The organism is Halomonas sp. HP20-15 (assembly GCF_033446685.1).
Lineage (GTDB): Bacteria > Pseudomonadota > Gammaproteobacteria > Pseudomonadales > Halomonadaceae > Modicisalibacter.
In genome coordinates this window covers 1-91,172 of the sequence record NZ_JAWQLY010000014.1, presented here as the reverse complement: position 1 = coordinate 91,172, position 91,172 = coordinate 1, and the positions used below count along the sequence as shown (strand labels likewise).

Below are 91,172 nucleotides of genomic sequence, written 5' to 3'. Positions count from 1 at the left end.
GGACCGGACGGGACTCGAACCCGCGACCTCCGGCGTGACAGGCCGGCATTCTAACCGACTGAACTACCGGTCCGCATGTTTTCGCAACGTGATTGGTGGGTGGTACTGGGTTCGAACCAGTGACCCCCAGCTTGTAAGGCTGGTGCTCTCCCAACTGAGCTAACCACCCGGTCACGTGGCGCTGCATTCTACCGGGCAACGCCGGAATGTCAACGCCTTTCGGCAACGCCGAGCGCGCAGGAAGCTCGCTCGTCACCGCGTCTGCGACATGCATCGAGCCGCGGCCGCAGCGGCCTCGTCGATCAGCGATTGCTGGCTACGCCCCGTAGCTCGACGTGGCCGCCAGTCATGTTCGCCATCGGCGAGAAAATGCACCTCGACGCAGCCCGGCAGTGTATAGCCCCCGACCTCGTCCTGGCTACCGAACGGATCGCGCGTGCCCTGCAGGACCAGCGTCGGACAGCGCAACGCCGGCCAGTGCGCCAGCCGCGTCCGCTCGGGCTTGCCCGGCGGGTGGAAAGGATAGCTACACAGGATCAGCCCGGGGGCGCCGTCCTCGGTGGCAAGCAGGCTGGCAACCCGCCCGCCCAGCGACTTGCCGCCCAGCCAGGCCGGCGCCAGCCCCTCGATGTCGAGCGCCGCGCGCCAAATGCGCAGTTCCTCGACCAGCCGCTCGGCACGCGGCGGCGGCCGACGACGCTGCTCCTCACGCATGCGCTGCATGTAGGCGAATTCCAGCGCCAGGGTCTGCACGCCTTCGGCTGCCAGGGCCTGGCGCAACTGCCGCATGAACGCGGCATCCTGCCCGGCACCCGCTCCATGCGCCAGCAGCAGGCGCCCATGACGCGCCTCGCCGCGCTTTTCCAGCGGCCCCAGGCCGTCGACATACAGCAGCGCATCATCCGCCGACGCCAAAGCCTCGCCGAGCGCATCCGCCGAAACCCGCCGATAGCCCGACTGCCGATAGACGTTCATATCCCTCCCGATGATCGCTTTATTCTGCCGATGGGGTATTCCATAGTACCCAGATTCCACCAACCGGGAGACCGACATGGCTGAACTGGCCTTCTGGGAGCGCCGCTCTCGCATTCACGAAGCGCGTTGTCAGACTTGCAGCCTGAGCTCGCTGTGTCTGCCACTGGCCCTCGAACTGGACGAGATAGACAGCTTCGACGCGATCATCCAGCGCCGCGCGCCGCTCAAGCGCGGAGAGCTACTGTTACGCCAGGGCGACACCTTCACCAGCGTGTTCGCGGTGCGCTCGGGCAGCCTCAAGCAGCTCTCCAGCGAGGGCAGCGGCGATGAGCAGTTGACCAATTTCTACCTGCCCAGCGAACTGGTGGGGCTCGATGGCATCGATGAACAGCGCTATCCCGGCAGCATCATCGCGCTGGAAACCACTACCGTCTGCGAGATTCCGTTCGATCGTCTCGACCAGCTCTCCGAGCGCATGCCCGAATTGCGCAACCAGCTCTATCGCAGCATGAGCAAGGAGCTGCGCGACGATCGCCGCATGTTGCGGCTCTTGTCGCGCAAGACCGCCGACGAGCGTCTGGCCAGTTTCCTCGTCAATCTGTCGTCGCGCTTTCGCCGCCGCGGCTATTCGCCCTACAGCTTTCGCCTGTCGATGGCGCGCTCCGACATCGGCAGCTACCTGGGCCTGGCGGTGGAAACGGTCAGCCGGATCATCGGCCGCTTCCAGCAACAGGGGCTGGTCGAGTTCCAGGGCCGCGAGGTCAATATCCTCGACTACCAGGCCCTGCGGGGTCTGGCCGAAGGCGAGGACTGTCCGTGAGGCGCGACGCGACATGCCAAGCACTTTGCAGGCGGCGTGCGAGATCGCTTAGCATGAAAGCTGAACGATCGGTCAAGTCCGGAATTCGAACCGCCGATCACTGACCAACGACAACAACGGAACGCACATGGCCGCTTTGAACATTCTCGTCGTCGGCGCCGGCATGGGCGGGCTGACCACGGCACTGGCCCTGCAACAGGCCGGCCATCGGGTCAGCGTGGTCGACCGGGTCGCCGAGCTACTCCCGGTGGGAGCGGCGATCTCGGTGTGGTCCAACGGCGTCAAGGTGCTCAAGCGGCTGGGCCTCGGCGAGGCCGTCGAACGCGTCAGCGGCGACATGCACCACATGCGCTACGCCACCAGGGACGGCGAGCTGCTCACCGAATTCAGCCTCGCGCCGCTTTACGAGGCGGTCGGCCAACGCGCCTGCCCGATCGCCCGCGCCGAACTGCAGCGCCTGCTGCTCGAGGCGGTAGGCGAGCACAACGTGCGCCTGGGGCTGGCGTGCACCGACTTCGAAAGCGACGACGAGGGTGTCACCGCGCATTTCGACGATGGCAGCCGGCAAACCGCCGATCTGCTGGTAGTCGCCGACGGCACCCACTCGCGGCTGCGCGAGAAAGTGCTGGGCCACGCCGTGGCGCGCCGCTACTGCGGCTACGTCAACTGGAATGTGCGCGTGCCGGCCAGCGAGGACTTGGCCCCGCTCGATCATTGGGTGCAGTTCGTCGGCGATCATCAGCGCGTGTCGCTGATGCCGATGAACGGCGACGCCGCCAACCCCGAGTTCTACTGTTTCTTCGATGTGCCACTGCCCGCCGGCACCCCCAGCGAGCCGACGCGTTATCGCGACGAGCTGCGCGAGCACTTCGCCGGCTGGGCAGCCCCGGTGCAACGGCTGATCGAGCTCTTCGACCCGGCGCAGATGGCCCGCGTCGAGATCCACGATATCGAGCCGCTGGATCGGCTGGTCGGCCAGCGCACGGCGATCGTCGGCGACGCCGCGCATGGCATGGCGCCCGATCTCGGCCAGGGCGGCTGCCAGGCCATGGAGGACGGCTGGGTGCTGGCCAGAGTGCTGGAAAACGCCGAGGACGACATTCCCACCGCGCTCAGGGCCTACGACGAGGCACGCGTCGAGCGGGTCGGCGAAATCGTCAGCCGCGCCCGCAAGCGCGCCGAGACCACCCACGGCGCGAACCCGGCGGCCACCCGTGCCTGGTACGCCGAACTCGCCGACGAGGACGGTTCGACCATCATGGGCGGCATCGAGAAGACCATTCGCGGCGGCCCGCTGGGCTGAAAGAACTGCGACCGCCCGCCACGCAAACGGCCCGCCGGGAAGCCCGCGGGCCGTTGTCATGAGTGCGACGTATCGGGTGAGACGCGGGCTCAGGCCTCGCGGGCCAGCAGGTCGAAGGCCGCGATGCGCCCCTCGCTCATGCGCCGCTGCTTGTCCTCGAGGCCCTGGAAGTCGAACAGTTCGCGGTCGGCGAGCTGCGACGGCGCGACGTTGGTGACCGCCTTGAACATCGTCTCCAGCCGCCCGGGGTGCTTGTGCTCCCAATCGGCGAGCATCTCCTTGATCACCTGGCGCTGCAGGTTGGGCTGCGAGCCACACAGGTTGCAGGGAATGATCGGAAATTCCATCAGCCGCGCAAACTCGGCGATATCCGCCTCACGGCAGTAGGCCAGCGGGCGGATGACGATGTTCTTGCCGTCATCGGACAGTAGCTTGGGCGGCATCGACTTGAGCGAGCCGCCATAGAACATGTTGAGGAACAGCGTCTCGAGGATGTCCTCGCGATGATGACCCAGGGCCACCTTGGTCGCGCCGATCTCTTCGGCGTAGCCATACAGCGAGCCGCGCCGCAGCCGCGAGCACAGCGCGCAGGTGGTCTTGCCCTCGGGCGTCTTCTCCTTGACCACCGAGTAGGTGTCGCGCTCGAGGATGTGGTAGTCGACGCCCAGGCCGTCCAGGTACTCGGGCAGCACATGCTCGGGGAAGCCGGGCTGCTTCTGGTCGAGATTGACTGCCACCAGTTCGAAGGCGACCGGCGCGTTGCGCTGCAGATTGCGCAGGATCTCGAGCATGGTGTAGGAGTCCTTGCCACCGGACAGGCAGACCATCACCTTGTCGCCCTCCTGAATCATCGCGTAGTCGATGATCGCGTTGCCGACCTGGCGACGCAGGCGCTTCTGGAGCTTGTTGAACTCGCGTTTCTGGGTACCGGTAGATGCTTGCATGGGTCGAACGACACGCAGGGATATGAAGGCGCGCCTATGCTACCACCGCGCCCGACGACTTGCGATGCCGCGCCCGCCTACAGGCGCTACCCCGCTGCCAGCGCGCCCTTCTTCAGGCGCACGTACATCAAGGCCGTGGTCACGGCATCGCCAAGAGCGGTATGGCGGCCCATTACCGGCACGTTGAGCGCCTCGGCGACCGTCTCGAAGTTCACCGTCGGCTCCAGCTGCGGCCGCGTCCGGCGCATCTCGCGCAGATAGACCTGGGCCATGTCGAGGCACACGTTGGGCAGGTCGAAACCGAACAACGGTCTCAGGTGGCGATTGATCACCGCCAGGTCGTAATCGATGCACCAGCCCAGCAGCGGACGGTTGCCTACGAAGTCGAGGAACTTTTCCAGCGCCTCGCCCAGTCCCTCGCCATCGTTCAGATCGACCCCGCGCAGGCGATGGATCTTGATCGAATCGCCGCTCAGGCTGGCAGGCGGCTGGAGGCGCAGATCCAGCGAATCGCTGGTGAGTACCCGCTCGCCCTTGATGCGTACCGCGGCGATCGAGACCAGTTCGGCGGTCTTGGTATCGAGACCGGTGGTCTCGCAGTCGATGGCCACCATCTCCTCGCCGGTGTAGGGATTGAACAGCCAGCCATAGCGGCCATCGGCTTGGCGGCGGCGGTCGGCCGCACGGCGTAGCGAACGTATCATCGCAGCCCTCGTCAGTATTCGAGATGGAAACGGTGCGTCAGGCGTTGCTGAAAATCCTTGACGATATGCAACGCCTCGCGCAGCAGGTCGCGCTCCAGCGACGACAGGTTCTGGACCACCACCAGGTTGGGTTCATCGCTGTTCTGTCGGCCGTCGAGTCGCGCCAGCTGCTGCTTGAGGCGCAGCTCGGTGAACAGCGCCAGCGCCTCGCCGAGGTCCGCGGCAAAGTCCGCTTCCAGCCGTCCCTGCTCGGCAAGCGCCTCCAGCCGGCCCAGGGTCGAGGTCGCGGTGATTCGGCATTCCAGGGCCAGGGTACGCACCCCATGCACGATCGGAAAGATGCCGCCCTTCTTGATGTCGATGCCGTGCCGGGGCTTCTTGAGCGTGCCGAACAGGGTCAGTGGCGCAGCAAAATGCAGCGCGGCCCGGGCAAGGTAAGACAGCAGCAATTCATCGTGTGAGCAGCTTGCGAACAGATGCTCGCGCAGTCGCTCCAGCAAGCGGGTATCGCCGGCCACGCCGTGGGCATCGAGCATGATGGCGAGATTCATCAACGACTCGCCGTCGCGGCGTTCGGCCCAGCGCGTGATCGTCCTTCGCCAGCCGCTTTCGCTATTCACCCAGGCGGGGTTCGAGACCATGATATTGCCCGGGCAGGGCGGGTAGCCCAGCGTATAGAGCGTTTCGGTGAAGCGCTGCATGGCGACGGCGCAATCAGTCCAATCGCTGTCGTCGGCGACGATCAGCGCATTGTCCTGATCGGTCTTGAGGATCTGTTCGCCGCGCCCCTCGCTGCCCATCACCAGCAGACAGCTCTGGGCCCGGTAGCGCGGTTCAACTAGAAACTGGAATGCCTTGTTGACGATACGCCCATTGAGCGCCGCCAGCAGGTCCATGGCGAACCGGAGCTTGACTCCCTGGGCCATCAAGGCCTGGACCAGCCCCGGCAGCCGTGCGCTGGCGCGCGCCAGGGCCTCGAGATCGTCGGCCTGCTCGAGCTCGAGGCTGACCACGTAGGAACGGCTGGAGAAATAGCTGAGTACGTCGGTCAGTTCGACCACGCCGACAGGCCCGCCCCGTTCGACCACCACGACCCTGGATACCTGATGACGGGTCATCTTCACCAGCGCCTCGAACAGATACTGATCGGGGCCGGCGGAAACCAGCTCGAAATGGGCGATGCCGGCCACCGGACGATCCTGGGCCGCGCCCTCCACCACCAGTGCATTGAGCAGGTCGGTCTTGGTCACCACGCCGAAGCGGCCGTCACTGCCGACCAGCAGGCTATCGGCATGGCTCTCGTTGAGCCGGCCGACCGCCGCGGCGATGCTGGTGGCTGCATCGACGATCAGCGGCGCACGCATGCACTCGCTGACCCGCGCCAGCATGAAGCCCGCCATGTTCACGCCGCCCTCGACGCGGCGCTCGGCCAGCAAGCGGGTCTTTTGCGTCAGCCCGCGACGGAAGAACTCGGCGAAGGTCGGGTAGTCGTCGCACAGGCGCTCGAATAGCGCCTTGGGCATCACGTAGCAGAGACTTTCCTGTTCCACCTTGAAACGGTAGCGACTGGTGCCGTTGAGGATGCTGATGGCCCCGAACAGGTCGCCGGCGGTGTAGTGGCCGATACGCGACTGGTTGCCCGGCGCATGAGGGTCGAGCTCGGCGACCTCGCCCTTGTGAATGATGTACACGAACTCGCCGGGCTGGCCGGCCTCGAGAATGATCTCGCCGCTATCGAAATAGGCCAGATCGACGCCTCTGAGTACGCGTTCACGCCCGACATCGTCGAGTAGCGTGAAAGGCGGCTGCGACAGATCGATGTCGACCATCATGCCACCCTCGTCACGCCGGCATTACGAAACGGCACGCAATGGACGGCCTTACGACAAGCGATCCGGGCTATGGCCACAAAACGACCCGGGGCTTCGCAGCTCAGGCTGTCGTGCCCGACAACGGTCGGTTCGTATTGCCGTGTCGTCTCAATCACGTGGAATTCATCCTTGAGAAGGACGCCATGCAGTCAACGCTTAGGCGAAAGTTCAATATCAATGACGCTTCGCATAATCTTCCCATGACCTGCATATCATCGATGCCATTCAGCGTACGTGTTGTTTCACGCTCCGACACAACTTCATGACAATCACGATCCTCGTGCCAGGATAACAACTCGCCGCTTTACGACAAAAGATAGACTATCGATCTACACCTACCGACCTAGACCATTGTCCCATATATTTTTGCCTAGACCATCGTCCTATAAGCGCCGCCGGGTACTCGCAAAAGCCCCCGATACTTTCAATTAAGCCTTTGTATTTAAATTAAAAAATTTAATCAGCTTTTCCTCATGATACTAAGGTAGCGGATTTTACTTTTTGTTTTTGTTGCCCAATATTGCTGTTGAGTCACACAGGGCAATCGCACGTCGATAATGCACCTCGACAACGGGTTATGGCGTGAAGGGAGGACGACTTTAGTCGCGTAAGAATGGCTACCGGATGACATAAATCGGACAAACCATCTTCCAGCGCGACATTCGTAGCCTAAAAAGAGTTCGCGATGAGCGTCGTTTCTGAGCGTAGTTGTAGACGAGCGATTGCCCTGCTGGGTCAACGTAACCTCAGAGCCACTTCCCATCTTAAATACGCGGAGAGCAATGATATGGCAGATGACAAATCCAACGCTGCTGCCTATTGGAAGGCGAACCTTCGCCTGATAACCGGCTGCCTGATCGTCTGGGCACTGGTGTCCTATGGTTGCGCCATCCTGTTACGCCCCCTGCTCGCCGGCATATCCGTCGGCGGTACCGACCTGGGTTTCTGGTTCGCACAACAGGGATCCATTCTGGTCTTCATCGGCTTGATCTTCTTCTATGCCTGGAAGATGAATCAGCTGGATAAGAAATTCGGCCTCGGGGAGTAAGCCGGCATGAGTCAATTTGCGATCAACGTCCTCTTCGTGGGCGCCTCCTTCGCCCTGTATATCGGTATTGCGATATGGGCCAAGGCCGGCTCGACCAAGGATTTCTACGTCGCCGGCGGCGGCGTTCATCCCATCACCAACGGCATGGCGATCGGCGCCGACTGGATGTCCGCCGCCTCGTTCATCTCGATGGCGGGCCTCATCGCCGCCGGAGGCTATTCCAACTCGACCTTCCTGATGGGGTGGACGGGCGGCTACGTGCTGCTGGCCATGCTCCTGGCACCGTACCTGCGCAAGTTCGGCAAGTTCACGGTGCCCGAGTTCATCGGCGATCGTTTCTACAGCAGAACGGCGCGCATGGTGGCGGTGATCTGCCTGATCGTGGCCTCGGTCACCTACGTCATCGGCCAGATGGCCGGCGCCGGCGTGGCCTTCTCGCGCTTTCTGGAAGTCGATGCGACCACCGGCCTGATCATCGCCGCCGTGGTGGTATTCTTCTATTCGGTGCTGGGCGGCATGAAGGGCATCACCTACACCCAGGTGGCCCAGTACATCGTGCTGATCGTCGCCTATACCATTCCTGCGGTGTTCATTTCGCTGGAGCTGACCGACAACCCGATACCGGCGTTGGGCCTGTTCTCCGACCATAGCGCCTCCGGCGAACCGCTACTGTCCAAGCTAAACGAAGTGGTCACCGCGCTGGGCTTCAACGAATACACGGCGATGGTCGACAACAAGCTGAACATGGTGCTGTTCACGTTGTCGCTGATGATCGGTACCGCCGGCCTGCCCCACGTCATCATGCGTTTCTTCACCGTACCCAAGGTGGCCGACGCACGCTGGTCCGCCGGCTGGGCGCTGGTGTTCATCGGCCTGCTCTACCTGACCGCACCGGCCGTGGCCTCGATGGCACGCCTGAACCTGGCAACCACCATCTATCCGGACATGGCCGGCCAGGTCGAGAACTACGAGGAGGCCGTCGCCAATCCCATCGCCTACGCCGATCGTCCCAACTGGATTCGCACCTGGGAGGAGACCGGACTGATCGCCTTCGAGGACAAGAACAACGACGGCAACATCCAGATGTACAACGGCTCGGCCGACTTCTCCGGTCGCGGCTGGGCCGGCAACGAACTGGAGGTCAGCAACGACATCCTGGTGCTGGCCAATCCGGAAATCGCCAACCTGCCCGGCTGGGTGGTCGGCCTGATCGCCGCCGGCGGCCTGGCCGCGGCGCTGTCCACCGCGGCCGGTCTGTTGCTGGCGATCTCCTCGGCGATCAGTCATGACCTGATCAAGGGGGCGATCAACCCGCGGATCACCGAGAAAGGCGAATTGCGAGCCGCGCGGATCTCGATGTCCGTCGCCATCGTCGTCGCCACCTACCTCGGTGCCAATCCGCCCGGGTTCGCCGCCCAGGTGGTGGCGCTGGCCTTCGGCATCGCCGCTGCCTCGTTGTTCCCGACGCTGATGATGGGGATCTTCTCCACGCGGATGAACAACAAAGGCGCGATCGCCGGGATGCTGTCCGGCTTGATCTTCACGCTGGTGTACATCTTCGTCTACAAGGGCTGGTTCTTCATTCCAGGCACCAACAACCTGCCAGACGACGCGGCCAACTGGGTGCTGGGCATCTCGCCGCTGTCCATCGGCGCCGTGGGGGCGATCATCAACTTCGCCGTGGCCTTCCTGGTCGCCAACGCCACCGAGGAGCCTCCGCAGGAAATCCAGGACCTGGTGGAGAGCGTGCGCTATCCCAAGGGGGCTGGCACCGCGATCGATCACTAAGCGATAATGCAACCCTGACAAGTCAGGCTACCTGGCTCCAAGCGAATCGGGCTTCCCAGCGGGAAGCCCGATTCTTTGAGTAAAGGACTCACTATGATATGGCATTTGGTCGCGGCAGCCTTCGCTGGCCTGGGCGCCGCAGGCGTGGCACTGTTGTTGCGCCTGCTCAGCGGTAAACGTCTGCCACGCTGGATCGTTCCGGTCTGCGCGGGGCTGGGCATGCTGGCCTACCAGATCAACTACGAATACGCCTGGTACGATTACAAGGTCCAGCAGCTCCCCGAATCGGCACAGGTGGTTTCGACCGAGAAGAGTCAGATGCTGTGGCGCCCCTGGACCTATCTCTATCCGCTGACCACGGCGTTCAGCGTGGTCGACCGGGACAATCTGGTGGCTTCGCGGGCCAACGGCGAACGCCTGGTCGAATTCATCCTCTACCGCTTCGAGAGGCAGTATCGCGACCTGCTGACGCACCGGGCGTACCTGGTGAACTGCACGACACGAGAGATGGTGCCGCTCGTCGGCGACAATCATCAGCCCGACGTCGGCCGCCTGCAGCGCTTAACCAGCGACGATCCGCTACTCGAGGCGGCGTGCTCCAAGGGCTGACGCGGCACGCTTGAGGTGCGTCTGGCGGCGTGCCCGCCAGGCATCAAGAAGCCCGGGATCGCGGCCGTCTTCATGTAGAATGGCCGCAGGTCGAGGGAGAGAGAACTCATGTTTCCAGGCTGGCTGCTAATCGCCGTCTCGCTGTTCTACATCGCCATCCTGTTTCTGATCGCCTGGCGCGGCGATCGCCATGCACGTCGTCACGGTCCGGCCAACCGACGCCCGATCATCTACAGCCTGGCGCTGGCCATCTACTGCACCTCGTGGACCTACTACGGCGCCGTCGGCCAGGCCGCCACCTCGGGCTGGTCGTTCGCCAGCATCTTCATCGGTCCGCTGCTGACCTTCCTGCTGTTCTGGCCGGTGCTGGCCAAGATGATCCGCGTCGCCAAGCGCCAGAACGTCACCTCGATCGCCGACTTCATCGCCTCGCGCTACGGCAAGACCCAGTCCTTGGCGGCCTTCGCCAGCCTGGTGGCGCTGGTCGGCACCCTGCCCTACATCGCCCTGCAGCTGAAGGCGGTGTCCGCCGCCTTCACGGTGCTGACCGCCTCCACCGACATGACCCGCGCGCCGCTGTTCGCCGATACCGCCTTCTATGTCGCCGCGGTGATGGCGCTGTTCGCGATCCTGTTCGGCACCCGGCATACCGACGCCACCGAGCACCACGAGGGCCTGATCCACGCCATCGCCTTCGAGTCGGTGGTCAAGCTGGGCGCGTTCATGGCGCTGGGCGCCTACGTCACCTGGGGCGTGTTCGACGGCATGGGCGACATGCTGACCCGCGCCGACGATTTCCTGCAGCTTCAGCGCCAGCTCACCGAGCAGGATTTCGGCCAGAGCTTCTGGGCCCAGACCCTGCTGGCGATGCTGGCGATCTTCTGCCTGCCGCGCCAGTTCCACGTCACCGTGGTCGAGAACACCCACAGCGACGACGCCGCCCGGGCACGCTGGCTGCTGCCCGTCTACCTGGTGGCCTTCGGCGTCTTCGTGCTGCCGCTGGCCGCCGCCGGGCTGACGCTGTTCCCCGACGGCAGCGTCGAACCCGACACCTTCGTGCTGGCGTTGCCGATCGCGCTGGACAACCAGCTATTGACGCTACTGACCTTCATCGGCGGCTTTTCGGCGGCCACCGGCATGGTCATCGTCGCCACCGTGGCGGTGTCGATCATGATCTCCAACGAGATCGTCATTCCGCTGCTGTTCCGGCTGCGCTGGTTCGATACCAAGGCCCGCGACTACGGACGCCTGGTGCTGCGCGCGCGGCGCGTGACCATCGTGGTGATCCTGGCGCTGGCCTACGTCTTCTATCAATTGATCGCCGAGTTCAGCTCGCTGGCCTCGACCGGCATGCTGTCGTTTGCCGCCGCGGCGCAGTTCGCCCCGGCGCTGCTCGGAGGGTTGTACTGGAAGCGCGGCAATCGTCTCGGGGTGATCGCCGGAATGAACGTGGGCTTCGCGATCTGGGCCTATACCCTGCTGCTGCCGGCGCTGATCACTGCCGGGGTGATACCCGGCGAATGGCTCGCCGACGGCCTGCTGGGCATCGAGTGGCTGGCCCCCGACCGACTGTTCGCGCTCAACATCGGCAGCCCCTTCACCCACGGGGTGATGCTGTCGCTGGGGCTCAACCTGTTCTGCTACATCTTCGTCTCGCAGATCACCCCCCAGCGGGTGGTCGAGCGCATCCAGGCCTCGCTGTTCGTCGACAGCGTCGAGACCCGCCAGACTTCGATCAACCGGCCCTGGACCGGAGCCACCACGGTGGGCGATCTCAAGGTGCTGTGCGAGCGCTTCCTGGGCGCCGGCCAGGTCGAGCGCGCCTTCGACGACTATGCGCTGCGTAACGGCCAGACGCTGGATCACAACACCCGCGCCTCGATCGACCTGATCCAGTTCACCGAGCGTTTCCTGGCCTCGGTACTCGGCGCCTCGTCGGCGCGCATCGTCGTCAACTCGGCCCTGCAGGGGCGCGGCATCGGCATCTCGGACGTGATCTCGATCGTCGACGAAGCCTCGCAGGTGCTCGAGTTCAATCGCGCGCTGCTGCAGGCGACCATCGAGAACATCAACCAGGGCATCAGCGTGGTCGACCAGAGCCTGCGCCTGGTGGTGTGGAACCAGCGCTACCTGGAGCTGTTCCGCTTCCCCGATCACCTGATCCGGGTCGGCGCGCCGTTCGACAAGGTGCTGCGCTACAACGCCCTCAACGGCGAATATGGCCCCGGCGACCCCGAGGAGCACGTCGAACTGCTGATGGACAACATCCGCCAGGGCCACCCGCACCGCTACGTGCGCTATCGCCAGGACGGCAGCGTGCTCGAGGTGCAAGGCAACCCGATGCCCGGCGGCGGCTTCGTCTACACCTACCAGGACATCACCCAGCAGAAGCGCACCGAGGAAGCGCTGATCCGCTCCGAGAACAACATCCGCATCTACACCGACAACGTGCCGGCGCTGATCGCCTACTTCGACAAGGAGTGTCGCTATCTCTTCACCAACCGTGCCTACGAGCAGGTCTTCAAGGTCGATCGCAACGCGGTGATCGGCGAGCGCGTCGACAACGTCATCTCATCCGCCGTGGCCCGCGAGCGGATGCCGTGGATGCATCGCGCGCTGGACGGCGAGCGGGTCAGCTTCGAGATCTCGCTGGACGATGACGACGGCGGCACACGCTACCTGCTGGTCACCTACACTCCGCACTTCGGCGACAGCGGCGGGATACTCGGCTTCTTCGCGCTCTACCAGGACATCACCGAGCGGCGCCTGGCCGAGATCGCCCTCAAGGAGACCAACGAGAATCTCGAGGAGCGCGTGCGCGAACGCACCCAGGCACTGTCGGAGGCCAACGCCGCGCTGCGCCAGGAAAACCGCGTGCGCGCCGAGGCCGAGCAGGCGCTGCGCCAGGCCAAGCAGGTCGCCGAGGACGCCAACACCTCGAAGACCCGCTTCCTGGCCGCCGCCAGCCATGACCTGCTGCAGCCACTGAATGCCGCGCGGCTGTTCACCTCGGCGCTGTCGCAGGAGGAACTGTCCAGCGACCACTCGCGGACGCTGGGCCATATCGACAATTCGCTGCAGGCCGCCGAGGAGCTGCTCAGTACCCTGCTCGACATTTCCAAGCTAGACGCCGGTGCCCTCACGCCACGCCGCAGCCACTTCGCGCTGGCCGATATCTTCCGCCCGCTGCGCGCCGAATTCGAAGTGATGGCCGACGAGCGCGGCCTCGACCTGGTGGTCGTCCCCACCGCCCAGTGGATCGACAGCGACGCCCAGATGCTGCGACGCATCGTGCAGAACTTCCTCTCCAACGCGCTGCGCTACACCCAGCATGGCCGCGTGCTGCTGGGCTGCCGGCACCGCGCCGGACGGCTGTCGATCCAGGTCTGGGATACCGGCCCGGGAATCCCCGAGTCCAAGCAGGCCGAGATCTTCCAGGAGTTCCGGCGCCTCGACCAGGCCTCGCGTCACAAGGAAAGCGAAAAGGGCCTGGGCCTGGGGCTGTCGATCGCCGATCGCATGAGCCGTGTGCTCGATCACCCGCTCAAGGTGCGTTCATGGGAGGGCTTCGGCACGGTGTTCTCCGTCGAAGTGCCGACGGTCAGCGCTCAGCAGGTGGCCAAGGCCAGCGAGGAGCCTCCCAAGAGCCGCGCCAGCAACAAGCTCAAGGGTGCGCGCATTCTGTGCATCGACAACGAAACGCTGATTCTCGAGGGCATGAAGGCGATGCTGACCGGCTGGGGCTGCGAGGTGTTCACCGCCACCTCGATCGGCGGCGCCAAATCGGTGCTGCGCCACCTCGACGGCGACCCCGACGCGATCCTCGCCGACTATCATCTCGACAACGAGGTCACCGGCCTGATGGCCCTCGAGGCGCTGCTCGAACGCTGTCACGGGCCGGTGCCGGGCATCGTGATCACCGCCGATCGCACCGAGGAGGTCGCCGAGGAGATCAAGCGCGGCGGCTATCAGCTACTGCTCAAGCCGGTTCGCCCCGCCGCGCTGCGCGCACTGCTGACGCGCACCCTGCAGGCCAGTCGCGCCTCGCGTCAGGAAAACTAGCCGCCCCGGCGACCGATCGCCCGATCCGATAGGTTCTGCCAATCGGGGATTTTCTGAACCTCTATTGGCCAACGTGCAGACTACAAATTAACCTGTAGACTAGTTGTTAACTGCGGTTAATTAACCGCTGACGTCAGTTAACCGGACATTAGTTAATCGAGAGTCTGCACGATGCTGCAATCGATCTCCGACAATGCGATCCGCGACAAGGCGGCCTTCGCGCTGCGCGGCAAGCGCCGCCGCTGGGGCTGGACGCCGTTCTTCGGTCCCGCACTGATCGCCGCCGTGGCCTACATCGACCCCGGCAACTTCGCCACCAACATTGAAGCCGGGTCGCGTTACGGCTACGCGCTGCTGTGGGTGGTGCTGACCGCCAACCTGATGGCGATGCTGATCCAGACGCTTTCGGCACGCCTGGGCCTGGCCACCGGCCGTAATCTCCCGCAGGTCATCCGCGAACGCTATCCGCGACCGCTGGTCTGGTTCTACTGGGTACAGGCGGAGGTCGTGGCCATCGCCACCGACCTCGCCGAGTTCCTCGGCGCGGCGCTGGCCTTCAACCTGCTGTTCGGCCTGTCGTTGATGGAGGGCGCGCTGCTGACCGGGGCGATCACCTACCTGGCCCTGCACCTGCACCGCTATGGCTTCCGGCTGATGGAGATCGTCATCGGCTCGATGATTCTCGCCGTCGCCTCAGGTTTCCTGCTCGAGATGCTGCTCAGCCGACCGGCCGCCGAGCCGCTGCTCAAGGGCTTGCTGATTCCCGGCTTCCCGGATGCCTATTCGCTCTACCTGGCGGCGGGGATACTCGGCGCGACCATCATGCCGCATGTCATCTACCTGCATTCGGCACTGTCGCAGAACCGCATCCAGGTCACCGACGACAGCCAGCGCCTGCGGCTGATGAAGTACTATCGTCTCGACGTGATCATCGGCATGGCCATCGCCGGGCTGGTCAACCTGAGCATGCTGGCGATGGCCGCCGCGGTATTCCATGCTCAGGGCCGTGTCGATATCGCCACCATCAGCGACAGCTACAAGCTGCTCGCGCCGATGATGGGGCAGGTGACCGCCAGCCATATCTTCGGCGCGGCGTTGCTGCTGGCCGGCTTGTCGTCGTCGATCGTCGGCACCCTGTCGGGCCAGGTGATCATGCAGGGATTCGTCAACTTCACGATCCCGATCTGGCTGCGGCGGTTGATCACCATGGCCCCGGCGCTGGTGGTGATCATGCTCGGCGTCTCCGAACAGAAGGCGCTGGTCGCCAGCCAGGTGATTCTCAGCTTCGGCATCCCGTTCGCGCTGGTGCCTCTGTTATGCTTTACGGCTAATCGCAAGGTCATGGGTAACCTGGTCAATCACAAGGCCGTGACCCTGATCGGCGGCGTCATCTGTACGCTGATCATTGGCCTCAACGCGTACGTCCTGTTTTTCACCCTCGCGGGTTAACCAAGCCGGGTCTCGAATGAACTCACTGCCCAAACATGAATATTTCAAGCGCGTGCGGCAGGACCATCAGACCGAGTTGGTCGAGGATTACGTGGAGGAGATCGCCCACCTGCACGCCCAGCTCGGCGAGGCTCGCGCCAGCGATCTCGCCGAGTGCTTCGGGGTCAGTGCGGCCGCGGTATCCAAGGTGATCGCCAAGCTCAAGCGCGACGGCCTGGTGATCGCCCGTCCCTATCGCGGCATCTTTCTCACCGCCCAGGGCGTGGGGCTGGCCGAGCGCGTCGCCCAGCGCCATGGCGTGGTACTCGACACGTTGCGCGCGCTGGGCGTCCCCGAGGACGTGGCACGCGCCGATTCCGAAGGCATCGAGCATCACTGCAGCGAGGAAACGGTGGCCGCCATGCGCGAGTTCCTGGCAAGCCTGCGCTGAGCGCTGGTCGCCATGACGATGGACGACACAACGTAAAAAGCCGCCTCCGCACGATCAGCGGAGGCGGCTTTTTACGTTTCCGGAAGGCGTGTAGCGCCGCTCAGGCCACCTCCGGCCTCAGGATTCGACCTTGGGCGGTTCGACCTCGAGCTTCTGCGCGGCGATCACCGCCTGGGTGCGCGAATGCACGCCCAGCTTGCGCAGGATCGCCGTGACGTGCGCCTTGATGGTCGCCTCGGAGACGTTGAGCTCGTAGGCGATCTGCTTGTTGAGCAAGCCCTCGGTGAGCATGTTGAGCACGCGGAACTGCTGTGGAGTCAGCGAGGCGATCGCTTCGGCGAAGCGGGTGTCCTCCTCGTCGGACTCACCGAGCACGCTGGCCAGCGACTCGGGCAGCCAAATCTCGCCGCCGAGGATCTCGCTGACCGCCGCAGCGATTTCGCTCAACGACGACGACTTGGGAATGAATCCCGAGGCGCCGTAATCGATCGCCCGGCGCACCACGTGCGGCTCGTCGCTGCCCGAGATCACCGCTACCGGGATCTCGGGGGTCTGGCCACGCAACTGGATTAGCCCCGAAAAGCCATGCGCGCCCGGCATGTGCAGGTCGAGCAGAATCAGGTCGGCATCGGGGTGACGCGTCACCACCTCGGTCGTCGCATCCATGGTGTCGGACTCGACGATCTCGGCCTGTGGCGCGACCTGTCGCAACGCCTGAGTCAACGCCGCCCGAAACAGCGGGTGGTCATCGGCGACGATAAATTTCTGGGCAAAAGCCATTGAGTCTCCTCCGGATCCTCCTGCAGCGAGCCGTCGCGTCGGAACTCTTCGCGGCCGGACCTGTCGCCTAGGGTGTCTGGCATGTTACCCCATGCCCACGCCGATTCCCAAGCATCGCGAAGCCCGCTGTCAACGCACGCGATCGGCCATGAAAAAGCCGGCCTCTGCAGGCCGGCGAGAGTCGCCAGAAACCGTCGCCGAGCTGGCGTGTCCAGCCGTTTCGATATCCGCCCATTAGCGGAGCTGGCGACCCCGGTGGCCGACGGCACTGGCTGAACGATGTCAGCGGTTGGCGCGATTCTCGATCAGATCCTCGACCACGCTGGGATCGGCCAGGGTGCTGGTATCGCCCAGTCCATCGGTCTCGTTGGCGGCGATCTTGCGCAGGATGCGGCGCATGATCTTGCCCGAGCGGGTCTTCGGCAGACTCGGCGCCCACTGGATCACGTCCGGCGAGGCGATCGGACCGATGTCCTTGCGCACCCACTGGGTCAGTTCCTTCTTGAGCTCGTCGCTGGGCTCGTATTCGTCGCCCAGAGTGACGTAGATATAGATACCCTGGCCCTTGATGTCGTGGGGGTAGCCGACCACCGCGGCCTCGGCCACCGCCTTGTGGGCGACCAGCGAGGACTCGATCTCGGCGGTGCCCATGCGATGCCCCGAGACATTGATCACGTCGTCGACGCGCCCGGTGATCCAGTAGTAGCCGTCCTCGTCGCGTCGGCAGCCGTCGCCGGTGAAGTATTTGCCCGGGTAGGCCGAGAAATAGGTCTGCACGAAGCGCTCGTGGTTCTGCCAGATCGAGCGCGCCTGTCCCGGCCAGGAATCGAGGATCACCAGATTGCCGTTGGTGGCGCCCTCGAGGATGTTGCCCTCGTTGTCGACCAATGCCGGTATCACGCCGAAGAACGGCCGCGTCGCCGAGCCCGGCTTGAGGTCGATGGCACCGGGCAGCGGCGCGATCATGATGCCGCCGGTCTCGGTCTGCCACCAGGTGTCGACGATCGGACACCGGCTGTTGCCGATAACCCGATAAAACCACTCCCAGGCCTCGGGGTTGATCGGCTCGCCGACCGAACCCAGCACGCGCAGGCTGTCACGCTTGCTGCTGTCCATCACCGTGTCGCCGTGAGCCATCAGCGCCCGGATCGCGGTGGGCGAGGTATACAGGATCGAGACGTGGTGCTTGTCGATCACCTCGCCGATGCGCCCCGGCGTCGGGTAGCTGGGCACGCCTTCGAACATCAGCGTGGTCGCGCCGTTGGCCAGCGGGCCGTAGACGATGTAACTGTGCCCGGTAACCCAGCCGACGTCGGCACTGCACCAGTAGACCTCGCCCTCCTGGTAATCGAATACATATTGATGGGTCAGCGCGGCGTGCAGCAGATAACCGCCCGTCGTGTGCTTGAGCCCCTTGGGCGCCCCGGTGGAACCCGAGGTATAGAGGATGAACAGCGGATCCTCGGCATTCATGGTCTCGGCGGCGCAATCGGTGGCCTGCTTCTCGACCACCTCGTGGTACCAGACGTCGCGATCGTCGTGCCAGTCGATGTCGCCACCGGTGCGCTTGACCACCAGCACATTGTCGACCACATCGGTGCCCTTGCGAGTCAGCGCAGCGTCGACATTGTCCTTGAGCGGCACGTGCTTGCCGCCACGCACCGACTCGTCGGCGGTGATCACCAGCTTCGACTGGGCATCGACGACACGCTGGGCCAAGGCATCCGGAGAGAAGCCGCCGAACACGACGGAGTGGATGGCACCGATGCGCGCGCAGGCCAGCATCGCCATGGCCGCTTCGGGGATCATCGGCATGTAGAGCGTCACCACATCGCCTTTGCCGACGCCTAGCGCCTTGAATGCATTGGCCAATTGGCAGGTCTGCGCATGCAACTCGCGGTAGGTCAGGGTCTTGCTCTGATTGGGATCGTCGCCCTCCCAGATGATCGCCGGCTGGTCGCCGCGCGTCTCCAGATGACGATCCAGGCAGTTGACGCTGGCGTTGAGCTGGCCATCCTCGAACCAGCGGATGTCCACGTTGTCGGCATCGAAGGTGGCGTGCTTGATCTTGGTCGGCGCCTTGGACCAGTCGAGGCGCTTGGCCTGCTCGGCCCAGAAGCCTTCAGGGTCGTCGACCGACTGCTGGTACATCGACAGGTATTTCTCCTTGTCGGCCCATGCGTTGGCGGCAAACTCCTCACTGACTGGATGGACTTTCTGCTGCTCGGTCATGTCGCGCCTCTATGCCTGGAAGTGGTGGCCTCGATCTCGTCGAGCCGGCCCGGCTTTGGTTGGCCAGACCAACACTGAAATTGTAGACAGCTTATACCCAGCAGGGGCGAGCCCCCCAATTAGACATTGGTAGCAGCAAATTCCGCTTTTATATCAAATAATTACGAGAGAATTAGGTTGCGGCATAATCCTTGTAGATTAGCTCACCTCGGCACTTGCGGCAGAAGTAGTCCCGCCCCGCGCGCGCATTGGCGTGGCGGCGGCGGCTGAAGAAGTGATCGCGGCAGGCGCAACGATAGCGATACGGCGCCGGGCTCGCCGTCCGCGTATCGAAGACGTGCGTCGCGCGCGGCTCGAGCCCATAGAGCGCGCGCATCACGTGCTTCCATTCGCGGCCATGGGGGCGCACCCGCGGGCCTTCGTCGAGGTGATGGACCAGCCAATGGGCCATTTCGTGGGGGATCACGTCGGTGAAGAACGCCAACCGGTTCTCGGCGAGCAGCTGCGGGTTGAAGCGCAGCCCGCCACGACCGAAATGCGCCTGACCGGCGCCCCTGCCGCGCAGGTCGAGCCAGACCGCCGGACGCGGCAACCGCGGATGCACTTCGCAGGCCAGCCGCCACGCTTCGGCGGCGCGCTCATGCGCCGCGGCGTGCAGCGCATCGCGATCGAGCGCGGCCAGCCAGTCGGCGTCGGGAGTGGGGAGCGTCGGTACTTGCATAGAGGTGCTAGAATGCCGACGAACACGGCGCGCGGCAAGCGCGTCCAGTCTTCGTTCGATCCTTGTTTTTAAGGAAACATGCCGATGTCAGATACGCCCCCGCCGCAACCGCTGCTCGACGACGAAGCGCTGGACCTGCTCGACGATTTTCTCGATTCCGAGCGCGCAGGCGCCGACGCTCTGGACATCATCGGCGCCCACGGTTTCCTGGTCGCGCTGGCCGTCGCGCCTCGCGAGGTGCCGGCGGCGACCTGGATCAGCGAGCTCTTCCACGGCGAGCCGGCGTTCGCCGACGACAGCGAGCGCGAGACGATCCTTGGCCTGCTCGAGCGCCTGCGCGGCAATGCCATCGTCGCGCTGGAACAGGGCCAGCTGCCCGAACTTCCATTCGAGCTGGCCCTCGATGGCGTCGCCCCCGAGGAGACCCCGATCGGCGACTGGTGCGCCGGCTTCATGGAAGGCGTGTTTCTCGACGAAGCGGCCTGGTTCGAGGACGACGAGGAAGCCGCGGCGACCCTGCTGCTGCCGTTCATGGCACTATCGGGGCTGTTCGACGACGAGCCCGACATGGCCGAGTTCATCGCCGATCCGCGCGAGGCCGAACGGCTAGTCATCCAGCTTCCCGAGCTGGTGCTCGATCTCTACCTGCATTATCGCGTCCCGCCGGAAAAGCCCAAGCCGGCGCCGCGCAAGAAGAAGCCCGCCGGGCGCGGAGGCAAGCGCCGCTAAGCGACGAGCGACGAGCGACGAGCGACGAGCGACGAGCGACGAGCGACGAGCGACGAGCGACGAGCAGAATGGTCGGCCCGCAGCCCGCAGCCCGCAGCCCGCAGCCCGCAGCCCGCAGCCCGCAGCCCGGAAGGCTACTTGAGCCGTGTCACCCAGGCATCCAGCGTGCCGAAGATCCATTCGCGCAGGCGCTGGCCGAGCGGCCGCTGGGCCCACTGTGCGGACAGTATTTCGCGGCTCTGCGCGAAGTTCCTCTCGAACAGCGCCGCCACCTCCTTGGCGAAACGCGCATCATGGACTTCCTGGTTGGCCTCCAGATTCCATTGCAGGCTCCAGTGATCGAAGTTGCAGGAGCCGATCGTCGCCCAGTCGTCGGCCAGCGAGAACTTGGCGTGGATGAAACGCGGCTGGTACTCGTAGATGCGCACCCCGGCACGCAACAGCCGCCGGTAGAAGCGCTGACCGGCATAGCGAATGCCCGGGTGGTCGTGGGCCTCGCCGGGCAGCAGCAGCCGCACGTCGACGCCGCGCCTGGCCGCCCGCGCCAAGCGACGCCGCAGGCTCAGGGTGGGCACGAAATAGGGCGTGCAGAACCAGATGCACCGCTGGGCGTTGCCGATCTGCTGGTGCAGCGACAGCCGCACCGCCTGATAGCGATAGCCCTGGCCCCACACCACCCGGCCGCGCATGCCCTGGTAGTCCTCGAGCGGGGCGATCGCCAGCTGCAGGCCCTTGACCAGCCGCGGATCGCCCTCGCCACGGGTCAGCGGCGAATCCCACAGCCGCGAGAACAGCCGCATCCAGTCGGCCACCACCGGCCCCTCGATGCGCACCGCGACTTCGAACCAGGCATCGAGAAAGGTGTCGCTGGCGCCGAAGCCGCCGGTGAAGGCGACACGGCCGTCGATCACCAGCAACTTGCGGTGATCGCGGGTCAGGTTCTTGGCCAGCCGGCGCCAGGCCAGCGGATTGAAGAAACGCAACGCTACGCCGCCATCGGCCAGACGCCGGCGATCCTCGACCTGCAGCCCCATCGACCCATAGCCGTCGAGCAGCACCAGTACCGGCACGCCGCGCGCCGCCGCGGCGATCAGCGCATCGATCAGTTGGTTGGCCAGCCGCCCCGACTCCGCCAGATAGAGTTCGAGAATGATCGAATACCGCGCCGCCGCGATGGCCTCGGTCATCGCCGGCAGAAAGCATGCGCTTTCCGGCAGCAACGCGAACCGGTTGCCGTCTCGCCAAACCCCGCGCATCGCCTGTCCCCTGTTCCCTGTCTTTCCCCACCATCATCGATGCCGACATCGGGGCGGGTCATGTCGCTATAATGCCTGAACATTCTCTGAATCGGCATTCGGATGGCTTTGCTGAACCCGCTGCTGGACCCGTTACGCACCGCACTTCGCCGCCTGCTGGCCGCCTGGGCCGAACTGCGCCTGGTCGAACCCGAGCCCGAGCGGCTCAATCTCGACCCAAACCGCCCCACGCTCTACGTGCTGCCGCATCCGGCGCTCTCAGATCGCCTGCTGCTGGGCGATTTCTGCCGCCGTCATGGCCTGCCCGACCCGGATCGTCGCTGGCAACTGGGCGCCCTGACGCTACGCGGCTGCCTGGCGCTGCCGGTGCACAAGCGCCGCCTGTGGCCGCGCCGCCGGCCCCAGTCGCCACTGGCCGGGATCATCGACGCGCTCGCCGCCGCGCCCGGTAGCGACGTCCAGCTGGTGCCGGTCAGCGTGTTCTGGGGCCGCGCCCCGGGCAAGGACTTCGGTTTCTGGAAGCTGCTCGCCGCCGACAGCTGGCAGCTCACCGGCCGCCTGCGCCGAGCGCTGTCGGTGCTGGTCAACGGCCGCAACGTCGAGTTGCACCTGGGCGAGCCTTTGTCGCTGCGCGAGCTGCTCGACGAGCGACCCAGCGCGCTGACCAGCCGCAAGGTATCGCGGGTGCTGCGGGTGCACTTCCGGCGCGTGCGCACTCGCGTACTGGGCCCCGACCTGTCGCACCGGCGCACGCTGATCCACGGCCTGATCGCCAGCCCCGAGATTCAGCGCACCATCACCGAGACCAGCGCCGCACTGGGCCAGTCGCGTGCGCGCGGCGAGCGGCGCGCGCTGCGCTACGGCCGCGAGATCGCCTCCAACATGAGCTATCCGGTGCTGCGCTTTCTCGACCAGTTGCTGCACCGGCTGTGGAATCAACTCTACGCCGGAGTACGCGTCAACGGCATGGCAGGCGTCAAGGCGCTGGCCGGCGATCACACGCTGATCTACGTGCCCTGCCATCGCAGCCACATCGACTATCTGCTGCTCTCCTACGTGCTCTACCGCGAGGGCCTGACCCCGCCGCAGGTGGCCGCGGGACGCAACCTGGACATGCCGCTGATCGGTCCGCTGCTGCGCCGCGGCGGGGCGTTCTTCCTGCGTCGCAGCTTCAAGGACAACCGGCTCTACGGCGCGGTGTTCAACGAGTACCTGCATCGCCTGCTGTCGCGCGGCCATGCGGTGGAATACTTCATCGAGGGCGGGCGCTCGCGCAGCGGCCGGCTGCTCACCCCGCGTCCCGGCATGCTGGCGATGACCCTGCGCTCCTACCTGCGCGGCGCTCCCGACAACCGCCGAGAGCTGGCTTTCGTGCCGGTCTACATCGGCTACGAGAAAGTGCTGGAGAGCGCCAGCTATCTCAAGGAACTGCAGGGCGGGCGCAAGAAGCAGGAATCACCCTTCGACCTGCTGCGCGTGCTCGGCCAGCTGCGCCAGCCGTTCGGCCGGGTCCAGGTGAATATCGGCGAACCGCTCAAGCTGAGCGAGTTCCTCGATCGCGAGACCCCCGAGTGGCGACGCACCGCCCATGAGAACCGGCCGCCGTGGCTGACGCGGGCCGTGCCCCGGCTGGGTCGCGAGCTCGGCCTGCGCATCAACGCCGCCGCGGCGTTGAACTCGGTCAACCTGTGCGCGCTGGTGCTGCTGGCGACACCGCACCAGGCGATCGAGGCGGAACTGATCGAACGCCAGCTGGCCCTGCTCGTCGCGCTTCAGCGCGACCTGCCCGGCGGCGCGCATCGCAGCCTGCCCGACGGCGCGCCGCGCGAATGGCTGGCCGAGGCCGCCTGGCTGGGCTTCATCGAACGCCGGGCGCAGGCGCTCGGCGAGCTGATCCTGGCCAGCGGCCAGCAGGCCACGCTGCTGACCTGGTATCGCAACAACGTCCAGCATCTGTTCGCGCTGCCCGCGCTGGTGGCGTTCGCCTTTCGCAACAACCCGCGCTTCGATCTCGAGACGCTCGACCAGCGCCTCGCCCCGGCCTGGCCGCTGGTCGCCCGGGAGCAGTTCGCCAGCCTGCCGGCGGCGGATTTCCGCCAGGCGCTGGGCGTCACCCTCGACACCCTGACCCGCCACGGCCTGCTCGAACGCCACGGCGACACCTGGCAACGCCCCGCCGGGCTCAGCGTCGAGGCCGAGCAACTGCAACTGCTGGGTCGGCTGGCCCAGCCGACCCTGGAGCGCGGCTACCTGCTGCTGGCGGCCCTGCTGAGCCGGCCCAGCGCCAGCCTGAGCCGCGAGGAGCTCGAGGAGCACAGCCGCCAGCTCGCCGAGCGGCTGACGCTGCTGTCGGGGCTCAATGCCCCGGAATTCTTCGACCGACGCTTGTTCAGCGGGCTGCTGGACACCCTGGAAAGCGAAGGCTGGCTATGGCAGGAAAACGGCAAGCTGGCCTTCGACAGCCTGCTTCAGGAGGCGCTGACCCGCAGCCGCAGCCTGTTCGACCCGACCCTGCGCCACCGCCTGCTGCAACTCGCCCAGCAGCGCGAGGTGGCCGACCCGCAGATGCTCGGCGCCCCCTCGCCCGAAAGCGAGGAGCACGCTCAGTTGCGCAGCGAGCGGTGAACGTAGAGATCGTAGCGGCTGGTCTTGGCCTCGAGGGTGTGGGCCGGCCGCGGCCCGGCGATCGGCGGTGCCTTGCGCGGGCGCTTGACCGCCACCCGGTGGGTGGCGACGTCCAGCGCTGCTTCCAGCAACCGCGGCGCGTCGTCGTCGTCGCCGGCGAGCTCGCGGAACACGCGCATCTCCTTCTTGACCAGCGCCGACTTGTCGCGGTGCGGGAACATCGGATCGAGATGGATCACCTGGGGGGCGAAGCGCGCCTCACCCGCCGCCGCGAGCAAGGCCCGAGGATCGCCGGCGTCGACGCGCCGCAGCCGCATGCGCGCGGCGATCTCGGCGACTTCAGGGTCACGGCCCGCCCGCGCCAGGGCATCTTCGAGCAACGCGGCGATCGCCGGCACGCGCTCGAGCATCAGCACCTCGGCGCCCAGCCCGGCCAGCACGAAGGCGTCGCGGCCCAGCCCGGCGGTGGCGTCGATCACGCTCGGCGTCATCCCCCTGGCCAGCCCGCAGGCCTTGGCGACCAGTTGGCCGCGGCCGCCGCCGAAACGCCGCCGATGATCGGCCTTGCCGGCGACGAAGTCGGCCGACAGTGGCTTGCCATAGCCTGCCGGGTCGCCGGCGATCGCCAGCCCCTCGGCGGTCTCGATCAGCCACAGGCCCTCAGCCGGGGGGCTCGCCATCCACTTCAGGCCGAGGCGCTCGGCGAGCGGGCGCAGCGGTTCGCCGACCACCACCGGGGGCGTCGGCGTCATGCCAGCCACAACCCCAGCAATACGACGCCGAGCACCAGCCGATAGACGGCGAACGGCCACATGCCGATGCGATCCAGCGCCGCCAGGAACAGCTTGATGCACACCAGCGCGGCGACGAACGACAGCCCGATGCCCAACAGTACGTCGTGCAGCGCGGCGTCGGTACCGGTCTCGGCGAGTTCCAGGCCTTTCAGGGCGCCCGCGGCGATGATCAGCGGGATCGATAGCAGAAACGAGAAGCGCGCCGAGCTCTGACGATCGAAGCCCAGCAACAGCGCCGCGGTGATGGTGATGCCCGAGCGCGAGGTACCGGGGATCAGCGCCAGCGCCTGGTACACGCCGATGATCAGCGCCGCCTTGGCGGTCAGGCTGGCGAGATCGCGATTACGGCTGCCGCGCGCGTCGGCCCACCACAGCAACACCCCGAAACCCAGCGTCGCCAGCGCGATCACCAGCGACGAGCGCAGCGAGGTCTCGATCAGGTCGTTGAACAGGCCGCCGACGATCACCGCCGGCAGCGTCGCCAGCAGCACCATCCAGCCCAGCCAGCTGGCGTCGGTCTGGCGCGAGGCCAGCGACCCGCTGCCGGCGAACTGGCCGAACCAGCCGCCCAGGATGACCACCACCTCGCGGCGAAAGGCCATCATCACCGCCGCCAGCGTACCGATATGCACGGCGACGTCGAAGGCCAGTCCCTGGTCGGGCCAGCCGAGTATCTGCGAGGGCAGAATCAGGTGCGCCGAGGAGGAGATGGGCAGGAACTCGGTGAGTCCCTGGATGAGCGACAGCGCAACCAACTGGAACCAATCCATTGTCAGCAGTCCTTGTGATCAGCGAAAGCACCAAAGCGCATGGCAACACGGTCGCCTGAAGCGGCTAGACCGGCTAGGGCGCCCAAGAGAATAAACGAGTCGCCCCCCGGGGCGTTCAACGAGCGGCCATTGAACGCCCAACGCGGGGCCGCGGTCCAAGCGTGTTCCATCTAGGCGCGCTTCCAGGCCACCTCGTTACGCAGATAGACCGGCGTGGCCTCGTGCGGCGCCCGGCCCTCGCCACGCGCGTGCGCCTGAGCCGCCAGGCGCACCATCCATTCCGCGCTGGGCTGGCGCTCGGGCAGCCGCTGGGCCATGGCGTCCTGCACCCAGATCGGCATCGACTCCCACAGCGTCCAGCCGGAGCCCACGCCACACCAGTCGACATCGCGGCGCTCGGCGGGCAGCTCGAAGCGCTCGGGGGGCATCACCGCCTCGTCGGCCAGCGCGGTGAGTTCGCCGTCACGGCAGTGATAGGCGGCAACGTAGATCTCGTTCATGCGCGCGTCGAGCGCGGGCACCACGTAGCGCACGTGCAACTGATGATGGGCGGCCAGCGCCAGCGCCGCGAGCGTCGACACGCCGAGCAGCGGCCGCTCGAGGCCGAACGCCAGGCCCTGGGCGACGCCGGCGGCGATCCGCAGTCCGGTGAACGAGCCCGGCCCGTGACCGTAGGCCAATGCATCGAGATCGGCGGGGGCAAGCCCGGCTTCGGCGAGCAACTCATCGATCATCGGCATCAAGCGCCGGGTGTGCTCGCGGGGAGTCAGCGCGAAGCGCGACAGCACCTCGCCGTCGCGCCACAGCGCGCACGAGCAGGCGCTCGAAGAGGCATCCAGGGCCAGCAGTGTCGACATGGCAATTACGCCTGGTGGAATGGCGCGGGCATTATACGGCCGGCGGCGAGTCGGCAAAAGCCGCGCGCGGCAGCCGCCCGACGCAAACAGCCCGGCCACCGGGGCCGGGCTGTCCTTGCTTGCGAGCCTGAAGGCAGTGTCGCGGCGTCAGCCTTCCAGCGCCTCGATCACCTGCCGCTTGATGTCGTCGACCGTGCCGATCCCGGCGATGCGGTGATAGCCCGGCGCCTCGCCGGGCGCCTGCTCGGCCCATTCGCGGTAGTAGGCGACCAGCGGCTCGGTCTGCTCGTGATAGACCGACAGGCGATTGCGCACCGTCGACTCGCTGTCGTCCTCGCGCTGGATCAGCGTCTCGCCGGTGACGTCGTCCCGGCCCTCTTCCTTGGGCGGGTTGTACTCGAGATGGTAGACGCGCCCCGACCCGGGATGCACGCGGCGACCCGCCAGGCGCTTGACGATCTCCTCGTCGTCGACGGCTATCTCGACCACGTGGTCGAGCTTGACGTCGGCCTCCTTCATCGCGTCGGCCTGCGGAATGGTCCGCGGGAAACCGTCGAACAGGAAACCATTGGCGCAGTCCGGCTGGCCGATGCGCTCCTTGACCAGGGCGATGATGATGTCGTCGGACACCAGCCCACCGCTGTTCATGATCTCCTTGACCTTGAGGCCCAGATCGCTGCCTTCCTTGACCGCGGTGCGCAGCATGTCGCCGGTGGAAATCTGCGGAATGCCGAAGCGCTCGCAAATGAACTGGGCTTGCGTACCTTTGCCGGCACCGGGGGCGCCCAAGAGGATCAAACGCATCTGTGCTGCTCCTTTAGATTTTTCGCGGCCAATTGTTATTGACGCTGGCGTAGTGGGTGTCGGAGGCGGCGCCGTCCGGGACTAATGGAAAGACCCGTGACGATACCGGGGGCGTCGCGGCCAGACAAGCAGACAAACGACTGAACGCGACATGCTGACGCACCCGGTACTTTCACTGTAGTAGAAGCCAGCCGGGCGCTGCGCTCACCGCCTCCAGACGAGGCTCAACCGGGCAGGCGCTGCCACAGCAGCAAGCCCCAGGTCAGTCCGGCCATGATCAGCGACAGCATCACCGCGGCGGAACCGATGTCCTTGGCTCGCCCCGACAGCACGTGATGCTCGGGACCGATGCGATCGACCACGGTCTCCACCGCGCTGTTGAGCAGCTCGACGATCAGCACCGCCACGCAGCTGCCGACCAGCAACAGCCACTCGACCGGGGTTTCGCCGACCCACCAGGCCAGTGGCAGCAGCAACAGACACAGCACCGCCTCCTGGCGAAAGGCCGCCTCGTTGACGAACGCCGCCTTGAAGCCCTTGAGGGAGTAGCGGGTCGAATGCACCAGATGCCGCCAACCGGTTTCGCGTGGTTTCATGCTGCCATTTCGCTCCTGTTTCGCGCCTGGGACACCGGATTGGCCGGGCCTGTCGAGGCTTCTGGCAAGCCGCCGCGGGGCGGAGCTGCCGACAATCCGTCGATGGTAGCAAAGGCCCCCACGCTGGCAAGCACTCGCGTCCGGGCCGGCATTGCCGGACCCCGATGCGGCGGCTAGTCTGGGAAGATCGTGAGATGCCTAACCGTCACGAGACAACTATTCAGGAGACAACCATGCCCCGCGTGCTGATGCTCAAGGATGAAGACCCGCGCGCCCGGGTCGAAACGATCGACGAGGAGCGCCTGCCCGAGCGCGCCGTGACCGTCGACATCGACTTTTCCGATCTCAACTACAAGGACGCGCTGGCGGTGACCGGCAGGGGCAAGATCGTCCAGGACTACCCGTTCGTGCCGGGCATCGACTTCGCCGGTACGGTGCGTAGTTGCGAGGGCGAGCGTTTCGCCCCGGGCGACAAGGTGATCCTCACCGGCTGGGGGGTCGGCGAACGCTACTGGGGCGGCTTCGCCGAGACCATGCGGGTCGACGAGGAGTGGCTGGTGCCCTGTCCCGAGGGGCTCTCCACTCGCGAGGCGATGCTGTTCGGCACCGCCGGTCTGAGCGCCATGCTCAGCGTGATGCGCCTGGAGGAGGTGGGCCTGGCGCGCGGCGCCCGGGTGGTGGTCACCGGCGCCACCGGCGGCGTGGGCAGTTGGGCGGTGAAGATGCTCGCCCATGACGGCTACGAGGTGCATGCGGTCACCGGCAAGCCCGACCAGGACTCGTGGCTCAAAGAACTGGGCGCGGCCGAAGTGCTCGGGCGCCACGAGTTCGAAGGCGAACCGCGGCCGCTGGAGAAGAGCCGCTGGGCCGGCGCCATCGACACCGTCGGCGACAACGTACTCGCCAACGTGCTGGCGCAGATGGAATACCACGGGCTGGCCGCCGCGGTGGGCCTGGCCGGCAGCAGCGAACTGCCCACCACAGTGATGCCGTTCATCCTGCGCGGCGTTTCGCTGCTCGGCATCGACAGCGCAATGCAGCCGTTGACCCGGCGCCGCGAGGCCTGGCAGCGCATCGTCGAGCTTCCCGAGTCGGTACGCCACGCCATGCATTACGAGGAACTCGGCATGGAGACGATCGCCGAGCGCGCCGAGGCGATGATCAACGGCGACATTCATGGGCGGCTGTTGCTCAATCCGCATATCGACTGAGCCGGTGGCCTGCGGGCCGGCCGGTTGGGGCATTGCGCGCTTTGCGCTAGAATCGCCTTCCGATCGTCACCAGCGTCGAGCCCACCATGCCCCACCGCATCGCCATCAACGGTTACGGCCGCATCGGCCAATGTGTGCTGCGCGCGCTGGTCGAGCGCCCCGAGCTCGAGCGCGACGCGGGACTCGAGGTGGTGGCGATCAACGAGCTCTCCGACCCGGCGACCGTCGCCTACCTGACCCGCTACGACACCACCCACGGGCGCTTTCCCGGCGAGGTCGCCATCGACGGCGACACGCTCGCGATCAACGGTCGGGCGATCAAGCTGCTCCGTGAGCCCGACCCGCAACGCCTGCCCTGGAAGGCACTGGACATCGACCTGGTGATCGAGTGCTCGGGCAGTTTCAAGGACCGCGCCACCGCCGAACATCACCTCGCCGCCGGGGCCCGACGCCTGCTGTTCTCGCAGCCCGCCGAATCCGACGTCGACCTGACCGTGGTCGGCGGCATCAACGAAGCCGCGCTCGAGCCGGCAATGCGCATCGTCTCGGCCGCCTCGTGTACCACCAACTGCCTGATACCGATCCTCACCGTGCTCGACGAGGCGCTGGGCATCGAGCACGGCGTGACCACCACCATCCATTCGGCGATGAACGACCAGCCGGTGATCGACGCCTACCACAAGTCCGACCTGCGCCTGACGCGTTCGGCGATGCAGTCGATCATTCCCGTCGACACAGGCCTGGCGCGCGGCATCGAGCGGCTGATGCCGAAGCTCGCCGGCCGCTTCGAATGCCTGCATGTGCGGGTGCCAACGATCAACGTCTCGGCGATGGACATGGCGATTTCCGTGCGACAACGCACCACTGCCAGCGAGGTCAACGCGCTGCTCGCCGAGGCCAGCCGCACGCGTCTGGCCGGGCGGCTCGGCTACACTGAAGAGCCCATGGCCTCGGTCGACTTCAACCACGATCCGCGCTCGGGTATCGTGGACGCCACTCAGACCCGGGTCGCCGGCGGCCACCTGGTCAAGCTGCTCAGCTGGTTCGACAACGAATGGGGCTTCGCCAATCGCATGCTCGACGTCGCCGCGCGGCTGGCCGAGCTCGATGCACGTCCCTAGCCATGCCCCGCCCGCACCCGAACACGACCTATCCCGGTTCCACTCCCGAGTTCAGCCACCATGAGGAGCATCTGTCCATGAACGTGCGCAAGATGACCGACCTGACACTCGCCGGCAAGCGCGTGCTGATTCGCGAAGATCTCAACGTCCCGGTCAAGCAGGGCAGCGTCACCTCCGACGCTCGTATCCGCGCCTGCCTGCCGACCATCGAGGCCGCGCGCGACGCCGGCGCCAAGGTGCTGCTGATGAGTCACCTGGGTCGTCCCAGCGAAGGCGAGCCCGCCGACGAGTTCTCGCTGGCGCCGGTCGCCACCCATCTGGGCAAGCTGCTCGGCCAGCCGGTGCGCCTGGTCGACGACTATCTCGACAACCCGGTCGAGGTCGGCGAAGGCGAGGTCGTGCTGCTCGAGAACGTGCGCTACAACCGCGGCGAGAAAAGCGACGACGAGGCACTCGCCCGGGCCTACGCCAAGCTCTGCGACATCTACGTCATGGACGCCTTCGGCACCGCGCACCGCGCCCAGGCCTCGACCCACGGCGTGGCGCGTTTCGCCGCCGACGCCTGTGCCGGACCGCTGCTGGCCCGCGAACTCGAGGCGCTGGAAAAGGCCCTGGCCACGCCGGCGCGCCCGATGGTGGCGATCGTCGGCGGCTCCAAGGTGTCGACCAAGCTCGAGGTGCTCAATGCGCTGTCCGAGAAATGCGACCAGCTGATCGTCGGCGGCGGCATCGCCAACACCTTCATCGCCGCGGCGGGCCACAATGTCGGCAAGTCGCTGCATGAGGCCGACCTGGTGGACCAGGCCAAGGCGTTGATGGCCAAGGTCGAGATCCCGCTGCCCACCGACGTCGTGGTCGCCACCGAGTTCTCCGAATCGGCCGAGGCTATGGTACGCCCGGTCGACCAGGTCAAAGACGACGAGATGATCCTCGACATCGGCCCCGATACCGCCTCGCGCTTCGGCGCGCTGCTCAAGGATGCCGGCACGATCCTCTGGAACGGCCCGGTCGGGGTGTTCGAGATCGATCAGTTCGGCAAGGGCACCGAGGCGCTGTCCCAGGCGATCGCCGCGAGCAACGGCTTCTCCATCGCCGGTGGCGGCGACACCCTCGCGGCGATCGACAAGTACGCCATCGAGGACAAAGTCTCGTATATCTCGACCGGCGGCGGCGCCTTCCTCGAGTACGTCGAGGGCAAGCAGTTGCCGGCGGTGGTGGCCCTGCAGGACGCAGCCAAGTAAGCCGGCCTGTAAATCCAGAAAATCCAGCATCACCAATCCGGGGCGGCACTTTAGCCGCCCCGTTTATCACCATCAGGAAAACGCACACCCATGGCCCTGATCAGCCTGCGCCAACTCCTCGACCACGCCGCCGATTACGGCTACGGCGTGCCGGCCTTCAACGTCAACAACCTGGAACAGATGCGCGCCATCATGGAAGCCGCCGACGCCACCGATTCGCCGGTGATCGTCCAGGCCTCCGCCGGCGCCCGCAAGTACGCCGGCGCGCCCTTCCTGCGCCATCTCATCCTGGCCGCGATCGAGGAGTTCCCGCACATTCCGGTGGTCATGCATCAGGACCATGGCACCAGCCCCGCCGTCTGCCAGCGCTCGATCCAGCTGGGTTTCTCGTCGGTGATGATGGACGGCTCGCTCGAGGAAGACGGCAAGACCCCCGCGGACTACGCCTACAACGTCGACGTGACCCGGCGCAGCGTCGAGATGGCGCACGCCTGCGGGGTTTCCGTCGAGGGCGAGCTGGGTTGCCTGGGCAGCCTGGAGACCGGCCAGGCCGGCGAAGAGGATGGCGTCGGCGCCGTGGGCACGCTGTCCCATGAACAGATGCTCACCGATCCCGAGGAGGCCGCCGCCTTCGTTGCCGCGACCCACGTCGATGCCCTGGCGATCGCCATCGGCACCAGCCACGGCGCCTACAAGTTCACCCGTCCGCCGACCGGCGACACGCTGTCCATCGCGCGCATCCGGCACATCCACGAGCGCATCCCCAATACGCACCTGGTGATGCACGGCTCCTCCTCGGTGCCCCAGGAGTGGCTCGAGATCATCAACGAGTATGGCGGCAAGATCCCCGAGACCTACGGCGTGCCGGTCGAGGAGATCGTCGAAGGCATCCGCCACGGCGTGCGCAAGGTCAATATCGACACCGACCTGCGGCTGGCCTCGACCGGCGCGGTGCGCCGCTTCCTGGCCCAGAATCCGACCGAGTTCGACCCGCGCAAGTTCCTCAAGGAGACCGTCGGCGCCATGCGCGAGCTGTGCACCGCCCGTTTCGAGGCCTTCGGCACGGCCGGCAACGCCAGCCGCATCAAGCCGCTCGGCCTGGAAGCGATGGCCCAGCGCTACGAGACCGGCGAACTGGCGCCGCAGGTGAACTGAGCGCCGCGGCTACGTCCATCGGCGAAGGCTTCAACGGCCTTCGCCGACGGACGCCTCGCCTGCCTGGCGATGCCTAGCGGCCCCGCGAACCAACCACCAGGGATCGCCCGATGCACAACCTGATCATCCCTCTCGCCACCTGCGTCATCGCCTTCGCCGCGATCTTCGGCTACCAGGCGTTCTCCGACAGCCAGCTCGACGAACGCATCGAGCAGGCCATCGCCGCCTCGCTCGCCAGCGAGCGCCGTGACCCAATCAAGGTCGAGCTGACGGCCATGCACGAGGTCAACAAGGGCTATGGCGTCTGCGGGGAATACGCCCTCGCGTCGCCGACGGACAGCGGCGGCGCGTTCTTCTACAGCAAGGTCAGCGAGCGCGTGACGCTGGGTGCCGACAGCGAGCGCTACCGGGCCAACTGCGGCGAGCGCTAATCGTTGTGTGCTGCGCTTTCTCGGGCGTTGTGGGTCCGAATCACCTTTTTACCGTGACGCCGATACCACTGCGGCGCAGCGATGCGGAAGAAACGCTCGGTCACCGCGGCATCCACCGGGCGGGTGGCCAGCGACACCGCGACGAACACCGGCAGATTGATCATCAGCCCCCAGAAGCCGGCGTGAATGCCCAGCGGGTGCTTCCACAGCGTGGTGAATGCGGTGGTGACGACGAAGCCGACGAGGATGCCGGCGATCACCCCGACCCGTGACGCACGCGGCCACAGGAACATGCCGATGAACGCCGGCATCACCTGGGTGGCGAATCCCAGCCCGATCAGCAGAATCATCACCAGGCTGCCCGGCTCGGCGATCGCCAGCGGCGCGACGACCAGCGCCATCAGTGGCACGATCAGCCAGCGGGCGAGCCGCGCAGTGGCGGCGTCCGAGAGCCCGCACAAGGGCTGGATGACGTCCTTGCCGTAGCTCAGCGCCACCGAGTGGATGAACGGCTCGCAGGACGACATCGACGCCGCCAGCGTCCCCGCGCCGAGCAGACCCACCAATACCGCCGGCAGGTGCTGCAGGGCGTACTCCAGCACCACGGTATCGCTACGCGCCAGTTCGGGCAGCGCATAGATGCCGATGAAGCCCACCATTACCATCGGCAGGATCACCAGGTAATAGCTGGGCAGCCAGGTGGCGCTGCGGCGGATGGTGCCGGCCGAGGCGGCGCTCATCCATTGTGTCCAGACCGGTGGCATGAAGGACAACATCGAGACGATCACCGAGGTGGTCCAGAACCGGAAGCTCATGTCGCCGCCGGCGCCGGGCAGGCTCAGCCAGGCGGCATGCTCCTCGCGCAGCCGATCGAATACCGCGGCGAGCCGCCAGCCACCGGTGGCGGCGTGCACCGCCCACAGTCCCACCGCCCAGGCGACGGCGAACATCAGCACGCCCTGGAAGGCATTGGTGCGGCCGATCGCCCGCTGGCCGCTGACGAACAGGTACAGGGCGATGCAGCTCAACACGCCGATCACCCCCAGCCATACCGGAATCGCCCCGCCGCTCATCACCGTAAGGATGTAGGCGGAGCCGATGGTCTGCAGCACCGCGTAGGCCAGCGAGCCCACCGACATCACCAGCGCCGACAGGCCGCCGAGAAAGGGACTCTGGTAGCGGTCGGCGATGGCGCTGGCCTGGGTGACGTGGCCGAAGCGTTCGCCGAACGCCCAGACCCGGGGCCCGCAGTACCATGCCACCAGCGCCAGGTAGGCGAGATACACCACCACGTAGAACACCGGCACGCCCTTGGCATAGGCCCATCCCGGCGCGCCCATGAAGGTGTAGGCGCTGACGCTCCCGGCGGCGATCAGCAGGTACAGCGTCACCGGGCCCATGCTGCGCCCGGCCACGCCCCACTCCTCCAGGCTGTCCATGCGCCGCCCGCGGCGCGCATGCAGGCCGATCGCCATGACGACGACCACATAGCTCAGGGTGATCGCAAGCGGGGCCGGGCTAGTCATCGTCGGGCCCCTCAGTGTCGATGAAGCGATTGGCGACCGCCATCACGGCGCAACTGGCGAACACCACCGCGTAGCTCCAGACGACGATGGCGGGCATGCCCAACCAGCTCGGGGCCCGGTTGATCCAGCCGATGACCGGCCACAGCCCCAGCGCCAACAGCCCTATAAAGGCGAGCAGAACCCCCCAGCCTGACAACGTGGTGGGCAGGACGAAACGTCGATGCATGGGTTGGCTCTCTTGTGCACTGAAAGGGGCCACGGCGCCGAAAGGGCGGCGCGCTCGCCGACACCCTGCATTGCGAGGCGTTCGAAATGGCGCATAGCCTACCGCAGCGATGCCAGCAAATGCAGCCCGAGCCACTACCGGCTAGCCTGGCCGACCTCGTGGGCGACTGATTCGCCTGCTAAACTCGGCGCCTCCCAGCTCTCATCCCGTTCTCAGGAAGCGCCATGTCCGCCGTCATGCTCACCCGCCTACCGGTCCGCACTCTCGTCGCCCTGGCGGGGCTGCTGGGGGTGGCTGGGTTTCTGCTGGCGTGGCCCTCGGCCGCTCCGCTGCTGCGCGCCGCGAGTGTGGTGGTGCTGTCGATCGCCTTGTGGGCGACCGGTTGGCTGCCGCAATGGCTGACCGCGCTGGCGTTCTTCACGCTCTGCACGGTGGCCGGTGTGGCGGATGCCGATACGGTGTTTGCCGGCTTCTCGTCGGCGGCGACCTGGCTGGTGTTCTCGGGGCTGGTGATCGGCGCCGCCATTCAGCACACCGGGCTGGGCGGCAACCTGGCCAGCCGCGTCGGGCCGCTCCTGGCGCCCTCCTACCGGCTGGCGGTGGGCGGAGTGGTGACATTGGGGCTGACGATGGCCTTCGTCATGCCCTCGGCGATGGGTCGTATCGTGTTGATGGCGCCGATCCTGGTCACGCTGGCCGACCATCTCGGCTACGCGAAGGGCCGGCGCGGACGCACCGGGGTGATTCTCGGCGGCATGATGGGCACCTATCTGCCGACCTTCGCGATCCTGCCGGCCAACGTGCCCAACAACGTGCTGATGGGTGCCGCCGAGACGGTGCTTGGCGAGCCGCCGAGCTACAGCGCCTATCTGCTGCTGCACTTTCCGGTGCTCGGGTTGCTCAAGGCGATCATCCTGGTGTGGGTGATGCTGCGCCTCTACCCGGACAGCGACCCACGACCCGAGGCGCGGCAAGCCGGCGCTTCGTCGCCCCTGAACGGGGCGCAGAGGCGGCTCGCCTGGCTGCTCGCCGCGGCCGTACTGCTGTGGCTGAGCGATGCCTGGCATGGCGTTTCACCGGCCTGGATCGGCATGGCTATCGCGCTCGTCTGTCTGTTTCCGGGCAGCGGACTGATGAAAGACAGACCGCTGCAGTCGCTGAACTTCGAGTCGCTGATCTATGTGGCGGGAATCGTCAGTCTCGGCGCGCTGGCGCATGCAAGCGGGCTCGGCGCGCGCATCGCACACGTCCTGCTCGAAGCGTTGCCTCTGGGCACCACCGGCGATGCGGCGACCTTCGGCCTGCTGAGCGGTCTGGCGACGGCGCTGGGCACGTTGGTCACGTTACCCGGGGTGCCGGCGGTACTCACGCCGCTGGCCCCGGAGATGGCCACGATAACCGGTTGGTCGCCGGAAGCGATCACCATGAGTCAGGTGGTGGGGTTTTCTACCGTACTGTTGCCCTACCAGGCGCCGCCGCTGGTGGTAGGCCTGATCAGCACCGGCTTGCGACTGCGCGACGCCATGCGGGTGCTGCTGATCATGGCGGCCCTCAGCCTGGGGCTATTGTGGCCGCTGGATTACCTGTGGTGGCAATGGCTGGACTGGATCTGAAGCGACGACTACCGGTCCGCGACCGAGGGTTCAGTCGATGCCGTAACGACCGGCGCTTTGGGCCAGGAAGCCGCGATAGGCGCTCTCGGTCATGCTGTCGAGCAGGCGATAGGCCTTCACCCCGATACGCTTCAACAAGGAAGCCCGAGCGGCGCTGGAAAGGGAGGAAGTCTGGGTAGTCATGGTTCTTGCCCCTGTTGATTACAAGTTACCGACTATTATGCCCAAACCTTAGACCTTGGTCTAATATATTCGCCTTTGGTCGCATGCCGCTCAATGCCGCTAGCCCAGCGGGCGACGGCCGTAATCGAGCAGCCGTTGGCGGCGCTGACGGCGACGCTGGACCCGCCGTACCGCCTCGCTGCCGGCGCGCCGACCGATGATTCGCGACACGCCGACGACCATCCCGGTGCCCGCCCCCCACAGCAGCGCATGACGCCACTTCACGTCACGATCGTAGGGATCGAGCGGAGGCTTGCCGATCTTGCGTTCATAGGCCTTGCGCGTACCGTTCCTGGCGGCTATGCCAGCGGCGATGGCCGCGCCGGTGCTGAGCAGTGACCAAAGCGTTTCGTCTCTCATGAGCGTCTCCTATTTCGGCTCTTCCCTGAATCCTTGCCGCCCGATGGCGGCGAGGCGCCACGCCCTCAGCGTAGCCGAGGCGGTTGCGGATGCCGATACTGCAATGCAGCATGGCGACCGGTATCCCTGTAGTATGCACTGAAGACATTCGGTCCTGCTGCCGATAAATCCATGTAGCCAAGCCCACCACGGTGTTCGCCCATGCGTCAAACCTCCGCTCTCGATCCGCTGATGCCATTCTCTCCGGCGGCCCTCAGTGGCATCTGGTCGGTCAGCCTGATGACCTATGAACTCTGGACCTCGTCGCTGTCGACGATCGCCCTGCGCAATAATCTCTGGTGCACGCGCGTGCCCACCAGCCCGGCCATGCTCGACGAGAACCAGCGCATGGTGACCGAGAAGCTCGATGCCGGAATCGAGGTCGCCGCACAGCTGCAGCAATCGCTGTTCAGCCTGTGTACCGGCAGCTACGCCCCCTGGTGGGAAACCGGACAACGTGCGCTCGAGCCCTACCATAGCCGCAGCACCGCCAACTCGCGCCGCCTGGCGGCGCTTTGAACGGCCGGCCGCCCGCGCTCGCGTGAGCAACGCTCAGCCCGGGCTCTGCGAATCCGGCGTCTCGAGGGTTCGGCTGCCGTCATAGGCGATACAACGGCCGTACTCTTCCCAGGCGGGTTCCTTGTTGGGACTGTCGACGAAGACATCGCCCCGCGAGACATTGGTCGGCGGCCCGCCGCGTTCCTGGCAGTTGGCGGCCTTGTCCACCGCGATACGAAAGCCGTAGCGATTGTGCTCGAAGCGATTGTTGCTGAACACGTTGTCGCGGCTGAAGCTGTCGTCCCAGCACAGCACCGGGTCACGATGGCGGATCGAACAGGTCAGGAACACCCCGGCCAGTTGATTGTTCCTGATCAGGTTGTTGCTGAAACGATTGTGCTCGGCGTCGGCCAGGTACAGGCCATGCGAGCCGTTATCGGCGATGACGTTGTCGACGACCTCGCTGCCCTGCAGGTATTCGACGGTAATGCCCGCCGCCACGTTGTCCTCGATGACGTTGCCGACCACCCGCGTCGGCCCGGCCCGGTTGAGCGACAAGCCATCCCACTCGGCCTGGCTGATATAGTTGTTCTCGATCAGCACATCCCGACTGTGATACTCGGTCAGCAGGCAGGCGCTGCGACAATGGCGAATATCCAGGTTACGCAGCACGATGCCTTCACCGCGCCTGACGATCAGTCCGCTATTGCTCAGGTAAGGCAGCGCCGGCTTGAACTCGCGCTCCGTGCTCGCGTCGCCGCGGATCGCCAGGTCTTCCACCGTGACCTGGCGAACGGGGCTTTGCGGTTCGCGATGGTACGCATCGCCCAGCACCAGCACCGGGCTGGAAATGCCCTCCTGCATCTGCAGCACCGTGGCCTTTGCCCCCTCGCTCGCCTGGCCGCGTAGCGTCAGGTTGCCGCGCTCTATCACCACCATCTCGTTGAGGCGATAGGTGCCCGCGTCGAGGCATACCGTCTGGTGCTGGCCGTTGCTTGGCAAGCCGTCGAACGCATTCTGCAGGTCCTCCCCCGGTCTGACGCGGCGGTCGCAATCCGCCTCGGGGTTGGCCGATGCCAGTCCCGTGCCGAGGGTCATGATCAGCACCAGCACTGAGCAGACGAGCCATCCGATGTGTCTTGGGTCAGCTAACAGCTTCACGAACTCCTCCTCTATCCGGCCTTCGTCGTCGGGCCGCAGCCCGTTACTGTGAACGAAATCAACGCGGGCGGCCATCGAGCGGGCTCCTCACGCTCAGCGGCATAAGATAATCGAAACGGGGACTCGTCGCGCCCTTTAGCGCCCCCCTTGAAGGGACGGTGTCTCAGCATCACTGTCTACACTGTGAGCATGCGAATGGAATGAACACGCGCTCCCTAGCAGTCAACGCCAAGGAGGATGCGATGAGCCGCAAGACGCTAACCGCCGTGAACCCCGCCAACGACAAGGTGATCGGCGAGCACGAGATGCTCAGCGAGTCGGAGATCAGGGCCAAGCTGGACGGCACCCGCCGCGGCTTCGACGAGTTGCGCAGGTTGCCGGTCGCCGAACGCGCCAGGAAACTGCACGCCGTGGCCGACCTGATCGAGAAACGCCAGGCCGACATCGCCGAAGTTATCTGCCACGAGATGGGCAAGAAATTCGGCGACGTGATCGCCGAGACCCAGATCTCGGCCGCCATCGTGCGCTTCTACGCCGACAATGCCGAAAGCTTCATGGCGCCCAAGCCCAAGCAGGTGGCCGGCGCTCAAAAAGCCGAGGTGGTCCGCGACCCGATGGGCGCGGTGCTCGGGGTGATGCCATGGAACTATCCGCTCTATCAGGTCGTGCGCTTTGCCGCGCCCAACCTGGCCGGCGGCAACGCCTGCCTGCTCAAGCACGCCTCCAACGTGCCGGGCAGCGCCAAGCTGATCACCCAGCTGTTCCATGACGCCGGCTTCGAGGACGGCACCTTCACCTGGCTGCCGGTGTCCTCTAGCGAGATCGCCGACATCATGCGCGATCCGATCGTCTGCGGGGTGACGCTGACCGGCAGCGAGGAAGCCGGCAAGGCGGTGGCCAAGACCGCCGGCGAGCTGATCAAGCCCAGCGTGCTGGAGCTCGGCGGCATCGACCCGCTGATCGTGCTCGACGACGCCGACGTCGACAAGGCGGTCGAGATCGCCATCGATGGGCGCTTCGACAACACCGGCCAGAGCTGCGCGGCCGCCAAGCGGCTGATCGTGGTCGAACCGCTGGTTGAGCGCTTCACCGAGCGCCTCGTCGACCAGGTACAGAAACTCCGCGTGGGCGATCCGATGGACGAGAGCACCAACATCGGCCCGATGTCACGCAAGGACCTGCGCGACGATCTCCACGATCAGGTCAAGCGCGCCGTGCGCAACGGCGCACGGGTCGAGACCGGCGGCGAGATCCTCGACAAGCCCGGCGCCTGGTACGCGCCGACCGTGCTGACCAACGTCGCGCCCGGCAACCCGGCCTTCGACGAGGAGCTGTTCGGCCCGGTGGCCTCGGTGGTGACCGCCGACGACACCGAACATGCCATCGAGCTGGCCAACAACAGCCCCTACGGATTGGGCGGCACCGTGGTCGGCCAGGACGTCAAGCGCGCCGAGCAGGTCGCGCGACGCCTGGAGGTGGGCATGAGCTTCGTCAACCGCCCGACCACCCCCTTCGCCGAGCTGCCGTTCGGCGGCGTCAAGGGCAGCGGCTACGGACGCGAGCAGAGCGAATACGGCTTCGGCGAGTTCCTCAACGTGCGTACCGTCTACGTCGCGGCCTGATTGCATGTCGTGCCAAGCCCCGCCAGCGGCGGGGCTTTCTTGCGCCCATCGCGGTTATCGCTTCGGGCGCTTGCAGCGGGCTCCATACAACAGGCCTCCCACGTGAGGCTGCATGCACGAGGAAAGCACTGTGGACTATCGCAATCTCGGCCACTCCGGCCTGCGCGTCTCGTCACTGACGCTGGGCGCCATGACCTTCGGCGGCGTCGGCAAGATGGCCAGCGTCGGCGACACCGGCCTGGGCGACGCCCAGCGCCAGATCGACATGGCCATCGAGCGGGGCGTCAACTTCTTCGATACCGCCAACATGTACTCCGAGGGCCGCTCGGAGGAGATCCTCGGCGAAGCGCTCAAGGCCAAGCGCGACGCCGTACTGATCGCCAGCAAGGTGCGTTTCCCGATGGGCGACGGCCCCAACGACGGCGGCCTGTCGCGCCATCACATCCTGCGCCAGTGCGAGGCCAGCCTGAAACGGCTGCAGACCGACCACCTCGACCTCTACCTGATGCACCAGTGGGACGGCCTGACGCCGCTCGAAGAGACGCTGGCGACCATGGATCAACTGGTGCGCGACGGCAAGATCCGCTACTACGGCGTCTCCAACTGGTCCGCCTGGCACGTCATGAAGGCGCTCAAGATCTGCGAGCGGCACAACTTCATCAAGCCGGTCTGCCAGCAGATCCACTACACCGCCCAGGCCCGCGACGCCGAATTCGAACTGATGCCGGCGGCCGTCGACCAAGGGCTCGGCACCATGGTCTGGAGTCCGCTCGCCGGCGGCCTGCTCTCCGGCAAGTACCGCCGCGGTCAGCGCAACCCCGACGGCACGCGCTTCAGCCAGGGCTGGACCGAGCCGCCGATCCACGACGAGGAGAAACTCTTCGAGCTGATCGATACGCTGGTCGAAGTCGCCGATGGCCACGGTGTTTCCGCCGCTCAGGTGGCGCTGGCCTGGACGCTGACCCGGCCCGGCGTGTCAACCGCGGTGATCGGTGCGCGCAAGGATGAGCAACTCGAGGACAACCTGGCGAGCGCCGAGCTCACCCTAGCGTCCGACGAGATCGCCGCCATCGAGAAGGTCAGCCGTCCGGCGCTGCTCTATCCCTACTGGCACCAGCACAACACCGCGGCCGAGCGCTTCGGTCCCGCCGATCAGGTGCTGCACGCCAATCACTTGCAGGAATGAGACCGCGGCGGCCGGTCAGCGTCGCGTGCGCCGCCGCTCAGGCACGATCATGCGTACGCGCATCTTGTGACGCGGCGGGGCGGGCTTGCCCTCCCCCGCTGGCTGCGTGTCGTCGGACGCCTGCTCGCGGGACGCCGAGGGCGTTCGCGGCACCCAGACGAAGACCGGCAGGGACAGCTGCCAGCGAATGGCCCCGAGCCTCAGCGCCAGGGTGATGCCGACGCCCAGCGTGATCGCCACCTCGGGGGCGATGGGAAGGTACGCCAGGCCGATATAACTGCTGGCGCCGACGATCGAGGCCGTCGCATAGATTTCGCGACGCAGCACCAGCGGCACCCGTCGCGCGAGCATATCGCGCAGGATGCCGCCCGCCACGCCGGTCAGCAGTCCCATCAGCACGGCGACGATGCCCGTGTGTCCCAGGGTCAGTGCCTTGTGGGCGCCGATCGCCGTGAACAGCGCCAGGCCGAAGGCATCCAGGATGGGCAGGATGTGGCGCGGCAGATGATGGACATGCCGCAGCCCGACGATCGACACCAGGACGGTGGCGACGATGATCCACAGGTAGCTGGGCTCGGTGACCCAGAAGACGGGCCGCACGCCGAGCAGCAGATCGCGCAGTGTACCGCCGCCGATGCCGGTCACCGCCGCCAACACCAGCATGCCGAACGGGTCCATGCGTGACCGGCAGGCCAGCATGACGCCCGACAGCGCGAATACGGCCACCCCCGCGAGATCCAGCCCATACACCCAGTTTCCCAAATGCCACACCTCGTCTGTGGTTAGTGGCCATTCGCCGCCCGCCCCGGAAGCCGAGTCAGACGCGCACCATGTAGGCTAGCGCGCCTGTCACCAGGGCGGCCATGCCAGTCCGCAGGGTAGCCTCCTGTCCCGGCGCGTAATAGGGCGAGTGCGGCATTTCTAGATGGGTCATCTTCTCGGCCACGCTCGCACCCGGCGTAGCGTGCCAGCGCGCCTCGGCCGTCGCGCCGATATACCAGTAGACGCAGGGGATGTCCGGGCCGCCGAAACCGCCCGCCTCGGCATTGCCGAAGTAGGGGAAGTCCTCGCTGCCGTTGAGGCGCGGCATGGCAAACAGCCGCGCCGCGCCGAAATGATCGGCATGGGCGCGGCGTACCCGCTCGGTGCCCTCGGCATCGTTGTTCAGGGCGATGGTTTCGGAGAGCACGCGAAACTCCGGCGCCCGGGGCGAGCGTCCGGCCTCGCACTCCGCACCGACAATACGCCGGATCGACGCCAGCACCCGCTCGTGCAGGTGATTGTCGAAACCGCGCACGTTGATCTCCAGCTCGGCGCTGTGGGGGATGATGTTGCCCTGGGTGCCGGCGTGCAGCTTGCCCACCGTGACCACCACGGTCTGGTCGGGCGGCACTTCGCGGGAGACGATGGTCTGCAAGCGGGTGACGACATGGGCGGCGATCACTACCGGGTCCACCGTCTGCGCCGGCATCGAGCCGTGGCCACCGGCGCCATGAATGGTTACGCCGAGGGTCGTGGCGGCGGCCATCGCCTGGCCGGACAGATGGCCGACGCTGCCGGCCAGCGCCGGCATGTTGTGCTGGCCGAGAACGATGTCGGGACGCGCGAAGCGCGTATAGAGGCCATCGTCGAGCATCGCCCGCGCCCCGCCGAAGACTTCCTCGGCGGGCTGGCAGACCAGCATCAAGGTGCCTTGCCAACTAGCGCGCAGTTCCGCCAGCACCGCCGCGGCACCGACCAGGCAACTGCTGTGCAGGTCATGGCCGCAGGCATGCATGACCGGCACGCACTCGCCGTCGGCGTTCTCGCCGATCGCGCGGCTGGCGAAGTCGAGACCGGTTTGCTCTTCGATGGGCAATGCATCCATGTCGCTGCGCAGCATCACCGTCGGCCCCTCGCCGTTGTGCAGCAGCGCCACCACACCGGTACCGCCGACGCCGCGGGTCACCGCGTAGCCGAGCGCTTCCAGCGCCGCGCCTAGGTGGGCCGCGGTAGCGTGTTCCTGAAATGGCAGCTCGGGATGCTGGTGCAACTGGCGATAGAGCGTCTGGACCTCCTCGTAGGCGCGCTCGACGCCGGCCTCGATGGCCGTCGCGAGGTCAGGTCGTGTGATCTCGTCAATCATGGCAGTGGCTCCTCGGGAATCGGTCGGGTCAGACGGCCGCCTTGTGCGGCCGGGGAAGGCGCGCCGTCAGCCATTGCACGGCGACGACGACGAGCAGGTTGGCGGCCAAGCCCCAGACGCCCGGGTGCCAGCCGAAGGGCGAAGCCACCGGGAACTGGAAGATCAGGAAGGTCAGGCTGCCCAGCAGCGCCCCCAGCGATACGCTGGCGCGGGTCAGCGAGGGAAAGAACAGCGCGCCCATGACCATCGGCAAGAGTTGCACGATCAGCCCATAGGCCCCGAGCAGCAGCAATACCAGCGAGGCGGGATTAGCCAGCGCGATGAGATAGGCCACCAGCGACAGTCCGAGTACGCACCAGCGGGTCACGGCCACCGTGCGACGTTCATCGGCGTTGCGCATCAGGGTGGTGCCGAGCACGTCGCGCGTCAGTACCACCGCCGCGGTATGCGCCAGGTTGGCGCCGGTGGACATCGCCGCCGCCAGCGCCCCGGAGAGCATCAAGCCGATCACCCACGGCGAGAAGTCTGCGACCTTGAGCACCAGTTCGAGCAGCACGCTGTCGGGACGCGCCAGCGGCGCATCGGCGAAGGCCAGCACGCCGGCGAAACCGATGAACAGCAGCGGCACCAGCAGATAGGCATAGAGCGGATAGAACACGCTGACCTGGCGCAGCGAGCGGCCACTGTCCGCGGAATAGAATTTCATGAACAGGTGCGGCCACATGGCGCCGCCGAAGGCGCTGATCAGGATCGCCGTACTGAAGGCTCCCCAACCCATGCCGGTGGCCCCAGGCAGGGTCAGGTATTCGGGCATCTCGAGCTGGATCCGGGTGAACATCTCGCCAACCCCGCCATAGAGCCGGTTGGCAATCGTCAGCCCGAGGAACCAGGCGATGACGATCATCATGATGCCCTGCACCAGGTTGGTCCAGCCGATGCCGCCCAGGCCGCTGCAGAACACATAGGCGGCGACCACCAGGAAGGCCAGCAAGGCACCCAGCCAGAAAGGGATCAGGCCGTCGGTGGCGGCCTGGAACAGCATCCCGGCGCCAGCGATCTGAATGGTCAGGTAGGGCAACAGGGCCAGCACGCCGATCACCCCGGCGATCAGACCCAATGCGCGGCTGCGATAATGATCGGCGAGCAGATCGCCTTGGGTCAGGTAACCGCGACGACGGCCCAGCTCGGCCACCCGCGGCCCCATCACCCAGATGGCGATAGGTATCAGGCCCAGGTAGGCGAAGATGTACAGCGCCGGCGCACCGCGCTGATAAGCCCAGCCGGGCATGCCGAGAAAGGCGAAGGCCGAGAATATCTCGGCACCCAGGATGAAGAACAGGATCACTACGCCGACGTGGCGCCCACCGGCGACATAGCCTTCAAGGCTGGTGGCGCTGTCCTGGCCGCGGCCGCGCAGGCCCACCCATAGCACCATCGCCAAGTAGCAGAGGGTAATGGCGGTAACGATCAGCGAATCAGTCATGCCGGCGCCCCCCGTGACGCACCCGGTAGGCCGTCCAGAGACCGGCGAACAGCACCAGCATCCACAGGATGTACCAGAAGAACAGGAACGGCAGCCCGAACACGGTCGGTTCGATGCGGTTGGCGATCAGCGCGCCAGGCCAGATCATCGCCAGGGTACACAGCACGAAGTGTCCCCCGACCAGCGCATGGTAGGTCTTGCTCATGGTGAAGGTCCTGCCCGCTACGGCGAGCTTGTTGTGGATTGTGCCCTCACTATGGATTCACCCCACCGATAGCAAAAATATTATTGGTGGATATCTGCGATACTATTTCGGCATTGCTAGTCACGGAGATGCCATGGAGTTCCGGCAACTGCACTATTTCCTTGCGGTGGTCGAGGCCGGCTCGGTATCGGCGGCCAGCCGCCGCGTGCATGTCGCCCAGCCCGCGCTGACCCGCCAGATCCGCCTTCTCGAGGAAGACCTGGAGACACGGCTGTTCGACCGTCATGCTCGCGGCATGCAACTGACCGTGGCCGGCCGGGCGCTGGTCGAGGAGGCCCGCGAGCTGCTCGATCACCGCGCGCGAATCAAGAGCCGGCTCTATGCCCTGGGCAGCGGCCTGAGTGGCAAGCTGAGCCTGGGCATCACCGTCACCCACCTGTGGGTTCCCCAGGTCGCCGGCCTGCTCTCGGACTACCGGCAGTGCTACCCCGGGGTCGCCTTCGAGGTTTTTCCGCTACTCTCCGGCCCTCAGCTCGAGCGTTTGCGCGACCGCCGCCTGGACGCCGGAGTGCTCTATCTCGACAGCGACGCCCAGCCGGGGCTGGAAACCCGTCTGCTGCATTGCGACCATCTGATCCTCGCCGTACCCGAGGCCTCGCAATGGTCGGACTCACCGCCCACCCGGCTCGCCGACCTGGAGGACGCCGGCATCGTCTGGGGCTTTCGCCAGGCCTCGCCGGTCTACTACGACCGCATGCTCGCCCACTTTCAGCGTCACGCCTTCACGCCCCGGGTCATCCAGTACGGCGCCGACAACATCGCCATTCTCAGCATGGTCGCCGCGGGCCTGGGGGTCGCCATCGTTCCGGCGGCCAGCAGTTGGCATCCGATGCCCGGCATCCGCTTCCTGCGCCTGCCGGAACTCGACGACTGCGACATGCCGCTGTGGTTCGCCTGGCGCAGCGGCAACGACTCGCCAGCTCTGGCCAACCTGATCGCCTTGGTCGATGAGGGTTCGCCGCCCCGGGGCTGATCGACCGGCAGCTCCACCGCTCAGCCGCCCGCTCCGCGACGCTGCCCGATGCCATCGCGCCAGGAATTCCCTGCATGTCCGATCATCGCCGGGTCAATGCTGCACGACCAACGTCTAACTCTCCGTCGTTGCCTCGCCCATGCGACCGACCTACGATGGGAACGGTTTCATAAATCATGCGCCACGCATTGAGGCTTCCGCGCAGCGGGCGATTGGCACGCTGTCGCGCGACGCGGCATGGCATGGCTATATGAGCGACCTGCATGAGTGACAAGAAGAGTGCCGCCCGCTCGACCATTCTCGAGGTCGCCCGCGACGCCGGCGTTTCCAAGACCAGCGTGTCGCGTTACCTGAGCGACGAGCGCGACCGGCTCTCGGCGACCCTGCAGGGGCGTATCGGCCAGTCGATCGCGCGCCTGGGCTATCGCCCCAACCAGATGGCGCGCGGGCTCAAGGGCGGGCGTTCGCGATTGCTGGGCATGGTCGTGGCGGACATCCGCAATCCGTTCAGCGTCGACGTGCTGCACGGCGTGGAACAGGCCTGTCGCGAGCGCGGTTTCTCGCTGCTGGTGTGCAATACCGACAACGATCCGGCTCAGGAGCGCGAGCATCTGGCGCTGCTCGCCGCCTATCGGGTCGAGGGGCTGGTGATCAACGCCGCCGGCCGGCCCAGCGACGAACTCGAGGCATTCGCCGAGCAGGGCACACCGCTGGTGCTGCTCGACCGCACCCTCGGCGCTTTCGAGGCCGACGTGGTGGGGCTCGATAACGCTCGCGTCATCGACATGGCGGTGGATCATCTGCTCGAACGCGGCTACCGGCGCCTGCTCTACGTCAGCGAACCGCCGGAGGCGGCCAGTTCGCGCCAGGCCCGCCTGCAACGCTTTCACGAGCGTCACGCGCAGGGCGGCTTCGTCGGCGAGGTGCACGTCCAGGCGCTCGGCTCCGGCGATGACCGGGAATCCGCACTGTGCGAGGCGTTGGCGGGCTTTCTGGGCGCCGTGCCGGAGCGGCCCGACGCGCTGCTGTGCGCCAACGGCAACGTCACCCTGGCCGTGACCCACGCCCTGCGCATGCTTGATGTGAAGCTAGGCGAGACGGGGCTGCTGGGCATCGACGAGCTCGACTGGTGCGCGCTGGCGGGCCCGGGCATCACCACCCTCGCCCAGCCCACCGAGGCGATCGGCCGGGCCGCCGTGGACAGCCTGCTGCGACGGCTCGACGAAGACCCTCGCCGCGCCCCGCCGCGGCGCACCGATTTCATGGCGCGGCTGATCGCGCGCGGCTCCACGCAGCGCTGACAGGCCGACCCTCGCGGGCCGTCTCGGCGGCCCAACGAACCCGACGACGGAAGACATGCATGACCAAGCGTACCCTGGCCGATACCCATGACCGCCCGGCGCAACTGATCGCCACCTCCGCCTATGGCCATGCGGCGGTCGCCGCACACGGCCAGGAGGGCATTTTGCCCTGGCTGGCCGCGGCCGGCGCGACGGGCGTGGAGATCCGCCGCGAGTTACTGCCCGCCGGCTTCGACGCCTTCGCGGCACTCGGCGAGGCCTGCGCCCGGCAGCGGCTGAGCGTGGTCTATTCCGCGGCCGACGAACTGTGGCAGGACGACGCGCCCGCCGCCACGCTGGGCCAACGGCTCGCCGAGGCCGCCGCGCTCGACGCGCGGGCGATCAAGTTCTCGCTGGGCAATTACCGACGCGGCCCGGCCCAAGCCTGGACGGCGCTGCGCGAGACACTTGCCGCCGCGCCGGTGGCGCTGACGATGGTGGAAAACGACCAGACCCCGCAAGGCGGCACGCTCGAGCCGCTCGCCATCTGCCTGCACGATGCCGAGCAGGCCGATTGCCCGCTCTACATGACCTTCGATATCGGCAACTGGGCCTGGACCGGCGGCGATGCCGTAAACGCGGCACACCGCCTGGGTCGTTACGTCCGCTACGTGCACTGCAAGGGCGTGGTCTGGCGGGATGGCAAGCCGCACGCCGCGGTGCCCAGCGCCGAGGAGCTGCACGACTGGCATGCACTGTTCGCCGCGTTTCCGCCATGCGTGCCACGGGCCATCGAGTTCCCCCTGCAGGGCGAGGATCTCGTCGCCGTGAGTCGCGACGAGCTGGCCCGCCTGGCGCGGCTTTGAGCGATGCGGCGAGCCCGGCTCGCCGACGCGAGCGGCCTGCTGAACAGCCACCTTCACCAAACTGCACAGGAGCCTCACCATGAGCCGCGCAGAGAATCCCGAAATCCTCACCTTCGGCGAGGCGATGACGCTGTTCGTCGCCGAGACGCCCGGCGACCTGGCCGAGGTCGAACGCTTCGCCCGCGGCATCGCCGGGGCCGACACCAACGTCGCCATCGGCCTGGCCCGGCTGGGCTTTCATGTCGGCTGGCTGAGCCGGGTCGGCGACGACAGCTTCGGCCGCTTCATTCGCCGCACGCTGGAGCACGAAGGGCTCGACTGCCGCCATCTGATCCGCGATCCCGAGCATTCCACCGGACTGGTCTTCAAGGCCCGCACCGAGGATGGCTCCGACCCGCACGTCGAATACGTGCGCCGTGGCAGCGCCGCCAGTCACCTGAGCCCCGCCGATGCCGACGCGGTGGACTTCACGGCGGTCCGCCACTTGCATGCCACCGGCATCCCCCCGGCGCTGTCGGACACCGCCCGGGCGCTCTCCGTGCACATGCTCGAGCATGCCCGCAAGGCCGGCGCCAGCATCTCCTTCGATCCCAACCTGCGGCCCAGCCTATGGAAGAGCGAACGCGAGATGTGCGACACCTTGAACGGCCTGGCGTCACGCGCCGACTGGGTACTGCCCGGGCTTGCCGAGGGGCACCGGCTGACCGGCCTGGAGTCCGCCCACGACATCGCCGGCTTCTATCTCGACCAAGGCGCCAAGGCGGTGATCATCAAGCTCGGCCCCGAGGGCAGCTACTATCGCAGCCACACGCAGAGCTTCACCGTGGAAGGCTTCAAGGTGGCCAAGGTCGTCGATACCGTCGGTGCCGGCGACGGCTTCGCGGTGGGCGTGGTCAGCGCGCTGCTCGACGGCCTGTCGCCGCGCGCCGCGCTGCGCCGCGGCAACCTGATCGGCGCCGAGGCGGTCCAGGTGCTCGGCGACATGGAGGGCCTGCCCCTGCGCGAGCATCTGCAGCAACTGGAACGCGCACTGCCCGGCCTGGATTGAGCGGCGGTGACAAATCAATAACGCCAAGCGATAACGACAAGCGGCAACCAACGAGCGGAGACATCATGAAAAAGCGCATCGTCGCCTTCCGGCGGCTCACCGACCGGCACCTGGAGCAGCTCAGCGAGCAGTTCCAGGTCGACTATTTCCCCGATCTCGAGTCGGCGGACGACCCGGCGTTTCGCGAGGCCCTCGGCGACGCCCACGGGCTGGTCGGCGCCAGTCTCAAGATCACCCCCGAGCTGCTCGATTCCGCCCCGCATCTCGAGGCGATCGCCAGCATCTCGGTGGGCTACGACAACTACCCGGTCGACGAGCTGACCCGTCGCGACATCCTGCTGTGCAATACCCCCGATGTGCTCACCGAGACCACCGCCGATACCGGCTTCTCGCTGATCATGGCCACCGCGCGGCGGGTCGTCGAGCTGGCCGACTTCGTCAGGCGCGGCGACTGGCAGGAAAGCATCGGTGCGCCGCTCTATGGCACCGACGTGCACGGCAAGACGCTGGGCATGGTCGGCCTTGGCCGTATCGGCGCTGCCGTGGCGCGACGCGGGGCGCTGGGCTTCGGCATGCAGGTGCTCTACGCCCACGCCTCGCCCAAGCCCGCGCTGGAAGCCGAACTCGGCGCCCGGCGCTGCGAGTTCGACGAGTTACTCGAGAAAGCCGACTTCGTCTGCGTCACCGTGCCGTTGACCGCCGAGACGACCCACCTGTTCGGCGCCGCGCAGTTCGCGCGCATGCAATCGAGCGCGATCTTCATCAACATCGCCCGCGGCAAGGTCGTCGACGAGGCGGCGCTGATCGCGGCGCTGGAAGCCGGCGAGATCCGCGCCGCGGGGCTCGACGTCTTCGAACAGGAACCGCTGCCCGCCGATTCGCCGCTGCCGCACATGGCCAACGTCGTCGCGCTACCGCACATCGGTTCGGCGACCCACGAGACACGCACCGCAATGGCGGGCCGTGCGGTCGACAACATCATGCTCGCGCTCAACGGCGAGCGGCCGATCAGCCTGGTCAACGAAGCCGCCTGGGAGCGGCGCCAGGGCTAGCCCGGGCCAAATTAAGCGCCGCCCGCCGAGGCGGCGCTCTGCCGCGGCGCTCCTGCAAGGCCCTTTCGCACGCCGCGCCACAACCCGTTAGTGCTCGCTTATCATCGTCGCTTACCACTACTTATCACCGTCGCTTACCACTAAAGAGTAATTGGTATCCGGACGACGCTCTCCTACGATTTGGATCAATCCAAAAATCAATCGTCCAGGAAGATCGCAATGCCGAGAGCGCCGCGACACACCCCTACACCCCGCGAAGGCAGCGTGACCCTGCAGGACATCGCCGCGCATGCCGGGGTGTCGCGCTCGACGGTGTCGCTGGTGTTGCGTGAAAGCCCGCTGGTCGCCGAGCGCACCCGGGAGAGCGTAAGGGCCTCGATCAAGGCGCTGGGCTACGTCTACAACCGCGGCGCGGCGGCACTGCGCAGCAGCCGCACGCATACCCTGGGCGTGGTGGTCTACGACATCGCCAACCCGTTCTTCGGCGCCATGGTCGCGGGTATCGACGCCGCGCTGCACCGCGAGAACTACGTATCCTTCCTGGCCAACAGCGAGGACTCGCCGCAGCGCCAGCTGCGCTTTCTCGAACGCATGCGCGAGCATCGCGTCGACGGCATCCTGCTGTGCCCGGCCGAAGGCACCGACCCCGCCCTGATCGAGACCCTCGGCGGCTGGAACATGCCCTGCGTGCAGGTCCTGCGGCATATCGGCGAGCCGCCCTTCGACTACGCCGGCACCGACTTCGAACAGGGCGTGCGCCTGGCCGTCGACCATCTGGTCGCGCAGGGTCACCGCCAGATCGCCTTCATCGGCGGCGAGGCCGAGCACTCGGCGACCCTGGCGCGCTGGCGCGGTTACTTCGCGGCCATCGCCGGCCATGGCCTGGCCCCCCGGCATCTGCGCACCGCGCTGACCCGGCGTGCCGGCTTCGAGGCGATCCAGTCGCTGATGCGCGAACCGACGCCGCCCACCGCGGTGATCTGCCACAACGACCTGATGGCCTTCGGCGCCATGCTCGGCCTCAAACGGCTGGGCCTGACGCCCGGCATCGACTGCGCGGTGGTGGGCACCGACGACGTCGAGGAAGCCGCGCTCAGCGACCCGCCGCTGACCAGCGTGGCCACCCACCCCTACGCCATCGGCGAAGAGGCCGCGCGTCTCGCCCTTCGCCGCATCGCCGACCCCGACGGGGCGCGGGAGCAAGTGATACTTTCGCCCCGACTCCAGGTGCGCGACTCGAGCAACGCGGCCGATCGCAGTCAGGATCCGGCCACACCGCCGCAGCCCGACGCACGTCACGCCAGACCACTCACCAACCCCTGACCTGTCCGCTGGCAGGCGATAACAACGAGGTGACTCATGACTCATAAATGGATCGATCCAAAACCGCTCAGGAGCAGTGGACTCGGCCGCGGGCTTCTCGCCGGGGCGACACTGGCCCTCTCGCTGGGGCTCGCCAGTGCGGCCCAGGCCGTGGAACTGCGCTTCGGCCATGGCGGCGCCGAGGACACCGCCTACCAACTGGGCGCCGAGAAGTTCAAGGAACTCGTCGCCGAGAAGAGCGACGGCGACATCGGCGTGACCATCCTGGGCAATTCGGTGCTCGGCCACGAGACCGAGATGTTCGAGCAGCAGATGGCCGGCGCGCTGGACCTGTCGATCATCAATCCCGGCCTGATCACCGATTTCTCGCACACCGCCAACGTGTTCTCGATTCCGTTCATGTACCGCGACGTCGAGCACTGGCGCGCGGTGCTCGACGGCGAAGTGGGCCGTGAGATCGCCGACAAGATCGAGGACGAGACCGGCGTCAAGGTGCTGGCCTTCTTCGGCGGCGGCAAGCGCCAGATCGTCAGCACGCGTCCGCTCGAGAGCCTCGACGACCTCGAGGGCATGAAGCTGCGCACCAATCCCACCAAACCGCTGATCACCGCCTGGAAGGCGCTGGGCACCGAACCCACGGTGATGGCCTGGAAGGAGATCTACACCGGCCTGCAACTGGGCGTGATCGACGGCCTGCTCAACGAGGCCGAGTGGATCGAGCGCATGCGCTTTCACGAGGTCGCGCCGCATATCGGCCTGTCGGAGCACGACATCACCGTGCGCCTGCTGACCATGTCGCAGATGAGTTGGGAGGGGCTCGACGAGAGCCAGCAGCAGGCGGTGATGGAAGCCGCCCAGCAAGCCGCCAGCTATGCGCGCGACGTCCAGCTCAAGCAGGATGCCGAAGCGCTCGAGACCCTCAAGCAGGAAGGCGCGACGCTGTATCCGATGGACCGTGAGCGCATGATGGAGATCGTTGCCGAGCCGCTGCAGGAGGTCATCGACGAGATGGGCCTGAGCGAGCTGCATCAGAAGATCCTCAACGCGGGCCAGTGAGCCCGCCGCCGGGCACCGTGAGCGGTGCCCGGCCTATTCTTGCCACCCCTTCCATCATCAACCATGAGGACAACGCCATGGCCGCACTGCTGCATGGCCTGTCACGGCTCAACCGGGGACTGGAACGCCTGCTCAATGCGATCCTGCTGGCGTTGCTGCTGGGCTTCATCCTGTTGATCATCTATCAGATCGTCAGCCGTAACCTGCCACTCTTGCCGCGGCTCTACTGGACCGAGGAGTTCAGCCGCTTCGCCTTTCAGTGGATGATCATGCTGGGCACGGCGATCGGCGTCTATCATGCCGATCATTTCGTGCTCGAGGCGTTTCCGCGCGGTACGCGGGCCGACCTGGCGACCCGTCTGATTCGCGATCTCTCCTGCCTCGCCGTGGCCGTGATCTTCATCTACTACGGCAAGGACTTCGCCATCTCCGGCCTGCGCCGGAGCGCTACCGCCTCCGGATTGCCGATGATCTACGTCTATTCGGCGTTCACCGTCAGCGGTGTTTTCATCCTGCTGTTTAGCCTCGAGCGACTGCTGCACGCCGCGCTGCATGGCATGAACGCGATGGAAGCCGCCCTCAACACCCCCAACGAACTCGACGAGCTGGCCAGCGCCGACGACGCTGCGCTCGCCGTCAGCGAACAACCGCGAGGGCCGCGCTCATGATGCCGATGGAATGGACCTTCATACTGCCCTGGCTACTGTTTGCCCTGCTCGGCGTGCTGATCGTCGCCGGCATGCCCATCGCCATGTCGCTGGTACTGACTGCCTTCAGCGTGATCCTGCTCGATCCGCGGCTGACCATGTGGGTGATGTTCCAGCGCATGTACAACGGCATGGATTCCTTCGTGCTGCTCGCCGTGCCGCTGTTCCTGCTCGCCGGCAACCTGATGAATTCGGCGCATATCACCGACCGGCTGATCACCCTGTGCATGCGCCTGGTCGGTCACTTCAAGGGCGCCCTGGCGCATGTCAACGTACTGGTCAGCATGCTGTTCGCCGGCGTCTCGGGATCGTCCACCGCCGACAGCGCCGGGGTCGGCACGGTGCTGATCCCGGCGATGAAGCGCGAGGGCTATCCGACGCATTTCGCGGTGGCCGTCACCGCCGCCTCGTCGGTGATGGGCATCATCATTCCGCCGTCGATCAACATGATCGTGTGGGGCGCGCTGACCAACACCTCAATCGCCGGGCTGTTCCTCGGCGGCATACTGCCCGGGGTGATGATCGGCATCGCCCAGCTGTTGCTCAACCTGCTCTACGTGCGCCGCTACGACGTGCCGGTACGCCGGCGCGCGAAATTCACCGAGCTGATGAGCTCGGGCAAGGATGGCCTGCTGGCGGCGGGGATTCCCATCGTCATCATCGGCGGCATCACCCTGGGCCTGGTCACGCCCACCGAGGCTGCGGTGATCGCCGTGCTCTACGCCATGGCGCTGGGGTTCTTCGTCTACCGCGAGCTGACCCTCCAGCACGTGCTCGAGGCCTCGACCAGCACCGTGCGGCTGTGCTCGCTGTCGCTGTTCAGTCTGGTCGGCGCGGCGATCTTCGGTTACCTGATCAGCTTCTACCAGATTCCGCCCAAGCTGATGACCGGCGTCACCATCAGCGACCCGACCACCTTGCTGATCACCATGGCGGTGGTGATGCTGATCATCGGCACCTTCATGGACTCGCTGCCGGCGATGGCGATCCTGGCGCCGATCTTCCAGCCGCTGGCGATGCAGGCCGGCGTGCACCCGGTGCAGTTCGGGGTGATCGGTGTGATGGCCCTGGGGCTTGGGCTGATCACGCCGCCCTATGGACTGTGCCTGATGATCTCGGCGAAAATCGGCGGCATTCCGCTGCTCAAGGCGCTGGGCACGACGCTGCTCTACCTGGCGGTCATGCTGGCCGTCATCGTGCTGTTGATCTTCTTCCCGCAACTGGTGCTGGCCATCCCGCGCTGGCTGACGCCGGACTTCGTCTAGGTTTGCAATCGTGCGCCCGGATCCTCGCGATCCGGGCGACAAATCCGCCAGGTTACGCTAGAGTGATAAAAAACAGTGTTCGTTAAATAAAGGCAATTCACCCTCAACCGCGTGCCGGCCTTGCCGATAACGAAGAGTATGAGCCCGCTCTATCGAGGCTAGCCGCAAGAGACACGACCAATGTCCCAACCCTTCTGTCTGCTTTTCGACTGCGATGGCACCCTGGTGGACAGCGAACCGCTACTGGCGGAAGTGATGGCCGATACGCTGAATCGCGTCGGCCTGCCCTTCGCCGCACGACAATACATGGAAGAGTTTCGCGGTGTACGCTTCATGACTATCGTCGCCGAGCTGGAACGCCGCCACGGTGCGCTCGACGCTACGGTGCGCAGCGCCGCCGAGGCCGAGATGCGCAAGACCATGGCCCTGCGCATGGCCCGCGAGCTTCAGCCCATCCCGCGCGTTCGCGAAACCCTCGATGCCCTGTCCGAACTTCCCCGCTGCGTGGCCTCGAACGGTCCCGAGCACAAGATCCGCAACGCCCTCGACAGCACCGGCCTGCGCCGCTACTTCGACGAACGCCTGTATAGCGGCTACACGCTGCAATGCTGGAAGCCCGACCCCGGGCTATTCCTGCACGCCGCCCGCAGCATGGGCTTCACGCCCGAGCAGTGCGTGGTGATCGATGACGCCGCGGTGGGCGTCGCCGCCGGGCTCGCCGCCGGCATGCGCGTGGTGCACATCAATCGCTTCCCCGCCGAGGAGCAGACCCCCGACGGGGCGATCTCGATGACCGACATGGGCCAACTGCCCGGCATCCTCGCCCGCCTCGCCGAAACCGTCAGCCACTACATGCCGGTCGCCGCCGCCCGCTGACGCCGCCCGGCGGCGGTCACTGCGCTCTCCGTGCCGGCCATCGTCGCCGGCGTCGTGCTGCGCTATCATCGGGACTCCATGTGCCATTCGACAGGAGCCGCTTGATGGCATCCCTTCAGGATCAGCTGCGCGGGCTCGTCTATTCGACCGAACATGGCGAGACCTGCCCCGCATGCCGCCACCCGCTCGCCGACTGTCAGTGCGCCGATCACGCCGAGGCCGAACGCATCGCCGCGCTCGACGGGGTGGTGCGCATTCGTCGCGAGACCAGCGGCCGCAAGGGCAAGGGCGTGACCACGGTGCACGGCGTGCCGCTCGTCCACGACGAGCTCAAGGCGCTGGCCAAGACGCTCAAGAAGCGCTGCGGTACCGGCGGCGCCGTCAAGGAGGGCGTCATCGAGATCCAGGGCGATCATCGCCAGGTGCTCAAGGCCGAGCTCGAGTCCCGGGGCTATACGGTCAAGCTGGCCGGAGGCTGAGCGGCTGAGTTTCTTCATTCACCCACTGCATCAGGAGCCGTTATGACCCGCCACCCCGGCCTGCCACAGCCGCTGCGACTGGCCTTGGCGCTGCTCGTTCTGCTCGCCCTCGGCGCCTGTGCGCTGACTCCGCGCTTCGCCAGCCTCGAGGCTCGCATCATCGCCGGTACCCCGCTCGAACTGCCGCGCAACGCCGAACTCAACGTCACCCTGCGCGAAGGCTCGGCAAGCGGCGGCGTGATCGCCGAGGGCAATTACACGCGCCTGAGCCGCGGGCCGATCCCCGTGGTGCTGCGCTATGACGCCAATGCCGTCACCGCAGGTCGCGATTACGTGCTGCGCGCCGAGATCCGCGCCGACGGCCGGCTGCTCTACGCCTCGCCCGAGCCGGTTGCGGTACTCACCGACGACACCGCGGCGGGCTCTGGCAAAGTGCCCGTCGAGGTTCGCGTCGAGCCGGTCGCCGCCAGCCTGCGCTGATCCGGCAAGCGCCAGCGGCTTGCCAAGGCGGCCGGAACCGACCAGCCTAGGTGTCCAACCATCCACGGCAACAGGGAGCGTTCCAATGGAAACCCTCAAGATCGGCGATAGCGGCCTGTCCGCCTCGCGCATCGGCCTCGGCACCTGGGCGATCGGCGGCAGAATGTGGGGCGGCAGCGACGATGCCCAGGCGATCCGCACCATTCATGCCGCGCTGGAGCGGGGTGTGACGCTGATCGACACCGCCCCGGCCTACGGTTTCGGCCACTCCGAGGAGGTCGTCGGCAAGGCGCTCGCCGAGTACGGCCGGCGCGACGAGCTGGTGATCGCCAGCAAGGCCGGCCTCGAGTGGGGCGAAGGCATCCCCGCCCTGGTGCGCAACGCCAGCGCGCCGCGCATCGAACGGGAAGTCGAGGACTCGCTGCGCCGGCTGGGCACCGAGGCGATCGATCTCTACCAGATCCATTGGCCCGACCCTCGAGTGCCGATGGAGGAGACCGCCAGCGCCATGCAGCGGCTTTACCGCGACGGCAAGATCCGCGCCATCGGCGTCAGCAACTTCTCCGTCGAGCAGTGCCAGGCCTTCGGCGAGGTCGCCCCGCTGCACAGCGTGCAACCGCCGCTCAACCTGTTCGAGCGCGACGCCGAACGCGACATCGTCCCCTACGCCGAGCGCGAAGGGCTGACCATGCTGACCTACGGCGCGCTGTGCCGCGGCCTGCTCAGCGGCAAGATGCGGCGCGACACGCAATTTGAAGGCGACGACCTGCGCAACAAGGACCCCAAGTTCCAGCAGCCGCGCTACGCGCAGTACCTGGCCGCGGTGGATGCGCTCGAGCGCTTCGCCCGGGAGCGCCACGGCAAGCACGTGCTGGAACTCGCCGTGCGCTGGCTGATCGACAGCCATGCCAACGGCATCGCGCTGTGGGGCGGCCGGCGCCCCGACCAGATGGAGCCGCTCGCGGCCATCGACGGCTGGAAGCTCAGTGCCGACGACCTGAGCGAGATCGACCGGCTCCTCGCCGAGCACGTCAGCGACCCGGTGGGCCCCGAATTCATGGCGCCGCCGACACGCTGAAGCATTCGCCGCGAGGCGAACCACGAAAAGCCCGGGCTGGTCCGGGCTTTTTTGCGTTGGCTAGCGCGGCTGCGCAGCCTCAGAAGGTGTACTCGAGCCCCACCATGGCCACCGGATAGACGCCGAACTCGTCGACGTCGTCCTGCAGATCGTCCTCTTCCTGCTGGATATCCTGAGCCAGCCCCTGGTTAACGTTTTCGTTGGAAGCACGCAGATCGACCTCGGCATCGGTCAGGAACACCCCGAGACGGGCGAACACCCCCAGGCCCGGCTGGTGGCTGCCGCGCCAGCCCAGCCCCAGGTAGGGCTGCACGGAATCGCCGAGACTGACGCGGCCTTCGAGCGTGCCCACTTCTTGGGCGGTATATTCCTCACCATTGAACTCGTAGGAGGTACCCGACTTGGGTTTGCCGACCACCTGCATGGCGATATCCGGACGCACCGCCCCCGCCGAGAGATAGAAGCGCCCGGCGAACGGGAAGTAGTCGACGCTCAGGCCGTAGACGTCGATATCGAAGTCGCCGCTATAGTCGGCGTCGTCGCTCTCGTAGTCGATGTCGTCGTAGGTGAAGCCGCTATAGCTGCCGGTAAGCGCGAAATTGTCGTGAAAGCGGTAGCTGACGCTGCCTTCGTAACCGGTGGTACCGACGCCGGCGCCCAGCGACCACTGACCCGCAGCGGCTGCCGGAGCGGAAACGGCGGCCAGCGCCGCGGCGATGAGAATCTTGCTGACGAGCTGCATGATGTTCCCTTCCCTGCCTTATCGGGTAATCAGCCGGCATCTGGGGCCGGTCGAATAGACGATAACGGCCGCCGAAGGGAAAACTTTATACACGCCGGTGCAGGCTCAGCTCAGCGCCTCGGCCAGTGCCGTCAGGGTCTCGCCCACCGGCGCGTCGAGCTTGAGGGCATAGAGCGGATCGCCGCGGGTATGGCCACGATTGACACAGACGATCGGTTTGCCGTCGCGGGCCGCCTGGCGGGCGAAACGAAATCCCGAATAGACCATCAGCGACGAACCGGCGACCAGCAACGCGTCGGCCTCGGCCAGCGCCGCGAAGGCGGCATCGACCCGCGTGCGCGGCACGTTGTCGCCGAAGAACACCACGTCGGGCTTCCAGATACCGTCGCCACAGCGCGTGCAGTCGAGCACTTGGAAACGCGAGAAGTCCAGGCCGTCGAGGTCGGCGTCGCCATCCGGGCCGACCGCCGCGTCCAGCGCCAGCCAGTCGGGGTTGCGGGCCGCCAGTTCCTGATGCAGCGCGTAGCGCATGCGGCTGGCGCCACAGCCCATGCAGCGCACGAGCTCGGCACGCCCGTGGAGGTCGATGACGCGCCGGGAGCCGGCGCGCTGGTGCAGCCCGTCGACGTTCTGGGTGACCAGCGCGGTGACGTGGCCGAGCGCCTCGAGCCGCGCCAGGGCGCGGTGCGCCGGCCCCGGGCGGGCGCCCTCGATGGCGCGAAAGCCGATCAGGCTACGCGCCCAGTAGCGCTGGCGGGTCGCCGCGCTGGCCATGAAGGCCTGATGCTGGACCGGCGGTGAACGCTTCCAGGCGCCCTTTGCATCCCGGTAATCGGGAATGCCGCATTCGGTGCTGACCCCGGCACCGGTCAGCACCATCAACCGCGGATAGCGTTCGACGAACGCCTGCAGTGCCTGGAGCGGGTCCTGCGGCGCGGCGCCGCCAGGCTCCCCCGGGGCGGGCCAGGAGCCCGGCGCCGGGCGCATATCGTTGATCGTCGTCATGCAACTTTCCACTAGCCGCCAGTCGGGTTTTGCGTCAAGGTAAAACGTCTCATACACCCGGCCCGGGTGGCCAGTATCAGGACCGTAACGCCGCATGTCTGACGACGCCGCCACACCCCGCCGCGACCCGCGCCTCGCTCTCTCCCGGCGCGCCTATCTGCCTCGCATCATCGGCCTGGGGCTGGGGTCGCTGTGCGTCGCCGCGACGCTCCATGAAACCGGCGCCGGCTGGCCACTGTGGTTGCTCCTGGCGCTCAATGGCCTGGCCTGGCCGCACATCGCCCGCTGGTGGACCGCGCGCAGCCGCGAACCGCACAGCCACGAGCGCCGCCTGCTACTGCTGGATACCCTGCTCGGGGGCGTCTGGGCCGCGGCGATGGGATTCAGCGTACTTCCGTGTGCGGTTTTCGCCACGCTGCTGTGCTTCAATAACATCGCCGTCGGCGGGCTGCGCATGCTCGCGCGCGGACTCATCGCGCTGTGCGCCGGCGCGGCCCTCGGCTGGCTGGTCCTCGACGTGCCGGCCTTCACGCTGGTGCCCGCACCATTGGTGTTGCTCGCCTGCCTGCCGCTGCTGATCGTCTACCCGCTGACGATCGGCCAGATCGTCTACCGCCAGGCCAAGACGCTGGTCGAGCAGAAACGCCTGCTGACCCGGCTCAGCCGTACCGACGGCCTCACCGGGCTGTACAACCGCCGCCACTGGGAAACGCTGGCCGAGCGTCACTTCGCCGAGGAATATCGCCCGACCACCCTGGCGCTCATCGATCTCGATCATTTCAAGCAGATCAACGACACCTTCGGCCATGCCATGGGTGACCAGACCCTGCGCCGCGCCTCGGCTTTCCTGCGCGAGGCCCTGGGCGATCAGGCCCTGGTCGGTCGTTACGGCGGCGAGGAGTTCGGCGTGATACTGCCCGGCACGCCCATCGACCAGGCGTTGCCATTGCTCGACACGCTGCGCGAGCGCTTTCCGCGCCCCGAGGTCCAGGGCGACGCCCTGCTGCCCTGCACGTTGAGCATCGGGCTGGCCGAATCGGCCGACGCCATGAACGACTATCACGACTGGCTGCGCCACGCCGACCAGGCGCTCTACAGCGCCAAGACCCAAGGGCGCAATCGGGTGGTCGCCTACACGCCGATCACCCGCTCGGCTTGAACCGCGCCCTTTGGCAACAATGCGGCTCGCGCGGAAACGCCAACAGATTCTAGAATGAGCGCTTCGTTCGCACCATCGCGGCAAGGATGAATGAGATGGCCTGGCTGGAATACCTGTTACCGCTGATCTTCCTGGCGCCGCTCGGCGCCACCGCCAGCATCGTGGTGGCGCTACGCAACCTGCACGACGCCCGTGTCCATTCGCCGTTCGACGCCCATCCCCTGCGCGAGCCCGGCCAGGCGCTGCGCGATCGCCTCGATCGCGCCTTCACCAGCCTGTTTTTGAACGGCGCGCTGGGACCGATCGTGATCCTAGCGCCGCTGACCTTCGGCATGGGCCGCATGCTCTTCGCCGACGAGCAAATCTGGTTCGAATGGGCGCTCTACGGGCTGCTCTGCTCGGCGCTGGTGCTGCTGTTCTGCTTCTTGCTGATGCGCGATTTCCAGCGCATTCGCCGGCTCAAGCTGGGGCTGGCCTGCGAACTGGCGGTGGGCCAGGAACTCGAGCGCCTGATCCGCCCCGAGGATCACCCGTTTTTCGTGTTTCACGACATTCCCAGCGACACCTTCACCATCGACCATGTGGCGCTGACGCCCTATGGCGTGTTCGTCGTGGAGACCCGCGCGCGGACGCATCCGCTGGACGCCGCCGGCCGGCCTCAGGACCAGGTGGCCGTGGAGGGCCAGCGCCTGCGCTTTCCCGGCTGGAGCGAGCGTGAACCGCTACGCAAGACCCGCCAGGCGGCGGGCTGGATGCGCCACTGGCTGGCGCGGGAGTGCGGAGTGGACGTACCGGTGCGCGGCGTGCTGGTTCTGCCCGGCTGGCGGATCGATAGCGGCGAGGCGCCGGACGACCTGCTGGTGGTCAGCGGCGAGGAGCTGGCCAAGCTGCTCGCCGAGGCGCGTCTCGGCGAGTTCAGTGATGCCGAGCACGACGACGTGGCCCGTGCACTGACCCGGCGCGCCGCGCTGCTCGACGATCGCCGCCGCGAACGCGCCTCGATCTAGCGCAAGCGAACGCTCACGTTCCCGGCCTTGTTTGCAGGCTACGCTCGTTTGCCGGCTGGGCGGCTGCGAGGCGGGCGATATGTATCCGCGAGGCGCAGCGCCCGCGCCGCAGCGGTACCAGGCTCGACGAAGCGGGAAACGAGGCCAACGCGTCGGCCGCGATGCCGATGCGCACCTCGCTCAACAGCCGGTTGCCGCGCCCGCTGCAGACCAGTTGCAGGGCGCGGCCGGTAGCCTCCCCGAAAGCCGCCTCGAAGGCCGCAATCAGCGCGTTGCGGGCCACGGAGCCACCCTGGTTGATCACCACGAAATCGCCGAAGGCGCTGGCGTTGATCGCCGCGACGAGATCCACGGCGGTGGCGAAATAGGCCTCGGCGGGCAGGTTCAGACAGGCGGCGTGCTTGGCGTATTGGTAGCGATCGAGACAGCTCGCGCGGCCGGGCATGGCCGCGTCGAGCGCACCGGCGAGCGCCTCGGGCAGCTTGAAGGGCCGGTGCGCGCGACAGAAGCTGCCCCGGGCACGCGGCTGCTCGAGAAAACAACCCTCGGCCCACCAGCGCCTGGGCGTTACCCCATCCTCGGCGAATCGCTCGGGTAACGACGGCCACAAGCCATGCAGCACGAAGCCATCGTCGGCCGACCCGCGCAGGCGCGGCTCGCGGCACTCGCGGGGCGGATCGCGGCGCGACTCGCAGAAGCCGGGGTGCCAGGTCAGCGCCAGCGTGTAATGATCGAAGCCCTCGCCATCGAGGGCCGGCTGCGCCCCGGCCGATGCCAAGATCGACAGGCCAAGCAACAATCCTAGCAACAGCGCGCCGATACGTCTCGCGCCCGTCGCTGGCCGACGGCCGGAGTGGCTCATGGTCGTCTCGCCGATGTGCATGCCAGTAGCCCTTTCAGGTGCGTCGCCAAGCCGCGTTCGGCGGTGCGCGGATTGACGCCGAGCCTCGAAGTGTGAGACATTGAGGTCAGTAGGTTAGCAAGTTGCATATAGTCAGTTGTAATCGAGTCCTTCGGTAGCCTGGTATATCTCCTTTGTTTTACCCACTGTAACTCGGGGTATCACCCGGCAAATCGCACAAGGCGCCTAGCGCGCAAGGATAGTTAACATGGCAACTGGCACAGTCAAGTGGTTCAACGACAGCAAAGGCTTCGGCTTCATCTCTCCCGCTGACGGCGGCGACGATCTGTTTGCCCACTTCTCGGAAATTCAGGCCGAAGGCTTCAAGTCTCTGCAGGACGGTCAAGAGGTTTCTTTTGACGTGACTCAGGGCAAGAAAGGCCTGCAAGCCGCGAACATCAAGCCCGTCTAACTTCGGATAATCTCCGGTTAGTCGAGCTCCGAACCGAAAGGTTCGAGCGACCAGGCCCGCCTAGGCGGGCCTGGTTTTTTTATGCCTGACGTTGCGACGGATATTTCGAGTTAAACGCCCTTTCGCGCTCGAGCCGTCAGTCGCCCTTTAGCCGCCCGCCCATCTCCTGGGCCAGGTCCACGGCGTAGTGATCGGTCATGCCGCCGATGAAGTCGAGCATCCGGCGATAGCTATCGTAGAGCGTCCAGGTGGGCTTCGGCGTGTTCTCGCCGATCAATGCCAGTACGCGCTGATGCTTGAAGGTCGAGCGGCCCTGATGATGGAGTTCGTGGGCGGCGCCGATGAACGCCTCGAGCAGGATGCCCAGCGTGGTATAGGCGCCGATCTCCAGCTTGGCCTTGCGCTCGTTCTGGAAGATCCGCTCGCGCGCCAGTTGCTTGGCCGACTTGACCCCCCATCCCAGATCCGGGTGACAGAGCTCGAGCAGATCGTCCTGCAGCGCACCGTTTAGCAATTCCTGCTCATGCTGGACGAATACCTCACCCACATCGTTGACCGCGCGCTCCATCGCCGCCCCGCGCAAGGCGGCGATGCAACGACGCTGCGAGGCCCCGGCAGCGCGCATCTGGGGATATTCGGCCGGCTCGCCACCGGCGATCTGGATCAGTACGCCGGCGACTTCGTCGAAGCGCAGGATGCCCATCTCCAGGCCGTCCTCGAGGTCGAGCAGCGCATAGCAGATATCGTCGGCGGCTTCGACCAGGTAGGCCAGCGGATGGCGACACCAGGCCCAGTCGTCGCGCTGCTTGAGGCCCAGGCGCTCGGCGACCTCGGCGAGCTGCGCCCTTTCCGACTGGTAGGCGCCGAACTTGCCGGCGCGGCCGCCATGCTCGACCGTCCAGGGATACTTGAGCAGCGTGCCCAGCGTCGCCGCGGTCAGACGCATGCCGCCCCGGAACTGGTTGTACTCGATCTGGGTGACGATGCGAAAACCCTGGGCGTTGCCTTCGTAGGTCAGAAGGTCTTCGCGTTCGGTCTCCGAGAGCCCCTCTAGCAGGCCGCTGCCGTCGCTCTCGGCGCGCTTGAACCAGTCGCGGATGGCGTATTCCCCGGCATGGCCGAACGGCGGGTTGCCGATGTCGTGGCCCAGGCAGGCGGCCTGAATGATCACCCCCAGGTCGGCCGGGGTGATCCAGTCCGGCAGACGGTGAGCCAGCTTCTCGCCGACGATCATGCCCAGCGAACGACCCACGCAGCCGACCTCCAGCGAATGGGTCAGGCGGGTGTGGATATGATCGTTGTCGGTCAACGGATGCACCTGGGTCTTGCGTCCGAGGCGCCGGAACGAGCCGGCGAAGACGATGCGATCGTGATCCTTGTGGAACGGGCTGCGGCCGATCTCGCCGCGTGCGGCACGCGGCTTGTCGTTGAGGCGCTGCGGGTCGAGCAGTCGCTCCCAGTGCATCTGCGTCATGGTGCTTCCTTGGTCGTGGCGACGGCGCGGTAGTACGGCATGTCCTCATTCTACGTCACTCGCCGGGCCGCGTGGCCAACCCCGCTCCGCTTGGGCACGACCGAGCCAGCGTCTAAGCTGCAGGACAAGGACTCTGCCACGGAGCACATGGAGCGCTCCGCCTCATTCGGACGACGTGTCCGCCGCCCACGGTGGTTCGGTGGATACAGGGCAAACAGCCAGGGAGATCGTCATGCCACACAATCCATTGCACAACCAGCACATGCCGCTGACATCGCTGAAAAGCGGGACCTGCTTCGAACCCGTCGCGGATGTCGAAGGGCTCATCGTACAGATCGTCAACGTGTACTTCGTCGGCAGGGCCGACAATCCCCACGATTGGGTGCTGATCGACGCCGGCATGCCCGATTCGCAAAAGCAGATCGTCCGGGCCGCCGAGACGCGCTACGGCAAGCAGGCCCGGCCGCGGGCGATCATCCTGACCCACGGTCACTTCGATCACGTCGGCTCCGCCGTGGAACTGGCCGAGCACTGGGACGTGCCGGTCTACGCGCATCGCGAGGAGATGCCGTTCCTCACCGGCGAGCGACACTATCCCTATCCCGAGCCCCAGGTGGAAGGCGGCCTGGTCGCGCGGCTGTCGCGGTTCTTTCCCAGCCAGCCCATCGAGCTGCGGCCACGCATCGAGACGCTACCCGAGGATGGCAGCGTCCCCGCCATGCCCGGCTGGCGCTGGATCCACACGCCCGGGCATACCCCGGGGCATGTGTCGTTCTTTCGCGAGGCGGATCGCGCGATGATCGTCGGCGATGCCTTCGTCACCGTGCGCCAGGACGAGCTCTACGAGGTGCTGACCCAGCATCAGGAACTCAACGGCCCGCCGCGCTACTTCACCGCCGACTGGGATGCCGCGCGCGACTCGGTCAGACGCCTGGCGGCACTTGATCCCAGCGTGGCGATGACCGGCCACGGCCTGCCGATGGACGGCGAGGCGCTTGGTACCGGACTCAAGACGCTGGCCGACGATTTCGACCTGCTGGCGCGGCCCCGGGGCACCCGACATTGAGCGGTCGTGGCTCGCGGGCCGCCCCTCAGTAGGCGCGGATCATCGCCGCCAGGTCCTTGGAGAGCGGATCGAGGACCTGCGACCAAGACAGGTACGGCGTCTGCGAGGTGCCGTTGACCAGCACGCTGAACGACCCCCAGCGCCCCTCCAGGGTGCGGAAGTAACCACCGATCGAGCGTACCGAATAGGGCTGGTTGAGTGTCCCGGTCTTGAGCATGACGTGGCTTTGGAACAGCGGGTCGCCGCGACGAATGAAGCGCATCGGACCGTTTACCGGCAACTGGAGCCCGGCGACGAAGGTCGGAAACAGCGCCGGGCGCTGGTACATCGCCTCGAGCAAGGCATTGACGCCCTGGGCCGAGGTGCGGTTCTCGGTGGTCAGGCCGCTGCCGCTGAGCAGGGTTACCGGTCCATGGCCGGGCACGCCCGCGACGAACGACTCGATGGCCGCGCCGCCCTCGGCCAGGGTCGCCCGCGGGGTGTCGGCCAGGTTCAGGCTGAGGGTGTCGGCCATGAAATTGTTGGAATAGTTGAGCGTGCGCAGCAGCAGCTCCTGCAGCGGCTTGCCATCCACCGCGGCGAGCTGCCGGGCGCTGTCGGGCGGTTGGGTGTGGCTGGTCGCACGGCCGCCGCTGACCGCTATGCCGGTCCGCTCGAGCATCGCCATCAGCGTCTGGGCGGTCTGGCTGGCGGGGTCGGAACTGGCGCGATAAATCGCCCGTGGGTAGCTTTGCATGGCGATCTGGCCATGGATCGCCAGCACGTCGCCCTGAGCGTCGGTAATGCGCTCGGCGGCCAGCCGGGTGTCGCCGCCGCGGGCCACGGTGGTCACGTTATTGTCGATGCGGGTGGTGGGCTCGACGGTATCGCAGCTCAGGATACGTGCCGATTCGCCCTGACGGCTGCCGGGCAGCACGTTGAGACACCAGCTGCCGTAATTCACCGCCGCCGAGGAGAGCAGCGCGCTGTAGGCGTTATCGGTCCGCGTCTGGGTTTGACAGCGGTCGGTGGTCAGGCACTCGACCGGGCCGAAGCGCCACTGGCTGATCACCAGTTGTCCATCGACCGCGCTCACACCCTGCAGGCGCAGGCGCTGGATCAGCCGCCACAGATCCTCGGAGGTGAGCGCCGGGTCGCCGCCGCCCTCGAAGACCAGATCGCCATGCAGGACACCTTGCGCATCGATCGCGCCGGTCGAGACCAGACGCGTGGTGAAGCGGTGCTGCGGTCCCCAGCGATCCAGCGCGGCAGCGGCGATATACAGCTTGGAGACCGAGGCCGGCGAGAGCTGACGTTGTGGAGCGATCTCGCCGAGCACCGCGCCGCTGTCGAGCAGCTGCGCCTTGGCGCTGATGCGAAAGCCGCTATCGGCGAGTCTGGAGACATAATCGAAACCGGCGGCCAGGCCGGGCGTGGCGGCGCCCAGCAAGATCAGCGACAGCAGCACGGCGGCGAGCGGGCGAAGCATGGGAGACCCTCGGTTGGCGAAAGCTCCCTAGCCTAGCAGGCCACCGAGGCTAGCCGAAGACCGTCGCGCCATGTTCAGTGCGTCGAGACGCTCGAGAACAGTTGGATCACCGTCACGCCGCCGATGATCATCGCCAGGCCCGCGACCGCCGGCCAGTCGAGCCGCTCGCCGAACCACAGCACCCCGATCAGCGTCACCAGCACGATGCCCAGCCCCGCCCACACGGCGTAGGCGATGCCCACCGGCAAGGTGCGCAGCACCAGCGTCAGCCAGTAGAATGCCAGGCCGTAGCCGATCACCACCCCCACGCTCGGCCACAGCCGGCTGAATTCCTGCGAAGCCTTGAGCGCGCTGGTGCCCAACACTTCGGCGACGATCGCCAGACACAAGTAGACGTAGGCCATCAGACACTCCTCCTTGCCAAGCGGCGCTGCATGATGCCATCGAAGACGCTGTTGAAGACCAGCGCGTAGACTAGGAAGAACAGCATGAATCCCAGGTCGAGCCAGAAGGCCTCGACCACGCCGATTCCCAGCCACCAGGCGACGCCCGGCAGGGTCATGACCAGCAGGCCGAGTTCGAAGCCCAGCGCCTGGGCGACGCGTTGCGCCAGGCTGCGCCGGCGCGTCGGCACCCAATGATCGAACAGCCGGTTCCAGACCAGATTCCAGAGCATGGCGAAGGTCGCCAGGGACACGGTCAGCAGCCCCAACCGGCCGATGTCGTGACCGGTCAGCCAACTTGCCACCGGCGTCACCAGCACCAGCCCGCCGGCCTCGAACAGCGTGGTATGCGCCAAGCGCTCTCTCCAGCTACGCATCGCCGCCTCCCTCGCATGATGTCATGGTCGTCAGGCATTCTAGGCAGTATCTTGATGGATACGAGTTAACAACTATCAGAAAAGCAGATAGATCATGCAATGGAATCTCGACCAGCTCGGCTGCCTGTTGGCGGCGGCCGACAGCGGCTCGTTCTCGGCCGCCGCGCGCCGCCTGGGCAAGGCGCAGTCGGCCGTCAGCACGGCGATCGCCCATCTCGAGCTCGATCTCGGCCTGACGCTGTTCGACCGCCGACGACGCACGCCGGTGCTCACCGCCGAGGGCGAGGCGGTGGTGCTCGAGGCGCGCGAGATTCTGCGCCAGTGCGATCAGCTCGCCGCCCGCGCCAGCGCCCTGGCGAGCGGCGAGGAATCGCGGCTGACCCTGGCCGTCGACGAAGCGCTGCCCTATCCGCCGCTGATGGAGGCGCTGACGGTGCTCGCCGAGCGTTGGCCGGCGCTGGAGCTGTCGCTGCTCAATGGCGCGCAGGACGACATTCCCAGTTGGGTCGCCGACGGCACCGCCGACCTGGGCGTGCTGTTCAGCCAGCCGACGCTGCCCGAGACGCTCAGCGTGCGTCAGATCGCGCGTCTGTCGCAGACCGCCATCGTCGCCGCCGCTCATCCGCTGGCCGGGGAGCGCGAGGTGCGCCTGTCGACGCTCAGCCGCCATCGCCAGCTGGTGGTCGCCTCGGCGCTGGGCGGCAATCCGCTGGGCGGCGCTCCGCTCGGGGGCCACCGCCTGGCGCGGCTGTCGCCACGAGTCTGGCAACTCAACAGCTACTACGCGATCGCCGAGCTGGTCAGCCAGGGCATCGGCTGGGCGCTGGTGCCCGAACACATCGCCGCCTACCCGATGTATCGCTCGCTGGTCAGCCGGCTAGCGATCAGCGAGTTGCCCGAGCCGGCCAGCGTCGGCGTGGAACTGGTGCGCCGCCGCGCCGCCGGGCAGGGGCCGATCGCCCGCTGGCTGGAAAACGAACTCAGCGCGCGGCTGTCTCGCTAGGAGTCATGGGCAGCGGCTGGGGAACCAAGCCGGGTGCATAGGGCAGCGTTACGTCGAGCCGCCATATCGCCTGGCCGCTGGCGACGTACTTGCGCTCGAAGTGAGTCAGAAAGGCTCCCTGCGGGGCGTGCTCGACGACCGTGGGCCGCTGGCCGCTGACCTGATGCGTGGCTAGTGCGAACTCGTCGAGATACAGCCGCCAGTTGGAACGCACCTCGAGCCGCCCGCCCAGCGCCAGCAACGCCGGAAACACCGGATGGCCGTGCCAGCGCAGCTTGAGATGCGCCGCCTTGGGATAGGGGTTGGGATACAGCAGGTAGTGATGCGCCGGCTGCCAGCCGGCGGCCAGCGCCAGACGCCAGAAATCGACCAGATCGGCGCGTACCAGCAGCGCGTTGTCGGGCAGCGGGCCGTGATCGCGCCCCAGGCGGTCGGCGCTGCGGTCGATGCCGATCACCGCATGCTCGGCGTGGATGCCGGCCAACTGGCGGGTCGACAGCCCCACCCCGCAACCGGCATCGAGCACCAGCGGGCGCGACTGACTTGCCAGCCAGCGCTCGGCCTCGGCGAAGGCCCGGCGGGTGTGCTCGGCGATCGGTTTGCGCAGCGGATGATTCAGCGCGCGCGCGACGCGACGCGCCAGGTCATCGTGGGGAGCGGATTGATTGCTGGTAACGGATCGGGAAGAAGCATGCATGGCAGACTGGCGCGCTCGGCGGAACGAATCGAAGATCGGCTAGTCTAGCAAAAAAACGGCGCACCCTCGGGCGCGCCAATACCAACTTAAACTCGTATGACTCAAACAGCCGTTTCAGAATAAGCCGGAGCACGGCTTTTTTCAAACATGCGTTTAATCGTCGATCGCGGCGCTTGCCCCCGAAGTGGTTAATCACTTGGCCCGGGCAGCATGACGGGGCTGCGAGGCAGGTGCTATCATCGCGCCCCAGACTCGATCATCAGGGCACCCAGATGCCCCGCCGTTCTGCCGGCCCGCCACCGCCCTTAGCGGTGCGCGAGGCCAGACAGCAACAGGACTCGTAGACTCACAGCACAACGAGGGACGCGGCTTGTCACAGTTACCGGTGATTGTCGGCATGGGCGGTGTCAATGCCGCCGGCAGGACCTCCGGACACCAGGCGTTTCGGCGCACGGTGCTCGATGCCCTGCCCGTCGAGGAGCAGGAACGTACCCTGATCGGCCTGGCCGCCATGATGCAGCTGATCAGCCGTCAGCAGGATGGCAGCTGGCAGAACATGCACGGCGAGCCGATCGCCGCTGGCGAGCTGGCCAGCCATGTACGCCAGCAGGTGCTCGATCACACCCTTATCCGTCGCAACGAGGATCCCGCCTTCAACGCCGACGGCATCCCCGCCAACCGCCCGACGCAGATGCATCTCGAGCGACCGCTGACCTTTCAGGTGCGGCGTCGCCAGTTGCCCGATCCGCTGCCCGAGACCTGGCAGGTCCGCGACGTCGACGGCCGGCAGGTCGAGGTCAGCGTCCCGGCCGGGGTGCTCGACGTATTGCTGCCGGAGCGCCGCCAGGCACAAGTGCGCGCCGCCGGTCGGCTGCCTCAAGGCTTCGAGCCCGGCCGGCTGTATCGCAGCGTGCACCATCCGCGCGGGCTGTCGATGGCGGTGTTCGGCGCCAGCGATTGCCTGGGCCAGAGTGGGCTGGACTGGCAGGCGCTGCACGATCGCCTCGACCCCGACCAGGTCGCCGTCTATGCCGGCAACTCCATCGGTCAGCTCGACGAGCCCGGCTGGGGCGGGCTGCTCAAGAGTTTCGTCTCCGGCAATCGCGCCACCTCCAAGCAGATGCCGCTGGGCTACGGTCAGATGCCGGCGGACTTTCTCAACGCCTACGTGCTGGGCAGCGTCGGCGCCACCGGGGCGATTCAGGGTGCCTGCGCGAGCTTTCTGTACAACCTGCGACTGGGTATCGAGGACATCCGTAGCGGTGCGCGCCGGGTGGTAATGGTCGGCACCAGCGACGCGCCGGTCACCCCCGAGATCATCGAGGGCTTTCGCAGCATGGGCGCGCTGGCCGACGACGACAGCCTCAAGGCGCTCGATGCGCTGAGCCTGCTCACCGACAGCGACTATCAGCGCGCCTGCCGGCCGTTCGCCCGCAACTGCGGCTTCACCATCGCCGAGGCCAGCCAGTTCGTGCTGCTGATGGACGACAGCCTGGCGCTCGAGACCGGCGCCCAGATCCTCGGCGCGGCCCCCGGCGTGTTCGTCAACGCCGACGGCTGGAAGCGCTCGATCTCGGCGCCGGGCATCGGCAACTACGTCACCCTGGGCAAGGCGGTGAGCCTGGCCCGCGAGATTCTCGGCGAGCGTGCGGTGCGCGAAAGGAGCTTCATCCATGCCCACGCCACCAGCACGCCCAAGAATCGCACCACCGAATCGCATGTTCTCGATGCCGTGGCCCGCGCCAACGGCATCGAGGACTGGCCGGTGGCCGGGCTCAAGGCGTTCGTCGGCCACTCCCAGGGCAGCGCCGCGGGCGACCAGCTGACCAGTGCGCTGGGCAGCTTCGCCTATGGCATGATCCCCGGGATCCCCACCCTCGATGCCATCGCCGACGACGTGCATGCCGAGCGGTTGCGGCTTTTCCGCGAGCCGCTGGCCTTTCAGGCCGACGCCGCCTTCATCAACGCCAAGGGCTTCGGCGGCAACAACGCCACCGGCCTGGTGCTGTCGCCGGCGGTCACCGAGCGCCTGCTGGCCCAGCGCCACGGCCAGGCTGCGATCGACGCCTGGAAGCAGCGCCGCGAGGCGACGCTGGCCGCCAGCGCCGACTACGTCCAGCGTGCCGATGCCGGCGAGTTCTCGGTCATCTACCGCTTCGGCGAAGGCGTACTGGAAGGCCCCGAACTCACCATCGAGGCCGACGGCATCCATATTCCAGGCTATGCCCGGCCGGTCTCGCTGGCCGTGGACAATCCCTACGGACGTCTCGACGACGAGTGACTGCGCGGCCTCGCCGCGAGCACTCATGGGGCCCGGCGGCGTTTGTCGCGCCACCGGGCATCGACTACGCTAAGCGCCCGGGCTTTTCGCAGTCCGCGACCGCTCCCGTTTCGACAGGATCGCCCATGAACATCGCTGTCTACCCCGGCACGTTCGACCCCATCACCAACGGTCATTTCGATCTGATCGAGCGCGCCGCGCGGATCTTCGACAAGGTGGTGGTCGCCGTCGCGGCGAGCCCCGGCAAGCGCCCGACGCTGGATCTCGATACCCGCGTGGCGCTGGCCCGCGACGTGGTCGACGAACTCGACAATGTCGAGGTCACCGGCTTCAGTTGCCTGCTCACCGAGCTGCTCGACCAGCAGGGCGCGCGCATCATACTGCGTGGGCTGCGCGCCGTGTCCGACTTCGAGTACGAGTTGCAACTGGCCAACATGAACCGCGCCCAGGCTCCGCATATCGAAAGCCTGTTTCTGACCCCCGCGGTCGAAAATTCCTATATTTCTGCCACCATTGTGCGAGAGATCGCGCGCCTGGGAGGCGATATCAGCGGACTCGTGCACCCACGCGTCGCCGATGCGCTGCGCGAACACTTCCATTGTGACCAGGGCCCCGCCGGACGGAGCTCAACCGAGCGGAATCCAGGCCAGTGATAATCCCTCTTTACGCAGCGAGGATATGAACCATGGCGCTGATGATCACCGACGAATGCATCAACTGCGACGTCTGCGAACCCGAGTGCCCCAACGACGCCATCTCGGCCGGCGAAGAGATCTATGTCATCGATCCCAACCTGTGCACCGAGTGTGTCGGTCATTTCGACGAGCCCCAGTGCCAGCAGGTATGCCCGGTTGACTGCATCCCGCTCGACCCGACGCGCAGCGAGACCCGCGATCAACTGCTGAAGAAGTACGAACTGATCAGCGCCGCCTGACCCTCGCCCGTCGATGGCCCCGCGCCGTCGTGCCCCCGTTTTAAGCCCTCTTCGAGCTGTGCGCGCCGCGTCACGGCTCGTTTGTCGCGGCGCGCAAACCGACTAGGCTTGGACTAAGCAAGGATTCGCGTCCCGAAAGCCCGGCGCACAGGGAGAGACCATGGCGGCAATCGTTTCGGGGTGGGCGTTACTGCTGATCGGACTCGCCCTGAGCATGGGCGGCGTATGGCTTATCGCCGTGGGCGGCAGCTGGTATTTCCTGCTGGCCGGGGCGGGTTTTCTGATCAGCGGCTGGCAGCTCGTCAATCGCCGTCGCCAGGGATTGTGGACGTACGCCGCACTGGTCATCGTCACCCTGCTCTGGGCGCTGTGGGAAGCCGGCCTCGACTGGTGGGCGCTGGTACCGCGCTGTAGCCTGATCGTAGCAATCGGCCTATGGCTGGCGACGCCCTGGGTCGCCCGCTCATTGACGGCCCCGCCGCAGGACGACGCTCAGCTACCCGCTGCAGGCCAGGACTGGCGACGCTCTAGCATGCCGCTGACGATGACCCTGGCGCTCGCGCTGCTGGTCGCGCTGATCTCGCTGTTCACCGCGCCGCACGCGATCGAGGGCGAGTTGCCACCCGGCGTGGCAGCCGCGACCCCCAACGACAGTGGCACCCTGCCGCCCGGCGAGTGGCATGCCTATGGGCGTACCGGCCTGGGCCAGCGCTATTCGCCGCTCGACGAGATCACCCCGGACAACGTCGCCCGCCTGGAGGAGGTCTGGCACTATCACACCGGCGACGTGCGCGGCCCCAGCGATCCCGGCGAGACTACCTACGAGGTCACGCCGCTCAAGGTCGGCGACACGCTCTACCTGTGCACACCGCACAATATCGTCATTGCGCTGAATGCCGATACCGGCGAGCAGCGCTGGCGCTTCGACGCCAACTCGGCGCTCAATCTAAACCGCCAGCACCAGACCTGCCGAGGCGTTTCCTATTACGCGCCGAGCGCCCCGCCGGCGGACGCCGCGAGTCCGGCGGACACCGGTGCCTCCGCGGCGAATGGGTCATGCGAGCACCGCCTGTTCGTGCCCACCGCCGATGCCCAGCTGTTGGCACTCGACGCCGACAGCGGCCAGTTGTGTCCCGGCTTCGGCGAGCATGGCCGCATCGACCTCACCGCCAACATGCCGAACATCAAATCGGGATTCTACTATTCCACCTCGGCACCGGCGGTCAGCCAACGCGAGGGACTGGTGATCGTCGGCGGGGCGATCAATGACAACGTCTCGGTAAACAGCACATCGGGGGTAGTCCGCGCCTATGACGCCGTCAGCGGCGAACTGGTGTGGAACTGGGACCCGGGCGATCCCAAGGCGACCGAGCCGATCGCCGCGGACGCCGCCTACACCGCCAACACGCCCAATATGTGGTCGACCGCCAGCCTCGATGAAGCGCTCGGCATGCTCTACCTGCCGATGGGTAACGAGTCACCGGATCAGTGGGGCGCCAACCGCCCTTCCACCACCGAGCGTTTCTCGTCGTCGATCGTCGCGCTCGACCTGGCCAGCGGCAAGCTCCAATGGGTATTCCAGACCGTGCATCACGACCTGTGGGACTATGACGTTCCCGCCCAGCCCAGCCTGGTCGACCTGGATGTCGGCGGCCGCCGCGTGCCGGCGCTGGTCGCGCCGACCAAGCAGGGCGAGCTGTACGTGCTCGATCGCGAAACCGGCGAGCCGGTGCTGCCGGTCGAAGCGCGTCAGGTGCCTCAGAACAGCCGGCTGCCCGACGTCGCCTCACCGACCCAGCCGGTTTCCAAGCTGTCGTTCGACCCTCCCGCATTGAGCGGCAAAGCGATGTGGGGCGCCACGCTGTTCGATCAGTTGGCCTGTCGCATCATGTTCCACGGCCTCAACTATCAGGGTCGCTATACGCCGCCCTCCACCCGCGGCACGCTGGTCTATCCCGGCAACTTCGGGGTCTTCAACTGGGGCGGCATCGCCGTCGATCCCGAGCGCCAGGTGGCCTTCACCACGCCGTCGTACCTGGCCTTCGTCTCGACACTCGTCCCTCGCGAGGACGCCACCTCGCTGGAAGTCTCCGACGGCTCGCCCGGCCCCGGGCTCAACGAGAACTTCGGCGCACCGTTTGCGGTCTCGCTCGAGCCTTTCCTGTCGCCCCTCGGCCTGCCCTGCCAGCAACCGCCGTGGGGCTACGTCGCCGGCGCCGACCTGAAAAGCGGCGAGATCGTCTGGAAGCATCGCAACGGCACCGTGCGCGACCTGGCCCCCCTGCCGCTGCCGTTCAAGATGGGCGTGCCCGACCTCGGCGGCCCGGTGATGACCGCCGGCGGCGTGGCCTTCATCAGCGGCACGCTGGACTACTACGTGCGCGGCTACGACGTGACCAGCGGCGAGGAGCTGTGGAAGGCGCGCCTGCCTGCCGGCGGCCAGGCCACGCCGATGACCTACAGCGACTCCCGCGGCAAGCAGACGCTGCTGGTCGTCGCCGGTGGCCACGGCTCGCTGGGCACCCGGACCGGCGACTCGATCATCGCCTACCAGCTACCCGACTGACCGGGCTGTCCTTCAGAACGTTCGCGTCGCGCCGGGCGGGTCGTCGGCGTATCCTGTAGCGCATCCGTTTCATCGCCTCACGACGCCAACGCCGACCAAGGAATTCGCTTGTCTGCCGCACACCCCGCCGCTTATCCCGCGACCCAGCGGGTCTGGACACTGGCCTGGCCGATCATCCTGTCCAACATCACCGTACCGCTGCTCGGCCTGGTCGATACCGCGGTGGTCGGCCACCTGCCGGAAACACGTTACCTCGCCGGGGTGACGCTGGGCGCGACGCTGTTCAGCTTTCTCTATTGGGGCTTCGGCTTCCTGCGCATGGGCACCACCGGCCTGACCTCGCAGGCACAGGGCCGCGACGACGCCTCCGCGGTGCGCAATCTGCTCGGCCAGGCCCTGGTGATGGCGATGGTCATCGGCGGCTTGCTGATCGCCTTCTCGCGACCGCTGACCGCCCTCGGCCTGTGGCTGCTCGACGGCAGCGACGAGGCCACCGCGGTGGCCCACGACTATGCCGTCATCCGCTTTCTGTCGGCGCCGGCGGTGCTCGCCAACTACGCGATTCTCGGCTGGTTTCTGGGCCAGCAGAACAGTCGCGTGACGTTGGCGATCCTGGTGCTCACCAATAGCGTCAATATCGTCCTCGACCTGCTGTTCGTGGTCGGCCTGGGCATGGCCAGCGACGGTGTCGCCTGGGCCACGGTGATCGCCGACTATACGGCGCTGGCGCTGGGGTTGTGGCTGGTGCGCCGCCAGCTCGCCGCGCTCGGCGGCGCGTTCCACCGCGACCGGCTATGGCGGCTGGCCGCCTACCGCGAGCTGTTCCAGGTCAATAGTCAGCTGTTCCTGCGCACCCTCGGGCTGCTGTTCGCGCTGGCCTTCTTCACCGCCCAGGGCGCCAGCCAGGGTGACGTGGTGGTCGCCGCCAATGCCGTGCTGCTGCAGTTCATCATGCTCACCTCGCACGGCCTCGACGGCTTCGCGCATGCCGCCGAGGCATTGACCGGACGCGCCATCGGTCGCCGCGACTGGGCCGAATTCGCGGCGGCGGTCGGCGCCGCGGCACGCTTCTCGCTGTTGACCACCGCCGCCGCCATGCTCTGCTTCGCGTTCGGCGGCACGGCGCTCATCGCCCTGCTCACCGATCTACCGGCGGTCCGCGAGATGGCCGCCGACTACCTGCCGTGGATGATCCTCATGCCGGCCCTGGCGGTCTGGAGCTACCTGCTCGACGGCGTCTTCATCGGCGCCACGGCGACCCGCGAGATGCGCAACAGCGTGTTCGCCGGGCTTATCGTCTACCTACCCGCCTGGTGGTTGCTGACCGGCCCGCTGGGGCTCGGCAACCATGGACTATGGCTGGCCTTTCTGCTCTTCACGCTGGTGCGCTCGGTGACGCTGGGCGGTTACTACCTGCGCTACCGGCGCACGCGCTGGAGCCCCCAGGCCGAGGCCGTTGGCCACAAGTAGCGTTGACCGGAGACGCCGCCGCGGGTTATCGGTTTACGCGAGGCGCCGCCAACAACAAAGCGAGATCCCAATGCTCAAATACCTGTCACGACCGGCCGTGAAGCTGGTTGAACGCTATCTGCCCGACCCCTTCATCTTCGTGTTGCTGCTGACCCTGGTCGCCGCCGCCGCGGCGATCGGCGTGGAGCGTCAGACGCCACTGGCGGTGCTGCGTTTCTGGGGCGACGGCTTCTGGGACCTGCTGACCTTCTCGATGCAGATGCTGCTGGTGCTGGTGACCGGCTTCATGCTGGCCAGCTCCCCGCCGGTCAAGCGCCAGTTGGCGCGGCTCGCCGGCAAGGCCGGCACTCCGGCCCGGGCGATCCTGCTGGTCACCCTGGTCTCGCTCGCCGCGAGCTGGATCAACTGGGGATTCGGGCTGGTGGTGGGGGCGCTGTTCGCCAAGGAACTGGCCCGCCAGATCCGCGTCGACTATCGCCTGCTGGTCGCCAGCGCCTACTCGGGGTTCGTCGTCTGGCACGGCGGGCTGGCCGGCTCGATCCCGCTGGTGATCGCCACCGAGGGCCACTTCACCGCCGACCGCATCGGCGTGATCGCGACCTCGCAGACGATCTTCTCGCTGTTCAACCTGGCGATCGTCCTCGCGCTGTTCATCGTGGTGCCGCTGGTCAACCGCTGGATGCTGCCCGACGACAAGGACAGCGTCTACGTCGAAACCGACATGCTGGTCGATGAAAAATCGCGCAATGGCCTGGCCACACGTCCTGCCGAGCATCTCGAGAACAGCGTCAGCCTGGCCTGGATGGTGGGCATTCCCGGGCTGCTGTTCCTGCTCGACCACTTCCTGCTGCGCGGGGGCGGCCTCAACCTGAACGTCGTCAACTTCCTGTTCCTGTTCCTGGCGATCGTCCTGCACAGAACGCCGCGCCGCCTGCTCGACAGCCTCAACGAGGCGATCAAGGGCGGTGCGGGTATCGTCATCCAGTTCCCCTTCTATGCCGGGATCATGGCGATCATGGTGCAATCGGGACTGGCCGAAACGCTGTCGCAGGGCTTCGTGTCGATCGCCAACGCCGACACGCTGCCGTTCTGGACGTTCATCAGCGCCGGGGTGGTCAACCTGTTCGTGCCTTCCGGTGGCGGCCAGTGGGCGGTCCAGGCCCCGGTGATGCTGCCCGCGGCCCAGGCATTGGGCGCCGAAGTGCCGCGCATCGCCATGGCGGTGGCCTGGGGCGATGCCTGGACCAATCTGCTCCAGCCGTTCTGGGCGTTGCCGGTGCTCGCCATCGCCGGGCTCAAGGCCAAGGACATCATGGGCTTCTGCCTGATCCAGTTGGTGGTCACCGGCATCATCATCAGCCTGGGTCTGACTTATCTACCCTGACCGCAAGCGAGCCGGCCGGAGCGACCGGCTCACTCCTTTTCGGGGGTAAAGGCCGGCGGATCGCTGGCCGGGAATGATTCGCTGCTGGCTTCATCGACGCGGGCCCCCTCCTCGCCCGGCGGCGGCGAGGTGAGCACCGCGCCCAGCCGGTCGTCGGGGTCGTCGAGTAGCGTCAAGTGGTCGCTGCCGGTAGCCGAAAGCCGGGTGTAAGGTAGCCAGCGAAAGTTGCCCTCGGTATCGACGATGCGCGCGTACTTGCCGCCCAGCGCATCGACGTCGCCCAACGGCGTGCCATCCAGGGCCTGAACCGTGACACCGACATGAAAGGCTGCATCCATGTTAAGCCTCCTCGCCTATTGATTTACCTTCCCAGTACAGCACAAATTGCATGAGATGCCCCAAGCCGCAGGCTCCCTTGCGCACCCCCAAACATGATACAACCGGGGCAGAGCCACCCGTACATGCCCTACCGAGAGCCTACCGAGAGACAGTGCCACGTGACGAGCCAGACCATGACGCCCGACGACATGCCCCGCCAGCACACCCTCACCATGACCGTGCTGATGACCCCCGACATGGCCAATTTCAGCGGCAAGGTCCACGGCGGGGCGATTCTCAAGAAGCTCGACGAGGTCGCCTACGCCTGCGCCAGCCGCTATTCCGGCAGCTACGTGGTGACCCTGTCGGTCGATCAGGTGCTGTTCAAGCAGCCGATCCACGTCGGCGAGCTGGTGACCTTCCTGGCCTCGGTCAACCATGTCGGCCGCTCGTCGATGGAGATCGGTATCAAGGTAATCGCCGAATCGATCCAGCAGAAGGTCATTCGTCATACCAATAGCTGTTACCTGACGATGGTCGCGGTGGACGAGCAGGGACGCCCGGTCGAGGTGCCGCCACTGCGCTTGGCAACGCCGCTGCAGCAGCACCGCTTCGAGAAGGCCGCGCTGCGCAAGCAATTGCGCAAGCAGGCCGAACAGGCATCGCGGGAGCACGACAGCCAGTACACCGGTCCGGCCTCCTGAGCCGGTCGTCCATACGCAAGGAGCCCGCATGACACCGACGCGGCCGCACCGCCAGCCATCCTCGCCCCGCGAGCGATTCAAGCTGGCCTGGGATGTGCTGGTGATCATCCTGGTGATCGCCAACCTGGCCCTGCTGCTGTTCGACAGCCTCTATCTGGTGCCCCCGCTGCATGACGCGTTCGCCTCGCTCTCTCCGCAGCTGCAGAAGGCCTATCAGCAGAACGTCCACGAGCATTTCTTCGCCATCGACCTGGCGTTCGTCAGCGTCTTCGTCCTCGACGTGCTGCTCGGCTGGATCGTGGCGATTGCCGAGCGGCGCTATCACCGCTGGTTCTTCTACCCCTTCGTGCACTGGTACGACGTGCTCGGCTGTATCCCGCTGACCGGCTTTCGCTGGCTGCGCTTACTGCGCGTCGTCTCGCTGCTGTTCCGTCTCCAGCGCCTGGGCCTGATCGAGATACGCAACTGGTACCTGTTCGGCGTGGTCCACAAGTATTACGACATCTTGCTGGAAGAACTCTCGGATCGCGTCGCGGTGCGCCTGATCGGCAGCATCCAGGAGGAGATCCGGCACAGCAACGCACTCTCGCAGCGGCTCTCGGACGAAGTGCTGGCGCCACGCAAGGAGCAGTTGGTCGACGAGATCGCCCAACGCCTGGAAGCCGGCCTGAACGATATCTATACCGACAACCGTGCGCTGATCGCGCGTTACATCAGCGCGCTGGTCGGCCGTACCCTGCAGGAAAGCCCCGAAATCCAGCGCCTGCAGCGGCTGCCGATGGGCCGTCAGTTGAGCGAGGCCATGGACCAGACACTCAGCGACTTGGCCGGCCGGTTGATTCACGAAGCGGTCGGCGGTCTGCGCTCGCCTGAATTCTCGCAGTTGCTGCGCCGCGCCACCGACAGCGGCATGGACATCCTGATGGTCGCCGACACACGCAGCGAGCGCATCACCGAGCAGGTATTGATCGAGACCCTGGAGCTGCTCAAGGAACAGATCGCCACCAAGCGCTGGCTGCAACGCTACGACTGAGCGTCAGACGATTCGCAGGATCGTGTAGGGCGCCTCGTTGGCGTGGCGCTCGTCGCGCGCGTCGATCGAACCCAGTGCCAGGTTGCGATCATTGTCGTAGGCGACGAACAGGCGCGTCTCGTCGAGCACCGCCAGGCCCTCGGCCTTGTGTTCGAATTCGAGCGGTTCGCCCTGCTCGTCCTCGACCAGTTGCGGGGCGCGACCGGCATTGAAGTCGTCCATGCTCATCGACCATAGGTAGCCGCCGATGTGCTCGACACCGTCGATCTCGGTCTCGAAGCTGGTCAACAGGTAGAGCCGGGCGTTGTAGGGGTCGTACTCGAGGCTCGACAGGCCACAGACATGGCGCACTTGGGGAAAGTCGCCCGGGTTGAACCGATAGAGGCTGCGCAGTTCGTCGAGGAACTCCAGGTTGCCCTGAGCGTCGATGCGATAATGCGCACCCACCACCCGACATACATAGTCGAAGTCAGCGTGGGTATTGCCTTGCTCGCGAACGCCGAACATCAGCAGCCCGTCGCCCTGCTCGCCGGGAATCGCCGCCAGCCCCTCGATCTTGTAGTAGGGCGTGCCGATCGCACCGTCCAGCTTGTTGCGCAACTCCAGCGACCCCTCGACGCCGTCGCGCGGATCGGGGTCGACCACCTGCACCCGCTCGGGCTGGCCCAGCGGCCAGACCAGCAGGTGGTTGTAGGCGTTCAGCGAATGGTCGTCCTCGGCGATGCGGTCGAAACCGGTGGTCGCCAGCACGTGACGACCGTCGGCGGTCAGCGCGAAGTCCTCGTACTTGGTGGCGCGCTTGATCGCCGGCTCGGTGAAGTAGTCGAGGCTGTCGTCGTCGGGAATGCCGTGCTCGTCGATGTCGACCGCGAACACCGCCGAGCGCGACTCGCCGGGGATCGGCTTGTCGCTGGCGAGAATCAGTCGTTGACCGTCGTAGACCACGGCCGAGACCTCGGCGTTGACCGGCTTGTCGTCGGCATCGCGCAGGCCGACGGGGAAACAGTGCAACGTGCCGTGGGCAAGTACCTGGGCGCGGCTCATGGACAGCTCCTTGCAAAAGGGGGGTGTCTCACTAGGTGGAGGCGACAAGTCGGCGATGCAAGCGTCGACGTTCACAACGTCCGCCATGGGCTGGCCGGCGGCGCGGCCAGCGTGCCGGCGATGATTTCGAGCGCACGCTCCAGCGTCTCGCGGTTGGCCGCCGCGCTGACGCACAGCCGAATCGCCTGTGGCGCCGGCTCGCTGCCGACGCAGAACGGCTCGGCGCTGGTCACCCGCACCCCCTGGCGTTCGAGCTGCTCGATCAGTGCCGCGGCGCGCCAGCCGTTGGGCAGCTCCAGCCACAGATGAAAGCCGTAGGGCTGGCCACTCGGCGCGAAGGCCGCCAGCCGCTGCCGGGCCAGACGCTGGCGCGCGGCGATCTCTTCGAGCTGCCAGCCGAGCAGCCGCCCGGCGGCACCGCTGTCGATCCAGCGGCAGACCACCTCGACCATCAATGGCGGGACCATCCAGCTCTGTGCGCGCTGGGCATTGGCCAGGCGTTCATTCAGGGCCGGCGGAGCGCGCAGGATGCCGATGCGCAGCCCGCCGGCGATCACCTTCGAGGTGCTGAACAGATACAGCGTCCGCTCGGGTGCGCGCAGGTAGAGTGGCCGGCCCCGCGCCTCGGGCGGCAGATACTGCACGCCGTCCTCGATCAGCCAGAAATCGTAGCGCCGCGCCAGCTCGACCAGCCGCTCGCGGCGCGCCTCGCTGAGCTGCGCGCCGGTCGGGTTGTTCTGCTCGGGAGTAAGGTAGACCAGCCGCGGCGGTTGCTGCTGGCAGAGCCGTGCCAGCGCCTCGACATCCAGCCCCTGGTCGTCCAGAGGTATACGCTGCAATTTGAGATGGCACTGCTGGGCGGCGGCGATCAGCCCCGGGTAGGTGAGTGCCGCCGCGGCGATACGCTCGCCGGGTTGGGTCAGCGCCTGCAGCGCGAGAAAGATACCGTGCTGGCCTCCCAGGGTGATGGTCAGTTCGTCGGCCGCCATGGGCAACCCCAACTGCGTCAGCCAATCGGCCAGCGTCCGGCGATGCGCGGGCGTACCGTGCTCGGACTGATAATCCACCGCCGCCTGCAGCGCCGTGGGGTCGTCGGCGAGCGCGGCCAGCACTTCGCCCAGGCCCGCCGGGCGCTGCGGATGCGGCGGCGGCAGGCTCAGGCTGAGATCGACCAGCTCGCCAGCGGTCGCGCTCGGCCCCGCCGGCACGTGACGAAAGCCCGAGACGCTCGCGCGGCGATCTTTCACGTAAGTGCCGCTGCCCACGCGGGCCTCGAGCAGGCCACGCCGCTCGGCCTCGTCATAGCCGCGGGTGATCGTTCCCACGGTAACGCCCAGCGCGTCGGCCAGGCGTCGCTGTGGCGGCAGCCGCTGGCCGGGTTCGAGCTCGCCGGAGGCGATCGCCGAGGCGATCGCGTCGGCCAGCGCCCGGTAGCGGGTCGCACCGGCAGGCAGTTGGGGCTTCCAGATTGTCATGGTGACAATAAATCCGTTGACGCCGTCAATAGCGCCATTATGCTGGCCAATAGAGACAATTCAAACCAAACTCGAACTTTGTATGGGCACAAAATGGATACGCTCGCCACGCTCGGTCCGGCCGCACTCTACATGATATCGATGACGCTGACCCCCGGCCCCAATAACCTGATGCTTACCGCATCGGGAGCCAACTACGGCTACTGGCGCACCCTGCCGCACATCCTCGGCATCCTGGCCGGCTGCTTGGTGCTGTTCTCGGCAATAGCGTTGGGCCTGGGCCTGCTGTTCGAGCGCTTTCCGCTGTTCCAGACGCTGCTCAAGGTCGTCGGCAGCGCCTATCTGCTGTACCTGGCCTGGAAGATCGCCAGCGCGCCGCCACCCGACCTGCACCTGCGCGGCGAAGGCCGGCCATTGACCTTCTGGCAGGCCGCCGCCTTCCAGTTCGCCAACCCCAAGGCATGGGTGATGGGGCTGGCGCTGATGGCCGGCTTCTTGCCCGAACAGGGCAGCACCTGGATCGACGCCCTGCTGCTGGCCGGCTTCGCCGAACTCGTCGCCCTGCCGTGCATCTCGCTGTGGGCCGGCTTCGGCATGGCCGTCGGCCACTACCTCAAGAGCGCGCGCGCCTGGCGGATCTTCAATGTGGTGATGGGCGGCATGACGGCCGCCTGCGTGGGGTTCATCCTGGGCTGACAAGCGCCGTGCGCTTTCACCGGCCTACTATTCCTCACGACCGGATTGATCCCCTCCAGGATTGCCGCTCGCGATCGGCCGCTATCAAGAATCTCCCCGTCATGCCGATAACCTGGGTTATCACACCCGCTGCTAACGGTCCCGGCATGGCTACGTCAAGTTCATCGGTTCCCACAACAGTGCTTTTCGCGCGTCAGCCGATCTACGATCGCCAGCGTGCCCTGGCGGGTTTCGAGCTGCTGTTCCGTAGCTGCGCCGAGACCGCCGGCAAGCCATTCAACGACGACTACGCGACCCGTCAGGTGATGCTCAGCGCTTTCACCGAAACCAATATTCACGAGGTCTGCGAAGGCACGCCGGCATTCATCAATTTTCACACCAACACGCTGCAGGCGGCGCTGCCGTTCTCGCCGGACGAGATGATCATCGAGGTGCTGGAGACCGTCGCGCCGACGCCCGCCGTCGAGAAGGCGATCCGCTATTGCAAGACCCAGGGCTATCGCATCGCCCTCGACGACTACGCGCTGACCGACGCCAGCCACCCGCTGCTGCCGCTGGCCGACATCGTCAAGCTCGACTGCCTGGCCTATTCCGCCGAGCATTTCGCCACGGCGGTGGCCGCGCTCAGGCGCGCCTATCCGTCGCTCAAGCTGGTTGCTGAGAAGGTCGAAACGGGCGAAGACTTCACCCGCTGCCTGACGCTCGGTTGCGATCTGTTTCAGGGCTACTTTCTGGCGCGGCCGATGCCGGTACACGGCAAGCGCCTGCCCAGCAGCCGGCTGTCGGTCCTGCAGTTGCTCGCCGAGCTCAACCGCCCCGACAACACGCTGGCCACTCTCACCGCGACCATCCAGCGCGATGCGTTCATCAGCGTACGGCTGATGAAGATGGCCAACAGCGCCTATTACAGTCGCAATCACGACATCAAGTCGGTGCACATGGCCGTCAACCTGCTCGGCCAGCGGCGCATCCGCAGCCTGGCCAGCCTGCTGGCGCTGACCAAGCTCGACGACAAGCCGCACGCCCTGCAGAAGCTGGCCCTGGCACGCGGCTATCTGTGCCAGGAGCTCGCCGATGCGCTGCTCGACGACCCCGGCTCGGGCTTCACGGTGGGGCTGTTCTCGTGTCTGGATGCGTTGTTCGATCACCCGCTGGAAGCGATCCTCGCCGAGTTGCCGCTGCACGACAGCCTGAAGACGGCGATCCATAGCCACCACGGTGCGCTGGGGCTGATCCTCGCCAGCGTGCTCAAGCTCGAACGGGGCGAGCTGGACGGCCTTGACTGGTCCGGGCTGAACGCACTCGGCCTGACGCCCAAGCGACTGAGCCGCCTTCAGCAGCAGGCCATCGAGATGACCAACGGCCAGCTCTAGTCACGCCTTCCGGCCTCAGCCACACGACAATCGGTCGATCCGCTGCTGCGCATCGAGGTGCACGTTCAACCGCTCGGGCCGGTAATCCATGGTATAGCCCTGACCGGGCCGAATGATCCGCACCCGCTGGGCGCCGCTGGTGCCTTGCAGGGCCTCCCGCAGCGACTCGTCAAGCCGCTCGCCGATGTGCCCGCGCAGGGCATCCGCCCCGCAGGTGGCCGGCGCCGACGCTTGCAACGGTGGCGGCTCGGGTGCCGTCGCCGGGCGCGGCGCGCCGCTACAGGCCGTGAGCAAAGCGATCAGTGGCAGTCCGCCCCAAAACCATCGAGTCATGAAATCTCCTTGTCTGGTCTGCGTATCGGCGTCAGCGCCGACGATGCCCGCTGGACTCGGCACTCGTCGTTTCGATAAGGTGCTGAAACGTGGAGCGTCACGCGCATTGTAGCTAGGCTTTGACAATGCCGACGGTGCATCACGCAGTACGGCCGCCCAGGGATCTCGGGCGCGTCGGTCTCGCACATCACATTGCGTCTACAAGAGGAAGGAAACATGGCCTGGATGGGTAAATCACTCGGCCTCGTGGCTGGCGTCGCCTTGACGTTGGGGCAGGCCATGGCCGCCGATCCGTTGCGTGTCGCCTCGAAGATCGATACCGAGGGGGCGCTGCTCGGCAATATGCTGATCGCCCTGCTCGAAAACGCCGGCTACCCGGTCGAGAACAAACTGCAGCTCGGCCCGACCAATATCGTGCGTACCGCCCTGCTCGAGGGCGAGATCGACCTCTACCCCGAATACACCGGCAACGGCGCCTACTTCAGCAACACCACCGACGACGAGGCGTGGCAGGATGCCGAGGCGGGCTATCAGAAAGTCCGCGACTGGGATCGCGAGCAGAACGGCATCGTCTGGCTCGAGCCGGCGCCGGCCAACAATACCTGGGCGATCGCGGTGAAACAGTCGCTCGCCGAGAAGCACGACCTTTCCAGCATGGCCGACTTCGGCAAGTGGGTGAACGACGGCGGTGACGTCAAGCTGGCCGCTTCCGCCGAGTTCGTCGAGAGCCAGGCGGCCCTGCCGAGCTTTCAGAAAGCCTACGGCTTCAAGCTCTCGCAGGACCAACTGCTGGTGCTCTCCGGCGGCAACACCGCAGCGACCATCCGCGCCGCCGCCGAGGGCACCAGTGGCACCAACGCGGCGATGGTCTACGGCACCGACGGCGCGATCAAGCCCGCCGGGCTCAAGGTCATGGACGATACGAAAGGCGTGCAGATGGTCTACGAACCGGCGGTGGCGATGCGCGAGGAGGTCCTCGAGGCCAACCCGAAGCTCCCCGGGCTGTTCGAGCCGGTATTCGCCTCGCTCGATCGCGAGACCCTCCAGGAGCTGAACAGCAAGATCCAGGTCGATGGCCTGCCGGCCAAGCAGGTGGCCCACGACTATCTCGAGGCTAACGGCTTTCTGGACTGAACGGACCGTGACCGCCAAGCCGATCTCGACCAGCGACCAGGCCAGACGCCTGGTCGCCAATCGCGTACTGCTAACGCTGTGGGTCGCCGCGCTGCTGGGAAGCGCATTGCTGCCGTTCGCCGCCATGGCGCCCAACCGGCTGGTCTCCGGCGAAGCGGTCAACCTGGTCGTCGCGCTGACGACCTGGCAATCCGTGGTTTTCGTGCTGCTGGCCCTGCTGCTGGCGCTCGCCGCGCTGGAAAGGCCGCTGTCCGCCGCGCGGGGCCTGCAACTGACGCTGATCGTCGCGCCGTTGGCACTGCTGCTGACCCTCTACACGCTCGGCGACTACGCCAGTCGCGCCCTTGCCGACGCCTCGCCGGCCGCGCGGGTCTCGCAGGGCGCGGCATTCTGGATACTGGTGTTCTGTACGCTGCTGATGATCGTCGATGCCTTCCAGCGTCTGCGCGCGCCGCTGTGGGTCGGCGGCGCCTACGGCCTGGCCCTGGCCGCCGCAATAGCCGGGCTATTTGCCGGCGGCCAGTTCAATGCGCTATCGATCCTCAAGGAATACTTCAACATTCAGGACGCCTTCGCCGACCAGTTGCTCACCCACCTGCGCCTGGTCGGGCTGGCGCTGGCGCCGGCCCTGGCCATCGGCCTGCCGCTGGGGCTGCTGGCGCATCGTCGACCGGCGCTGCGCGGCTCGCTGTTCGGCACCCTGAATTTCTTCCAGACGATTCCCTCGATCGCGCTGTTCGCGCTGCTGGTAGCGCCGCTCTCGGCGCTCGGCGACAGCTTCCCGTTGCTGCGTGCTCTGGGCATCAAGGGCATCGGCGCCGCGCCGGCGATCATCGCGCTGATCATGTATTCGCTGCTGCCGGTGGTGCGCAACACCTACGCCGGTTTCGCCGGGGTCGCACCGGCGACCCTCGAGGCGGCGCGCGGCATGGGCATGACCCGGCGCCAGGTGCTGTGGCGGGTGGAAATACCGCTGGCGCTACCGGTAATTCTCTCGGGGCTGCGCATCGTTACCGTCCAGGCGATCGGCCTGACGGTCGTGGCGGCGTTGATCGGCGCCGGCGGGCTGGGGGCGTTCGTCTTCCAGGGGCTCGGCCAGTACGCCATCGACCTGGTGCTGCTCGGCGCGGTGCCGACCATCGCCCTGGCGGTTATCGCCGATTTTCTACTGCAGATCCTGGTCGCCATCAGCCGCCCCGAGGGTGCCCGCTAGTACCTTCGAGCCATCAACGAGCCGAGACGATGATAGAACTGCAAGGCCTGACCAAGACCTACGCCGGCAAGAACGTCGTCGACGACATTTCGCTGCGCGTCGAGAGCGGCGAATTCGGCGTGCTGATCGGCCCGTCGGGCTGCGGCAAGTCGACCACCCTGCGCATGATCAACCAACTGATCCCGATGAGTCGCGGGCGGATCCTGCTCGGCGACGAGGACGTTAGCCGACTCAAGCCGGAACAGCTGCGCCGGCGCATGGGCTACGCCATCCAATCGATCGGGCTGTTCCCGCACTGGACGGTGGCCGAGAACATCGCCGTGGTGCCCAACCTGCTCAAGTGGCCCAGGGCGCGCATCGACGCACGCATCGACGAGTTGATGAACCTGTTCCACCTCGCGGCCGGCGAATATCGCGACAAGTATCCGCACCAGCTGTCGGGCGGTCAGGCCCAGCGCGTCGGCGTGGCCCGCGCGCTGGCCGCCGACCCCGAGGTGCTGCTGATGGACGAGCCGTTCGGCGCCGTCGACCCGTTGACCCGCGAGGTGCTGCAGAACGAGATGCTGCGGGTCCACGAACAGACCCGCAAGACCATCGTCTTCGTCACCCACGACATGGACGAGGCACTCAAGCTGGCCTCCAAGGTGGCGATCCTCAATCAGGGCCGGCTGGTGCAGTACGACCGGCCGATCGAGCTGCTGGTCGACCCCGCCGATGGCTTCGTCAGCGATTTCATCGGCAAGGCCGACCTGGGCCTCAAGCTGCTCTCGCGGCGCTGGGTCGACCAATATTGCCGGCCGCCACGCCTCGCACGCGATACTCACCATAGCGACGCCGGCCACAGTTGGGAGGTCGATGCCGACGGACGTCCGCTGGCGCTGCACGGTGGCCGGCTCAGCGAAGACGGCGAGACGCAGACCGCAGTCAACGGCGAATGGATCGCCACCCCCGAGATGACCATGAAGGAAGCGCTGTCGCGCATGGTGTGGTTCCGGGTCATGGTACTGCCGGTGATCGACGAGGCCGGCAAGCTGATCGGCGAAGTGACCATGGAGGGCGTGATGGGGCGCCAGCCATGAGCCGCGCAAGCCTCGTCATGCCCGCCACGCCGCGCGATTGGCTGCTGCCGATCCTCGCCACGCTGCTTGTCGTCCTGACGCTTCTCATGGAGGAGCTCGAACCGCTGTTCGCGGCCGCCTTTCCGCACCTCGACGTGGCCGTCTACCAGCGCGAGAGCTTTCTCCAGTTGATGCTCGATCATCTTGGCCTGGTGCTGGTTTCATCGCTGATCTCGATCGCCATCGGCGGCACGGCTGGGCTGTTCGTGACCCGCGCGGTAGGGCGCGAATTCGAGCCGATGGTGTCGTCGCTGGCGGCGATCGGCCAGACCTTTCCGCCCGCGGCGGTGCTGGCGATCGTGGTGCCGCTGGCCGGCTTCGGTTTCGTGCCGACCATCGTTGCGCTGTCGCTCTATGGGCTACTGCCGGTGGTCCAGAACACCATCGCCGGGCTCGGCTCGGTACCGCCCGCCACGCTGGAAGCCGCGCGCGGCACCGGCATGAGCGCCCGGCAGATTCTATGGCGGGTCGAATTGCCGCTGGCCATGCGCGTGATCATCGCCGGTGTCCGGGTCTCGGTGATCATCAATATCGGCACCGCGACCATCGGCTCGACGGTGGGTGCGCAGAGTCTCGGCACGCCGATCATCGCCGGGCTGGTCGGTGGCAATATCGCCTACGTGATTCAAGGCGCGGTGCTGGTAGGGTTGCTGGCGATCGTCAGCGATCTGCTTTTCGAGCGCCTGGAGCGGCGCTTTCGCTTCGGTAGTTGAGACGCGTCAAAGTCGTCGAAACAGGCGTGGAAACGAACCGTGCGGCAGGGATTAATGACAAGCAGGTAAACCAAGAGAGACAAGCAACGGCAGGAAGGTAACAGCGCCGCCCGACCGGAGCGGGCGGCGCGGGCGTCAATCAGCTGGCTTCCTGAATCTCTTCGCCGCCTTCCTCGATATCTTCGCCTGCACCATGCAGCGTATTGCAACCCGTGAGGGTGCCGGCGGCCATCAGCATCAGGAACATCATTGCCGTCAGTTTCTTCATTTGGTCCTCCTTAACGAATGAAGTCGCCGCTTGCGCGGCCTTGGTGACAAAACGTCACACCCAAAGCCTAACAGGCGATGGGCGTTTACGCACATCCCATCGCCCCGGGTGTCAGCCGGCGGCTTCCTCGATTTCCGAGCCGACCTTTTCGACGTCCTTGCCCAACCCTTGCATGGTGTTACAGCCGGCCAGCGCTACCAGCAACATCAGTGCCGCCAATATCAATGAGCCTTTCATCGCCTTCCCCTGAAATGTCGAGTGGATTGTGCAGTTATCACCCATGGGCGGCGCCACGGCAAGCGGCGATTCGTGCAGCGAATGGCGCCGTCGGGAATTCAGAAGAATGCCAGCCGCAGGATGATCGCCACGATCACCGCCAGCGTCAGCCACTTGACCCACAGCGCGCCGCGCGGGCCCATGTTGACCCGTACCGCCAGCCAGGCTCCGCTCATGCTGCCCAGCGCCAGCAGTAGCCCATAGCCCCAGCGCACCTGGCCGTTGAGCACGAACACCGCCAGCGCCGGCAGGGTATAGACGAGGATGATGAAGACCTTGAAGACGTTGACCTGGGCCAGATCGATCTTGAGCAGCCGATACAGCACGGCGATGAACAGCACCCCGACACCGACCTGGATGAAGCCCCCGTACAAGCCGATGACGAACATCGCCAGATAGACCGCCGGGGTGATTCGCGAAGGGGTCAGCGTCTGCGTGTCGAGCCGTGGCTGGGGCAGCAGCATCATCAGCGAGGCCAGCACCATCGCCGCGATCAGCACGCCCTGGAAGATCGCATCGGAGACCAGCAGGGCCAACCAGGCGCCCAGCAGCGCACCGGCCACCGCCGGCAGCGACAAACGCAGACTGACGCCCAGGTCGCCCGCGCCGGCACGCCGGAAACTGCCCACCGCGCTGACGCTCTGCAGCACGATGCTCACCCGGTTGGTACCGTTGGCGACCTGCGGCGGCAAACCCAGCAGCATCAGCAGCGGCAGGGTCAGCATCGAGCCCCCCGCCGCCAGCACGTTGATGAAGCCGGCGACACCGCCGAACGCCACCAGCATCAGCCCATCAAGCCAGCCCATGACCGCTCCCTGTCACCGCTCTCAACCGTGAGTAGCCGCGGGCCGAATCGGCGTGGACCCCTGGCGTGCACTCCACACCAGCACCGCGACGAAGACCGCCACCCCGGCCAGGTCGACGACCAGCAGGCCGTGCGGCCACAGCAT

88 protein-coding genes and 2 tRNA genes are annotated in these 91,172 nt (G+C 66.5%); 51 read left to right on the top strand and 39 right to left on the bottom strand.

All coding sequences use genetic code 11. From position 1 onward, the window contains the following. The 3 genes from R6258_RS16610 to R6258_RS16600 all read right to left on the bottom strand — a co-directional run bounded on the left by R6258_RS16610 (window position 1) and on the right by R6258_RS16600 (window position 975). Window positions 1-73 (bottom strand) — tRNA-Asp (locus R6258_RS16610). A gap of 20 nt (window positions 74-93) precedes the next feature. Further along, window positions 94-169 (bottom strand) — tRNA-Val (locus R6258_RS16605). 83 nt (window positions 170-252) lie between these two features. After that, window positions 253-975 carry an alpha/beta family hydrolase gene (locus R6258_RS16600; protein ID WP_318452816.1) on the bottom strand — a complete coding sequence of 241 codons (723 nt, stop codon included), beginning with the start codon at window positions 973-975 and terminating at the stop codon, window positions 253-255. A 76-nt stretch (window positions 976-1,051) separates the two neighbouring features. Here R6258_RS16600 and fnr point away from each other — a divergent pair, with 76 nt between their 5' ends. Next, complete coding sequence (gene fnr, locus R6258_RS16595; RefSeq protein ID WP_318452815.1) at window positions 1,052-1,795, top strand: fumarate/nitrate reduction transcriptional regulator Fnr; 744 nt, start codon at window positions 1,052-1,054, stop codon at window positions 1,793-1,795. A 127-nt stretch (window positions 1,796-1,922) separates the two neighbouring features. Beyond that, window positions 1,923-3,098 (top strand): FAD-dependent urate hydroxylase HpxO, encoded by a 1,176-nt coding sequence (gene hpxO, locus R6258_RS16590; RefSeq protein WP_318452814.1) that lies wholly within the window; start codon window positions 1,923-1,925, stop codon window positions 3,096-3,098. An 89-nt stretch (window positions 3,099-3,187) separates the two neighbouring features. Here the strand turns inward: hpxO and ttcA are convergent, their stop codons facing one another. The 3 genes from ttcA to R6258_RS16575 all read right to left on the bottom strand — a co-directional run bounded on the left by ttcA (window position 3,188) and on the right by R6258_RS16575 (window position 6,575). Beyond that, window positions 3,188-4,042, bottom strand: a complete 855-nt coding sequence (gene ttcA, locus R6258_RS16585; protein ID WP_318452813.1) for a tRNA 2-thiocytidine(32) synthetase TtcA — start codon at window positions 4,040-4,042, stop codon at window positions 3,188-3,190. 86 nt (window positions 4,043-4,128) lie between these two features. Then, on the bottom strand, window positions 4,129-4,746 hold the full coding sequence (locus R6258_RS16580; RefSeq protein WP_318452812.1) for a 3'-5' exonuclease: 618 nt from the start codon (window positions 4,744-4,746) through the stop codon (window positions 4,129-4,131). Between the two features lie 11 nt (window positions 4,747-4,757). Beyond that, entirely contained in the window at window positions 4,758-6,575 is a 1,818-nt protein-coding gene (locus tag R6258_RS16575; protein WP_318452819.1) for a DUF294 nucleotidyltransferase-like domain-containing protein, read from the bottom strand. Between the two features lie 829 nt (window positions 6,576-7,404). On the opposite strand from R6258_RS16575, the gene R6258_RS16570 reads away from it, so the two are divergent. From R6258_RS16570 to mntR, 6 genes are all read left to right on the top strand, one after another. Continuing rightward, on the top strand, window positions 7,405-7,665 hold the full coding sequence (locus R6258_RS16570; protein WP_318452818.1) for a DUF4212 domain-containing protein: 261 nt from the start codon (window positions 7,405-7,407) through the stop codon (window positions 7,663-7,665). Window positions 7,666-7,671: 6 nt separating this feature from the next. Continuing rightward, on the top strand, window positions 7,672-9,453 hold the full coding sequence (locus R6258_RS16565) for a sodium:solute symporter family protein (protein ID WP_318452811.1): 1,782 nt from the start codon (window positions 7,672-7,674) through the stop codon (window positions 9,451-9,453). Between the two features lie 93 nt (window positions 9,454-9,546). After that, a complete protein-coding gene (locus tag R6258_RS16560) occupies window positions 9,547-10,062 on the top strand; it encodes a hypothetical protein (RefSeq protein ID WP_318452810.1) in 516 nt (171 codons plus the stop codon). A gap of 108 nt (window positions 10,063-10,170) precedes the next feature. Continuing rightward, entirely contained in the window at window positions 10,171-14,124 is a 3,954-nt protein-coding gene (locus R6258_RS16555; protein ID WP_318452809.1) for a NahK/ErcS family hybrid sensor histidine kinase/response regulator, read from the top strand. A gap of 171 nt (window positions 14,125-14,295) precedes the next feature. After that, window positions 14,296-15,573 carry an Nramp family divalent metal transporter gene (locus R6258_RS16550; RefSeq protein ID WP_318452808.1) on the top strand — a complete coding sequence of 426 codons (1,278 nt, stop codon included), beginning with the start codon at window positions 14,296-14,298 and terminating at the stop codon, window positions 15,571-15,573. Window positions 15,574-15,589: 16 nt separating this feature from the next. Then, window positions 15,590-16,003, top strand: a complete 414-nt coding sequence (mntR, locus tag R6258_RS16545) for a manganese-binding transcriptional regulator MntR (RefSeq protein ID WP_318452807.1) — start codon at window positions 15,590-15,592, stop codon at window positions 16,001-16,003. Between the two features lie 117 nt (window positions 16,004-16,120). Here the strand turns inward: mntR and R6258_RS16540 are convergent, their stop codons facing one another. From R6258_RS16540 to R6258_RS16530, 3 genes are all read right to left on the bottom strand, one after another. Continuing rightward, window positions 16,121-16,783, bottom strand: a complete 663-nt coding sequence (locus R6258_RS16540; protein ID WP_318452806.1) for a response regulator transcription factor — start codon at window positions 16,781-16,783, stop codon at window positions 16,121-16,123. Window positions 16,784-17,065: 282 nt separating this feature from the next. Further along, a complete protein-coding gene (gene acs / locus R6258_RS16535; RefSeq protein ID WP_318452805.1) occupies window positions 17,066-19,015 on the bottom strand; it encodes an acetate--CoA ligase in 1,950 nt (649 codons plus the stop codon). A 172-nt stretch (window positions 19,016-19,187) separates the two neighbouring features. Further along, on the bottom strand, window positions 19,188-19,736 hold the full coding sequence (locus R6258_RS16530) for a SprT-like domain-containing protein (protein ID WP_318452804.1): 549 nt from the start codon (window positions 19,734-19,736) through the stop codon (window positions 19,188-19,190). 84 nt (window positions 19,737-19,820) lie between these two features. Here R6258_RS16530 and R6258_RS16525 point away from each other — a divergent pair, with 84 nt between their 5' ends. Continuing rightward, window positions 19,821-20,465, top strand: coding sequence for a YecA family protein (locus tag R6258_RS16525; RefSeq protein WP_318452803.1), 645 nt, complete (start codon window positions 19,821-19,823; stop codon window positions 20,463-20,465). Window positions 20,466-20,599: 134 nt separating this feature from the next. Here R6258_RS16525 and R6258_RS16520 read toward each other — a convergent pair whose 3' ends face one another. Beyond that, window positions 20,600-21,721, bottom strand: a complete 1,122-nt coding sequence (locus tag R6258_RS16520) for a phosphatidylserine/phosphatidylglycerophosphate/cardiolipin synthase family protein (RefSeq protein ID WP_318452802.1) — start codon at window positions 21,719-21,721, stop codon at window positions 20,600-20,602. Window positions 21,722-21,823: 102 nt separating this feature from the next. On the opposite strand from R6258_RS16520, the gene plsB reads away from it, so the two are divergent. Continuing rightward, window positions 21,824-24,346, top strand: a complete 2,523-nt coding sequence (gene plsB / locus R6258_RS16515) for a glycerol-3-phosphate 1-O-acyltransferase PlsB (protein ID WP_318452801.1) — start codon at window positions 21,824-21,826, stop codon at window positions 24,344-24,346. Here the strand turns inward: plsB and R6258_RS16510 are convergent. The 5 genes from R6258_RS16510 to R6258_RS16490 all read right to left on the bottom strand — a co-directional run bounded on the left by R6258_RS16510 (window position 24,325) and on the right by R6258_RS16490 (window position 28,167). Beyond that, window positions 24,325-25,098: a class I SAM-dependent methyltransferase gene (locus tag R6258_RS16510; RefSeq protein ID WP_318452800.1), complete on the bottom strand. Its 774-nt coding sequence runs from the start codon at window positions 25,096-25,098 to the stop codon at window positions 24,325-24,327. The two genes, plsB and R6258_RS16510, sit on opposite strands and share 22 nt — an antisense overlap. After that, window positions 25,095-25,910, bottom strand: coding sequence for an undecaprenyl-diphosphate phosphatase (locus R6258_RS16505; protein WP_318452799.1), 816 nt, complete (start codon window positions 25,908-25,910; stop codon window positions 25,095-25,097). Before R6258_RS16505 ends, R6258_RS16510 begins: the two co-directional genes overlap by 4 nt. Window positions 25,911-26,080: 170 nt before the next feature. Next, on the bottom strand, window positions 26,081-26,767 hold the full coding sequence (gene tsaB / locus R6258_RS16500) for a tRNA (adenosine(37)-N6)-threonylcarbamoyltransferase complex dimerization subunit type 1 TsaB (RefSeq protein WP_318452798.1): 687 nt from the start codon (window positions 26,765-26,767) through the stop codon (window positions 26,081-26,083). Between the two features lie 147 nt (window positions 26,768-26,914). Further along, window positions 26,915-27,571: an adenylate kinase gene (adk, locus tag R6258_RS16495; protein WP_318452797.1), complete on the bottom strand. Its 657-nt coding sequence runs from the start codon at window positions 27,569-27,571 to the stop codon at window positions 26,915-26,917. Window positions 27,572-27,795: 224 nt separating this feature from the next. Further along, the gene (locus tag R6258_RS16490; protein WP_318452796.1) at window positions 27,796-28,167 is read right to left on the bottom strand and encodes a diacylglycerol kinase; all 372 of its coding nucleotides are present in this window, start codon (window positions 28,165-28,167) and stop codon (window positions 27,796-27,798) included. Between the two features lie 233 nt (window positions 28,168-28,400). Between R6258_RS16490 and R6258_RS16485 the strand changes: the two genes are divergently transcribed. From R6258_RS16485 to R6258_RS16465, 5 genes are all read left to right on the top strand, one after another. Next, on the top strand, window positions 28,401-29,378 hold the full coding sequence (locus R6258_RS16485; RefSeq protein ID WP_318452795.1) for an MDR family oxidoreductase: 978 nt from the start codon (window positions 28,401-28,403) through the stop codon (window positions 29,376-29,378). 86 nt (window positions 29,379-29,464) lie between these two features. Next, a complete protein-coding gene (locus tag R6258_RS16480; RefSeq protein ID WP_318452794.1) occupies window positions 29,465-30,499 on the top strand; it encodes a type I glyceraldehyde-3-phosphate dehydrogenase in 1,035 nt (344 codons plus the stop codon). 77 nt (window positions 30,500-30,576) lie between these two features. Next, window positions 30,577-31,740, top strand: a complete 1,164-nt coding sequence (locus R6258_RS16475) for a phosphoglycerate kinase (protein ID WP_318452793.1) — start codon at window positions 30,577-30,579, stop codon at window positions 31,738-31,740. Between the two features lie 90 nt (window positions 31,741-31,830). Then, window positions 31,831-32,895, top strand: a complete 1,065-nt coding sequence (gene fba, locus R6258_RS16470) for a class II fructose-bisphosphate aldolase (RefSeq protein ID WP_318452792.1) — start codon at window positions 31,831-31,833, stop codon at window positions 32,893-32,895. Window positions 32,896-33,005: 110 nt separating this feature from the next. Next, complete coding sequence (locus tag R6258_RS16465; protein WP_318452791.1) at window positions 33,006-33,326, top strand: hypothetical protein; 321 nt, start codon at window positions 33,006-33,008, stop codon at window positions 33,324-33,326. Here the strand turns inward: R6258_RS16465 and R6258_RS16460 are convergent. Continuing rightward, complete coding sequence (locus R6258_RS16460) at window positions 33,323-34,852, bottom strand: sodium:solute symporter family protein (RefSeq protein WP_318452790.1); 1,530 nt, start codon at window positions 34,850-34,852, stop codon at window positions 33,323-33,325. The genes R6258_RS16465 and R6258_RS16460 overlap by 4 nt on opposite strands. Next, entirely contained in the window at window positions 34,845-35,078 is a 234-nt protein-coding gene (locus tag R6258_RS16455; protein WP_318452789.1) for a hypothetical protein, read from the bottom strand. Before R6258_RS16455 ends, R6258_RS16460 begins: the two co-directional genes overlap by 8 nt. A 224-nt stretch (window positions 35,079-35,302) precedes the next feature. Here R6258_RS16455 and R6258_RS16450 point away from each other — a divergent pair, with 224 nt between their 5' ends. Then, a complete protein-coding gene (locus R6258_RS16450) occupies window positions 35,303-36,691 on the top strand; it encodes an SLC13 family permease (protein ID WP_318452788.1) in 1,389 nt (462 codons plus the stop codon). Window positions 36,692-36,721: 30 nt separating this feature from the next. Here R6258_RS16450 and R6258_RS16445 read toward each other — a convergent pair whose 3' ends face one another. Continuing rightward, complete coding sequence (locus R6258_RS16445; RefSeq protein ID WP_318452787.1) at window positions 36,722-36,874, bottom strand: hypothetical protein; 153 nt, start codon at window positions 36,872-36,874, stop codon at window positions 36,722-36,724. A gap of 99 nt (window positions 36,875-36,973) precedes the next feature. Next, window positions 36,974-37,273, bottom strand: coding sequence for a DUF4235 domain-containing protein (locus R6258_RS16440; RefSeq protein WP_318452786.1), 300 nt, complete (start codon window positions 37,271-37,273; stop codon window positions 36,974-36,976). 201 nt (window positions 37,274-37,474) lie between these two features. On the opposite strand from R6258_RS16440, the gene R6258_RS16435 reads away from it, so the two are divergent. Beyond that, window positions 37,475-37,831: a hypothetical protein gene (locus tag R6258_RS16435; protein WP_318452785.1), complete on the top strand. Its 357-nt coding sequence runs from the start codon at window positions 37,475-37,477 to the stop codon at window positions 37,829-37,831. Between the two features lie 33 nt (window positions 37,832-37,864). Here R6258_RS16435 and R6258_RS16430 read toward each other — a convergent pair whose 3' ends face one another. Further along, window positions 37,865-38,971 carry a right-handed parallel beta-helix repeat-containing protein gene (locus R6258_RS16430; protein ID WP_318452784.1) on the bottom strand — a complete coding sequence of 369 codons (1,107 nt, stop codon included), beginning with the start codon at window positions 38,969-38,971 and terminating at the stop codon, window positions 37,865-37,867. Window positions 38,972-39,213: 242 nt separating this feature from the next. On the opposite strand from R6258_RS16430, the gene R6258_RS16425 reads away from it, so the two are divergent. Further along, the gene (locus R6258_RS16425; RefSeq protein WP_318452783.1) at window positions 39,214-40,593 is read left to right on the top strand and encodes an NAD-dependent succinate-semialdehyde dehydrogenase; all 1,380 of its coding nucleotides are present in this window, start codon (window positions 39,214-39,216) and stop codon (window positions 40,591-40,593) included. Between the two features lie 130 nt (window positions 40,594-40,723). Then, complete coding sequence (locus R6258_RS16420) at window positions 40,724-41,779, top strand: aldo/keto reductase (protein WP_318452782.1); 1,056 nt, start codon at window positions 40,724-40,726, stop codon at window positions 41,777-41,779. Window positions 41,780-41,794: 15 nt separating this feature from the next. On the opposite strand, the gene R6258_RS16415 is transcribed toward R6258_RS16420, so the two are convergent. Genes R6258_RS16415 through R6258_RS16400 form a run of 4 tightly spaced genes read right to left on the bottom strand, consistent with a single transcriptional unit; the run spans window position 41,795 to window position 45,592 of the window. Next, complete coding sequence (locus R6258_RS16415; protein WP_318452781.1) at window positions 41,795-42,541, bottom strand: trimeric intracellular cation channel family protein; 747 nt, start codon at window positions 42,539-42,541, stop codon at window positions 41,795-41,797. A gap of 55 nt (window positions 42,542-42,596) precedes the next feature. Continuing rightward, window positions 42,597-43,904, bottom strand: coding sequence for an amidohydrolase (locus tag R6258_RS16410; protein WP_318452780.1), 1,308 nt, complete (start codon window positions 43,902-43,904; stop codon window positions 42,597-42,599). A 28-nt stretch (window positions 43,905-43,932) separates the two neighbouring features. Further along, window positions 43,933-45,387 carry a sodium:solute symporter family protein gene (locus tag R6258_RS16405; RefSeq protein ID WP_318452779.1) on the bottom strand — a complete coding sequence of 485 codons (1,455 nt, stop codon included), beginning with the start codon at window positions 45,385-45,387 and terminating at the stop codon, window positions 43,933-43,935. Further along, on the bottom strand, window positions 45,380-45,592 hold the full coding sequence (locus R6258_RS16400) for a DUF3311 domain-containing protein (protein ID WP_318452778.1): 213 nt from the start codon (window positions 45,590-45,592) through the stop codon (window positions 45,380-45,382). Before R6258_RS16400 ends, R6258_RS16405 begins: the two co-directional genes overlap by 8 nt. Before the next feature lie 133 nt (window positions 45,593-45,725). On the opposite strand from R6258_RS16400, the gene R6258_RS16395 reads away from it, so the two are divergent. The 13 genes from R6258_RS16395 (at window position 45,726) to R6258_RS16335 (ending at window position 58,135) form a co-directional block, all read left to right on the top strand. Then, a complete protein-coding gene (locus R6258_RS16395; protein WP_318452777.1) occupies window positions 45,726-46,625 on the top strand; it encodes a LysR family transcriptional regulator in 900 nt (299 codons plus the stop codon). A gap of 263 nt (window positions 46,626-46,888) precedes the next feature. Next, the gene (locus R6258_RS16390; protein ID WP_318452776.1) at window positions 46,889-47,926 is read left to right on the top strand and encodes a LacI family DNA-binding transcriptional regulator; all 1,038 of its coding nucleotides are present in this window, start codon (window positions 46,889-46,891) and stop codon (window positions 47,924-47,926) included. A 59-nt stretch (window positions 47,927-47,985) separates the two neighbouring features. Next, window positions 47,986-48,771, top strand: coding sequence for a sugar phosphate isomerase/epimerase (locus R6258_RS16385; RefSeq protein ID WP_318452775.1), 786 nt, complete (start codon window positions 47,986-47,988; stop codon window positions 48,769-48,771). 79 nt (window positions 48,772-48,850) lie between these two features. After that, window positions 48,851-49,819 (top strand): sugar kinase, encoded by a 969-nt coding sequence (locus tag R6258_RS16380; protein ID WP_318452774.1) that lies wholly within the window; start codon window positions 48,851-48,853, stop codon window positions 49,817-49,819. A 65-nt stretch (window positions 49,820-49,884) separates the two neighbouring features. After that, window positions 49,885-50,871, top strand: coding sequence for a D-glycerate dehydrogenase (locus R6258_RS16375; protein ID WP_318452773.1), 987 nt, complete (start codon window positions 49,885-49,887; stop codon window positions 50,869-50,871). Between the two features lie 219 nt (window positions 50,872-51,090). Continuing rightward, window positions 51,091-52,194 (top strand): LacI family DNA-binding transcriptional regulator, encoded by a 1,104-nt coding sequence (locus R6258_RS16370; RefSeq protein ID WP_318452772.1) that lies wholly within the window; start codon window positions 51,091-51,093, stop codon window positions 52,192-52,194. 36 nt (window positions 52,195-52,230) lie between these two features. After that, the gene (locus R6258_RS16365; protein ID WP_318452771.1) at window positions 52,231-53,250 is read left to right on the top strand and encodes a TRAP transporter substrate-binding protein; all 1,020 of its coding nucleotides are present in this window, start codon (window positions 52,231-52,233) and stop codon (window positions 53,248-53,250) included. A gap of 77 nt (window positions 53,251-53,327) precedes the next feature. After that, complete coding sequence (locus R6258_RS16360; RefSeq protein ID WP_318452770.1) at window positions 53,328-53,918, top strand: TRAP transporter small permease; 591 nt, start codon at window positions 53,328-53,330, stop codon at window positions 53,916-53,918. Then, a complete protein-coding gene (locus tag R6258_RS16355; RefSeq protein ID WP_318452769.1) occupies window positions 53,915-55,222 on the top strand; it encodes a TRAP transporter large permease in 1,308 nt (435 codons plus the stop codon). The genes R6258_RS16360 and R6258_RS16355 overlap by 4 nt, the downstream gene beginning before the upstream one ends. A gap of 180 nt (window positions 55,223-55,402) precedes the next feature. Beyond that, entirely contained in the window at window positions 55,403-56,098 is a 696-nt protein-coding gene (locus R6258_RS16350) for an HAD-IA family hydrolase (protein WP_318452768.1), read from the top strand. A 104-nt stretch (window positions 56,099-56,202) separates the two neighbouring features. Then, complete coding sequence (locus tag R6258_RS16345) at window positions 56,203-56,577, top strand: translation initiation factor Sui1 (protein WP_318452767.1); 375 nt, start codon at window positions 56,203-56,205, stop codon at window positions 56,575-56,577. Between the two features lie 42 nt (window positions 56,578-56,619). Continuing rightward, entirely contained in the window at window positions 56,620-57,057 is a 438-nt protein-coding gene (locus R6258_RS16340) for a YbaY family lipoprotein (protein WP_318452766.1), read from the top strand. 85 nt (window positions 57,058-57,142) lie between these two features. Next, the gene (locus R6258_RS16335) at window positions 57,143-58,135 is read left to right on the top strand and encodes an aldo/keto reductase (protein WP_318452765.1); all 993 of its coding nucleotides are present in this window, start codon (window positions 57,143-57,145) and stop codon (window positions 58,133-58,135) included. A 79-nt stretch (window positions 58,136-58,214) separates the two neighbouring features. On the opposite strand, the gene R6258_RS16330 is transcribed toward R6258_RS16335, so the two are convergent. Continuing rightward, complete coding sequence (locus R6258_RS16330; RefSeq protein ID WP_318452764.1) at window positions 58,215-58,877, bottom strand: hypothetical protein; 663 nt, start codon at window positions 58,875-58,877, stop codon at window positions 58,215-58,217. A gap of 105 nt (window positions 58,878-58,982) precedes the next feature. Continuing rightward, a complete protein-coding gene (locus R6258_RS16325) occupies window positions 58,983-59,882 on the bottom strand; it encodes an NAD-dependent protein deacetylase (RefSeq protein ID WP_318452763.1) in 900 nt (299 codons plus the stop codon). 94 nt (window positions 59,883-59,976) lie between these two features. Here R6258_RS16325 and R6258_RS16320 point away from each other — a divergent pair, with 94 nt between their 5' ends. Further along, window positions 59,977-61,041, top strand: coding sequence for a diguanylate cyclase (locus R6258_RS16320; RefSeq protein WP_318452762.1), 1,065 nt, complete (start codon window positions 59,977-59,979; stop codon window positions 61,039-61,041). Window positions 61,042-61,136: 95 nt separating this feature from the next. Further along, on the top strand, window positions 61,137-62,048 hold the full coding sequence (locus tag R6258_RS16315; RefSeq protein ID WP_318452761.1) for a nuclease-related domain-containing protein: 912 nt from the start codon (window positions 61,137-61,139) through the stop codon (window positions 62,046-62,048). A gap of 13 nt (window positions 62,049-62,061) precedes the next feature. Here the strand turns inward: R6258_RS16315 and R6258_RS16310 are convergent, their stop codons facing one another. Then, window positions 62,062-62,910, bottom strand: a complete 849-nt coding sequence (locus R6258_RS16310; protein ID WP_318452760.1) for a ribonuclease T2 family protein — start codon at window positions 62,908-62,910, stop codon at window positions 62,062-62,064. 247 nt (window positions 62,911-63,157) lie between these two features. On the opposite strand from R6258_RS16310, the gene R6258_RS16305 reads away from it, so the two are divergent. Then, complete coding sequence (locus R6258_RS16305; protein WP_318452759.1) at window positions 63,158-63,361, top strand: cold-shock protein; 204 nt, start codon at window positions 63,158-63,160, stop codon at window positions 63,359-63,361. A 136-nt stretch (window positions 63,362-63,497) separates the two neighbouring features. Here R6258_RS16305 and R6258_RS16300 read toward each other — a convergent pair whose 3' ends face one another. Next, window positions 63,498-64,835, bottom strand: a complete 1,338-nt coding sequence (locus R6258_RS16300; protein ID WP_318452758.1) for a deoxyguanosinetriphosphate triphosphohydrolase — start codon at window positions 64,833-64,835, stop codon at window positions 63,498-63,500. A 232-nt stretch (window positions 64,836-65,067) separates the two neighbouring features. Between R6258_RS16300 and R6258_RS16295 the strand changes: the two genes are divergently transcribed. Next, on the top strand, window positions 65,068-65,901 hold the full coding sequence (locus R6258_RS16295) for an MBL fold metallo-hydrolase (protein ID WP_318452757.1): 834 nt from the start codon (window positions 65,068-65,070) through the stop codon (window positions 65,899-65,901). 25 nt (window positions 65,902-65,926) lie between these two features. Here R6258_RS16295 and dacB read toward each other — a convergent pair whose 3' ends face one another. The 3 genes from dacB to R6258_RS16280 all read right to left on the bottom strand — a co-directional run bounded on the left by dacB (window position 65,927) and on the right by R6258_RS16280 (window position 68,189). Beyond that, on the bottom strand, window positions 65,927-67,369 hold the full coding sequence (gene dacB, locus R6258_RS16290) for a D-alanyl-D-alanine carboxypeptidase/D-alanyl-D-alanine-endopeptidase (protein ID WP_318452756.1): 1,443 nt from the start codon (window positions 67,367-67,369) through the stop codon (window positions 65,927-65,929). Window positions 67,370-67,443: 74 nt separating this feature from the next. Further along, window positions 67,444-67,776, bottom strand: a complete 333-nt coding sequence (locus tag R6258_RS16285) for a DMT family transporter (RefSeq protein ID WP_412176389.1) — start codon at window positions 67,774-67,776, stop codon at window positions 67,444-67,446. Beyond that, complete coding sequence (locus R6258_RS16280) at window positions 67,773-68,189, bottom strand: PACE efflux transporter (protein ID WP_318452754.1); 417 nt, start codon at window positions 68,187-68,189, stop codon at window positions 67,773-67,775. Before R6258_RS16280 ends, R6258_RS16285 begins: the two co-directional genes overlap by 4 nt. A gap of 94 nt (window positions 68,190-68,283) precedes the next feature. Between R6258_RS16280 and R6258_RS16275 the strand changes: the two genes are divergently transcribed. Beyond that, window positions 68,284-69,192 carry a LysR family transcriptional regulator gene (locus R6258_RS16275; protein ID WP_318452753.1) on the top strand — a complete coding sequence of 303 codons (909 nt, stop codon included), beginning with the start codon at window positions 68,284-68,286 and terminating at the stop codon, window positions 69,190-69,192. Here R6258_RS16275 and trmB read toward each other — a convergent pair. Then, window positions 69,170-69,889 carry an SAM-dependent methyltransferase gene (gene trmB / locus R6258_RS16270; RefSeq protein WP_318452752.1) on the bottom strand — a complete coding sequence of 240 codons (720 nt, stop codon included), beginning with the start codon at window positions 69,887-69,889 and terminating at the stop codon, window positions 69,170-69,172. The genes R6258_RS16275 and trmB overlap by 23 nt on opposite strands. Before the next feature lie 397 nt (window positions 69,890-70,286). On the opposite strand from trmB, the gene R6258_RS16265 reads away from it, so the two are divergent. The 6 genes from R6258_RS16265 (at window position 70,287) to R6258_RS16240 (ending at window position 78,524) form a co-directional block, all read left to right on the top strand. Beyond that, window positions 70,287-72,170 (top strand): beta-ketoacyl synthase, encoded by a 1,884-nt coding sequence (locus R6258_RS16265; RefSeq protein ID WP_318452817.1) that lies wholly within the window; start codon window positions 70,287-70,289, stop codon window positions 72,168-72,170. 125 nt (window positions 72,171-72,295) lie between these two features. Then, window positions 72,296-72,823 (top strand): pantetheine-phosphate adenylyltransferase, encoded by a 528-nt coding sequence (gene coaD / locus R6258_RS16260; protein WP_318452751.1) that lies wholly within the window; start codon window positions 72,296-72,298, stop codon window positions 72,821-72,823. A 32-nt stretch (window positions 72,824-72,855) separates the two neighbouring features. Continuing rightward, the gene (locus tag R6258_RS16255; RefSeq protein ID WP_031382295.1) at window positions 72,856-73,104 is read left to right on the top strand and encodes a YfhL family 4Fe-4S dicluster ferredoxin; all 249 of its coding nucleotides are present in this window, start codon (window positions 72,856-72,858) and stop codon (window positions 73,102-73,104) included. Window positions 73,105-73,264: 160 nt separating this feature from the next. Further along, entirely contained in the window at window positions 73,265-75,670 is a 2,406-nt protein-coding gene (locus R6258_RS16250) for a glucose/quinate/shikimate family membrane-bound PQQ-dependent dehydrogenase (RefSeq protein ID WP_318452750.1), read from the top strand. A gap of 108 nt (window positions 75,671-75,778) precedes the next feature. Further along, the gene (locus R6258_RS16245; RefSeq protein WP_318452749.1) at window positions 75,779-77,140 is read left to right on the top strand and encodes an MATE family efflux transporter; all 1,362 of its coding nucleotides are present in this window, start codon (window positions 75,779-75,781) and stop codon (window positions 77,138-77,140) included. 70 nt (window positions 77,141-77,210) lie between these two features. Further along, window positions 77,211-78,524, top strand: coding sequence for a short-chain fatty acid transporter (locus R6258_RS16240; protein ID WP_318452748.1), 1,314 nt, complete (start codon window positions 77,211-77,213; stop codon window positions 78,522-78,524). A gap of 29 nt (window positions 78,525-78,553) precedes the next feature. Here R6258_RS16240 and R6258_RS16235 read toward each other — a convergent pair whose 3' ends face one another. Then, the gene (locus R6258_RS16235; protein ID WP_318452747.1) at window positions 78,554-78,862 is read right to left on the bottom strand and encodes a hypothetical protein; all 309 of its coding nucleotides are present in this window, start codon (window positions 78,860-78,862) and stop codon (window positions 78,554-78,556) included. Between the two features lie 174 nt (window positions 78,863-79,036). On the opposite strand from R6258_RS16235, the gene R6258_RS16230 reads away from it, so the two are divergent. Continuing rightward, the gene (locus R6258_RS16230; RefSeq protein ID WP_318452746.1) at window positions 79,037-79,546 is read left to right on the top strand and encodes an acyl-CoA thioesterase; all 510 of its coding nucleotides are present in this window, start codon (window positions 79,037-79,039) and stop codon (window positions 79,544-79,546) included. A gap of 28 nt (window positions 79,547-79,574) precedes the next feature. Then, entirely contained in the window at window positions 79,575-80,579 is a 1,005-nt protein-coding gene (locus R6258_RS16225; protein WP_318452745.1) for an ion transporter, read from the top strand. Between the two features lie 3 nt (window positions 80,580-80,582). Here the strand turns inward: R6258_RS16225 and R6258_RS16220 are convergent, their stop codons facing one another. Then, on the bottom strand, window positions 80,583-81,623 hold the full coding sequence (locus R6258_RS16220) for a hypothetical protein (protein ID WP_318452744.1): 1,041 nt from the start codon (window positions 81,621-81,623) through the stop codon (window positions 80,583-80,585). Between the two features lie 71 nt (window positions 81,624-81,694). Further along, complete coding sequence (locus R6258_RS16215; RefSeq protein WP_318452743.1) at window positions 81,695-83,098, bottom strand: PLP-dependent aminotransferase family protein; 1,404 nt, start codon at window positions 83,096-83,098, stop codon at window positions 81,695-81,697. A 93-nt stretch (window positions 83,099-83,191) separates the two neighbouring features. Here R6258_RS16215 and R6258_RS16210 point away from each other — a divergent pair, with 93 nt between their 5' ends. Both R6258_RS16210 and R6258_RS16205 read left to right on the top strand, forming a co-directional pair. Further along, a complete protein-coding gene (locus R6258_RS16210) occupies window positions 83,192-83,794 on the top strand; it encodes a LysE family translocator (RefSeq protein ID WP_318452742.1) in 603 nt (200 codons plus the stop codon). A gap of 179 nt (window positions 83,795-83,973) precedes the next feature. Further along, on the top strand, window positions 83,974-85,167 hold the full coding sequence (locus R6258_RS16205) for an EAL and HDOD domain-containing protein (protein WP_318452741.1): 1,194 nt from the start codon (window positions 83,974-83,976) through the stop codon (window positions 85,165-85,167). 15 nt (window positions 85,168-85,182) lie between these two features. Here the strand turns inward: R6258_RS16205 and R6258_RS16200 are convergent, their stop codons facing one another. Next, window positions 85,183-85,500 carry an I78 family peptidase inhibitor gene (locus R6258_RS16200; RefSeq protein ID WP_318452740.1) on the bottom strand — a complete coding sequence of 106 codons (318 nt, stop codon included), beginning with the start codon at window positions 85,498-85,500 and terminating at the stop codon, window positions 85,183-85,185. Between the two features lie 216 nt (window positions 85,501-85,716). On the opposite strand from R6258_RS16200, the gene R6258_RS16195 reads away from it, so the two are divergent. Genes R6258_RS16195 through R6258_RS16180 form a run of 4 tightly spaced genes read left to right on the top strand, consistent with a single transcriptional unit; the run spans window position 85,717 to window position 89,678 of the window. Next, window positions 85,717-86,634 carry an ABC transporter substrate-binding protein gene (locus R6258_RS16195; protein ID WP_318452739.1) on the top strand — a complete coding sequence of 306 codons (918 nt, stop codon included), beginning with the start codon at window positions 85,717-85,719 and terminating at the stop codon, window positions 86,632-86,634. A 7-nt stretch (window positions 86,635-86,641) separates the two neighbouring features. Next, window positions 86,642-87,847 (top strand): ABC transporter permease, encoded by a 1,206-nt coding sequence (locus R6258_RS16190; protein ID WP_318452738.1) that lies wholly within the window; start codon window positions 86,642-86,644, stop codon window positions 87,845-87,847. Window positions 87,848-87,876: 29 nt separating this feature from the next. Then, window positions 87,877-88,926: an ABC transporter ATP-binding protein gene (locus R6258_RS16185; protein WP_318452737.1), complete on the top strand. Its 1,050-nt coding sequence runs from the start codon at window positions 87,877-87,879 to the stop codon at window positions 88,924-88,926. Beyond that, entirely contained in the window at window positions 88,923-89,678 is a 756-nt protein-coding gene (locus tag R6258_RS16180; protein WP_318452736.1) for an ABC transporter permease, read from the top strand. The genes R6258_RS16185 and R6258_RS16180 overlap by 4 nt, the downstream gene beginning before the upstream one ends. 139 nt (window positions 89,679-89,817) lie before the next feature. Here R6258_RS16180 and R6258_RS16175 read toward each other — a convergent pair whose 3' ends face one another. The 3 genes from R6258_RS16175 to R6258_RS16165 form a co-directional block, all read right to left on the bottom strand. Beyond that, window positions 89,818-89,946, bottom strand: coding sequence for an entericidin A/B family lipoprotein (locus R6258_RS16175; protein WP_318452735.1), 129 nt, complete (start codon window positions 89,944-89,946; stop codon window positions 89,818-89,820). A 111-nt stretch (window positions 89,947-90,057) separates the two neighbouring features. Continuing rightward, window positions 90,058-90,183 (bottom strand): entericidin A/B family lipoprotein, encoded by a 126-nt coding sequence (locus R6258_RS16170; RefSeq protein WP_318452734.1) that lies wholly within the window; start codon window positions 90,181-90,183, stop codon window positions 90,058-90,060. Window positions 90,184-90,281: 98 nt separating this feature from the next. Continuing rightward, window positions 90,282-91,028 carry a sulfite exporter TauE/SafE family protein gene (locus tag R6258_RS16165; RefSeq protein WP_318452733.1) on the bottom strand — a complete coding sequence of 249 codons (747 nt, stop codon included), beginning with the start codon at window positions 91,026-91,028 and terminating at the stop codon, window positions 90,282-90,284. Window positions 91,029-91,172: the final 144 nt, after the last annotated feature.

Excerpts from the sequence above, each read along its gene's own strand:
- R6258_RS16600 (WP_318452816.1), bottom strand. The coding sequence starts at position 975 with ATGAACGTCTATCGGCAGTCGGGCTATCGGCGGGTTTCGGCGGATGCG.
- fnr (WP_318452815.1), top strand. The coding sequence starts at position 1,052 with ATGGCTGAACTGGCCTTCTGGGAGCGCCGCTCTCGCATTCACGAAGCG.
- hpxO (WP_318452814.1), top strand. The coding sequence starts at position 1,923 with ATGGCCGCTTTGAACATTCTCGTCGTCGGCGCCGGCATGGGCGGGCTG.
- ttcA (WP_318452813.1), bottom strand. The coding sequence starts at position 4,042 with ATGCAAGCATCTACCGGTACCCAGAAACGCGAGTTCAACAAGCTCCAG.
- R6258_RS16580 (WP_318452812.1), bottom strand. The coding sequence starts at position 4,746 with ATGATACGTTCGCTACGCCGTGCGGCCGACCGCCGCCGCCAAGCCGAT.
- R6258_RS16575 (WP_318452819.1), bottom strand. The coding sequence starts at position 6,575 with ATGGTCGACATCGATCTGTCGCAGCCGCCTTTCACGCTACTCGACGAT.
- R6258_RS16570 (WP_318452818.1), top strand. The coding sequence starts at position 7,405 with ATGGCAGATGACAAATCCAACGCTGCTGCCTATTGGAAGGCGAACCTT.
- R6258_RS16565 (WP_318452811.1), top strand. The coding sequence starts at position 7,672 with ATGAGTCAATTTGCGATCAACGTCCTCTTCGTGGGCGCCTCCTTCGCC.
- R6258_RS16560 (WP_318452810.1), top strand. The coding sequence starts at position 9,547 with ATGATATGGCATTTGGTCGCGGCAGCCTTCGCTGGCCTGGGCGCCGCA.
- R6258_RS16555 (WP_318452809.1), top strand. The coding sequence starts at position 10,171 with ATGTTTCCAGGCTGGCTGCTAATCGCCGTCTCGCTGTTCTACATCGCC.
- R6258_RS16550 (WP_318452808.1), top strand. The coding sequence starts at position 14,296 with ATGCTGCAATCGATCTCCGACAATGCGATCCGCGACAAGGCGGCCTTC.
- mntR (WP_318452807.1), top strand. The coding sequence starts at position 15,590 with ATGAACTCACTGCCCAAACATGAATATTTCAAGCGCGTGCGGCAGGAC.
- R6258_RS16540 (WP_318452806.1), bottom strand. The coding sequence starts at position 16,783 with ATGGCTTTTGCCCAGAAATTTATCGTCGCCGATGACCACCCGCTGTTT.
- acs (WP_318452805.1), bottom strand. The coding sequence starts at position 19,015 with ATGACCGAGCAGCAGAAAGTCCATCCAGTCAGTGAGGAGTTTGCCGCC.
- R6258_RS16530 (WP_318452804.1), bottom strand. The coding sequence starts at position 19,736 with ATGCAAGTACCGACGCTCCCCACTCCCGACGCCGACTGGCTGGCCGCG.
- R6258_RS16525 (WP_318452803.1), top strand. The coding sequence starts at position 19,821 with ATGTCAGATACGCCCCCGCCGCAACCGCTGCTCGACGACGAAGCGCTG.
- R6258_RS16520 (WP_318452802.1), bottom strand. The coding sequence starts at position 21,721 with ATGCGCGGGGTTTGGCGAGACGGCAACCGGTTCGCGTTGCTGCCGGAA.
- plsB (WP_318452801.1), top strand. The coding sequence starts at position 21,824 with ATGGCTTTGCTGAACCCGCTGCTGGACCCGTTACGCACCGCACTTCGC.
- R6258_RS16510 (WP_318452800.1), bottom strand. The coding sequence starts at position 25,098 with ATGACGCCGACGCCCCCGGTGGTGGTCGGCGAACCGCTGCGCCCGCTC.
- R6258_RS16505 (WP_318452799.1), bottom strand. The coding sequence starts at position 25,910 with ATGGATTGGTTCCAGTTGGTTGCGCTGTCGCTCATCCAGGGACTCACC.
- tsaB (WP_318452798.1), bottom strand. The coding sequence starts at position 26,767 with ATGTCGACACTGCTGGCCCTGGATGCCTCTTCGAGCGCCTGCTCGTGC.
- adk (WP_318452797.1), bottom strand. The coding sequence starts at position 27,571 with ATGCGTTTGATCCTCTTGGGCGCCCCCGGTGCCGGCAAAGGTACGCAA.
- R6258_RS16490 (WP_318452796.1), bottom strand. The coding sequence starts at position 28,167 with ATGAAACCACGCGAAACCGGTTGGCGGCATCTGGTGCATTCGACCCGC.
- R6258_RS16485 (WP_318452795.1), top strand. The coding sequence starts at position 28,401 with ATGCCCCGCGTGCTGATGCTCAAGGATGAAGACCCGCGCGCCCGGGTC.
- R6258_RS16480 (WP_318452794.1), top strand. The coding sequence starts at position 29,465 with ATGCCCCACCGCATCGCCATCAACGGTTACGGCCGCATCGGCCAATGT.
- R6258_RS16475 (WP_318452793.1), top strand. The coding sequence starts at position 30,577 with ATGAACGTGCGCAAGATGACCGACCTGACACTCGCCGGCAAGCGCGTG.
- fba (WP_318452792.1), top strand. The coding sequence starts at position 31,831 with ATGGCCCTGATCAGCCTGCGCCAACTCCTCGACCACGCCGCCGATTAC.
- R6258_RS16465 (WP_318452791.1), top strand. The coding sequence starts at position 33,006 with ATGCACAACCTGATCATCCCTCTCGCCACCTGCGTCATCGCCTTCGCC.
- R6258_RS16460 (WP_318452790.1), bottom strand. The coding sequence starts at position 34,852 with ATGACTAGCCCGGCCCCGCTTGCGATCACCCTGAGCTATGTGGTCGTC.
- R6258_RS16455 (WP_318452789.1), bottom strand. The coding sequence starts at position 35,078 with ATGCATCGACGTTTCGTCCTGCCCACCACGTTGTCAGGCTGGGGGGTT.
- R6258_RS16450 (WP_318452788.1), top strand. The coding sequence starts at position 35,303 with ATGTCCGCCGTCATGCTCACCCGCCTACCGGTCCGCACTCTCGTCGCC.
- R6258_RS16445 (WP_318452787.1), bottom strand. The coding sequence starts at position 36,874 with ATGACTACCCAGACTTCCTCCCTTTCCAGCGCCGCTCGGGCTTCCTTG.
- R6258_RS16440 (WP_318452786.1), bottom strand. The coding sequence starts at position 37,273 with ATGAGAGACGAAACGCTTTGGTCACTGCTCAGCACCGGCGCGGCCATC.
- R6258_RS16435 (WP_318452785.1), top strand. The coding sequence starts at position 37,475 with ATGCGTCAAACCTCCGCTCTCGATCCGCTGATGCCATTCTCTCCGGCG.
- R6258_RS16425 (WP_318452783.1), top strand. The coding sequence starts at position 39,214 with ATGAGCCGCAAGACGCTAACCGCCGTGAACCCCGCCAACGACAAGGTG.
- R6258_RS16410 (WP_318452780.1), bottom strand. The coding sequence starts at position 43,904 with ATGATTGACGAGATCACACGACCTGACCTCGCGACGGCCATCGAGGCC.
- R6258_RS16405 (WP_318452779.1), bottom strand. The coding sequence starts at position 45,387 with ATGACTGATTCGCTGATCGTTACCGCCATTACCCTCTGCTACTTGGCG.
- R6258_RS16400 (WP_318452778.1), bottom strand. The coding sequence starts at position 45,592 with ATGAGCAAGACCTACCATGCGCTGGTCGGGGGACACTTCGTGCTGTGT.
- R6258_RS16395 (WP_318452777.1), top strand. The coding sequence starts at position 45,726 with ATGGAGTTCCGGCAACTGCACTATTTCCTTGCGGTGGTCGAGGCCGGC.
- R6258_RS16390 (WP_318452776.1), top strand. The coding sequence starts at position 46,889 with ATGAGTGACAAGAAGAGTGCCGCCCGCTCGACCATTCTCGAGGTCGCC.
- R6258_RS16385 (WP_318452775.1), top strand. The coding sequence starts at position 47,986 with ATGACCAAGCGTACCCTGGCCGATACCCATGACCGCCCGGCGCAACTG.
- R6258_RS16380 (WP_318452774.1), top strand. The coding sequence starts at position 48,851 with ATGAGCCGCGCAGAGAATCCCGAAATCCTCACCTTCGGCGAGGCGATG.
- R6258_RS16375 (WP_318452773.1), top strand. The coding sequence starts at position 49,885 with ATGAAAAAGCGCATCGTCGCCTTCCGGCGGCTCACCGACCGGCACCTG.
- R6258_RS16370 (WP_318452772.1), top strand. The coding sequence starts at position 51,091 with ATGCCGAGAGCGCCGCGACACACCCCTACACCCCGCGAAGGCAGCGTG.
- R6258_RS16365 (WP_318452771.1), top strand. The coding sequence starts at position 52,231 with ATGACTCATAAATGGATCGATCCAAAACCGCTCAGGAGCAGTGGACTC.
- R6258_RS16360 (WP_318452770.1), top strand. The coding sequence starts at position 53,328 with ATGGCCGCACTGCTGCATGGCCTGTCACGGCTCAACCGGGGACTGGAA.
- R6258_RS16355 (WP_318452769.1), top strand. The coding sequence starts at position 53,915 with ATGATGCCGATGGAATGGACCTTCATACTGCCCTGGCTACTGTTTGCC.
- R6258_RS16350 (WP_318452768.1), top strand. The coding sequence starts at position 55,403 with ATGTCCCAACCCTTCTGTCTGCTTTTCGACTGCGATGGCACCCTGGTG.
- R6258_RS16345 (WP_318452767.1), top strand. The coding sequence starts at position 56,203 with ATGGCATCCCTTCAGGATCAGCTGCGCGGGCTCGTCTATTCGACCGAA.
- R6258_RS16340 (WP_318452766.1), top strand. The coding sequence starts at position 56,620 with ATGACCCGCCACCCCGGCCTGCCACAGCCGCTGCGACTGGCCTTGGCG.
- R6258_RS16335 (WP_318452765.1), top strand. The coding sequence starts at position 57,143 with ATGGAAACCCTCAAGATCGGCGATAGCGGCCTGTCCGCCTCGCGCATC.
- R6258_RS16330 (WP_318452764.1), bottom strand. The coding sequence starts at position 58,877 with ATGCAGCTCGTCAGCAAGATTCTCATCGCCGCGGCGCTGGCCGCCGTT.
- R6258_RS16325 (WP_318452763.1), bottom strand. The coding sequence starts at position 59,882 with ATGACGACGATCAACGATATGCGCCCGGCGCCGGGCTCCTGGCCCGCC.
- R6258_RS16320 (WP_318452762.1), top strand. The coding sequence starts at position 59,977 with ATGTCTGACGACGCCGCCACACCCCGCCGCGACCCGCGCCTCGCTCTC.
- R6258_RS16315 (WP_318452761.1), top strand. The coding sequence starts at position 61,137 with ATGGCCTGGCTGGAATACCTGTTACCGCTGATCTTCCTGGCGCCGCTC.
- R6258_RS16310 (WP_318452760.1), bottom strand. The coding sequence starts at position 62,910 with ATGAGCCACTCCGGCCGTCGGCCAGCGACGGGCGCGAGACGTATCGGC.
- R6258_RS16305 (WP_318452759.1), top strand. The coding sequence starts at position 63,158 with ATGGCAACTGGCACAGTCAAGTGGTTCAACGACAGCAAAGGCTTCGGC.
- R6258_RS16300 (WP_318452758.1), bottom strand. The coding sequence starts at position 64,835 with ATGACGCAGATGCACTGGGAGCGACTGCTCGACCCGCAGCGCCTCAAC.
- R6258_RS16295 (WP_318452757.1), top strand. The coding sequence starts at position 65,068 with ATGCCACACAATCCATTGCACAACCAGCACATGCCGCTGACATCGCTG.
- dacB (WP_318452756.1), bottom strand. The coding sequence starts at position 67,369 with ATGCTTCGCCCGCTCGCCGCCGTGCTGCTGTCGCTGATCTTGCTGGGC.
- R6258_RS16280 (WP_318452754.1), bottom strand. The coding sequence starts at position 68,189 with ATGCGTAGCTGGAGAGAGCGCTTGGCGCATACCACGCTGTTCGAGGCC.
- R6258_RS16275 (WP_318452753.1), top strand. The coding sequence starts at position 68,284 with ATGCAATGGAATCTCGACCAGCTCGGCTGCCTGTTGGCGGCGGCCGAC.
- trmB (WP_318452752.1), bottom strand. The coding sequence starts at position 69,889 with ATGCATGCTTCTTCCCGATCCGTTACCAGCAATCAATCCGCTCCCCAC.
- R6258_RS16265 (WP_318452817.1), top strand. The coding sequence starts at position 70,287 with ATGGGCGGTGTCAATGCCGCCGGCAGGACCTCCGGACACCAGGCGTTT.
- coaD (WP_318452751.1), top strand. The coding sequence starts at position 72,296 with ATGAACATCGCTGTCTACCCCGGCACGTTCGACCCCATCACCAACGGT.
- R6258_RS16255 (WP_031382295.1), top strand. The coding sequence starts at position 72,856 with ATGGCGCTGATGATCACCGACGAATGCATCAACTGCGACGTCTGCGAA.
- R6258_RS16250 (WP_318452750.1), top strand. The coding sequence starts at position 73,265 with ATGGCGGCAATCGTTTCGGGGTGGGCGTTACTGCTGATCGGACTCGCC.
- R6258_RS16240 (WP_318452748.1), top strand. The coding sequence starts at position 77,211 with ATGCTCAAATACCTGTCACGACCGGCCGTGAAGCTGGTTGAACGCTAT.
- R6258_RS16235 (WP_318452747.1), bottom strand. The coding sequence starts at position 78,862 with ATGGATGCAGCCTTTCATGTCGGTGTCACGGTTCAGGCCCTGGATGGC.
- R6258_RS16230 (WP_318452746.1), top strand. The coding sequence starts at position 79,037 with ATGACGCCCGACGACATGCCCCGCCAGCACACCCTCACCATGACCGTG.
- R6258_RS16225 (WP_318452745.1), top strand. The coding sequence starts at position 79,575 with ATGACACCGACGCGGCCGCACCGCCAGCCATCCTCGCCCCGCGAGCGA.
- R6258_RS16220 (WP_318452744.1), bottom strand. The coding sequence starts at position 81,623 with ATGAGCCGCGCCCAGGTACTTGCCCACGGCACGTTGCACTGTTTCCCC.
- R6258_RS16215 (WP_318452743.1), bottom strand. The coding sequence starts at position 83,098 with ATGACAATCTGGAAGCCCCAACTGCCTGCCGGTGCGACCCGCTACCGG.
- R6258_RS16210 (WP_318452742.1), top strand. The coding sequence starts at position 83,192 with ATGGATACGCTCGCCACGCTCGGTCCGGCCGCACTCTACATGATATCG.
- R6258_RS16200 (WP_318452740.1), bottom strand. The coding sequence starts at position 85,500 with ATGACTCGATGGTTTTGGGGCGGACTGCCACTGATCGCTTTGCTCACG.
- R6258_RS16195 (WP_318452739.1), top strand. The coding sequence starts at position 85,717 with ATGGCCTGGATGGGTAAATCACTCGGCCTCGTGGCTGGCGTCGCCTTG.
- R6258_RS16185 (WP_318452737.1), top strand. The coding sequence starts at position 87,877 with ATGATAGAACTGCAAGGCCTGACCAAGACCTACGCCGGCAAGAACGTC.
- R6258_RS16180 (WP_318452736.1), top strand. The coding sequence starts at position 88,923 with ATGAGCCGCGCAAGCCTCGTCATGCCCGCCACGCCGCGCGATTGGCTG.
- R6258_RS16175 (WP_318452735.1), bottom strand. The coding sequence starts at position 89,946 with ATGAAGAAACTGACGGCAATGATGTTCCTGATGCTGATGGCCGCCGGC.
- R6258_RS16170 (WP_318452734.1), bottom strand. The coding sequence starts at position 90,183 with ATGAAAGGCTCATTGATATTGGCGGCACTGATGTTGCTGGTAGCGCTG.
- R6258_RS16165 (WP_318452733.1), bottom strand. The coding sequence starts at position 91,028 with ATGGGCTGGCTTGATGGGCTGATGCTGGTGGCGTTCGGCGGTGTCGCC.